Below are 113,443 nucleotides of genomic sequence, written 5' to 3' on the forward strand. Positions count from 1 at the left end.
CGCCAGTTGCTCCAGGGCCAAGGGCTCTTCGAGGTTGGCATCCATCAGGCGCACCACCTCACGTAACGGCGCACTCACGCAGATGTTTTCTGCGGGTTTGATCCGCCGGTAGCGTGACTCCTCAAAGGCCAGGATATCTTCGATACCTTCCACCAGCGCCTTGTCATGCAGGCTCTTGATCCAGTCCAGGGCCATATGGAACGCGCCCGAAGGGCTGGATGCACTGAGGCGGTCACGATCGATCACATACGGCTCGCTGCTGACCTGGGTGGCCTTGGCGATTTCGGTCAGGGCCGGGCGGTGTTCCGGGTGAATGGCACAGCGGTAGCCGTCCAGCAGCCCGGCCTTGCCCAGGAACCACGCACCATTCCATAGGCCGGCGAGGATCACGCCTTGTTGCGCCGCAGCCTTGAGCAGTTCGATAAAGGTTTCGCCGGCCTTGAGCTGGGTGCGGTAGCCGCCGCAAATCACCAACAGGTCGAGGTCGGCCAGTACGCCGTGGTCAAGGCGTGCGTCGGGGCGAATCACCAGGCCCAGGTCGCTGATCACTTCCTGCTCGTGCAGGCCGAAGGTGCGCGAGGTGAACAACCCTGGGCGTAGCAGGTTGGCGGTGATCAGGGTGTCCAGCGCCTGGGTGAAGGCCGGCAGGGAAAAATGCTCCAACAGCACAAAACCGGCACGAACCTGGCGCGGGGCCTGGCCCGGGGTTTCGTTCAGGTAGCGCAGGTTCTTGCCTTTCATCCCGCCGCTGAATTGCCGTCTGTGCATGATTGTTTGACCTGTCTGCGGCGTTGTATAGGGCGCCATCGCCAGCAAGCCGGCTCCTGCAAGGGTTCAGGGCTTGATGTTTTTCAACTGCTTGAGCAGTTCGAGCAACTGCTGCAACTGCTCCTCGCCGAACTGTTCCTGGATTTTCTGGTAGTTGCTTTCCATCCCCGCGCTCATCTCGACGAAGCACTGTTGCCCCTGCTCGGTGAGGTTCACAAACACCCGGCGCTGATCTTCGCTGGACTTGCGCCGGCGCACGATGCCGTCGCGCTCCAGGCGCGCCAGTACCCCGGTCATGCTCGGCTTGAGGATGCAGGCCAGGTGCGCCAGTTGATGGCTTTCCAGCTCGCCCTGCTGGCGCAGGATACGAATCACCCGCCACTGCTGTTCGGTCAATTGATGTTCATTAAGCAACGGCCGGAAAAACGCCATGGCGGCTTCGCGGGCCTGCAACAGGGTCAGCGTCAGGGAAGGTCTGGGAGTGGACATGGTTCACGCGCAAAAGAGATCGAAGCGTCGAAGCTTAGGGTCGGCTCCACGGGCATGCAAGCCGATCACATTACAAATTCGTTAACTTCTACATTAATTTACTCAAACAGGCTAAATTGTCTATTCATAATAAATATAACATGTTAACAATGTGCGTCCCTTCAGCGATCCGAAGGGCGATACCTACAAAAATAACAAAAGGAATCCGTCATGCATGTGCGCCTCCTCCCCCTGGCGGCCAGCGTTGGTCTGTGTGTCACGTTCAGCCCTTTGAGTGCCTACGCCGAGTTTATCCAGGACAGCAAGGCCAGCCTCGAGCTGCGCAACTTCTATATGAACCGCGACTTTCGCCAGACCAACGCACCGCAGAACAAGGCCGATGAATGGGCCCAGGGCTTTGTGCTGCGCCTGGAGTCGGGCTACACAGAAGGCCAGGTGGGCTTTGGCGTGGATGCCCTGGGCGAACTGGGGGTCAAGCTCGACTCCAGCCGTGATCGCCGTGGCACCGGCCTGCTGCCTTATGGCGCCAGCCAGCAGCCCGTCGACAACTACAGTGAGTTGGGCCTGACGGCCAAGATGCGGGTGTCGAAAACCGTGCTCAAGGCCGGTACCCTGCAACCGCAGTTGCCCGTGGCCGCCTACAACGACACCCGGCTCCTGCCCTCGACCTACACCGGTGAACTGGTCACGTCCCAGGACATCGCCGGCCTGACCCTGAACCTGGGCCGCCTGGAAAAACAGAACCTGCGCGACTCTTCCAGCAACGACCAGATGAGCTACGCCGGCGTCGACAGCAGCCACCTGGATCTGGCCGGCGGCACCTATGCAATCACCCCGCAACTGGCGACCACCTACTACTACGCGCAGATGCAGAACATCTACCGCCAGCACTTTATCGGCCTGGTGCATGACCTGCCGTTGGCCAATGGCATGAGCCTGCGCAGCGACCTGCGCTACTTCGATACCCGCGAGCAGGGTAGCCATGAGCTGCGCGGCGCTTCGCGAGTGGACGGCGGGCGTATCGACAACCGGTTCTTCAACGGCATGCTGAGCCTGTCGGCGGGTGCCCATAAGTTTGGCCTGGGTTACCAGAACCTCTCGGGCGACGGCGATTTCGCCTACCCCGGCATGGACCCCTATTCAGTCAACCTGGTGACCATCAACGTCTTCACCAAGGCCCAGACCGATGCCTGGCAGGCGCGCTACGACTATAACTTCGCCGCCCTCGGCCTGCCGGGCCTGACCTTCATGACCCGCTATGTGGATGGCACCCATGTGCAGACCGCCAGCGTGCGCAATGGCCGCGAATGGGAGCGCGATACCGACCTGACCTACATCGTGCAGAACGGGCCACTGAAAAACCTCAGCGTCAGGCTGCGTAACGCAACCTTGCGTTCGAGCAACGGCCTGACCAGCGATATCGACGAAAGCCGCATCATCGTTGGCTACAGCCTCGCGTTGTGGTGATCAGCGCAGGCCCGTTTGGCGCAGGCGGTACTCCCCCGGGGTCATCTGGGCATAACGCTGGAAAAACCGACTGAAGTAGGCCGGGTCCTTGAAGCCCAGTTGATAGCAGATTTCATTGGCGGAACTGCCGGTAAACAGCAGTAGGCGCCTGGCTTCCTGCATCAGCCGTTCAAGCACCAGACGCTTGGACGGCAGGTCGGCGATGCGTCGGCAGACATCGTTGAGCCGTGCCTCGGTGACACCGATTTTTTCGGCGTACGCCGATAACGGCCAATGCAGCAGATAGTGGTCTTCGATCAGCTCATTGAAGCGGTGAAAGATGCGCAGGTCCTCATGGCGCGCCGGACGTGCTTCCAGGGAATTGGCACTGAGCCTGAGCAAGCTGATCATGATCAGCCGCGTCAGGCTTTCCAGGGCCGCTGCGCGACCGGCGCCGGCGCTGTTGATTTCGTGGCACAACTCGTCAAACAGCCACTCCAGCCGCCTGATCTCGGGCTGGAACTGCGGCCCCAGGCGGGCCAGTGCCACGCAGGCCGGCGGTACTTGCGGGCCAGGCGCAAGGCTTGGGTCGGCATCGATCAGCGCCCGCACCCAGTGCTGGCGTACGGTCAAGACATGGCCATCGGCGTCCGCTTCGGTGACAAAGGCATGGGCCACCGTGGGCGGCGTGAGGAAAAACATCGGCCCCGATTCCAGGTACTGCCGATCGTCGAGGTAGACCCGCACGGCGCCGCTCTTGACGTAATGCACCTGGAAAAACCGGTCATGGCGATGCACAGGCATATTGCGCCCGAAAAAACCCGCCAGGTTGCCGAGGCGGTCGTAATGCACGTCGGCATCGCTGTAGCGCTGGTCGTAGACCTGACCGATGTTGATGTTGGGGATCGGTTTCACAGGCTTCTCTTGATTGTTTTTTACACCTGATGATTTTGCCACGCTTGACGGTAGTTAACATATTAATTATAACGTTAACACATTAACGAACTGCCTCCAGAGCAGTCGCCATCGCCAGGAGAAATCCATGAGCCGTACCCTGCATGATGTTGCCAGTGGCACCCTGTTCGGCGTCGCGCTGAACTACCAGGGCCTGCTGAACCAGCGTCTCGCCGAATTCGAGCAGCCGCCGTACCAAAAGCCGCCGGTCAAGCCGGTGCTGTTTATCAAGACCCCCAACACCCGCAACAGTCATGACGCCATCGTGCTCCAGCCCCACGGCGAACGCCTGCAACCGGGCCCGGCCCTGGGCGTGGTGATGGGTAAAAGCGCCAGCCGCGTCAGCGTGGACAATGCCCTGGAATATGTGGCGGGCTACGTCATCGTCAATGAATTCAGCCTGCCGGAAGACAGCTACTACCGCCCCGCCGTCAAGGCCAAGTGCCGTGACGGGTTCTGCGCCCTTGGCCCGCAACTGGTGGCCCGCGAGCAGATCGCCAACCCCCATCAATTGAGCCTCAAGCTGTTCGTCAACGGCGTGCTGCGCCAGCAGAACACCACGGCCAACTTTGTGCGCGGCATTCCCCGGCTGATTGCCGAAATCAGCGAATTCATGACCCTGCATGAAGGCGATGTGCTGATCACCGGCACGCCTGAAGGCCGGGTGGATGTACAGCCCGGCGACACCGTCGAAGTCGAGATCAGCGGCCTGGGCCGCCTGGTCAACCACATCCAGGCTGAGGAGCAAGCATGAAACACGCCCGTATCCGCTATGCAGGCCAGATCCATCAGGTCCACGTCGAAGCCGATAACGCTGTACGCCTGGCCGATGGCCGGCTGCTGGCCGAAGACCAGGTCGAGTGGCTGCCACCGGCCACCGGCAACATGTTCGCCCTGGGCCTGAACTACGCCGACCATGCCGCCGAACTGGCTTTCGCCCCGCCGACCGAGCCGCTGGCCTTTATCAAGTCGCCGGGCACCTATACCGGGCACAACCAGATCACCTGGCGCCCGGACAACATCGCCTATATGCACTACGAGTGCGAGCTGGTGGCGGTGATCGGCAAGCCGGCACGCAACGTCAAGCGCGAGGACGCCCTGGACTACCTGGCCGGCTACACCGTCTGCAACGACTACGCGATCCGCGACTACCTGGAAAACTACTACCGCCCCAACCTGCGGGTAAAAAACCGTGACGCCACCACGCCGGTGGGCCCGTGGATCGTCGACGTGGCCGATGTGCCAGACCCGAGCAACCTGACCCTGCGCACCTGGATCAACGGCCAGTTGCGCCAGGAAGGCAGCACCCGCGACATGATTTTCGATATCCCCTACCTGATCGAATACCTGTCCAGCTTCATGACCCTGCAACCCGGCGACATGATCGCCACCGGCACCCCCGAAGGCCTGGCCGATGTGGTGCCAGGGGATGAAGTGGTGGTGGAAGTGGAAGGTGTCGGCCGCCTGGTCAACCGAATTGTCAGCGAGGCGGACTTTTTCACCGCCCGCAAAGAGGCTTGAGCACCATGATCAAACACTGGATCGACGGCCGTGAGGTCGAAAGCAAAGACACCTTCATCAATTACAACCCCGCCACCGGCGAGGCCATTGGTGAAGTGGCCAGCGGTGGCGCCGAAGAAGTCGCCCAGGCCGTGGCCGCCGCCAAGGAAGCCTTCCCGAAGTGGGCCAACACCCCGGCCAAGGAACGCGCGCGCCTGATGCGCAAGCTCGGTGAACTGATCGAGCAGAACGTGCCGCACCTGGCCGAACTGGAAACCCTGGACACCGGCCTGCCCATCCACCAGACCAAGAACGTGCTGATCCCACGGGCTTCGCACAACTTTGATTTCTTCGCCGAAGTCTGCACACGCATGGACGGCCACAGCTACCCGGTGGACGACCAGATGCTCAACTACACCCTGTACCAACCAGTGGGTGTGTGCGCGCTGGTGTCGCCGTGGAACGTGCCATTCATGACCGCCACCTGGAAGACCGCTCCGTGCCTGGCCCTGGGCAACACGGCGGTCCTGAAGATGTCCGAGCTGTCACCGCTGACCGCCAACGAACTGGGACGCCTGGCCCTGGAAGCTGGGATTCCCAAGGGCGTGCTCAACGTGATCCAGGGCTACGGCGCCACCGCCGGCGATGCCCTGGTGCGCCATCCGGATGTGCGGGCGATTTCCTTTACCGGCGGCACCGCCACCGGCAAGAAGATCATGCAGACCGCCGGCCTGAAAAAGTACTCCATGGAGCTGGGCGGCAAGTCGCCGGTGCTGATTTTTGAGGATGCCGACCTCGAACGGGCCCTGGATGCGGCGCTGTTCACCATCTTCTCGCTGAACGGCGAGCGCTGCACCGCCGGCAGCCGGGTGTTCATCCAGGAGAGCGTGTACCCGCAGTTCGTCGCCGAGTTCGCGGCCCGCGCCAAACGCCTGATTGTCGGTGACCCACAAGACCCCACTACCCAGGTTGGCTCGATGATCACTCAAGCCCACTATGACAAAGTCACCGGCTACATCAAGATTGGCCTCGAAGAAGGTGCAAACCTGGTTGCAGGCGGCCTGGAGCGGCCGGCCAACCTGCCGGCGCACCTGGCACGCGGGCAGTTTGTCCAGCCCACCGTATTCGCCGACGTCAACAACAGCATGCGCATCGCCCAGGAAGAAATCTTTGGTCCGGTGGTGTGCCTGATTCCCTTCAAGGACGAAGCCCAAGCGCTGCAACTGGCTAACGATACCGAGTATGGCCTGGCGTCCTATATCTGGACCCAGGACATCGGCAAGGCCCATCGCCTGGCCCGTGGCATCGAGGCCGGCATGGTGTTTATCAACAGTCAGAACGTGCGCGACCTGCGCCAGCCGTTCGGCGGGGTCAAGGGGTCCGGTACCGGTCGTGAAGGCGGCCAGTACAGCTTCGAAGTTTTCGCAGAGATCAAGAACGTGTGTATCTCCATGGGTAGCCATCACATCCCGCGCTGGGGCGTGTAGCTGCATGAACGCTGTCTGTAGGCGCCGGCAAGCCGGCTCCTACGGTCCAACAAAAATAATGAATTCAGGAGAATGATCATGGGTGAAGTCGTTCTGGCAGCGAAAATCTGCCACGTCCCTTCCATGTACCTGTCGGAACTGCCGGGCAAGCACCACGGGTGCCGCGAAGCGGCGATCGCCGGGCACAAGGAAATCGGGCGCCGCGCCCGTGAACTGGGGGCCGACACCGCCGTCGTCTTCGATGTGCACTGGCTGGTCAACAGCGGTTACCACGTCAACGGTGGCGAACGTTTCCAGGGCACCTACACCAGCAATGAGCTGCCGCACTTCATCAAGAACATGGAGTACGCCTACCCTGGCTGCCCGGAACTGGGCGAACTGATTGCCGCCGAAGCCAACCTGGCCGGGGTGCGCACCATGGCCCACAACATCCCGAGCCTGGAGCTGGAATACGGCACCCTGGTGCCCATGCGCTACATGCACATGGATGTACCCCAGGCGCAGAAATTCAACGTGGTCTCCATCGCTGCCTGGTGCGCCTGGCATCGCCTGGAAGACAGCTTCGCCTTCGGTGCCGCCGTGCGCCGGGCCATTGAGAAAAGTGACCGCAAGGTGCTGGTGCTGGCCTCCGGATCACTGTCGCACCGTTTCTCCGACGACCGCGAAGCCGAAGCCAACATCCACAACTGGACCCGCGAGTTCGACAAGCAAGTGGACATGCACGTGGTGCAGATGTGGCGTGAAGGCCGCTTCAAGGAGTTCTGCGCGATGCTCCCGGACTACGCCGAACATTGCTTTGGCGAAGGCAAGATGCACGACACCGCGATGCTCCTGGGCTTGCTCGGCGGGCCTGAGTACAACCGCCCGGCCGAGATCATCACCGCGCCGTTCGGCAGCTCCGGCACCGGCCAGATCAACGCCATTTTCCCGCTCTGAATACATGTGGGAGCTGTCTCGCCCGGCGAGACAGCTCCCACATTGAATCGCGTACAGAAGGAGGCTTTGCATGCCGCATTTCATCGCCGAATACACCGACAACCTCCACTCCCAGGCCGATCTGCCAGGGCTGTTTGAAAAGGTCCACCAGGTTCTGGGAGACAGTGGCGTATTCCCCCTCGGCGGCATCCGCAGCCGTGCGGTGCGCCTGGACACCTGGCGCATGGCCGATGGCAAGCACGACTACGCCTTCGTCCATATGACCCTCAAGGTCGGCCACGGGCGTGACCTGGCTACCCGCCAGGCCGTGGCCCAGACCCTGTTCGCGGTGATCACGGAACACTTCGCCGCCCTGCAGGCACAGCGGCTGCTGGCCCTGTCCTTCGAGATGATCGAGTTGCACCCGCAGTTGAATTTCAAACAGAACAACGTCCATGCGTTTCTGAATAACCAGGCGGGCTGACTCCCCGCCTCCCCCAACGGCCTCTCAGACAAAAAGTACAACATCATGAGCACAGCCAATACCGCCCACAGCGTCACCCTTGCCGAGCATGACCGCACCCACAGCACCGTCACCTGGCGGCTGATGCCGCTGTTGCTGATCTGCTATCTGTTTGCCCACCTGGACCGGATCAACATCGGGTTCGCCAAGATGCAGATGAGCAGCGACCTGCACTTCAGCGACACGGTGTACGGCTTCGGCGCCGGTCTGTTTTTCATCGCCTACGCGCTGTTCGGCGTGCCCAGCAACATGGCCCTGGACCGTGTCGGCCCACGGCGCTGGATCGCCTGCCTGATGGTGGTGTGGGGCATCCTGTCCACCAGCATGCTGTGGGTCGAAAGCGCCAGCGGCTTCTACATCCTGCGCTTTTTGCTGGGGATGGCCGAGGCGGGCTTTTTCCCGGGGATCCTGGTGTTTCTCAACCGTTGGTACCCGGCCCGTCGCCGGGCGCAGATCACCGCACTGTTCGCCATTGCCGTGCCTATGGCCGGGGTGATTGGCGGGCCATTGTCGGGGGCGATCCTGGAGAGTTTCCACGACTTCGGCGGCATGCGCGGCTGGCAGTGGATGTTCCTCATCGAAGGCGCCCCCGTCGTGCTGCTGGGCCTGGTGGTACTCAAATGCCTGCCGGACAGTTTTGAAACGGTCAAGTGGCTCAACGACACCCAGAAGCAACAGTTGCGCGAGCAGTTGAGCACCGAGGAAAAGCGCAAATCCATCACGTCCTTTGGCGGGATCATCCGCGACCCGCAAGTCTGGCTGCTGGTAGCGATCTATTTTGCAGTGATGCTGGCGGTCAACACCCTGGCGTTCTGGATGCCGACCCTGATCCACGGTGCCGGCATTGGCCGGGACAGCCAGGTCGGCCTGTTGAGCGCGGTGCCGTACCTGGCCGGCTGCTTCTTCATGATCGGCTGTGGACGCTCATCGGACCGTAACCGTGAACGCCGCTGGCACTTGTGCGTACCGCTGCTGATGGCGGCCGTGGGCATCGCGATCACCGGCCTGGCACCGGGCAACCCGCTGTTGGTCATGGGCGGCCTGATCATCGCCGGCATGGGCGCCAGCGCCGCGCTGCCGATGTTCTGGCAACTGCCGCCGGCCTTCCTGTCCAACTGCACCCAGGCCGCCGGCATCGCCATGATCAGTTCGTTTGGCAGCATCGCCTCGTTCCTTGCCCCGTACCTGATCGGCTGGATGCGCGACACCACCCAAAGCGCAAGCCTTGCCCTGTACGTGCTGGCGCTGTTTATCGCCCTTGGCGGCTTGCTGGTGTTGCGCACCAACGCCGCCATCGTCAACCCTCAGTAAGAGACCCTTGTCATGCTCGATCCACAGCTCATCCTGCAAGCCGCTGCCCAACTGGACCATGCCGAACGCAGTCGCGAACAGGTACGCCAGTTCTCCCTCGATCATCCGGCGATCACCCTTGAGGACGCCTACGCTATCCAGCGCGCCTGGGTCGCCCAGAAGATCAAGGGCGGGCGCAAGCTGGTCGGGCACAAGATCGGCCTGACCTCGCGCGCGATGCAGGTGTCGTCGAACATCACCGAACCGGACTACGGTGCGCTGCTCGATGACATGCTGTTTGAGGAAGGCACCGACATTCCATTCGAGCGTTTTATCGTGCCGCGGGTCGAGGTCGAACTGGCCTTCATCCTCGGCAAGCCGCTCAAGGGGCCCAACTGCACGATTTTCGATGTGCTCGACGCCACCGAGTGGGTGATCCCGGCCCTGGAAATCATCGATGCGCGCATCCAGCAGGTCGACCCGCACACCAAGGCCACGCGCAAGGTGTTCGACACCATCTCCGACAACGCCGCCAATGCCGGCGTGGTCATGGGCGGCCGTGCAGTGCGCCCGACCGAGATCGACCTGCGCAAAGTGCCGGCGGTGCTGTACCGCAACGGCGTGATCGAAGAGTCGGGGGTCTCGGCCGCCGTGCTCAACCACCCGGCCAAGGGCGTGGCGTGGCTGGCCAACAAGCTGGCGCCCTACGACGTCACGTTGCTGCCGGGGCAGATCATCCTCGGCGGTTCCTTCACCCGCCCCGTGGCGGCCAGCCCGGGCGATACCTTCCATGTCGACTACGACATGCTCGGCTCGATTTCCTGCCGCTTCGTCTGACCTCTGGAGGACTGATTCATGGAAATGCCTGTCAACCGCTTCAAACAGCGGCTCAACAGCGGTGAAGTGCAGATCGGCCTGTGGCTGGGCCTGGCTGACGCGTACTGCGCGGAACTGGCGGCCAATGCCGGTTTCGATTGGCTGCTGATTGACGGCGAACACGCGCCCAACGACCTGCGCGGCATGCTCGGCCAATTGCAGGCCGTGGCGCCCTATGCCAGCGAGGCAGTGATTCGCCCGGTGATCGGCGATACCGCACTGATCAAACAGGTGCTGGATATCGGCGCGCAAACCCTGTTGGTGCCGATGGTCGAGAGCGCGCAGCAGGCCCGGGAGCTGGTGCGTGCCATGCGCTATCCGCCCCTGGGCATACGCGGTGTGGGCAGTGCCCTGGCGCGGGCTTCGCGCTGGAACAATATCGACGGCTACCTGGACCAGGCCGATGCACACATGTGCCTGTTGGTGCAGATCGAAAGCCTGCAAGGCCTGGCCAACCTCGATGCCATTGCCGCCGTCGAGGGTGTCGACGGTGTCTTTATCGGCCCGGCGGACTTGAGTGCCTCCATGGGGCACCGGGGCAATCCGGGGCACCCAGACGTGCAAGCGGCCATCGAGAAAGCTATTGCGCGGATTCGCCAGGCGGGCAAGGCGGCGGGGATTCTCAGTGCCGATGAGCGACTGGCCCGGCGTTACATCGAACTGGGGGCGGGGTTTGTCGCGGTGGGGGTGGATACCACGGTACTGATGCGCGGGTTGCAGGGGTTGGTGGGGACATTCAAAGACCAGCCGGCACCTGTGAGCACTGGCGGCGTGTACTAATCAACTTCCAACGCCGCAGGACCCAATGTGGGAGCGGGCTTGCTCGCGAAAGCAGTGGCTCAGTCACCGAATATATTGACTGACACACCGCTTTCGCGAGCAAGCCCGCTCCCACCTTTTGGATGTGTGGTGTTTCAGCGCTGGATGTTTTTCAGCTCATCGAGCAACCCCAGCAAGGTCTGCAACTTCTGCACCCCCAACCGCTCCTGCAAGCGCTGGTAGTTGGCCTCCATGCATTGGCTCATAGACGCAAAGCTCGCCCGCCCCTTGTCCGCCAGGGTCACCAGTACCCGCCGCTGATCCTGCTCGGCCTTGCGTCGATGAATCATCCCCGCCGCTTCCATGCGCACCAGCACGCCAGTCATGCTCGGCTTGAGGATGCAGGCCAGTTCCGCCAATTGATAAATCTCCAGTTCGTCGTGTTGATTGAGGATGCGGATTACCCGCCATTGCTGCTCGGTCAGGCCGTGTTCGTTCAGCGAGGGACGGAAAAAACTCATGGCCGCTTCGCGGGCCTGTAACAGGGTGAGGGTCAGGGACTGCCGGGGTTTGAGCATAGTGTCAGGATCACGTTGATTTTTTAGTTAATGTTTTAACGAAACTCTAACATCCCCGCCCCGCGCTCGCGCTATAACTTAAGGGCCGCGCACGTCCATGGCGCGCTGAATCAAAAGCCCCGGCACGCAGGATCAAGACATTGATCCCCCCAGGGGCCCTAATGAAGACATCTGCTTTAGAGCCTTCCTTCACTTTTCAGGCTGCGCCATGATCAACATTGAAACCCCCACGTATTACACCGCTACCAAGAAATACAACCTGAGCTTTCCCACCCTGGAACAGGACATCGAGGCCGATGTCGTGGTGATTGGCGGTGGGTTTTCCGGGATCAATACCGCCCTGGAGCTGGCAGAAAAGGGCATCACCCAGATCGTCGTACTGGAGGCCCGCTACCTGGGCTTTGGCGGCACCGGGCGCAATGGGGGGCAGATCATGGCCGGCATTGGCCACGACCTGGAGAAGATCAAGAAAGACGTCGGCGAGGATGGCCTGCGCCAGGTCTTCGAGATCAGCGACCTGGGCGCCGACATCATCAAAGACCGTATCGCCAAGTACAACATTGACGCCGATTTCTGCCACGGCTACGGCTATATGGGCTTCAACGCCCGCCAGGAAAAGACCCTGCGGGCCTGGGAAAAAGACTTCAAGTCGATCAACAGCAAGCATGAAATCCGCTTCCTCGGCGGCTCCGACGTCCAGCAGATCATCGGCTCCAACGCCTACAGCAGCGCCCTGCTGCACATGGGCGGCGGGCATGTGCATTCATTGAACCTGCTGCTGGGCGAAGCCACCGCCCTGGCCGGCCATGGCGTGCGGATTTTCGAGAACAGCCCGGCGCTGGAAGTCAGTTACGGCGAGCGCATCACCGTGCGCACCGGGCGCGGCTCGGTCAAGGCCAGCAAGCTGCTGTGGGCCTGTGACAGCTTCCTCAACAAGCTGGAGCCGGAACTGCATCGCTCAACCATCAATACCTACGCGTTCCAGATGATGACCGAGCCGTTGAGCGAAGAACTGATCCAGCGGATCAGCCCGATTCGCGGGGCCTACAGCGATATCCGCCCGGTGATCGACTACTACCGGGTGACCCATGAAAACCGCCTGCTGTTCGGCGCCGCCACGCCGCTGGTGGAACACATCCCCGGTGATTTGAAGGCCTGGAACCGCAAGCTGATGCTGAAGATTTTCCCCTACCTCAAGGACGTGAAAATCGACCTGGCCTGGGGCGGCCCGATGGCCTGCAGCCCCAACCTGTTCCCGCAGGTCGGCACCCTGCCCGGGCGCAGCAACGCGTTCTTCGTCCAGGGTTACTCGGGCTTTGGCGTCACCCCCAGCCACATCATCTGCAAGGTCCTGGCCGAAGGCATGAGCGAAGGCTCGGCGCGCTATGACCTGATCAGCTCAGTCCACCGCCCGACGATTATCGGCAAGGACGCCATCCGCCCCTTGCTGCTGACCGTCGGTAAATCCTGGCACCAACTGTCCGGTTACTGGAATGGTCGCCGCTAACCCCATTTTTATCCCTCTGGAGCAACTGCCATGACCCTCGTTACCCTCAAGAAAGATATCCAGCTGTCCGAACTCGATGCCTGGGGCACCGTTGCCGATCTTGGCGCCGAAATCCTCGCCGGCGAACTCAAGGCCTTCGGCAAAATGACCTTCGGCGCGCCGACCGACCTGGTCAGCAGCGCCTACTTCGGCACCACCCAGGGTAAGTTCCGCATGGTCTACCCGTTTAACGAACAGGCCACGGTAGTCACAGGCGAAGTGCGCCTGACCGACGAGGCCAGCGGCCAGACCACGCGCTACAAAACGGGCGACAGCTGGTTCGTGACCAAGGGCACGCCAGTGCTGTGGGAAGTGCTCAGCGAGAGCTTCGTCAAACACTACTTCGCGGTCGTATAACTGCTTTGCTCTAAGTGGGAGCGGGCTTGCTCGCGAATGCGGTGGGTCAGTCAATGCTGTTCTGACTGACCCACCGCATTCGCGAGCAAGCCCGCTCCCACATTCGTTGTGTGGCGGCTGATGAATTGGGTTCAGGCCATCCGGCTGGAACGGAACTCCTTGGGCGAGAGTTCAAACTGCTTTTTGAACGAACGGCTGAAATGCGCCGAATCGGTAAAGCCCCACTTATAGGCAATCGCCGTAATCGACTCGCTGCGCAGGAATGGGTTGGTCAAGTCATCAGCACTGCGCTTGAGCCGGGCACGCTGGATGTAGCGGCAGACGCTGTCGTCCTGCTCCTCGAACAGCCGGTACAAATGACGCACCGAAATGTTCAAGCGACTGGCCAGGCCCATGGGGCTCAGGCCGGGTTGGCTCAGGGACTCGTCGATGACTTTTTGTACGTAGCTGCGCAGGTTGTTACCCTGCAACGCTGCGGTATCGTCGCGCCCATCATCCTCCTGCTCCAGGGCCGAGCCCAGCAGCGACACAAAGGCACACTGCAACGCTTCAACCTCATCCTCGGCGCCTTCGCTGCCCTTGCACAGCTGGTCCATTAACACATGCAGCATGCGCCCACAGGCTTTGCTGGAGGAGATCTTGCCAAAGGTTTTCGATTGGCTGCCCCTTTGCTTGCACACCTGGGCGCGCGGCAACGACAGCGAGATATGTTCGATCAAGCCGAACGGGGTGATTTCGATGGCGCCCACCGAGTCCATCAGCAGCAGTTCGCCAGGGGCCAGTTGCACACGCTGGCCGTTCTGCACAATCTGCGAATAACCGCTGCGCTGGCAGACCAAAAAACAATCCTGGTCATTGTCATGATCGGGGTTGGTGGCCAGGCGCTTGATCAGGCCGGCATTGGTACGCAGGCTGGCCAACGGCAAGCCGCCGTTTGAAAGCATGGAAAACTCGCCGATAAACAGCGAGCGGTTGAAGGCCAGCTCGGTGTCGAAGTGGCCGCACATCGCACGCAAGTCGCGGTTCCAGGTCTCGAGCCCCTGTTGTGCACTCTGTTGGATCCCCATGGGTGTCTCCACAATGGCTTATTGTTTTTGTCGGGCAATAGTTAACATGTTACCTATATGCGCGCAACAAGTACCTGTCCCCCCTTGTGTTTGCACACATGATGCCAATCAGAGCGTGCGCAATATACGTTGCAAACCCACCAGCGCAGCCAGCAGCGCATCCCGCTGGTCACGGCTCAGGGCGATGTAGCGCCGAAAAGCCGGCATGCGGTTGACCACTTCGCTGCCGCCCATGTGCTCCAGGCATACGTGCCATTGATGGTCGAGCAGCTCGATGTGCAGGCGTTTGAAATCCAGGGGCATCAACGCTGCATGCAAAGCCCTGTCCTGTTGCAAGCGCACCTGCAGTTGCCCCAGCAATGCACCCTCGCCTGCGCGTTGCCGGCAATGGATCGCGGTACGTCGCACGGCCCCGCCATGGTGCAATTCAAAGCGCGCCGCGCCCTCTGTCGAGGCGGGCAGGCGCAGGCTGAACTCGGTCATGACCAGGTGCATCAACAACTGCGATTCGGTGCGCTCGCGAATTTCCAGGTGCAGGCTGCCGCCCTCCAGGGCGGCCCGCGCCAAGGTCGGCGAGACCTGCTCGAAACGCGCCAGCCCCAGGTTGCGCCGCAGTTGCCCAAGGGTGCGCCCCGGCTGATAACCCGCCGGCGCCCGTTGTGCGCTGAACAGCTCAGACAGCCTTTGCCACAGCACTGACATAGCCGTTGTGAGGGAGACCCGGTTCATTGGCAAACTCCTTGGCCAGCACGTCTTCCACCGACGCCGGCGTGAATGGATTGACCTTCTGCACCACCAGGGTCCAGAACAGCGCATACACCGCAGTACCGCCCAGCATCACGCCGAACGGGATGTAGATATCCGCCGGGTTCATCCCCGCCGGCGCGATAAACCACATGCCCAGCAGGATACCGGCGCTGGACAGCACCTGCGGCAGCGGGAACCACGGCGAACGGTAGGCCCGTGGCAAATCAGGACGACGAATGCGCAGGATCACCACCGACACCGTGACCAGCAGGTAAGCAAAGCTCCACGCACACACTGCCGCCAACACCAGGTGCATGATGGTGTCGGTGCTACCGCCCAGGTACAGCGCGTGCAGGCAGGGAATCAGCATCGCCACCACGATGCACAGCACCGGGGTCTTGAAGCGTGGGTGCAGGTAAGTGAACACCTTGGGCAACGCGCCATCCACCGCCATGCCATAGAGAATCCGTGGCACACCGGCCATCAAGGTATTGAGGGTGGCAGCACCGGCAAACAGAAAACCGATGCCCAGCCACAGTGGCCCGATCTGCCCCATCACCTGTTCGGCAAAGCGTGGGATCGCCATGGGCGTGTCCAGCAAGTGCACGCCAGCGGCTGCGTCCAGCACCACGTTTTCCACCTGGCGCTTCATGGCCGCGCCGTAGATGAACATGCACGTCGCCACGCCCATCAGGCCGAGTATCATCGCCCGCGGCATGACCTTGGCCGACTGGCGCAAGTCCGGCGCCAGGGGGGTGACAAATTCGCAGCCGACAAACATGAACATCGCCATGCCCACCAACGACAACACCGTCACCAGGTCGCTGCCCACCAGGGACTCGCCAAACCAACCGTCCAGTTGCACAGCCGGCGCGGCGATCAAGCCCAGCACGCCGAACACCATCAAGGTGGTCCACATGCCGAAGGTGAGGATGATCTCGGCGCGGCCAAAGGCGCTGACGCCAAACACATTGAGCACGCCGAACACCAGCACGAAACCGACCCCGAGCAGCCAGGAACCACCGGCGGATTCAGCCAGGGTATTGAGGTGTTCAAAGTTCACCAGGGCCATGACCCCGGCGAGGATGGTCTCGGCGGTGCCGGCAAACACATGCACGATCAGATAGGCCGACAAGGTGCCGGTGATTGCAAAAAACCGGCCCATGCCGCAATTGATGTAGTCGTACACCGAGCCGGTGGTGGGCAATATCGAGGCGGCCTCGGCGAAGGTCGTGGCCTGGGCCAGCATCATGACCACGGCAATCAGCATGGCCAGCGCAAACGCGCTGCCGCCGATGCCAAAACCCATGGTCGCGGTGAGAATCACCGGGCTGGCCATGATCAGGCCAATGGTGCTGGCCAATGCGGTGGGGAAACCCACCGTGCCCCGGTTCAGGTGCGCGGTAAGTCTGTCATTGATCGACATGGTGCAGATCCTCGAAAGGGATTTTTTAGAAGTGTTTGCACTGTGCGCCCCACCCAACCGGATCGTCTTGCCCCTGACTGCCGCCGGTTTTGTTGCTCCCTGCCAGGGCTTGCGGCCTGGCGGCCAGGATCAATTGCCTGGCACGCAGGTGAAAGACTTGCGCCGCCGGCGCTCGCCCTAATGCGCCCTCAACTTAATCCTTGGGGGACTGCAACAATGGAGCACACACTGAAAACCCGTCACCTGCCTCCGGCTGTCGGCCTGGGTCTGGTGCTGTTGATCGGCCAACCTGCGGCCCAGGCGATTGAACTGTATGCCGACGACGACACCACCGTCACCGGCAACTTCCTGGCCGTGTACGGTCTGTTCAACAGTCGCAAGAACTACGAGGGCAGCCCGGGTGGCTCGACCTGGCGGGAAGGCTTTATCAAGTATGGCGTGAGTGTCGACCAGACCCTGGGCGGCCTGGGCAGTGTGTATGGCACCGCGAACCTGGTGAGTTCCGCCACCTGGGGCGATGGCGATGCCTCCCGCGTGACCGACGGCAGCGAACGCACCACCAAGTTCGAGGAAGCCTTTGCCGGTTGGCGTTCGGGGGACCTGTTGCCGGCGCTGGGCAAGGATGGCCTGGACCTGTCGTACGGGCGCCAGATCATCACCGTGGGCGACGGTTTTATCATCAACGACGACGGCCCGAACCTGGGCAATGGCGTAGCCGACGGCGAGTTCGACCGCGGTGGCGCCTATTACATCGCGGCCCGACACGCCTTCGACAAAGCGGCGGTGGTACGCCTGGGGGGCAAGGACGGCCTGCATGGCAGCCTGATGTGGATCGAGTCCGACAACCGCGCCCAGGCCCTGACCGAAATGGCCATCGCCACCCTGGAATACAGCGCAGCGCCAGGCACCCTGGGCTTGACCTACTTGCATGGCATCGATGTCGATGAGCGCTTTGCCAACGACCTGCAACGGCAACGCAAGGGCATGAACCTCTACAGCCTGCGCGGCACGGGGAATGCCGGGATCGACAACGCGCACTTCTCGTTTGAATACGCCTGGCAGGACAAAGACCCCGGCCCGGAAAAAGCCTGGTACGCCGAGGCCGGCTATACCTTCGCCGACCTGCCCTGGTCGCCGGGCCTGACCTACCGTTATGCCCGCTACTCGAAAAACTGGGATGCGTTGTTTGCCGGTTTCAACCGCGGTTATGGCACCTGGGTCCAGGGCGAAGTGGCGGGCAACTACTCCGGGCCCTACAACACCAACACCTCGGTGCAGCATGTGGCGTTCAAGGTCAAGCCCCTGGACAACCTGACCCTGGGCGCGCTGTTCTTTGACTACACGACGCTCAGCAAGCGCGACATGCTCGACCTGGATGGCCGCGAGCTGGACCTGTATGCCGAATGGGTGGTGAACGAACACCTGATCATCACACCGCTGGTTGGCCTGTACCAACCGGACAAGGATCAGGGCACCGGCGGCAACCAGGTCGGCGGCAACGGCACCAATGTCTACAGCCAGTTGGTGGTGGCCGTACCATTCTGAACCATTGGCGCCCGCCTTGCCGGCGATGGCAGTCTGTCTGTGATTGCATCGGTGCCGGATAATCCGCGATCGCCGGCAAGCCGGCTCCTGCAGGGGACGTGGCAGCCACAGGCATACGTCCCGGCAGGCAGAGTCAAGCTGTCGCCTCCCGCGTTGGTTAGCCTCGGGTTTTCCTTTTTGACCAGGAATCCCCCCATGAGCGATATCGCACTGCTGCCCACCGTCGAAGCCTTCTTGCGTCGAGACCACGGCCTGTTTATCGACGGTGGCTACGTCCCCAGCCAGGCCAGTCAGACCCTGGAGGTGATCAACCCCGCCACCGGCCAGGTCATTGCCACGGTCGCCGATGCGCAAGCCGGTGATATCGAGCTGGCCGTGGCCTCGGCCAGGCACGGCTTCAAACAATGGTCCCAGGCCGCTCCGGCGGTCCGTGGCAATGTACTGCTCAAACTCGCCGACCTGCTGGAACGCAACCGCGAGGAACTGGCGCAGATCGAGACCTGCCAGTCGGGCAAGATCATCCAGATCTCCCGCGCCTTTGAAGTGGACCAGGCCGCGCATTTCCTGCGCTATTACGCGGGTTGGGCGACCAAGATCAGCGGCCAGACCCTCACCCCGTCACTGCCCTCGTTTGCCGGCGAGCGCTACAGCGCCTTCACCCTGCGTGAACCGGTGGGCGTGGTGGTGGGCATCGTGCCGTGGAATTTCTCCACCATGATTGCCATCTGGAAACTCGCCTCGGCCCTGGTGACCGGTTGCAGCATCATCATCAAGCCCAGCGAATTCACGCCGCTGACCCTGCTGCGCATTGCCGAACTGGCGGTGCAAGCCGGCCTGCCCGCTGGCGTACTGAACGTGCTGACCGGCGGCGGCCACGTGGGCAAGGGGCTGATCGAACACCCTGGCACTGACAAGGTGTCGTTCACCGGTTCGGTGCCCACCGGCCTTGCCGTCGGCCGCGCGGCCATGGGTGCCGGCCTGACGCGGGCGACCCTGGAACTGGGTGGCAAAAACGCGGCGGCGTTCCTGCGCGATGTAAAGCTGGAAACCGCCGTCAACGGCATTATCGAAGCCGGGTTCCTGCACTCGGGGCAAATCTGCGCGGCAGCCGAGCGCTTCTTCGTGCATCGCTCGCAGATCAACCCGGTCATGGAGGCCCTGGCCCAGCGTTTGAGCCGACTGAATGTGGGTTCGCCGCTGGATGAGCGCACTGAGTTCGGCCCGGTCACCCACCGTCAGCACCAGCTGAAACTGGAAGGTTTTTTTGCCACCGCACGTGCCGAAAACAACACCATCATCCACGGCGGCCAACCGATGGATCGGCCCGGTTGCTACGTCGAACCCACCGTCATCCTCGCCAACAGCATCAACGACACGCTGCTCACCGAAGAAACTTTCGGCCCCATCGCCACCTTCCTGCCCTATGACGACGAGGACGAATTGCTGGCACTGGTGAACCACACCGCCGGCGGCCTCAGCGCCAGCCTGTGGACCAACGACCTGGGCAAGGCCCTGCACATGGTCCCGGCGATCAACGCCGGCACGGTGTGGGTCAATATGCACACTCTGCTCGACCCCGCCGTGCCGTTCGGTGGCAGCAAATCCTCAGGGATTGGCCGGGAGTTTGGCAGCGCGTTTATCGACGACTACACCGAACTCAAGTCGGTGATGATGCGTTATTGATCACCCTGGGATCAGCGCCTCCGCCTCGATCTCGATCAACCACTCGGGCAGTGACAGGCCGCTGACGATAATCCACGACGACGGTGGCGGGTTTTCGGGGAAGCGCTCGCGCAAGGCGGCGGCGATGGGCTCCTGCTGATCGCGGGCGGACTCGGCGATATACAGGCGCAGCATGATCACATGGGACAGATCGCCCTCGGCCGCCGCCAGGACCTTTTCAATATTGTCCAGGGCAGTGGCCGTCTGCTCGGCGATGCCCGGGCCGACGGTGCGTTCATCAGCGTCCACGCCCACCTGGCCGGACAGGAGAATACGCCGGCCATCGCGTACCTCCATGGCCTGGCTGAAACCGTATTGCAGGGAGTTGAAGACTGTTCCAGGGTTGAGGGTTCTTCGTTGCATGACATTTCCTTGTATGCGCAGGGGCCACAAGACTAACGAACGGATGATTTAAGCCAAGTGCTCGCCTGGCTTTTTCAACATCCAGAAATACTTGAGGCTGAACCGGTAAGCTGGCGAAGCCCCCCTGGACCTAGCGGTTGCCCACGTGATGAGAATCGGCTTAGTCTCACGCACTTTTGACCTGCGGCCGCACACTGCGTGCCCTCTACGCGAAGCAATCGCCATGCTCAACGCAATCATTTCCAGCAAGAAGCGCGGGAGTGGCCTGGAAAACCGGAGCCAGGCCTTGGCCGAAGGCTCCGAAGATGTGCTCACCGCCAGCGTGTTCGAGCGCTTGGCGTACCTGCCCGATCCGCTGTTATCCGCCGTCATGACGCAATTGATCGGCCAACCTTTCGGCCCATTGCAGCAAATCGAGTTCTGGCCCTCCTGGCCCCTGGCAAACCGTACGCGGGTCGAGCCGGATGTGCTGCTATGCGATGCCCAATTGCAGATCGTGATAGAAGCCAAGCGCCATGACCATCGGCGCCAGCAGGATCCCGAGCAACTGGCCAATGAACTGCTCGCCGGCTGGCAAGGCGATTTGTTGCAGGATAACTGCATCCTGCTGGCCCTCGGCGGCCTGGATGACGCCAGTGATGATGCGAACCGCCGACTATTGGGCAAAATCCTCGACCACCTGCCAGAACACAGCGAGCCACGCTTCAAGCTGGTCTGCCGGACCTGGCAACAGTTGTATCAAAGCCTGGAACACCATATTCGTCCGGACTCACCGCCAGGCTGCCAACGCTTGCTGGACGACATCGCCAAATGCTATGCCTGGCATGGCTTGCGCACCCACCCAATGCGCTGGCTGAGTGACCTGCCTGCGCTGACCATTGCCACCCCTCCAAATGCTTTCGCCGCCTGGAGTAAGAAATGACAGGAAACATGGAACAGGCACTGCTGGACGTGCGCCGCGCCTATCGCCTTCTGGCTGAGTATCAGCAGCGCATGTTTGAGCTCTTGGGCTATATCCGCGAGCGGCTGGGCGCCACGCCCTATCATCACTCATACGCCAACCCCCTGCCCCAGGGCCTGGCCGGCCTGGAAAAGCGCGAAAACAGTGGGCTGCGCTACCTGCCCTTCTATGACCTCTCAGCCATCTGGCTCAAACACCAGGGCCAGGAGGCCGCCTGGAACAACCACCTGGCAGGCGACTTGATGTTCGGTGCCTGGGTGCGCAGCGATACCGGGTTCGACAAATACTCAGGAACGTTCGATGAACTGTCGGCCGAGCAGACACAGAGTGCCTTGGTCTTATCCGTGGTGATCTGTGACACGCCCGCTACGCCCCCCTGCAACTGGTATTCAAGCATCTGGTGCCAGATGGCCTACCCGGAGCACGGCGAGGTCAATCATGAGGACGTCAAGGGCTATCGCTGCTACTCCCAGGCGATCCCTCTTGAGCAACTGAGCGATAAAAGCGCCGTGGACAATGCCATCGACGCCTGGTGTACCGCCGCCAGCGACAAACTGGACTGGCCCATCGAGCCCCTTCAAAAACAATGACCCCATAGAGTCAGCGCTGCTCCAGTCGATACCTCAAGAAGCGATGGTCCACGCCAAACAGGCGCCTGTAGGTCAGCAATACCGCCCCCACCGTGCCCAAGGCCGACGATGCGGCAATCAGGAACATGATCACGATCTGGTAGCGCACCGCGTCCTGTGGGCTTTCACCCGCCAGGACCTGGCCGGTCATCATGCCCGGCAGGCTGACGATGCCCACCACCGTCATCTGGTTGAGTGTGGGGATCATGCCGGCCCTCACCGCCTGGCGGATCGCGCCCTGGGCGGCTTCCCAGCGCGAACCGCCCAGGGCCAGGACCATCTCGATGGTGTTGCGCCCGGTGGCCAGTTCCTGGGTCATGCGCTCGATGCCCAGGGACACGCCGGTCAGGGTGTTGCCAAGGATCATCCCGAGGATGGGAATGGCGTACTGCGGCTCGTACCAGGGGTGGATGCGAATGATCGCAAACAACCCCAATGCCGTGACCAACCAGGAGCTGCCCCAGACCGACACGATGCTATCGACCCGCTGGCCCTTGTAGGTGCGCTTGCCCCGGCCGGCCGCCGACAGGCCGGCGATCAGGGTCATCAGGCACATCAGCGGCAGCACGACGTACCAGTAGGCGAACGCGAAGACCCAACCCAGCAGGTAACCAATCGCCAACAGTTGCACGACCGTTCGGATAGCGGCCCAGATCAGTTTGCGCCCCAGGCCCAGCCTTAACAGCAGGGACAACGCGCCATTGATCAGGATCAGTGAGGCCGCGATTGCCAGGTCGGTGGCGCTGAGGTTCTGGTAATTCATGCCTGGCCCACCCCGCTCAACACCCCAGCGTCCATGTGTAACCGCCGCGCGCCCATGCGCTGTGCCTGTGCATGGTCGTGGGATACCCAGACATAGGCATGGGCACTTGCGCTGTCAAACCAGCCACGGACCAGTGCTTCGACTTCACCGGACGAGGCGGGATCGAGGGCTGCGGTAGGTTCGTCCAGCAGCAATACATCCGGATCTGATTGCAGCGTGCGAATCAGCGACAGTACCTGTGCTTCGCCCCCCGACAAATCACCGGCATTTTTCGACAGGAAGCCCGGCGCCTTTCCCGCATGGGCCAGCAAGGCGCAGACCCGCTGCCGATCGAACGCCAGGTGGCGCCAGGTGGTGAGCGAGTAGGGAAAACGCAGGTTGTCCTCCACCGTGCCGTCGAGCAGCGCTGGCCGTTGGGAGAGGTAGCAGACACGGCTGCGATAGGTCGCAATCCGTGCATGGGTCAGCGCCTGGTTGTGCCACAGGACTTGCCCCGAGGTGGGCGCATCCAGCAGGGCAAGGGCCCTGAGCAGGACACTTTTGCCCGAACCGGAGGCGCCGGTGATCGCAACGCGGTCGCCAGGGTACAGGTGAAAATCGGTCGACCGCAGCAACACCGCCTGGTGGCGCTCGTCCAGTCGTACCAAGGCCTTGGCCTCGATCAGGGGAAATTGGCAGTCGGCCATGAACTCACTACTCGGTTGAACACCTTGCAATCAAATACCCCACTGCCTATATTCGCGCAAGGCGCCATCTACGCCAGCATCCGCGCAAAGGGCTGCGCCCAGGACATGACTGAACACTCCATCACGACGACTCCCAACCTTAAAGCGGACAAGGTTTGTATAAGGAGATCGTATGTCGCAACGCCCCGCCGCACCGTCCACTGACGGCCGTATCAACCTTGAGCAGCAGCGCAAGCGCGCCAAGGCGCTGTTGCAGCGCATGAAACAAGGCACTGCGCCCACTGAACTGGCGCTGGTTGCCAAGCCGCCACCGACTCTTTCCGATGCTCAATGGCTGATTGCCCGGCAGTTGGGTTTCAGCAGTTGGCCCAGACTCAAGGCCCATGTAGATGCGCTGGATTTCGCCGCCAGCCATCCCGGTTTCGACGCCAGTGATGAAGCGCGCACGACCCATTGGCGTTGCGGCAATGATATTGCCCATAGCCTGGGTATAGCGGGGTTCAAGGGGCGGTTTCGGATGCTCACGGATCCGTTGTGCATGGGCCCGGTCCAGGCCTTGCCAGGCGAGGCCTACCAAGCGACGCGGGCGCGTTTCATCAGCCAGGCATTTGCCCTGGAACCGGCAGAAGCTGCACGTCGGCTGGCCGACGAGTACACCCATCTTGAAGAACTGCGCAGCGCCGATCACAGCGTGTTGTGGTGCGAAGCGGATGCCTATGACCAGTTGTTCCTGATCCGTGCGCTGGCAGGGCTGGAACATACGCCGGCCAGAGTGGAATTGATCGAAGTCGACCGCATCCCCGGCGTGCAGCGTTTCATCGGCATCGGCCAATTGGCGCCACAGGTCTTGGCCTGGCTCTGGCCTCAGCGTCGGCCGGTTGACGAGCCGATGTGTCAATTGGCGCGGCAGGCGTGGGCGGCCTATTGCGACAGCTCGCCCGTGGCCCTGGCGCTGCTGGCCCGCGACACCCATCCAGCCTTGCCATTGCTGGCCCCGGCACTGCGTCGGCAATTGCTGGAGTTGCCCGGCACGCGGGATGGCTTGTCGCTGACCGAGCGCCTGGCCTTGCAGTATCTGGCCGAAGTCGGCCCGACGCCGTTTGCCCGGGTATTCGCCGAGTTGATGGCCAAGCGTGAGCCCCTGCCCTACCTCGGCGACCTGATGTTCCATGCCCTGATGCGACCGCTGATCGACGGGGCCAACCCTTTGCTGACGGAGTCCGACGCCCATCTGCCATGGCCTGGCCGCCCATTGGCGCTGACGCCGCTGGGCGTCAGGGTGTTGAATGGCAGCGCTTACTGGCCAGACCATGCAAGCCACCCACGCTGGGTCGGTGGCGTGCAGATCGTGCCCGGCCAGCCACACTGGACGCTTGATGACGAAGGCGTGCCGGCCTGGCGCTGCTCAAGGTGAAGCCGCGTCGGCTCAGATGGGTACAACGATGGGCGCGCCGTTCGACGTCATCCTCGATGCCAGGATGCATGTGGAAGAAGACGGCAAAGGATGATAACCGCTCACCATTGGGCCGGTTTCTCATTCGGGAAACCATTGCGCAACGAACGGCAAGCTGGCTGCTATGTCCTCAAGACTTTTTTCCGATGGCCCCCTGTGGTTTCACATCCCTTTCACAGTTGGGTACCTATGGTGATTCCAGCTCCTAGTAAAAACCTTTAAGCCCGCACTCCCCCATCGCGGGCTTTTCTTTGTCGGTAATTTGGCTGGCTGCGAACGGCACACGCTTAACACGCCTGACCCGGCATCAAATCGCCGGGCCAGAAAGTGCAGCTACAGCAATACAGTGGCCAGCATCCCCAACGCCCCCAGGCAAAAGCCGATCAATGCACCGCGCCCAGGAGCCTCGTGGAACAGCGCCCAGACCACGACCGGTTCCAGCAGCAGCAGGGACGTGACGGAGACCACAGTGACGATCCAGATATCACCGACCACCACATACCCCAGCCAATAGGCGCCCAGCAGGCAAAGCCCGGCAAAACACATCACCACCACCGGCATGACGAATGCCTGCCACGAACCGTCACCGGCATGGGCCAGCCTGGCCGTGACGACCTCGCTGTAGATTGCACAAAACTCACCGATCACCATCAACCCTAGAGCAAAAACTCCGAGTAGTTCTTTGGACATATCAAAAACTCCTTCGCATTCAGCGCAATGTTTTTCAGCTCCCAGCGCGCGATGCCGCTAACCAGGGAGTTGTTGCAGTGATACGAAGCAGCCTTGAACAGGCCTGAATTACCGAAGTGCTTTTCCATGCTCATGTCCTTCAACGGGGGTGAGTCTGCGAGGCCTGATCATACGTTCCGCCAAGCCCGCTGAACAACCGGCAACAAGACTCGGGCATGCCGGGGCCTGGGTGCCCGTTGTTATTCGTCCTACGGCGTCATTTTGGATGCATCCATGGTGTTGGGCGAGCCTGTTTCGGCTGCCCATTTGCATGGCGACTAAAAACGAAAGGTGCCCCGAAGAGACAGAAACTGACTGTTATCGCCTCCGGCATCCCGCACGGTTTCTGCTACGTCGTAATATTTATAATCCAGGTCGAGCGTCAGGTTGCTTGAGGCGAACCATCTCAGATTGGCTCTGGCGATGGTACCGATCTCGCGCCCCTTACCCTCGGCGGAGGGCAGCGCAGTCACCATGCCGGGGACGTACACGGCGTCCCCATCACTTTGCCTCCAGGCCTTGAACACTCCCGGCTCGATACGCACCGTAGGCCAAGGCGAGAAAGCCAAAACCGGGCCGACGATAATGACGTTGGAGAGGGTGATCAACGCCGCCTCTCCGTACACCCCGTTGCGTGCAAACAGCGGGTCGAATGTCTCAACCTGTTTGTCCCCTGTTTGCCGGTCGCCACTGGCGGCGTCGACCCGCAATCCCAGGCGCGGGCGCCAGGCAGAGGAAAAGTTGTAGCCACTGTCTGTAGAACCCCCCCAGGCGCGTATACGCCCTGCGGCCAGCGTGCCAGATTGCCCTGCCAAGTCCCAGCTCCAGTCCAGCGCACCGCTTTTTCCGAAGACCCTTGTGCCGAATGTGTAGCGCTGCTCTGGGCCCGTCAGCCCGGCCAAGGTTCTGCGCGCGGTTTCCAGCCCGAAAGCGTAGAGATCCATGTTCCATTGCGACGACAAGGGTAACGTGCCGTAGAGGCCGTAGAATTTGACTTGATTGTTCGACCCATCGTCGAAAGCGTCTTTGCCAATCCTGACTGGACGGACGGCAAAAGCATCCAGCCGGGTACGCTCTGTCCATTCAATGCTCAGGCGCAAGCCATCAAAGGCCTGCCGCACATTCGGCGTTTCCCGGTAAGTGACAAATGCCTGGGCGCCGTACGCCATTTCCTGGCGCCCGAGCCGAGCCGTCAATGCGCTACCACCAAGCTCGAAGCGGCCATCCATGAAGGCCTGCTGTATATCGTTGCGGCTTTCATCTGTCGGCGACGGCGAGTCCTTGCCCCAGGCCCGCGTATTTTGCACCTGAGTAAAAATACGCAATCCCCCGTCAAACAGATGCACGTCAGCATGGGCTTGCAGGCGCTGCATCAACACGGAGTCGTCATTGCTGCCGCGCAAGCCAAAAAACGGCTTTTCAACAGAATCGGCCCGATAACGGATTTCGCCACCCGTTTGCAGCCAGGAAGATTCGGACAGGCGATGAAAACGTAACGCATCAAACGGATCAGTCTGCTTACGCTCATCCTCGAGAAAACGATAATCCTCCATCCAGCGCGGCAGCCCCGGGCGCAACGGGCGCTGTTGTTCCAAGGGGTTGCCCAGCGCAATATCGGCCAGGAGCAAAAGTGACGGTGCCAGCCCGATGAGGCTACTGCCCAACACCAGGTTGGAAGAGGGTCTAGACATCACGGTTGCCAACATCTTCAGGTTCTCTTTTTTATTTTTCTTGGATAGCCGTCAGCGCCCGCCAGAACAACCAGGCGGATCTGCGGCCTCTACAAAGAGAAAGACGCGCCGGTCAAAGCGCGCCTGCTTAGACGGGGTTCACTGAATACAGTGTTCGAAAAGGCAGAACATCTGGCCGTACTTGAAGCGTATCGGCGCCGGAACCACTCCACTGTCCCGGGCGTAGCGGTCCCAGTCGACAGAGAGTTCAGCGACCTTCTTCGGGTTGTCCTGCGCGAGGTCGTTGGCCAACGTCAGATCGCGCTGCCGGTCATACAACTCCCAACGGCCACTGCCGTAAGGCGGCGCCTGTAGCTGCACCACCCATTGCCCGTTGTACAACGCCCGTCGACCGTTGAACTCCCAGCCCAGTACCCGTGGCGCCTGCTCGCGGCCCTGAAGCGCTGCCAGCATCGAACGCCCCTGCAAGGGCAACACCACAGCGCCCTGGTAGTGCTTGGGGTAACTCACTTGCGCCAGCTCAAGAACGGTCGGCAAGAAGTCCTTGGCATGCAGGACCTGCCGATTGATCGTGCCTTTTGCGGTGAGCGCCGGATAACGCACGATTGCCGGCACATGGATCCCGCCGTTGGCAGTGAAGCCCTTGAAATAGGGAAATGGCGTCGCGCTGACCTGCGCCCAGCGTGGCCCCAGTGTCACGTAGGAGCCTTTTCGCCCCATGTTTTGCGGGCTGTTATCGAACGTCGTGTCCACCCACTCCCGGATCCCATCACGGTCAGCCGTTGTCCCCAGGGACTCGGGGGTCGCCGACTCTGGGCCGTTATCAGACATGAATAAAATGAAGGTGTTATCCAACTCGCCTTTTGTGCGCAGGTACTCAAGTACACGGCCAATGTTGTGGTCCATGTTGTCGACCATTGCCGCATAAATCTGCATGGCCTTGGTCTGTTCCTGGCGTTGCGCCTCGGTCAGGTCCTCCCAGGCTGGCAGTTTGTCCTTGAACGGATCATTGGCCGTAGTCCCCGCAGGCACCACTCCCATCTCGATCATTCTGGCCAGGCGCTGCTGGCGTAGCACTTCATAACCCTGGGCGTAGTCCCCCTTGTACTTGGCCAGGTAGGCGTCAGGCGCCTGCAGGGGCCAGTGCGGTGCGGTAAAGGCCAGGTAGGCGAAGAACGGCTTGTCTGCCTGGCGGTCGCGCTCAAGATAGCCCAGCAGCTTATCCGTGTAGAAATCGCTGGAGTAGAACGGCTCGGGAATCGTCGCCTCCTTGCCATCCTCCTGGTACCGGGCCTTATAGTTCCCCGGGAACATCTGGCTCTTGTCCATGTGGCTGGCGCCACCGGGCATCAGGGTAAAGGACCGTTCAAACCCACGGGCGGCGGCATTGCTCTGTGCGGTGGCGCCCAGGTGCCACTTGCCACTCATAAAGGTGTTGTAACCGGCGTCTTTGAGTAACTCCGCCACCGTCACCACGCTGCGGTTCAGCACACCTTCGTACCCGGGTTTGCCCTTCTGCTCCGGTTGCAGGTATTCGGCCATCGTGCCAAACCCTGCCTGATGGTTATCGACGCCGGACAACAACATGGCCCGGCTCAACGAGCAGGTCGGCCCCGCATAGAAATCCCCCAGGCGTACCCCCTCCTGCGCCAACTGCTGCAAGCTCGGCGTGGCGATTTCACCCCCAAAGGGTTGGGTGTCGGAAAAGCCCAGGTCGTCAGCAACAATCAGCAAGACGTTGGGCCGTTTCGCCTCTTCTGCCTGGCTGGCCAGCGACACCAGCGAGAGGAACAACAGCAGAAAAAACCGCGGAAGATTACTCATGAGTTCACCTTATTATTGTTGGTTGTATTGCTCGAAACGGGCCCTCTCGCCATTTGGGAGACGCGCTCAGATATCCAGAACCACTCGATCGCCCACCCGGCGCACCGACACAGGTGCCAGTTGTGCCCCTTTGCAGGGCCCATCAATACAGCCGCCATCCTCAAACCGAAACATCGCGCTGTGATGAGCACACATCAGGATTTTTCCTCGATAGGTACAGAACTCTTGCGGGTGATAGTTGAGCGGAACCGAGAAATGCGGGCAGCGATTGATGTATACCCACACGTCCATCCCCTGGCGCACCGCAACCAGCCCCGAGGGGTGCAGATGCTGATGCTCGGGCAAGCCCAGGGCGCCGCCATCGGCAATGTCCTCCAGTCGGCACAACGTGATGGTTGTCATGCCAGGTCCTGTGGTTGTGGGTTGCCCAAGCTCCAACGCCAAGGGCGGATATGCACAGAGGCAAACAACCCGGACCGAACATAAGGGTCGTCCTGGATGAACGCTTTTACGTCGGCCAGGCTGCCCGCCTCGATGATCAATAACGTGCCGTTCATGTTGGCTCCGCCCTCATCAAGGGTCGGGCCGCCAAACCGCACCACCACCCGATGGCCCTGGCTTGCCCGCAAGTGCGCTTGATGACTGGGGCGCAATCGCTGACGCAAGGCCAGGGAGTCGGGGTGGTCAGAGGCGAATATCGCAAAAAACTGCCCCATGGCTTACTCCGCCTCCATGACGAACTCATAACTCGCACGCTTGAACGGCAGCGCGATCCCCAGGCTGGAGGACAGGTCGTCATGGGTCACCCGCTCTTCATAGATCACCTGCAATGACTGTTTGACGCCAAACACCGCGTCAGACTCCAGGTACGGATCATCCCGATTGAACAAGTGGGTAACCAGTGGGCGATAGCCCGGTTTCTCAATCATGAAGTGCAGGTGCGCAGGGCGCCATGGGTGGCGGTTGGTGGCCTTGAGCATGCGGCCGACGGGACCATCGGTGGGAATCGGATAGCACACCGGAACGATGGTACGGATCGCAAAGTAACCGTCGCCATTGCTGCGATAACAACCGCGCAGGTTGCCCACGGGCTGTGCCGGGTCCTGGCCGGAATACATACCGTTTTCAGCCGTCTGCCACACATCGAGCACGGCGTCGGCCAGGGGGTTGCCATGCACGTCCACCACCCGCCCGCGCACCAGCGCCGCTTCGCCTGGGGTGAACGCCATGTTTTCGCCGAAGGCCCGCTCAGGCATGCCCTCGATGTAGAACGGCCCAAAAACCGTGGTTTGCGTGGCATCGGCGCTGTGTCGGTGGTTGATCGCATCGACCAGCATCGACACACCGAGGGTATCGGACAACAGAATGAATTCCTGGCGCACCAGGCCATCGCACTTGTGCCCGGTTTCCGTGAGGAAACGGATACCGTCCAGCCATTCGCGCTCGGTCAGTTCAACGTCGCGGACAAACCCATGCACATGGCGAACAAGGCTGTGCATGATCTGTTTGAGGCGCGCATCGGGTGTCTTGTCGAAACTGCTCAGCACCTGTCGGGAAATCTGCGCCTCAATATGGGTGTTGTGATCGCTCATTGTGCTTACTCCGAAATGCCTGAGAAAACGCCGCCGATGATCAATCGGCGGGCGCCAGCCCGTCCCTGGCACGCACCAGTAGCGCCTCGATGGGCTGGCGCTCGAACGGTCGCGGATTGTAGTACGGGCTGGCACAGGCGATTTGCGCCGCTTGCGCCGGCCCGTGCTCGGGCAGGCCGATCTCGGCCAAGGCCAGGGGGATCCCCAGTTGCTGGTTCAAGGCGTACAGCAGTGGCCCCACCTCTGCGGCCTCACTTCCCCCCAAGGCACGGGCGGCACGCTGTAAAGGCCCGGCCGCCGCCTCGCGGTTGTAATGCGCGGCATGGGGCAGGACGATCGCGTGGGCCTGAGCATGGGGCAGGTTGAATGTCCCACCCAGGGTATGGCAAAGCTTATGGTGCAGGGCCATCCCCACCGAACCCAGGCAAATACCGGCCAACCATGCCCCATACAGCGCCTGGCCGCGGGCGTGTGGGTCAGTAGGATCCTTGACCACGCCCGGCAAGGCCTGCGCCAGGGAACGAATGGACTCCTCGGCCATAAAGCCGATGATCGGGTTAGCGTCCTCGGCATACAGGGCTTCCACCGCATGGGCCATGGCGTTCATCCCGGAGCATGCAGAGATCTGTGCTGGCAGGGTCAGCGTCAGTTGTGGGTCGTAGATGACGGTCTTGGGTAAAACCCTGGGATCGCGCCCGGTCTTCTTCAAGCGGTTTTCGGTCAGCCCATAAATCGGGGTCATTTCCGAACCTGCGTAAGTCGTCGGCACTGCGACAATCGGCAATCCCGACTCCATCGCAATCGCCTTGCCCAAGCCAATGGTCGAACCGCCGCCAATGGCCACGCAGCAATCGGCATCAAGGCGAGCCGCTTCGATACGGGCCGCTTGCGCCACCTCCAGCGGCACATGCATCACCGCTTTGGGATAGACGCCAGCCGCACGTTCACCGAGCAACGCCGCAACCTGCTCACCCAGCCCCTGTTGTTCAGGCGTGGTGAGAATCAGCGCGCGCCTGGCCCCCAGGCGCTCGATTTCTTGCGCCAATGCCGAGAGTTTGCCCCAACCGAACACCACACGGGTCGGCAGGCTTTGGTATACAAAAGGATTCATGGCAGGCCTCAGCGCTTGAAATGCGGGACGATTTTGGCGTCGATGTTGACCCACACCGAACGGGCTTCGGTGTAATCATGGATCGCTTCAAAACCCATTTCTCGGCCGTACCCCGACTGACCGACACCCCCAAAAGGGCTACCGGGGCTGACGCGCTTATAGCAGTTGATCCAGCACATACCGGCGTGGATGGCATTGGCCATTTTATGGGCTCGGGTCAGATTCTGCGTCCACAAGCCGCTTCCCAGGCCGTACTCGGTGCTGTTGGCGATGGCCAGCGCCTCTTCATCGGTGCTGAAACGCACCACCGTGACGAAGGGGCCGAAAACCTCCTCCTGGCACACTCGGTCGTCGGGCGAGGCCTCGATAACGGTCGGCTCCACATAGAAGCCGTTGGCCAAGGCGGGGTTGTCTGGCGCCTTTCCACCCGCGAGGATTTTGCCGCCCTGCTCTATGGCGATATCGACGTAGGCCAACACGCGGTCGCGGTGCAGTGCCGACGTCAGCGGCCCCATTTCAGTCTCGGGGTCCATCGGGTCGCCGAGGCGGATGGATTTGGCCAGCGCGATAAACCGTTCAAGAAACTGATCAGCAATGTCTTTATGCAGAATCAACCGTGAGCCGGCAATGCAGGCCTGGCCCTGGTTGTGAAAGATCGCCCAGGCGGCGCCGTTGACGGCCGCTTCCAGATTGGCATCTTCAAACACGATATTGGCGCCCTTCCCCCCCAGCTCCAGTTGAATACGCTTGAGGTTTCCCTTTGACGCTTCAACGATCCGGCGCCCGGTCACGGTCGACCCCGTAAAGGCAATCTTGCCGACATCGCAATGCTCCGCCAACGCCTGGCCGGCGGTATACCCGTAACCCGGTACGACGTTAACCACGCCCTTTGGGAAGCCCACTTCGGCCATTAGCTCAACGATGCGCAAGGTCGACAGCGGCGTGATTTCAGAAGGCTTGATGACCACCGTGTTCCCGGCAGCCAAGGCCGGGCCCATTTTCCAGCTGGTGAACATCAGCGGAAAGTTCCACGGCACGATCTGCCCGACCACCCCAATCGGCTTGCGCTGCACGTAATTGAGGAACCCGGCATCCACCGGAATCACCGCGCCTTCGATCTTGTCGGCCATCCCCCCGAAATAGCGGAAACAGGCTGCCGTGCGAGGCACGTCGAGGTTGCGCGAATCACGAATGGGGTGCCCGGTGTTCAGGGACTCCAACTGCGCCAGTTCTTCACCGCACTCCTCGATCCTGTCCGCCAGTTTGAGCAACAAGCGCCCGCGCTCGGCAGCCCCCAGCGCCTGCCAGGCAGGAAACGCACGCTTGGCCGCGGCGACCGCAAGCTCGACGTCCGCAGCTTCGGCGCCAGCCACGCGAGTAATCAACGAACCGTCATGGGGCGACACCACGTCAATCGTACCGCCGGCGACCGCATCCACGAATCGGCCATCAATATAGAGCTGATTTTGCATAATACTTTCCTCTCACCGCGCCAATGGCACAGCGTCTAGCAACTTGATTCTGGAGGGCATCGCCCGGCGGACGCCGGGCATGGCGCGCAGTCTTAGAACTCGATCGGGTAAGGCTTGAGCTCGCCGCTTTCGTAGCGTTGCGGCAAGTTCGGTGTCGCGTTTTCCCACACCAGCAACATTGAGCGCTTGGTCGAATAGCCCTGGTGACGAATGTCTGCCGGCATGGCGCAGATGTCGCCGGCACGCATGGTAATGCGCGCGCGTGGATTGCCGTCCGCCTTGTCACCCACGTCCCAGAGAATCTCATCGGATAGCTGCAGGAACCACTCGACGCGATCATTGCCATGGAATATCGGCAGGATGAATTCTTCGGTGGTCGGGCAGAACAGGCTGGCCTTGCACACCGAGGTCACTGACGGATTCCAGGTGACATCGGAACGCGACAGGTACTTGAACAGGCTGAAGGCGTGCAACTCGCCTTCGAAACCCTCAGCAGCATGAACGTGCGGCTCATCCTGAGCCACGTCGATAAACTGGCGATTGATCGGCAAATCGTTACGTAGCGGCGAATCATCCTTCAGCCCGGGCATGCGCTTGGTGGCGATGCGAAAACGATCGATGGCTTCGATGTTGTCGCCGTTCTTGCGACCGAATGCCGTGCCGGTTTCTTCCGGTGCCGCGAACGGATCGAAGGTGGCATTGGTCCAGTCCCGCAGGATGGCCTTGAAGGTCGCCATGATCAGCGGCGTTTCAAAGTTTTCAGTGTAATTGACGCCTGCGGCCTTCAGCGTGCCATTGAACGTGCCAGCGTACAGGTCGACTTTTCCGTAGTAATTGCGGGTGCCGATGACATGGTCGAAATTGACCCAGCCGTAGAAGAAACCCCAGGCCACGTCTCGCATCATGGCGCGCAAAAAGGCATCGATCGGCATCAGATGTGAACGGGTCTGACCTTTGGCAGGCCAGGTGATACGGGCAAAGTACTCATCGCGCGACAGTTCGAAGGCACCGAGCTGGAACGCACAATAACCGGTGACAGGATGGGGAACGCTGACCTGGACTTCGTCGTCGGCAAAGGATGGGGTATCGGCAGCATTTTCAAGCATGGCCATGACGGGACTCCTCTTGTTTTTCTGATGGTTCTTGTCACAAGGCAACAGCGTTGATCACCGCAAGCAGATGTCTGCCCATTTCTCGACCGACAACGGCCCTTTGATGGTCTGCTGCAGAATCACGCCCGGGCGGCTGCTATCGAAGCGATACGCCGTGCCTGCCGGCAACACGCACTGGTGGCCACGACTGAGCTGCACATAGCCCATCGGTTTGCCGGCCGGCAGCTCACCGGCCAACCGCGTGCCCTCGCCTGCTTGCAACGGCACATCGAGCTTGAGGAAATCCACCCGGACTTCGCCGTCCATGACAATGGCGAATTCATCATGGGCTGCCGTGAACCAAGGCGACTGACCTTCGGCACGCAGCGTCTCAATGACGTAATCGAGATTGAGACCGACGACAACTTTTTCATAGGGGAGGGATTTTTCTGCCACCTCGAAAATATTCGAAAAGGCGTAATGACTGGCCTGGCCACTGATAATTTCAACCGACCCTTTGCAGTAATTGTCCAGCGAGCCGAAGACTGTTTCGATTGCAGCGCTACCCATGGTTTTCACCGTCTTGTTGTAGTAACAGTGAGCCAACAATACGTCGCACATCCCTGGGGAACAATGACAGGGTCGACGACAACAGTGTTTGCGAAACGCGAACAATGCCCCGCTTACGCCTCGTTCAACAGACCCAGCCACGTTCCAGCAAAGGCTTGTCCCAGCAGGGTTCGCCACCGAAGCTTTCCACCAGAAAATCGATCAGTGTGCGCACCTTCAAGGCCCGGCGCTGGGTGGCCGGATAGACCGCCGAAAAATTGAAGGATGACAGCGCATACTCAGGCAAGACAGGAATCAACCGGCCACTGAGCAGGTCATCACTTGCCACCAGTGTCGGCAAGCAGACAATGCACACCCCGGTCGCCGCATAGTCGCGCAGTAGATGAACCGAATTCGAACGTACCTGCCCCGGCAGGCTCAGCTCCACTTGCTCGCTATCACCCGTGAAGATCCAGCGGTTGCGTGACGGGTAGCCTTCATACAACGCGATCTTGTGTTGCAACAGCTCTTGCGGGTGCTTGGGCACACCGAACTCGGCGGCATAATCGGGTGACATACAGAACAATCGGCGGACGCTGAACAGCTTGCGCTCGATCAGCGTCTCGGCCATCGGCGGGAACATCTGGAACGCCACATCGAAGCCCTCTTCAATCGGGTCCACTACCCGATCGTTGACGATGACGTCGACCTCAATGTCCGGGTACAACCGCGTGAACTCGGCCAACAGCCTGCCAAAATGACCGATGGCAAAGCCAGGCAACATCTGCACGCGCAATTTCCCGGTGGGCTTGGCGCGCAACTCACGCATGTGTTCGGTCAGCGAGTTGAAACTCGCGACCATGTCCGCACATTCCTTGTAGTACGTCTCGCCCACATCAGAGAGCCGGACATGCCGTGTACTGCGATGGAACAGCGGCGCATTGATGAACTGCTCCAACTGTTGAATGCGATGGGTGATGACCGAGCGGGTCACCCCCAGTTGCTGAGCAGCCTTGGCGAAGTTTCCGGTTTCGGCAACACGCACAAAGGCTTCGACACTGAGTAAACGGTCCATAAGGCAAGTTCTCTGGATGTTTTTGTTCTTATAGGAGCTGCGAGGTTAGCCTTTCGATCCCTCGCACTCCACATCCCTGACAACCTGCTACGGGCGACCCCGGACAGATAAGCGCCGCTGCATCGGGAAAACCTGCCAGCCCAAGCGTTCGCTGATCACCCCCCACACGCCTTGCGGCGCCTTGAGCATCATCACCACTGCAACCAGGCCCAGGATAATCATATAGAGGGCTCCGTATTGCGCCAGGCAGCCACGTAATAGAAAGTAAATCAGCGTACCGATCAAGGGCCCTTCCAGGGTGCCGATGCCGCCAATAATGACGATAAAGATCACCACCGCTGTCCAGTCCTGCAGGCTGAACGCGGCGTCCGGTGAAATGCGCAGTTTCTGCAGAAAGATCAGGGCCCCGATCACGCCCGTGCAACCTGCAGCCAACACATACACCATCAGCTTGACCCGGAAGGTATTGACCCCCAGGCTGCCGGATGCCGGCTCGGAATCACGAATTGAGGCCAAGGCCAGGCCCTGCCGGGAACGCAGCATAAAGAACACCACCGCCACCGCAGCCAGCGCAATGGCCAGCGCGGTGAAGTAGATCAGCATCTCGCGCTCCTCCCTATCGCTGCCGATCTGCCGCACGATGGACGCGGACAGGCTTTGCCCGGAGCCCCCACCGAAAAGGCTTATCTGCGCCAACCCCAAGCGAAAGGCTTCTGCCACCACCCAGGTACCGATCGCGAAATAGGCGCCGCGCAGCCGAAATACGATCAACGCCGTGGGAATTGCCAGCAAGGCGACCAACACCCCCGAGAGCAGAACCGCGAACAGTGGCGGCACACCAGCGTGCATGGACAACATAAACAACATATAGCCGCCGAGACCAACGAACGCCTGCTGCCCGACCGAGACCAGGCCTGCGTAACCGGCCAGCAGATTCCACATTTGCGCCAGCGCCAGGTAATAGGCGAACTCGATGATCAGTCGCAGGCTAGATCGGTCGGCCCAGAACGGCGCACTGATCAACACCACAACAAAGATGCCCAGCAGGGACAGCCCGATGAGGCTGCTGGTGGAGTTTCTTTGCACTCGATAGTCCGGCGCAGAATCATTCAGGGCATTCATCAGTCGACACTCCGGGGGAACAGGCCACGCGGGCGCACGACCAGGATCAGCAGAAACACAAGATGGCCGGCAAGGATTTGCCAACCAGGATCGATTTTGGCGCCCAGAGTCTGAGCCACGCCGAGAATCACCCCGCCGGCCAGGGTGCCCCATAGGCTACCCAACCCGCCGATGATCACCGCTTCAAAACCATACAACAGCCGCGCCGGCCCTACCGTGGGGTCGAAACTGGTGCGAACCGCCAGAAAGACCCCGGCAATCGACACCACTGCCATGGCCAGCGCCATGGCCAGGCCAAAAATATGCGCGTTGTTGACCCCCATCAGACGTGCCGTTTGCTGATCATCAGAGGTGGCACGAAACGCTCGACCGAGTGCAGTCCTGTAGAACAGCAACTGCAAGCCGCCAATGATCAACAAGGCGCTGCAAAACACGATGAGCGGCATCACCCCCAGGCTCAATCCGCCCACACTGACACTGGCGACGTCCAGGTCGCCCTGGGACAGCTTCTGGCTGTCGGCACTGAAAAACTCCAGCAGCATGTTCTGCAAGATAATCGACAAGCCAAAGGTCACCAGCAACGGCGGCAGAATATCTTGGCCGAGCGTCCTGTTAAGCAACAACCGCTGTAGCAGATAGCCGAAACAGAACATCAAGGGCACCACGATCAGCAAGCTCGCCAGGGGGCTGAACCCCAGATGATTGACCACCAGCAGCGCCAGGTACGAGGCCAGTACGATGAAGTCGCCATGGGCGATATTGACCAGGCGCATGATGCCGAACATCAACGACAGCCCAACTGCAAACATCGCATAGAGGCCACCCAGCAACACACCTTGAAGCAGAGCATTGAGCCATTCCATAACTAGATCCCGAAATACGCGGTTTTGATTTGTGCGGTGTCCGCCTCTGCAGGGCGGCCGGTCAGGGATACGCGCCCTTCCTGGAAGCAATAGAAGCGGTCGCAGACACTCAGCGCCTGATTGATGTCCTGCTCCACCAGGATCACCGTGGTGCCGTCAGCCTTGATCGAGGGCAACGCCGCATAGATGTCCTTGATAGTCGTCGGCGCCAGGCCCAGGCTGATCTCGTCGCACAACAGCAGAGAGGGGTTGGCCATCAAGCCCCGGCCAATCGCAACCATTTGCTGCTGGCCGCCGGACAGTGCTGTACCGGGACGCTCGCGCAGCGGCTCCAGCACCGGGAACAATTGATAAATCCGTGCCAGCGTCCAGGGGCCGGGACGCCGGCTGTAGGCACCGATCAACAGGTTTTCCTCGACGCTCAATGACGAGAACAGCTTTCTACCTTCCGGCACCAGGGCAATCCCACGTTCAAGCACCTGATTCGCCGCCAGATCCCCGATGGCCTGATCCTTGAACCTAATGGCGCCGGGGTGATTCTTGATAAGTCCGGCCAGCGACCGCAGGAATGTCGACTTGCCCGCACCGTTCGATCCGATGATCGCCACGGTTTCGCCTTGTTCCAGGGTCATGCTGATCTCGAACAGCGCTTGAAAGTCGCCGTAACCGGCACAGAGTTTTTCGACGCACAGCAAGTTTGAAGAGACCGGCATATTTCAGCTCCCGATGCCCATATAGATGTTCTGGACCAGGGGATCGGCCATCACGCTACGCGGCTCCCCTTCGGCCAGCTTGGCGCCGAAGTTGATCACGACCAGACGGCTGACCACCGCCAGCAACGCATGCACGATATGTTCGATCCAGATGATGGCGATGCCGGCCTTGTGAATGCCCTGAATGGTTTCCACCAACGCCAGGCATTCCGGTTCGGTCAGTCCACCGGCGATTTCATCGAGTAACAGCAACCGCGGCCGAGTCGACAAGGCGCGGGCCATTTCCAGGCGTTTGCGATCGAGCAATGTCAGTGATCCGGCCATCACGTTGGCCTTGTGTATCAGCCCCGTCAGCTCCAGGATCTGCGCACACTCTAGGTTGGCGTCCTTGGACTTCAATCGCCCACCGAAGGTGGCACCGACCAGCAAATTCTCGAACACCGTCATTTTTACGAACGGATGCGGGATCTGGTGGGAGCGGCCAATACCTTGGTGGCACCGTTTGAACACTGGCTCACGGGTAACGTTACGGCCTTCGAAATGGATCGTCCCGCTGTCGGCCGCTACGCCGCCGGCAATCAAGTTGAACAGAGTACTTTTACCTGCACCGTTGGGACCGATGATGCCAAGGGCCTCACCCGGCTGTAGGGTCAGGCTCATCGCGTCCGTCACCTTCACCGCACCGTAGCTTTTGTTCACGTCGTTCATGTGTAGAAGTGGCTGTTGCATGGCGCACCCGCTTTTGTTGGAGCGATTAGTACGTAATGGCCTGCATTTCGCCGCCCAACGGGATGCCCGGTGCGGTGGCATTGCTGGTCACGATCAGGTCGTAGGTGTTGTCCTTGCCCAAGCGCCACTGGCCGCTGACCAACGGAGTCTTGGCGACGTTCTTCACCGGTCCACCCTGCCAATTGATCGGCCCGACCACGGTGTTGAGGTTGGTCTTGACCAGGGCATCACGGACCGCGCGCGGGTTACCGATCTCCTCAGTGCGCTTGAGGATGTCCACTGCCAGCTCGAACAGGGCATGCACGAAACCCAGTGGTTGCGTCCATTGTTTTCCCGTGGCCTGGGTAAAATCCTGAGCCAACTGCCCGGCACTGGCGCCAGTCAACGAAGAGCTGAACGGATGCGTCGGACTCCACCAGATTTCGGTCGACAGATTGTTACCGGCCTTGCCCAGCGCCTCGACCGCCGTGGGAAACAACAGTGCCTTGCCGACCGACAACGCTTTGGGCTTGAAACCTTGCTGACGAGCCTGCGTCCAGAAGGTGCTCAGGTCGGGTGGAATGACCACCCCCGTCACGATTTCAACGTTGGCTTTTTTGAACGCAGCGATCTGCGCCGAAAAATCATCCGTCAGGCTTTGAAAACGCCCTGGATCGATGAGTTGGAAGCCCTTCTGTGCCAACACCGGTGGAAAGCCCAACTTGGCGTCACCCCAGGCATTACCGTCGCCATCGTTGGGGAACAGACCGCCGATGACTTTGTTGGTCTGCATGCCACTCCACATCGAGGTGTAAGTACCGATCACATCTTCCAGCCCCCAGAAAAAGTGATAGGTCCACTCGAACCCTTGATCCAGCTTACCGCCACGGGTAAAGAACCACGGCTGCCACGGGGCGACCGTGGAAATACAGGGGACTTCGTTGATCTCACATTGGTCAGAGACCGGATTGGTGGTTTCCGGCGTTGATGACACCAACATCAGATCCACCTGATCCGACAGAATCAGCTCACTGGCCACCTCTGCCGCACGGTTGGGGTTGGATTGGCTGTCCTTGACGAGAACCTCCAGACGATACGTCTTGCCGGAGACATCGATCGTATTTTTCAACACCTGCTTGAGCGATTCGATGATGTAGTTATCGGCCGCCGCAAAGGGCGCCAATGGGCCGGTTTGTGGGCTGACATAACCAAGTTTGATGACCCGCTCACTGCCCAGGGCGAAGGTGAATGGCATGCTCGCCAACATCGCCCCACCCGCGGCAGCGCCGGTAGTGCGCAGGAAATCACGGCGCGAAAAGTCTCGGCCAAACAGATTTTTATCATTATTGTCTGCCATGTCGTACTCCAAAACGGCTGCGAATCAACAAAGTGCGGGCGCTCAAAAACGCAGCGTGTGGGTCATGCCAACACGCAGGATCAGGTGCCTTGCGAAAGTGAGCGGTTTAGAAAAAAAAGCTGATGTCGAAGGATGCGACCAGTTGCGAGTTCTTTTCCCCGTCAGCGTAGGCATCGCGCCCGGGCCCGGAATGAAGGTCGTAGCGCAGCTCCGGTCTCAAACGTACATTGGGTGTCGGCGTCCAGGCCAAGTTGGTGGTTACACCGTAGAAGCTGCCCCACGTCGGGTCGGGAATCCCGGTCTGCGGGTCAATATTTGCCATCATCACGTGTACAGGCGCGTCGGTGTAAAACCACTCGGCTCGGCTGTTCCACATCAGGTTTTCGCTGAGCGTGTGGTACCAGTTAATGTCGGCCCCATACCAGGTGGCATCTTTCTTGTTGGCGAACCTGGCGAAGGCGCCCTGCTCCTGTTTACCGTAGTTCAACTCAAGTGCCACACGATTGTTCGGATCGAGCACCTGCGAGAGTGTCAAGTAAGAAGCCAGGCGCTTGTAGTTGTCATCTTGGGTACCGGCTGGCAACGGCGAGCCACAACCGCAGTCGGCAAAACTATCACCGGCACCATTGCCGTAGATGTTTTCCCAATCGATCCAAGTACTGAAATCCGCTGAACGCCAGCGCACATTTGCAATGACATCAGGATCACCGTTGGGGTCCTGCAGGTTGTTCCAGCCCTGGACCACCCCCAATTCAAAACCCAACATACTTTCCCCTGGGGCCGATGGCAGCTTGAACGAGTAAAGTGCGCCGGCATGCTTGGCTGGGCCGTGCATAAAGGAATAGGTGTGGGAGTAGAAGTCGCTCGGCGCCGGGGATGGCAATGCAAAGCCGATTTCATTTTCCAGCGGCGTATGGAAAATCCCGATCATCAGGTCGGAACCACCGAGCACCGGGAAGTAAAAATCAAGATAGGCTTGAGCGACGGTAAAGGCTTCATCTTCAGGCTTGTTGCCACGATTGGCATTCAGATCCTCGTCCCAGCCGTAGGTCTTGAAGTAGCGTGCGTCCTTGCCATAAAGCGCCGTGACATTAAAGCCCCAGTCAGCCTCTTGCGGCATGTTCCCCGGAAACGGTCCGACACGACCCAGCACATTACTTTTGGGCTTCTTTTCCACCGCTAAGGCGAACTGGTTGAGGTTGATGCCTTCGTCAGAGGTGAAAAAGCTTTGTTTGCTGACGTCATCCGTGCCGTTGTTGTTGTAGCTCACGCCAATCTGTCCCCAGCCGTAGACCTTAATGCCATGTTCGCGCTCAAGGCTGTCACCGAAGGTTCCACGGACTAACGAGCCCATAGGGTCCTGCGCTGCGAATGCCATTAACGGGAATACCGCATTAACTCCCAGGATGGGGGTGAACAAAGTTGCCGCACATACCCACGCTCGAATACTCATGCTGGCCTTCCTTATTGTTATTAGAAGCCAATTCTGCGAAAAAAAGTAAGGCTCCGGAGCCAGCGTTACTGAACCATCCTCGGGCCTCACCCGACAAATCACAGCGGTTTGGTTGCATGTCAGGCTACAAGCCCCCCATTGCACCAACAATTCTCTTCTCAGCGACTACAGTGTTTGCGAATTCAGAACAATCGAATGCGCTCTTCAGTTCCGCAGCCGGGCCGTGGTGAGACGAGGGGGGAATGAGTGATCCAGGCGGCCTGCCACAATCAGTGACTCAATACGACCCGGTAAAAAACCGGGTCGCTTTATTTAAGGAGGGGAAGACTTGCAGTCACCATCGAAGCGACAGTCTGGAGAAGGGGTGTCAGACAAGCGTCAAGGTCACCTTGATATTGCCTTGTGTCGCATTTGAATAGGGGCACACGATGTGAGCCTTCTCAACCAGGCGCTCGGCAACATTGCGGGGCAAACCGGGTATCGAGATCTTCAGTTCGACCTCAATGCCAAATCCACTGGGAATAGGACCAATGCCCACATAACCATCAATGACCGTTTCGACAGGCAGCTTCACCTTTTCGTTTGCCGCCACAAAACCGAGCGCGCCCAAGAAACAGGCCGAATAGCCCGCAGCAAACAACTGCTCCGGGTTGCTGCCCGCCGCCCCGTCCCCACCCAAGGTTTTGGGCATTGTCAGCTTCACATCCAGAACCCGGTCCGCCGTGAATACTCGCCCTTCTCTGCCGCCACTCGCCTGGGCATGCGCGACATATAACGTTTTTTCAACTGGCATATAAATCTCCACAATCAGATGCAGCGGTTTTAAAAGGCTTGATAGAACGTCACAGACTCTTATTTGGCACGACGCATGGTTTCTTCCAAGCGAGCAATCAACTGGGCTTGGGAAACTTCACCGACGGCAAGCAGCGCCCGCGATCCTTTTCGTTCAACCAGGATGCTGGGAAATGCATTGACGCCCCAACTGCGGCAACTCTTGAACTCCTGCTCCACCCGTCGTTTCATCATGGGCGAGTCGAACAGCAACGCGAATTCGGAAAAGCTCAAACCCAGGTCGCCACAGACACTCTGATAAAACGTCGGTTGCGTAGGGTCTTGGCCTTCAACATAAAACTTATATTGAACTGCCCTGAAGAAATCCAACGCGGTGAACGTTTCAAGTTCCTGCAATTTAATCATCATCGCGGCAGTGACTACCGCGCGGCAGGACGGTTCGGTATCGTAATTAAACGTATCTCTTGCCAATAAGTCCCCGCCAAAAGGCTGGCCGGTCACTTGCTGGATATGCGCCCACTCTTTTCTCAGGAACGCTTTAAAGGGCTCAGTCCATGGGTCGCCACCGCCCGCCCGAAGGCCGCCGACTGTCAAGACAAAATCGATGCCTTGTGCTGAACAATAAGCAGCCAGGCCTGCAATGGCTGGAGAAATCCCCCAGCACCAGGAGCACATCGGATCGCCGACATAGTGCACAACAAACCCGGTTTGCTGTCTGCCTGAAGCCAAGCCAAGGGCGCTCGCCTCGCCATCCACTGAACAGATGCGCGACTCAGTATCACACTTAATCATTTCAAGCCCTCAGCACTTATACATCCACAAACCAGAAACCGGCCAACTTCGATTGCACAAAGTTAATGCACTATCAGGTTTTGAAAAACATATAAAAACTTAAAGGACTAATAAACTTTATTGAAATAAAGAGTACAGTCGCCGACAAGCCGGCGCCAGCCAAAGAGCAGCTCAGTTCCTCGGACTATGCCGATCAATCAGTTCACGCAAGACTTCCTTGAGGGCCTCGATTTTCTTCGCCTCGAAAGGGGCCAGAATCTCACGTTCGTGTTTCTCAGCCAGGGCAACCAGGCCGCCAACCAAACGTCGCCCCGTAGGCGTGACACGCACCAGGGTGTAGCGGCGATCATCCAGGCTGGTGGAACGCTCGACATACCGCTGTGCCTCAAGCCTGGTCAGCAGCCGGGTGACGGTAGGCTGCTTGCTTACCGTGGTCTGGGCAAGCGCGGAAATAGTCATGGCGCCATCACTGGCCAACGTAGACAGCACCCGCCACTCCAGTACCGAGAGCCCATGCTGCTCGACGATTGCATGAAACTGGGTGGAGACCAGATACCAGGCCTGGCCGAGTAATGCGGGCAAATAGTTATCAACAAACGCCTTCGTTCTAGCCATTCCAATCGTCGCCTCGTCCTCTGCCTGAACCGGCGACGATTCTATCTCCTTTGGCTCATGCGGGGGGGAATTACCCCTGCCCCGCGACACGCCTCAATACCTCCCGGACAGCAACGAGCCAAAACCGGGTACGGCCGTTTTCAGCCCCAGGCGCTTGAGCATCTGATAAGTCGTGGCCACCGAGGAGGAAATCACCGGCAATCCTGTTCGATCCTCAATCGGCTGGATCGAGGGCAACGAGGGCATCTGCACACATGCCGAAGCGACAATGGCATCCACGCCGTTGGTATTGAGCTTGCGGGTGATCTCGATAGGGGCACGGGGATCTTGCCGGCCGACCTCCAGGTTGTCAGCAATTTCCAGCGAAATGCTGTCCACGACTTCAATCCCCTCGCTCTCGATGTAATCAATCACCAGTTTGGTCAGAGGCTTCATGTAGGGCGTCAGGATGGCCACCTTCTTCGCACCGATCGCTTGCAACCCAGTCACCAGTGCCCCGGCGCTGGTGACCACCGGCACCGGGCAACCGTTTTCCAGGGTGCGCTGGTAAAGGCGCTGCTCAGAAAGGCGATGATAGCCATGCCCCATGCTCATGATTGCGACCAGACATGCATAGCCGAGTACATCGACGTGGGCATCGGATAGCTCCAGCGCACAACGGTCACTATCGGCATCCATGGCCGCCAGCTCATCCCGGGTCACCTGCTTCATCCGCATCCGACTTGAGTGAAACGTAAAACGTTCAGGCTCCAACAGCTCCCGCGCGCGCAGGATCGCAGGGATCTCGGTTTCCATGGTGGTGTTGGAGCTTGGCACGATTTGGCCGATCCGGTAGTAACGGGAAGTCGTCATGGTTGAAACTCCTGATTGGGCTCGATTGATGGTTCGTCCACGCCGCCGATGTCCTCGAAACGGGCCGACTGTTGCGGACGGCGATTGACACGCAGATCGAAGATGTCAAAGCGGTTGTAATGACCGGCAATGTCGTGCATTTGCCGGGGCTGGATGCAGCGCGACAGATCGATCTCGGCGTAGACAATGCCTTCCTCGTCAATCAGCGGCTGGCCGATCACCCGCCCGTCCGGGCCGAGAATTGCGGAAAAGGCACTGTTGCGACGGGTGAGCAAGGCCCGCGCCTGGGGATAATCGGGTTCGAGCGCCTGGATAATCTCTTCGCTGACCGTCGAGCATGAAACGACCGTGAACAGCTTGCCCTCGAAACAGTGCGCAGCCGCACGTACTTTGATGGCCTCAGCCATGTCGTAGTCGGACGGCGCCACGGGCAAGGAGATGTAGCTGGCGACATGCACCAGCTCCCCATCGGCGATCAAGGCAAACCGTGCCAGGGTGTTGGTGTTCTCGCCACACGCCAAGGCGCCGAGGGGCCCCACCGTGGTGCTGTGGACGCGCAGCGCCGAAGCATCGCCAGGCGCCCAGGTCAGTTTTTCGGCCCAGGTCGGTACGAGCTTACGGTGCCGGCCAAGGATCCGCCCCTCATCGGAAATAGTCACCAGGGTGTTGTAGAGCGTGCCCACACCCTGGCTGTTACGCTCGTTGACGCCTACGACAACATTGATGTGATGGCGCGCCGCAGCCTGGGCAATCTTGGCGATCTCCGGGCCGGGAATCTCGATCGCCGAGCGCATAAGCTTCTCGAACCATGGGCTGCCTTCAATCGGGCTGCCCATCCAGTTCCAATAGGGATAACCCGCCACGAAAACCTCGGGAAACGCCACCAGTTGCGCGCCGTTGTCGGCGGCCTCCTCAATCAGGCGGATCACTTTGTCGACAGTGGCGTCGGTGTCCAGGAAAACAGGGGCTGTCTGTACCGCTGCAGCCTTGAATCGGGGTAGTTCAAGCATGACAGTTCATCCGATTGTGCGCGAAGGAGTCGGGCCAACCGCGCCGGGTTGGCCCGGTGCTTACGGCTGCTTGCCCTGGCGGGGTTCGTCGCCTACGGCGATCACGGGATTGCGTAGCGTGCCGATCTGTTCGACCCACGCCTCCACCACATCGCCCGGCCACAACCATTCTTGCGGCGTACGCCCGGCGCCTACGCCCGCCGGTGTGCCGGTGGCAATAATGTCTCCCGGCTCCAGGGTGATACCGGCACTGATATCCGCAATCAACGTGGGGATGTTGAACAACAGATGGCGGGTATTGGAGCTCTGCTTCTCCACGCCATTGACCTTGAGGCTCAGGTTCAGGTTGTGCGGATCGCTGATCTCATCGGCGGTGACAATGACCGGCCCCAGTGGTGCATAGGTGTCTTGCCCCTTGGAGTAGATCCATTGCCCGGCGCGCCGGTTGTCACGGGCACTGATGTCGTTGAGCACGGTGTAGCCAAACACGTGGCCCAGCGCCTGGGCCTCGCCCACACACTTGGCTCGTCTGCCGATGATCACCGCCAACTCCACCTCCCAGTCCATCTGCCGGGTAATGGCCGCGTTGTGTTCGATGGCATCGCCCGGGCCGATCACCGTGGTCGGCGGTTTGGAAAAAATCACCGGCTGCGTAGGCAACTCCTTGGACGTATCCAGCGTGCGGCTGGACTCCGCCACGTGCTCGACATAGTTCAGGCCGATGCCGAAGATGTTCTTGCGCGGACGCGGGATGGGCGCAAGCAGCTTGACATTGACCAAGGGTAAAGCCACGCCCGACGGCCACTTGCCTGCGCAGCTGTCGAGCAGCGCCGTCGTCGAGGCCACGGCATGGGGGCCCAGGTCGATAAAGTCGAGGATGTTGTCCGGCAGAGCCTGGCCCGAGTGCTGGCCCAGGTGCTGCAGATCAATCACCAGATCGCCCACGATGGCCCCCAGTCGGGCGGCGGCACTCACATGGGCGCGATAGGTTACGAGTCGCATGGTCGAAATTCTCCAGGTTAATACAGCAGGGTAATGTTCCAGGCCCGGGCTAGGCGGGTGGCAGCACCGGTTGGTGGCCGCCGTTGTCGGCCAGCGCCTCCTCGCGGTACAGGTCCAGTTTTTCCATGACCGGAAGGTCGCTGAAACAGAACAGGCAGGCGTCGTCGCTCTGGGAGGCGTTGACATGCTCATGCCAGGCCCAGGACGGCACGCAGAAAATGTCACGCTCCTGCCAGTCAAAACGCTGGCCATTGATGATGGAGTAGCCTCTTCCCTTGGCCACCTGGTAGATGAAACTGCCGGTATGGCGATGGGCCTTGCCCACGAACCCCGGGCGCAGCAGTTGCATGCTCGCGCCGATAGTCGCCAAGACATGGCCGCCATTGACGGGGCTGGTGTAATGCATCAACGCCCCATCGAAAGGGTTGTCGTCACGGGCTGCGGAATAGCGTCGCAGTGCCTCGTAGGTCGGTTCCCACTGGTACTTGAACAAGGGTGAATAGGGTTTGCTCCAACCGATGTTCTCCGGTCGCAGGCCGGGCGCGCTCCACAGGCTCACCAAGTCGTCGACCGGGTAGCCGATCGCCTGCTGCAAGTCCGGGTGTACGGCATAGAACCCGGCCTCCAGGGCATTGACCAGGGGAATGTCCAGGCCGTCCTGCCAGATACACGGCAGACCGTCCTCCTCCACCCCGTGTTCATGCCAGGTCCCGTTGGGCGTCAGGACAAAATCGTTGGCGCCCAGTGTCATCTTATGGCCGTCGACAATGGTGTAGGCCCCACGCCCTTCCATGATGAAACGCAACGCCGAAGACGAATGCGCATGCGCAGAGGCCCGCTCGCCCGGGTGCATCACTTGCAACCCGGAGTACAACCAGCCGACCGCCGCCGACACTTCGGTGCGCCCAGGATTATTCAGGTAGATCACGCGGCGCCCGGCCTTTTCCGGAGTCACCAGCGTGACCGAGCGCAGCACATGCTCACGCAGGTCACGGTAGCGCCAGAGCACCGGCACAGATTCGGACTTGGGCTGCCAGGGCTCGATTTTGTTGGCCACCGTCCACAGCGCGCCGGTCTTCAACTGGTCCAGTTCACGGTAATAGGCCAGCAGTTCCGGTGTGTCTTCCACGTCGGCGCGCCCCACAATGCCTTCGCGGTATTGGTCATACGAGGTTGTCATGGTCTTTCTCCTCTTTCAGGATGCCGTGGGCACTCGGCCCTCAGGACTTGCTTCGGGTGAAGCTACGCTCAAGCGGGTCTTTGCCCCATTGATAGGGCAGTGGCCATTCGACGTCTTGCCAGCCCAGCCTCGCGCTCTCTCTCAGGAGCCAGGCCGAATCCGCCAGATGCGAGCGCGACAAGGCACACAGGTCCGCACGCCCCGAGGCGATGATGCTGTTAATCTGGTCGGCTTCAGTGATCGCCCCCACCGCGATGGTGGGTACATGGGCCTCGTTGCGGATCCGGTCGGCAAACGGAACCTGGAACATACGGCCATAGACCGGCTGCTGGCCCGCGACCACCTCTCCCGACGACGCATCCACCATGTCGGCGCCGCCTTCACACAAACGCCGGGCGATCTCTACGGCGTCATCCACCTGGGTGCCGCCCGGGGCCCAATCCGTAGCCGAGATGCGTACCGAGATCGGCAAATGGTCCGGCCAGGCCTGGCGTATGGCTGCCAGTACCTGGAGCGGGAAACGCAGGCGATTGGCCAATGAGCCGCCGTACTCGTCGCTGCGCTGATTGGTCAACGGGGAGATGAAGCTTGAGAGCAGGAACCCGTGCCCGGCCTGCAGTTCAAGCCAGTCAAAACCGGCCTCCGCGGCGCGGCGTGCGGCATCGGCGAACTGCTTGCAGGTGCGCGCCAGGTCATCGTGGGTCGCTTCGTGCGGCACCTGCGAGATCCCCTCCAGGTACGGCAACGGGCTTGCGCTGATCAACGGCCAGTTGCCATCAGCCTGCGGATAGTCGGCCTTTTCCCAGCCCAACTGTGTAGAGCCGCGGCGTCCGGCGTGATTGAGCTGCACGCCGATTTGCGCCCCACTTTCGGCATGCACAAAGTCGGTGATTTTTTTCCACGCCACGACCTGCTCTGCATTCCACAAGCCGGGATCGCCTGCCGTGATACGGGCCTGCGGGGAAATCGCCGTGGCTTCCGCCAAGACCAACCCGGCGCCACCCAGGGCCTGGCCACCGAGATGGACCAGGTGGAAGTTCCCCGCAAGGCCATCCTGGCTGGAGTACAGCAACGTGGGTGAGACCACCACCCGATTCCTCAACGTTACACCGCGCACCGTGTAGGGCGTCAGAAACGGCGGACGCGGCCTCTCCCCTGGGGCCATCGGCACGCCCGCCCGCTGCGCCAGCCACCGCTCATAGCCTTCCAGCCACTGAGGGTCGCGCAAGCGCAGATTCTCGTGGGAAATACGTTGCGATCGGGTCAACACCGAGTAGGCAAACTGCTCCGGTTCTAAATTGGCATAACGCGCCACGTTCTCGAACCATTCAGTGGAGTTGCGCGCCGCGTTCTGGATCTTCAACACCTCGATGCCACGCACCTTCTCGTAATGCGCCAGGCGTTCACTCAGGTCTCCCCCCGCCTTGAGGGTGTTGCACAACTCGATAGCATCCTCCAGTGCCAGCTTGGTGCCCGAACCGATCGAGAAATGCGCGGTATGGGCCGCATCGCCCATCAGGACTACCGGTACGTCGCCGCCTTGCGGGCCATTGGGCTGGGTCCAATGCACCCATTTGCCACAGATCACCCGTGGGAAGCGGATCCAGATTGCCGCGCCACGCAGGTGAGAGGCATTTGAAAGCAGCGGTTCGCCGTCAAGCCAAGGGGCGAATAGCTTTTCACAATAAGCGATCCCCTCCTCCTGGGACATTTTGTCGATGCCCGCCGCCTGCCAGGTGGCATCGGTCGTTTCGACGATGAACGTAGAAAGGCCCTCCTCGAACTGGTAAGCGTGGGCCTGGAACCAGCCATGCTCGGTCGGCACAAACAGAAAAGTGAAGGCCTCGAAGACCTTGTGCGTCCCCAGCCAAACGAAGCGGCAATGGCGTTGGTCGATGTCTGGCTGGTAGGTCTGCGCATAGCGGGTGCGCACCGGGCTGTTGATACCATCGGAGGCGATCACCAGGTCGGCGTTGTACTGGCGCGCAATCGCCTGATCGTCTGTGACCTGGGTTTCAAAGACCAGTTCGACCCCCACCTCCTCACAGCGCGCCTGCAGGATATTGAGCAGCTTCTTGCGGCCAATGCCGATAAAGCCATGACCGGCGCTGCGTACCAGGCGGTCCTTGAAATGGATGTCGATATCGTCCCAACGGCTGAACGCATCGGCGATGGTCTGCGCGGACACCGGGTCAGCTTCGCGCAGGTTGTCCAAGGTCGCATCGGAGAAGACCACCCCCCAACCGAAGGTGTCGTAAGGTCGATTGCGCTCGACCACGACAATCTCATTGGCCGGGTTGTGCAACTTCATCAGCAAACCGAAGTACAGGCCGGCGGGACCGCCGCCGATGCAGGCAATTTTCACATTGCGCTCCTTTCACTATTGTCTTTATGGGAGGTAGAGGACGCCGTCAGCGCCAGCCGCAACAGGCCCGGCAACTCGATGGCCTGATGACTGTCCAGGGAGGTCGAGACCAGCACCTGCGTGACCTTCATGCGCACCTGCCCCTCAAGGTCGGTACACCCCAGCGCCAGGGTCAGCGACTTGCCGCCAAGCCTGATCACTTCCAGGCTCAGCAAGACGTCGTCGCCCATGCGGCTGATGGCCTGGAAGTCAGCTTCAAGGTGTACGGTCGGCAAGCCGAAACGCAGCTTGCCGATGTAACCGGCGAAGCCCACCTCGGGCAGCAGCTCGTCGATCCAGGACTCCAGCAGGTTGTTGAACATCACGAAATATTGCGGGTAGAACACGATGCCCGCCGGGTCGCACTCGGCGAAGCGGATACGGTGTTCACGGACGAATTTGCTTGGATTCATAAGAAACTATCCTTGGAAAGATAAGGCATGGCGTTGCAAGCATTCGCGCAACTGGTGGCCGTGTTCATCGGCCAATGCTGCGTCGCGCAGCTCACGCAACGTCGTCGGCGCCAGGTAACGGGAGTGCCGGTCCACCACGGCCATCAACGTTTCGTAGTTCTTCAGGCCGCGGGCGTGGGTGTCGCTGTAGCCCTTGACCAGACGCTGGCAGTGCGCAGCTTCCAGGGCCAACGCAGGATCCATCACAGCCAGTGTTCGCAGGCGTTGCAGCCAGGCGTCAATGCGGGCGTTTTCCTGGCTGTAGCGCAGCGTCACACGGCGCCAGCGGCGCCAGCGCGACAGCCCGTAGAGCAGGAGGAAGCCGCTCAGGGAGCTGGTCTTGATCGTGCGCCCCTGCTGGGTGAAACGGGCCACCAGGCGATGGGTCCGATGGGGTTTGGCCAGCCAGCGGCCCAGGCCCGCCGGTAAGGTCTCGCAGATTTCTTCGATACGCGGGTGCATATACTCTTCAATCGCCAGGACCTGGTCGGCTTTGGAGCGCACCTCGGTACGCACCCGCTCGAAGCGGCTGCCACGGGTCTTGAGGTCAGCCACCCGGATGGTGTCCTCGTAGGACATCCACAGCGCCAGGTAGCGGGCCGTTTCCCGCAGCAACGCCACGTCCCCGCCGCCGGGGGCGGCGGCCTGCGTTTCGAGCCGGTCCAGGTACAGGCGGGCGTAGTCCGGGTCCTGGTAATCGATGAGGCGGCGCACACCTTCGACGGCGATCTGCACCACTCCGCTCGGTAGCCCCCATGCCCGGTCGGCCAGCCCGGCAACCACCGGGTGCCGCGGCTGCGATGCCTCAGGGCGCGGCGCTGCAACCTGCGGTTCTTGTGCTTCGTCCTGGGTCATGCGCGCCCGGGTATAACCCGCCTCAAAAGCCTGCAGGCTGGGTTTGACGCCAACCCCCCCGCGCTCAATCGTGGCCTGGAACTGTGCACGGTTGAACGGCAGTACCCCTGTGCCGCTGAGGGCGCCGAACAACACGGCGCTGATGACGCTGCCCGTGCGCTCGGCCATCTGCTCCATATTGAAGCTGACAAAACTTTTGGCGGCGCGGCTCGCCTGCTGCAACAGCGCCTCGCTGTCGACCCGGCCATCGCCCATCGCCGACTTCTCGGCAATCGAATAGACCCGGTGGGTCGAGGTCACCAGGGTGGTCCGGTCACGGGTAACAAAACCGCGTTGCACCGCTCGCCCCGCCTCCATCAGTTCCGAGGCCAGCACGATATCGACATCCCCCGGCAACGGCGCCTGCGCGAGCACCGGCACCCTGGCTTGCGGGGCATCGGCACCGGGGAACAGTTCAACGTAGTAAATCGTCGCGCCGGTACGCTGGGCGACCCCCGGAACAGAGGTGGTCTGCGCGAAATAGCCGTTTGCCTCTCCCAGGTCGACAATCCAGTCGGCGAGTACCCCTCCGCCCTCGCCGCCCATGGCGAGAATGGCAATCTTGATCGGCTCACTGGGCATAAACAGACTCCACAACAGGGTCGACGCACATACCGGCGCCCATGACAGATTGATAATTGCCAGCACTGGACCACAGGCGCACAGGCACGCGCCGTCCCCCAAGGCTGGGCTCACAGAAAAAAATCGAGGATTGATTCATCATGAACACCTCGCCGGGCGTGTGGGCAGCAGGAACACCGCCGCAGCGGCCACCAGGCCTACCAGCGCAAACGCAATGAAGTTCCAGGCCTGGCCAATCCCGCTTCCGGCCACGTAGCCACCCAACAGCGGCCCGCTCATCGCGCCAAATCGCGCAAAACCCAAGCCCCAGCCGGTCGCGGCCGCACGCACCCGCGGCGGGTAGTAGTCGGCCAGGTAGCCCGTCAGAATCAGCGAGGCGCCAATGCTCCCCAGGCCCGCAATGGCAACCAGCGCATAGTTCACACCCAGGGTATTGCGCGCAGCCAGGGCAAAGACGGCCAGCGCCCCCACCAGGTAGAACACCCCGACCACCGCCTGCACACCGAAGTGATCTGCCGCACGCCCCAGAAACAGGCCCCCCAGCGCCGAGGCCAGGCTGAACATGATCAACAGCCCCAGGCTGGAGCCCAGGTCGTAACCACTCTGGCGCATGATCGAAGGCAACCAGGTGTTGAGGCCGTAGATCAGCAACAGGCCGCAGAACAACGCCACCCAGAAGCAGGCCGTTGCCCGCAGGTGTTGGCGCGCAAACACCTCGGCCAGTACCTGTCGCCACCCCGGTTGTTGACTGTCTGGCTGCGGCGCCCGCCCGGGCACCACCATCTGCAAGCGCGTGGCGAGCCTGGCGGCATCCTCTGCACGCCCTTGCCCGACCAGGAACTCAAGCGACTCAGGCAGCATGCGCGCCATCGGCCACAGCAACAGCACCGGCAGCACGCCGACGGCAATCACCCCACGCCACCCCTGGGTAGGCAGCAACCAGATCGCAGCGGCGGCGGCGCACAAAATGCCCAGCGAATAGCCCGAATACATCAGCCCGTAATTGAAGCTGCGGCGCTCGGCTCGCGAATACTCGACGGTCAGGGCCGCGGCAACCGGAATCACACCGCCCAGGCCCAATCCACCGACAAACCGAAAGAAGCCGAACCAGGCCGGCGTGGGCGCCCAGGCAGCGCCCGCCATCATCAGCGAGAACACCAGTACGCACAGCAACAGCATGCGGCGGCGCCCAAGCAGCTCACTGAGCATCCCCACCAGCAGCGCGCCGAAAAACATGCCAATCATCGCGTAGCTGCCGAGCATCCCCAGTTCCCACGGCGTCAGGTTCCAGGCCTTGTCCTGCGCCAGTGCCGGCAGGATCGCGCCCATCACGCCCACGTCGTACCCCTCAAACAAGATGGCCAGCCAGCACACAAGCAGGACTCTGGCCGTGACCCTGGAAGGTGGGCCGGGCTCGGTCACCCGGCTCATAGGGCATACCGGGATCGACGGCGGGCATCGGCGTCCTGCAACCAGCCAATGACGGTGATCCGCACACGCTGGCTGAATCGGTCCCACCACGTCGGGTTACTGACAATCTGCGCCCGATAAAACGATGGGCAGAGCACCGCGGCATGGGCCACCTCGCCACAGTTGCCACACCCCACGCAGCTCTCCATCACCATGGCCACCGGGTCTTGGCGCAACGGGTCCGGGTTATCGCGGATAGACAAGGAAGGGCAGCCGGACAGGCGGATGCAGGAGTGATCGCCAGTGCAGGTATCCGGGTCGATACCGAAGCGCTCGCGCACCACCCGTTGGCCATCGGCCAGGGCCTTGCGCACGACCTTCTTCTCTCGACGCTGCAGATTGAGCATGCATTCGCTCTGCGCGATGAGCACCTTTGGCCCCGCCTCCTGGGTGGTCAAGGCTTCGCGCAGGGTGGATACCATGGCTTTGAGATCATAGGTGCGCTTGATGGTACGCACCCATTCGACCCCCACCCCCTTGACCGCTTTCTCGATTTCATGGCCGGTGCTGCGCGAGGCGTTGAGTGCTCGCGACGACAGCACGTCCTGGCCGCCGGTAGCCGAGGCGTAGTTGTTGTCGATGATGATCGTCAGGTTGTCACTGCGATTGAACACCGCATTGGCGACTCCGCTGGTCAGGCCGTTGTGCCAGAACCCCCCATCCCCCATCAGCGAGATGGCACGCTTGGTCGCAGGTGCAGAGCCGGGGGCCACGCTGAAAGCCGCCGAACTGGCGCCGCCCAGGCCGTACCCCATGGTCGTGCTGCCGAGGTTGAAGGGCGGCAGGATCGAAAACAGATGGCAGCCGATGTCGGCACTGATGTGATGCTTGCCCAGCTCACGCTCGACCAACTTGATGGCCGTGAAAATCGGGCGCTCCGGGCAGCCAGTGCACAGGCCTGGCGGCCGCGCATGAACGATCTGCTCCAGGGATTGCACGCCCGCCCCCTCGGCGGGCGGCGCTTCGACCGGCAACATCACAATCGGGATGCCAAGCGGCGGCTGCGGGACTTGCACGAGACCATAGCGTTCCAGAAAGGCCCGCACGCCCGCGAGCACGGTCGCGGTGTTGTAATCCCCGGCCAGGGGCAGCACATCCTTGCCATGCAAGGCGGTCTGCGACCCCAGCTGGCGCAGGATCGCCGAAACGTTTTGCTCCACAAAATTGGGCTGGCCTTCTTCCAGCAGCAAGATGGCACGCTTGCCCTTGCAGAAGCGTTCAAACTCCTCGTCGACCAGCGGGTAGGCCACATTCATGACGTACAAGGGGATGTGCGAAGCCCCGTAGACATCGGACAGCCCCAGCTTCTGCAACGCACGGATCAGCGTGTTGTAGTTCCCCCCCTGCAAGGCGATGCCGACATCTGCCGCGCCTTCGCTGAAGAACTCGTTGAGCTGGCGTTCCTGGATGAAACGGATCGCGGCCGGCCAGCGCTGCTGGATTTTCTCCCGCTCGTGCAGGAAGCTCGCGGGTGGCAGGACGATACGGTTGATGTCCCGCGCAGGATTTTCCAGGGCATCCTTGACCGTAAACGCCGGCGGGCGGTTATCGGAGGCCACAAACTGACCATGCAGGTGGCAAGAGCGAATGCGCATCTGCAACATCACCGGGGTATTGCTGGCCTCTGACAGATCGAAGCCATCCTTGACCGCCTGCACGATGCTTGGCAGGTTCGGCCGTGGGTCGAGCAACCACATTTGCGACTTCATCGCGAACGCGTGGCTGCGCTCCTGCATGATCGAGGAGCCCTCGCCATAATCCTCACCCACGATGACCAACGCACCGCCCGTGACCCCGCCCGACGCCAGGTTGGCCAGCGCATCGGAGGCTACGTTGGTCCCCACCGTCGCCTTGAAGGTGATCGCGCCGCGCAATGGATAGTTGACTGACGCCGCCAGCATCGCCGCCGCAGTGGCCTCGCTGGCACTGTTTTCAAAGCGGATGCCATATTCCCCCAGAATGTCTTGGGCATCCGAGAGCACGTCCATCAAGTGCGAGATGGGCGACCCCTGGTATCCCCCGACATACGCCACACCCGACTCCAGTAGCGCCTTGGTGACCGCCAGGATGCCTTCGCCGCTGAACATCTCACCCGCGCCGGCACGCAGCTTCTTCACTTCCTGGACAAAGGATCGCTCGGCCATGTTGCTTATCTCTCAGATCAAGTGAACAAAACTGCCTATGGCCTCTACCTTCATCTGAGGCGCAGGTTGCGTCAATACATGAATAATCATGCAAATGATCTTGCTGCAAGATCTGGATAGAGGTGGCAGTACGAGGATAAACACAGGCCAGATCCAAGGCCCCATGCCCGTAAGCAACACTGGGAGCTGACGTGTTTTCGCCTTGAATGACGCTGACGATAGCCTTTGTTTAAAGGGTATATGGGCCATCATGACGAAGCGTTCGTGCTTGCTGAACGCACCGTTTATCAACCATGCCCATGATGCATTGCATTTTCCGGCAGGCCGTGCGATTAATAATTTATCACCGAAAAACAATATGAATAATCATATTAAATATCGGAAAACCGCGTCGCGCATGCGCCTCCGGCAAGCGCAGTCGAGGTTGTTTTTCATAACAATAATCAGGCTGATAGCCGGCCAAGCTCCGAGAGGGGTAGCACCCGTGCAGAACATTCCGACCTCCACCTATTCGCCCGTGCGTGGGCAGGCCGCCATTTTTTCGACTGAACGAGTCCTGAATGAGCCGGAACGCCTGCTTTTTGCGTCCGCCGACCTGGAGCAAGTGCGCTCCATGGTCGGCCAGGTCATCGCCAATCATCACTTGAAGCAGACCCATGGAACCGAGCGCCTGGACGCGCGCATGCATTACCTGCCCCTGGGCGACATCTCGCTGAGCCGCCTGCGCTACGGTGCCCATGTGCAAATCGAGCGTGGTCCCCTGGAGCATTGTTTTCTGGTGCAAATGCCTGTCCAGGGTTGCGCCGTGATTGAAAGCGGTGGCCAGCGTATCGAGTCGTCACTGGAGCTCGCTTCGGTCCTGAGCCCGGGAGACGAAGCGAAAATGCAGTGGAGTGGCGATAGCGACCAGATCATGCTGAGGATCTCGCGCTCATTGGTCGAACGCACATTGGTTGGGTACCTGGGCCATCCATTGGAACACCCCCTGCGTTTCGACCTCGGGTTCCGCTGGCAGGATTCAGGCCCCTGGCGGTGCCTGCTCTCCTACCTGCTCGATTGTGCAACCCAGTATCCAGCCCTTGCCCAACACAAGCTGGTCACGGCACAGATCGAGCAACTGACCGCCTCAATCCTGCTGACGACCCATAAACACAATCACAGTGAAAACGCCCCGGCTCGGCGCAGCACCATACTCCCCCGGCATGTCCGCCGTGCCCAGGACTACCTGCGTGCGCACGCCCATGAGCCGATCAGTGCCGAGCAACTGGCACAGGCTGCCGGGGTCAGCTTGCGCAGCCTATACAGTGGCTTCAGGGATTTTCTGGGCATCAGCCCGATGCAGCATCTGCGCGAACTGCGCATGGAACGTGTCCGTAGCGAGCTGATCGGCGGCGAGGTCACCAACATCGCAGGCGTCGCGTTGCGCTGGGGGTTCACGCACATGGGCCGGTTCAGCAATGACTACAAACTGCGCTACCGCGAAACACCCAGCCAGACCCTACGTCGACATTGAGTCCTCTGGACTTCGATGCCGCTTTCGCCCTTCTCCCACTGGAGGATTCAATGTGATTACTCAAACAGTTACAGCCCCCCATTTCGGGCTCACGGTTCCCGACCTGGAGGCTGCAATCCGCTGGTACGTCAGCACACTGGGCTTTCGCCTGCTCGCCGGCCCCCTGGAGGTCAGTGAGCATGGCAGTGAGCTGGGTAAAGCGGCTCAAGCCATCTACGGCAAGGGATTCGAACAGTTCCGCTTTGCCCACCTGGCGACGCCAGACAACATCGGACTGGAGCTTTTCCAGTTCAAAGCGACACCGTCACAGCCCAACGAGAACAACTTCGAGTTCTGGCTCGGCGGCTACAACCATATGGGCCTGACCGCCGTCAATGTCGCCCAGGCGGTCGCGGGTGTCGTGGCAGCAGGAGGCAAGGATCGCAGCGGTGTCCTGATGATCAACCCGCACAAGGGCCATGAGATTGCCTACTGCCAGGATCCTTGGGGAACGATCATCGAGTTCTGCTCACACCCCTATGTCAGCATGTGGGAGCAAGCTGGCGACCCTGTGCCCTCTTCTCTTTAAGGCATGAGCCTCTACGTCGCGCTCTAGTGGTCTTTGGGCATGTGCATGCGCTCGTTGCTGCGCTGACGATCACTTGGGGTTGCGCCCTGACGGCGGAGCCCCAAGTGCCAACCCAGCCAAACAGCTATCTGACGGGCGCTATCTCATTGGCCACCAGGGTACCCGACCCCGCCCCCAGCCCTGGGCCCGGATGGGTTGAGGCGCCGATATGAAACAGATTCCCCACGTGCGTGCGGTTGCCGCGGGCTTGCCCGGTACTGGCCAATGGTCGCAGCCAGAAGAATTGATCCGGCGAACAAATCCCCGAATAAGGATCCCCTCCCACCAGGTTGCAATTGAGCGCTTCGAGGTCCGCCGGTGAATAGGCCCGCCGGCCCACAATCAACCCGCCCAAGCCCGGCATGATCCGTTCCAGGCGAGCCTGCACCCGGTCAGCGAAGGCTTCACGCACCCCCGCGTTCCATTGGCCATCTGCGGGCACTGCAATCTCACCCGCCGCATCCCCCTTCAGGCGCGAGGGCAGTTCCTGCAACTGCACCCACAAGATCCAGGCGCCTGTCGGAGCGCGCGAAGGATCGACCGCCACCGGCTGGCCGATGGCGAGTGTCGGCCTTGCGGGCAACAAGCCGTTGTTGGCCTCGGTCACCGAGGCACAGACTTGCTCCATGCCCTCGGTCAAGTGCACCAGAGGCACCTTGAGCAATTCCGCTTCTCGCCACGCCGGCGGGGCACTCAGGGCAAAGTGCAGTTGCATACCGCCACGGCCATAGCGATAACCCTGGGCACGCTCGCGCAGCGCCGGCGGGGCATTTACCAGCAATCCACCGTAAAGCTGCTGGGGGGTGACGTTGCACACCACCGCGTCACGGGCCTGAAAATGGCGCCCATCGGACAACCGCACCCCCGTGGCCCGCGCCTTGCGCTTCTGCCCCTCGACGAGCACACGCTCGACATGGGCATTGGCCAGCAATTGCCCGCCATTGACCACAATGACCTGCGCCAGCGCCTCGACCAGGCGGATGCCACCGCCCTTGATCACCGGCATTCCTCCATTGACCACCGAGGCAAAGGTCAGTTTGCCGATCAACGCCGAGCTCGCATCATCCGGCCCCAGGCCCGAATGCAGGGTCCAGGGGGCAATCAAGGCTCGGGTGGTGTCCGAGCGCACTGTGCGCTCAGACCAGCGACGAAAGCTTTCCAGGGCCTCGGCAGTAAATGCCATCAAGCCATCCAGCCCACGTTTTCTCCACTCACTGAACAGCAAGCGGAGCAGGCCAAGCCCGTAAGGGTTTTTACCCAGGAGGCCAAAGGTCAAGGCCGCATCCCGGCCGAACAGATGCCCGGCCATCAGCGCTATGGCCTGGCCATCCCCTGGCTCCAGTGCATCGAGCCGGCGCACCGTATCAGCCAGGTCAGCCTTGAGGGCCAGGCCAGCGCCATCCGGTCGCACCAGGCCGGTGGAGTACTCGCTGGACAGCACTTCCAGCCCAGCCTGTTCCAGCGCAGGCCTGAGCTCGGCGTAGGCCGCACTGCCCACGAACAGCGGGTGCCATGATGACAAGACTTCGTGCTGGTAGCCGGTAAACAGCTGCTCGGTACGGATACAGCCGCCAAACCGATCATTGCGCTCCAACACCAGCACGCGCTTGCCACGCACGGCCAGCAGGGCTGCACCGACCAGGGAGTTAATCCCACTGCCGACAAAAATAACCTGAGGATCCGCTTGTGCCGTCATCCCCTACTCCACCAGTGCCAAGACGCGTAAAGGGCTGCCGGAGCCGCCTTCGATCTTCAGAGGGGCAGAGATAATCAACGCCCCCTGAGGAGGCAACTGATCCAGGTTCTTGAGGCATTGCAAACCATAGCGGTTGGCACCGTGCATCAACGTATGACAAGGGTAAGCCAACGGCCAGGTGTAGGACTGGCCGGCGTCGGTATTGATGGTCTCGACACCGAAACCGTGCACATCGCGCTGCTCAATCAGCCACTCGACGGCCTCGCGGGTCGGGCCTGGGGTATGCGCACCATCCTCACGCATATTGAGAAAAGCCGCCGCATCATGTGCCCGGTGCGACCAGTCGGTGCGCAAAAACACCCAGGCGCCCTTGGGGATTGGGCCGTGACACCGCTCCCACTCCATCAGGAACGGCACGGTCAACAGCCAGTCGTCATTGGCAAGCACCTGGGCACTGGCATTTATCACTACTGCCGGTGCAATAAAGTTCTCCACAGCAATGGTGTCGACGCTGCTATCGGGGCAATCGCGCCCGGAAATCCAGTGCACGGGGGCATCAAAGTGCGTGCCGGTATGCTCACCACAGGTAAAGTTGTTCCAGTACCAGCCAGGCCCGGACTCATCGTAGAGCGAGATGCGCTCGATCTTGAACGACGCGACCTGGCCAAACTGCGCAGGCAATTGCAGGCTCGGAAAGGAAGGCGACAGGGTTTGTGTCAGGTCGATGACACGTATCCCGCCGCACGCAAGCTGTGCTGTCAGTGCAGGCAATAGAGTTGTAGTTGGGGTTGCCATTCAGGGACCTCTGGCCATTGGATTGAAGGTAACGCGATGCCTTGACTATGGGCGTGAAAGCCGGCGAGCGCCTATCCAGACCTCGCTCTGGCTATCCGGTGAATGCTTGTTTTATCGCCCGGCGTTCGTTGCCCTGATTTAGCTGCGTCGTACTTCGCCGTCAATCACGGGCTTGCTGCTCATCAGCACACTGAGCAGCGGATAGAGCAAAAATGACGAGAGCAGCGAGGTCACAAACTCAATCGGCATCCAGGCCTTGACCCCATAGCGCGCCAAGACAAAACCGACGGCCACGGTAATGAGCCCCGGCCAATTGATCTCGACGATGCCAACCTGCATGCGCCGCGGCGCGACCCAGAAATAGTCGGCGATGATGATGCCGGCGAAACAGGTGGTCAGTACGCCGAGCACGGTAATGAAGCCATTGACCCAATCGAGGATCGAACCGACCAGCATCAGACACGCCAAGACATTGGACAGGATGACAAAGGTCAAGCGCCCAGGCCGCCAGCCGATTGTCACGTCAAACAGGTTGGTCAGGGATAACGAGGAACTATAGGTGTTGAGCACCTGGGCTTTTCCCTGGGCCAGAAACAGCAGCACCGCGCCCAGCGACCCGCCAAACACAATAAATGCCGCTGCGACGCTATCGGGGCTTTGCAGTACCGTCTGGACGGCATCGGCATGGGGCACCCCCCGCGAAACGTAGTAGCTGACCAATTGCTCGGTGCCGGCGTACATCAGAATCGCACCGACCAAGAGCATGACGATGTCCATGAACAGGTTGCCAAAAAAAGCAGCAATCAACACATCCCGGGAAGATCGCGCATAACGCCCCAGATCCCCATCAATCAAGGCCAGCGCGCCGGCAGAGCCGATCAGCACATTCACGCAAAAGCCAAACTTGCCCCATGGCGTATCGGCCCCCATCTTGACCAGGACCTCCTCAGGGAACTGCGCCCCGAAACTCACGACATCGCTCCAGTTCTGGCCTGATGAATGGATCACGTCAAACAGCATGTAGCCCAGCAACAGCAGAAACGCGATGAGGGTATAGGACGCCACTTTCGAGACCAGTTCAAACCCGAAGGCCGTCAGCAGGACCCACACCGCCGTCATCACGGTGTAGACAAGCACTTGCAGCCACAGGGTGTCATCAAGGTCCAGCCAAAAAATCAGCCCCTTGTAAAGCAGAGCGTTTTCCAGCGCGATGAACCCTATGATCATGAAACCGAACGTCAAGGCCACGACAGCTGATCCTCGTCGTCCGAAACCATGCTGACGAGCCAACATGGAGCTGGCCAAGCCCGTTTTATAAGCGACGTGGCCCACCCCCCATCCCAGCAGAGCCCCCACGACCGTCACCAGCAGCCCGGCCAGCACCCCCATCCAGATACCCGCCACAAAAGTCACCAGTGCGCCGATGAATATCTGTATCAATGTCGTCACGATACCGGTGGTACTCCAGGACAACTGCAACCAGCCATGCCGGGCATCTTCGGGCACGGGGCTCAGGGAGTGATCGTCAGTCGTGGATTGAGTAGAAGCCATAAAACGTCCTCAAGAAATGTCCAATTTAAAATCAGACTTATTATTCGTAGTAAAACCGTACACCCACATGCAGCACACTTTGTTCTCGGTCGCTGGAAACACCGTAGGCGCCCGAGATATAGGCACTTTGATCATCGCCACCGGTAATTTGATATACCGCAGAAACATAGGCATCCCAGTTCTTGTTGAAGCGATAGTCGTAGGTAACGCCCACTTGATTCGCCATGTTTTTATTGAGCCTGGCATTACCCTTCAGATACATGTAATTGGCATATAACGAAGAGTGAGTAGTCACGGGGACGAGCGCGCCAATCGCGTAAGAATCGATAGCGCCATGGCTATACGTGTTTTCTGTGCGGGTATACAGCGCGTCGCCTATAAACGAAGAAAAATCGTAGGCGGCACCCACACCGTAGTTACGTATACCATCACGCCCACGATTGATGGCTCGATGGCGCGAGTCAGTGTAGGCGGCCATTACGCGAAGCGGTGACTGGATATACTTGACACTGAAACTGCGGGTTTTCCCATAGCGGATATTACTGCCAGGGTCTCCATCCCCATGCATGACGCCGAAGCTGAAACCGTTGAAGTCAGGGCTGAGGTACTTGACGGCCCTGTCCGTGGGAAATCCGGCGGCCACCCGGTTATAGTCAATCGAACCAGTAGGCAGCCCAAGGTTGAAAAAGGGCCCCGCTTGCAACTGCAGCAAAGGCACGTTACGAAGCTTCTCGCCCCATCGATCAACCGCCAGGGTCTCAAACATGAAATCCCATTGCTTCCCCACGGTGACCTGGCCGAAGTCCGAATCCAAACCCGCAAACATCTGCCGGGAGAAAAGCCCATCACCGGTTATTTTCAGATCCTGCAAAGAGTAACCGGACTCGACCTTTAGCACCCCGGCATAACCATTGCCCAATTCCTTTCTGGCCTTGATGCCAATAAAGTTAGGGGCCAGCCGCCCCTCCTGATAATGATACTGTTGTTCACCATTAATATTACTGGTTGAACTCCAGCCGATATCAGTCAATATATAGGGTTTGAAAAAGTCATCTGCAACGCTTTGACCACATACCAAAAATAATAACGATACACACCCGACACCTTTCATGCTTCGCCCCTGCTTTTATTGTTTTTCGAGCATTTTTTATTTTAAGCAGGCGGTACTACCCGACTGCCGGGCAATTAAAGTCGACGGTGCTGCGTCGTCGCTATCCCGGCAATCCAATATTTTTATCCATCCCGTATTCATTAAAGACAACGAAATCCGAAAAAAAGAACGGGTTATCCTAATCGTGCAGTTTTCCAAACCTTGGTTAATTTCCGCTGTTGGCCGGCATGTTAAAAGTCATGTGCTTATACGCGCACGCCAAGGGTCATTTACGATGAGCTCATTAAAGCCACAGACCGGCACACTCAACCACCCGATAACTCACATTGAATTCTGCGATTCGCAGAGGGCCCAGTCGTGGATGACGACCCTGTTCGGGCCCCATAGCCTGAATGTACATTCGCCAGACAGAATCCACTTCAGGCACACGCTCCGCTTATTGCAAGCCGCCACGGTCGGCTATATCGAATATGGCACCGACCTCACTGTCAGCGTCGACGCACAAGACACGTTGCAAAGCTACAGTGTTGAACTTCCCATTCAAGGCCACCAGCGATGGGAGAGTGCACATCAGAGCATTGTGTCCGATCAGCACAACGGGCTGATCCTCTCCTCCAATATCCACCAGGAACTTCATCTATCCGGCGACTGCAAAAAAATCCAAATCGTGATTCCACGGTCGTTAATGCGCGCGAACCTGGAAAGCCTTCTGCATCGGCCGATCCAGGAAGACCTGCAATTTGTGCCGAGCATGAGCAGTACGCTCGGCACATCGGCGGGCTGGTGGAGAATGGCACGACACTTTATCGATGAAGCCTGTCACGCCGACAGTTATCTGGAACACCAGGGGCTGGCCAGTGAAATAGAATCTGTCTTGGTCAAAGGGCTGATACTGGCGCAGCCCAATAATTACTCATGTGCCCTGAACAAGGTCCTTCAGGCCAACCTCCCCGGCTTTCTTCAACGGGCCATCAACTTTATCCACCGCCATGCCAAGGAAGAGATCAAGCTCAATGCCATCGTCGCGAGCAGTGGCGTCTCCCGGCTCACCCTGTTCAAGGGGTTCAAAAAACACATCGGCGTGCCTCCAATGTTCTACATCCGCCGCTACCGCCTCGGGGAGATCAGGAAGACCATCATGCGCGATCGCTCCAACTCACAAATATCAAGGATCGCCATGGACTGGGGTTACACCCACCTGGGGCGCTTTGCTTCAGACTACCGTAAGTTTTTTGGTGAATGCCCAAGCCACACAGCCAAGCATCGCCAGTCAAAAGAACCCGACGCAATCGTCACTCATCGGCAAACTTGAGCATGGATAAACTCACTGCAATGGCGACATTCGCCAAAGTCGTTCAAACCGGCAGTTTCACCCGAGCCGCCGTGGCTCTGGGCCTACCCAACGCTCGGATCTCCCAGCGGATCACTGACCTTGAACGAGTATTGGGCGTACGACTGCTGAACCGGACAACACGGGCGCAAAGCCTCACCGAAGATGGTCACATCTACTTCGAAAAATGTCTGGCTATTCTGGAAGCGGTCGAAGAACTTGAAGGTTCGCTCAGCACAAACCCCACGCATGTTTCAGGAAAAATACGTGTCGACGCTTTGAGGTCCGTTGCCCACTGGATCATCGCTCCGCGCCTGGAAGCGTTTTATAAGCAACACCCGAATATTTCTCTGAGCCTCAGAAGCAGCGATCGTATAAGCAATTTGACCGAAGAAGGCATCGACTGCGCCATACGAGGCGGGCACCTGGACGATTCGGAAATGGTGGCAAAACATGTTTGCGATGTGAATTTAGGCCTGTATGCAGCGCCGCGCTACCTTGATGAACACGGCCCTATAGTGACGCCTGAAGACTTGACCAAGGCCCGCAAAATCAGTTGGCTCAACGCAAAGGGAGCATGGCGATTAATGTCGAAACACGATGCCGTGGACATCAGGGCACAGGAATGCATGCTGTTTGATGATCCGGAAATAGCGATCCAAAGTTGTATTGCCGGGAGTGGTGCCTGCCCCGGAGCGCCTTTTGCGGTTCAAACCCATGTCCAGGAGGGAACGCTGGTGCCCATTCTCCCACAGTGGCATTTCACCCCACGGCCGATTCACATTGTTTATCCAACCAAAAAACATCTCTCCACACGCGTACGCAACTTTGCCGACTGGGCCTTTGAAACAATGAAGTCGGACAAGGGGCTGCACCTGACCCCGCAAGACCTGGCGTGAAGCCTGTGGTCGGGTCATCTGTAAAGGCAGGGATTTTGCCTTCCTGGTTATTAAGCAATATTTAAAATAGCCTTCAGTAAACCGCTGTTTTTCATGCATCAAAAACTCATCACACTCTTCAATGCCACTTGAAAACCATCAAACGGTATTGGAGATCAAAATGACAACCCTGAAAAATATAACCCTTGCCTTATTAACATTCTTATTCGTTGGTTTTTCCTATGCACAACCGCTCCCACAAACCCCACTGCAAGTTGCACAGACCTTTGAAAAAGAGTTCAACGCCAATAACTTGAATGGCTTGATGCGTTTGTATGACTCACGCTCGATATTTGTCCCGTCTCCCGGTGTAAGCCTCAACACTTCAGAACAGATCCGTGGAGCGCTCACCCAATTCATGGCACCGAAGGTTCCGATCAAAATGGTCGTTCGGCAAATTTATCAGAACAAGGAAACCGCCCTTATCATTTCCGACTGGTCGATAAAAGGCACAGACCCGCAAGGCAATCCTGTAGATCTCTCCGGTACTGGCGCTGATGTCGCCGCCAAACGTGCTGACGGGAGCTGGGGCTACGCCATTGATAACCCATTTGGAGTCGCCCCACAGTCACCCTGAGACGCAACACTGCGGAGTTTTTACCAAGACAATAGACACAGGCCTTTTCTGCCCGTGGACGCAGACTAATTTATCTGTGGGCTGACCCTGGGTTGTTAATCCGCAACAAACAGTCCGGCCAGCAAAAACAATAGAGTCATTCGGGCCCGTGACCGGGCCCGTTCACACACTCAGAAGAATCAGCCTGACGCAGGGCTGCGTAGATACAACAGCTATGGATCCTCTTCCAAAAGAAGCAGGCGCGCACAGCGACTGGCGAAGCCTGTGTTTGTCATCCCCATGCGGATACTAGCGAACACGTTCAGAGCCCTAAAACCATAGGGTATCGCCATATCGCTGCTCATCTTCTCAGGACAGTAAGAAGTTGAGCCGGTTACCGAGCAAGAGCTCAACAATATTGATCAGTGGCAAAAAGTGATAATTTTGTTCGCTGGTTTTCACATCGAAAACACCGACCTCAAGTAAACCGTCGGGGATGGCAAGGGCACGGATGCGAAGGAAGTCTTGATCGTCAGCCGGAATATCAAGGAGGACCCAGCCGGCCTGTTTTGACGATGCCAAACATCGTGCAAGGCGGTGCCAAATCCGGCGCGCGCTTACAGGTAGTTTTGCGCGGGTTTTGCGCAGGCACAAAAAAGCCGATCTAGCTGATCGGCTTAAGTGTCTGATTTTACTAAGAAAATATGGTCGGGACGGAGTGATTCGAACACTCGACCCCTAGCACCCCATGCTAGTGCGCTACCGGACTGCGCTACGCCCCGACTAGGCGTGAAACTGGGTTCGCTTCATAATGAAGCGATCAGGAATATACCGCAAGCATTTGAAATGTGGAAGTATTTTAAAGGTTTGTTTCACTTTTTCAAAACCACCAACACATCCTCCAATTCGGAGATCATCTGGCGGATCAGTTGTTTGTATTGGGTGGTGTCGTCTTTGGCTTCATCACCGGACATACGCTGGCGTGCGCCGCTGATGGTGAACCCCTGATCGTACAGCAACGCGCGGATCTGTCGGATCATCAGCACATCCTGGCGCTGATAATACCGACGGTTCCCGGTGCGTTTGACGGGATTGAGTTGAGGAAACTCCTGCTCCCAATAGCGCAGCACGTGCGGTTTTACCGCACAGAGCTCGCTGACTTCACCGATGGTGAAGTAGCGTTTGCCTGGGATGACGGGTAGTTCGTCGTTATGACTTGGTTCCAGCATAAGCCTCAACTCGGGCCTTCAACTTCTGCCCTGGACGAAAGGTGACCACACGGCGAGCCGTGATCGGGATTTCTTCTCCCGTTTTTGGATTGCGGCCAGGCCGCTGGCGTTTGTCCCGCAGGTCAAAATTGCCGAAACCGGACAATTTGACCTGTTCGTTGTCTTCCAGAGCGTGCCTGATTTCTTCAAAAAACAGCTCGACCAATTCCTTGGCCTCGCGCTTGTTCAGACCCAACTCTTCGTACAGACGTTCCGCCATCTCAGCTTTCGTCAAAGCCCCCATACGTCACTTCCTTAACGTGGCGTTCAACCTTTGTTCGAGCGAGGTGAGGATATTTTGCGTCGTGGTATTCACCTCATCGTCATTAAGAGTGCGCGATGGATGCTGCCAGGTCAAGCCAACTGCAAGGCTTTTTCTATGCGGATCAATGCCTTTACCCTGATAGACGTCAAATAGCCTGAGGTCCGTCAGCCATTCGCCTGCATTTTCTCGGATTACTTCCAGCACAGCGCTGGCCGCTACGTCACGATCCGCCACCAGGGCCAGGTCACGGCGCACTTCCGGGAAACGCGACAGTTCACTGAATTTAGGCATCTTGCCCGCAGCAACTTCAGCCAATACCAGTTCGAAGACGAAAACAGGACGGTCAAGACCGAGGGTTTTCGACAGTTCAGGGTGGATAGCACCGACAAAACCGACCAGACGGCCTTCACGCTCGATACGTGCAGTCTGGCCCGGATGCAATGCCGGATGGCTACCAGGGACAAATGCGAAGGCATCCAGCGCGCCAACAAAGCCCAATACAGCTTCGACGTCGGCCTTGACGTCGAAGAAGTCCACCGGATCGCGACCCTGTGCCCAACCTTCCGGCAGGCGACTACCGCAGACCACACCAGCCAGCATCGGCTCTTGCTTCAGGCCGTCCAGTTGACCGACGAAACGCAGGCCACTTTCGAACATGCGCACGCGGTCCTGCTGGCGGTTCAGGTTGTGGGAAAGTGCTTTCACCAGACCTGGCCACAGGGACGAACGCATGGCCGCCATATCGTTGGAGATCGGGTTGGCCAGCAACAGCGGCTCGACACCAGGGTTGAACAGCTCGAATTGCTTGGGATCGATGAAACTGTAGGTCACCGCTTCCTGATAACCGCGGGCGACCAGCAGACGGCGCAGTTCCGGCAGATGTGCACGGGCTTCGGCCTTGGGTTGCGGGGCCAGGCGCGCTTGCGGGTAGCGAACCGGCAGGCGGTTGTAGCCGTACAGGCGGGCCAGCTCTTCGATCAGATCGACTTCAAGGCTGATATCGAAGCGATGGCTTGGCACTTCTACACGCCACTGCCCTGCCCCGTCACCGCTGATGCCCAGGCCAAGCCCGGTCAACAGGCGGACGATTTCCGCCTCTTCGATCACCAGGCCGAGCATTTGCTCGACGCGCTGAGCGCGCAGAGTCACCGGTGCAATCGACGGCAAGTACTGCTCATTGACAGTCTCGATGATCGGGCCCGCTTCACCACCAGTGATTTCCAACAACAGGCCGGTGGCGCGCTCCATGGCTTCACGGGCCAGTTGCCAGTCCACGCCACGCTCGTAGCGGTGCGAGGCATCGGTGTGCAGGCCGTAGGAGCGGGCCTTACCCGCCACAGCTATCTGGTCGAAGAACGCGCTTTCAAGGAATACGTCACGGGTCGTCGCGGATACACCACTGTGTTCACCGCCCATCACGCCGGCAATGGCCAGGGCACGGGAGTGGTCAGCGATCACCAGCGTATCACTACGCAGGGTGACTTCCTGACCATCAAGCAGGACCAGCTTTTCGCCTTCCTCGGCCATACGCACACGGATCCCACCGTTAATCTCGGCAAGGTCGAAGGCGTGCAGCGGTTGACCCAACTCCAGCATCACGTAGTTGGTGATGTCGACAGCTGCATCAATGCTGCGCACGTCGGCACGACGCAGGCGCTCGACCATCCACAGTGGGGTTGGCCGAGACAAATCGACATTGCGGATAACACGGCCCAGGTAGCGCGGGCACGCATTTGGCGCCAACACTTCGATCTGGCGTACTTCATCGTGTACCGCAGGCACCGCAGCAACCACTGGACGAGTGACTGGTGCGTTGTACAGCGCCCCCACTTCACGAGCCAGGCCCGCCAGAGACAGGCAGTCGCCACGGTTCGGGGTCAGATCGACTTCGATGCTGGCGTCTTCCAGGTCCAGGTAAACCCGGATGTCCTGGCCAACTGGTGCATCAGCCGGCAGCTCCATCAAGCCATCATTGCCTTCGCCAACCTGCAGTTCCGCCTGGGAGCACAGCATGCCGTTGGACTCGACGCCACGCAGCTTGGCTTTCTTGATCTTGAAATCGCCGGGCAGCTCGGCACCGATCATCGCAAACGGAATCTTCAGGCCCGGGCGCACGTTTGGCGCTCCGCACACGACCTGGAAGGTTTGCGCACCATTGCTGACCTGGCACACGCGCAGCTTGTCAGCGTCCGGGTGCTGCTCGGTGCTCAGCACCTCGCCCACCACTACACCACTGAAAACACCGGCGGCCGGCGTAACGCTATCGACCTCAAGACCGGCCATCGACAGACGAGCAACCAGCTCATCGCGATTTACCTGCGGGCTGACCCAGCCACGCAGCCATTGTTCACTGAATTTCATCCTGCTCTCCTAAAGGTTCGTTACGACTAGCGAAATTGCGCGAGGAACCGCAAGTCGTTGTCGAAGAACAGGCGCAAGTCGTTCACGCCGTAACGCAGCATGGCCAGACGCTCAACGCCCATGCCGAAGGCAAAGCCCGAGAACTCTTCCGGGTCGATCCCGGACATACGCAGCACGTTGGGGTGAACCATGCCGCAACCCATGACTTCCAGCCAGCCTGTCTGCTTGCAGACACGGCAGCCTTTACCGCTGCACATCACGCATTCCATATCGACTTCTGCGGATGGCTCGGTGAACGGGAAGTACGATGGGCGGAAACGTACTGCCAGCTCTTTTTCGAAGAATACCCGCAGGAACTCTTCGATGGTGCCTTTGAGGTCGGCAAAATTGATGTCGCGATCAACCAGCAGGCCTTCGACCTGATGGAACATCGGCGAGTGAGTGATATCGGAGTCGCTACGGTACACACGGCCTGGGCAGACAATGCGGATCGGCGGCTGCTGCGACTCCATGGTGCGGACCTGTACCGGGGAGGTATGGGTGCGCAACAACATGTTCGCATTGAAATAGAAGGTGTCGTGCATCGACCGGGCCGGGTGATGACCTGGGATGTTGAGCGCCTCGAAGTTGTGATAATCGTCTTCGACCTCAGGGCCTTCGGCGATGCCGTAGCCAATGTGGGTGAAGAACTGCTCGATACGCTCCAGAGTCCGGGTAACCGGATGCAGGCCGCCTGAGGTCTGGCCGCGGCCAGGCAGGGTCACGTCAATGGACTCAGCGGCGAGCTTGGCCGCAAGATCGGCCTCCTCGAACAACGCCTTGCGCGCATTGAGAACCTCTGTGACACGCTCCTTGGCAACGTTGATCAGCGCACCGACTTGCGGACGCTCTTCGGCCGGCAGATTGCCCAGGGTCTTCATCACCTGAGTCAATTCACCTTTCTTGCCAAGGTAGTGAACCCGGATTTGCTCCAGGGCATTGATATCTTCAGCGCTTTGCACAGCCTCAAGAGCTTGAGCGACCAGCGCGTCCAGGTTTTCCATGTACAGACTCCAGATACAAAATAGGGGAAGAGCTTGAAGGCTCTTCCCCTATTTATGACGTTTACCACCTTGGGCTACAGGAGTAATCCAGGGTGACTGTCGGGGGTACTTAAGCCAAGGTGGCTTTAGCTTTCTCGACAATCGCAGCAAACACCGCTTTTTCGTTCACGGCCAGTTCAGCCAGAACCTTACGGTCGATTTCGATGGACGCTTTTTTCAGGCCAGCGATGAAACGGCTGTAGGACAGACCGTTAACACGAGCACCAGCATTGATACGAGCAATCCACAGAGCGCGGAACTGACGTTTTTTCTGACGACGGTCACGGTAGGCGTATTGGCCTGCCTTGATTACCGCTTGCTTGGCAACACGGAATACGCGTGAACGCGCGCCGTAGTAGCCTTTAGCGAGTTTCAGAATTTTTTTGTGACGCTTACGGGCAATGACGCCACGCTTTACACGAGCCATGAGTTACTTCCTCTATTCTTGATCCAAAATTAACGAAGGCGCAGCATGCGCTCGACTTTTGCCACGTCAGACGGATGCAGCAAGCTGCTACCGCGCAGTTGACGCTTACGCTTGGTCGACATTTTGGTCAGGATGTGGCTCTTGAAAGCGTGCTTGTGCTTGATACCGTTAGCAGTTTTCAGAAACCGCTTAGCAGCACCACTTTTAGTCTTCATCTTTGGCATGTTCGGATACTCCGCATTCAGTTGATAAACATAATCAGAAGGCCTGCCGTGCCCTATTGATTACTTCTTCTTTTTCGGGGCGATGACCATGATCAGCTGGCGTCCTTCCATCTTAGGATGCTGTTCGACGGAACCGTACTCCAGCAGGTCAGCTTCAACCCGCTTGAGGAGTTCCATACCCAGCTCCTGGTGGGCCATCTCACGGCCGCGGAATCGCAAGGATACCTTGGCCCTGTCCCCATCACTCAGGAAACGTACCAGGTTGCGCAGTTTTACCTGGTAATCCCCTTCCTCCGTCCCTGGACGAAACTTGATTTCTTTAACCTGGATCTGCTTCTGGTTTTTCTTGGCTGCGGCAATCTGCTTCTTCTTTTCGAAGATCGATTTGCCGTAATCCATCAGCTTGCAGACAGGAGGTACAGCATCGGCGGAAATCTCCACCAAATCGAGCTTGGCTTCTTCAGCCTTAAGAAGCGCGTCTTCAATTGACACAATCCCAAGCTGCTCACCCTCAGCCCCAATTAACCGAACCTCGCGTGCCGAGATATTCTCGTTGATCGGGGCTTTCGGTGCAGCTCGTTTATCTTGTCTCATTTCACGCTTAATAATAATTACTCCGAATCTGGGCGACCACGCCGGGAAACCGCTTGCGCGAGGAACTCAGCGAACTGGGCGACGGGCATTGAGCCCAGGTCAGCACCTTCACGAGTACGCACAGCGACAGTCTGCATCTCGACTTCCCGATCTCCAATAACCAAAAGATAGGGAACCTTGAGCAAAGTATGCTCGCGGATTTTAAAGCCGATCTTTTCATTTCTCAAGTCGGACTTGGCACGAAATCCGCTTTCGTTGAGTGTTTTTTCAACTTCAGCGGCAAAATCGGCCTGTTTATCAGTGATATTCATGATCACTGCCTGAGTCGGAGCCAGCCACGCAGGGAACGCGCCCTCGTAGTGCTCGATCAGGATCCCGACGAACCGTTCGAACGAGCCAAGGATCGCCCGGTGCAGCATAACCGGGTGTTTACGGCTGTTGTCTTCGGAGACGTATTCGGCTCCCAGACGGATCGGCAGGTTAAAATCGAGCTGCAAGGTACCACATTGCCAGACACGGCCAAGGCAATCTTTCAGCGAGAACTCGATTTTCGGACCGTAGAAAGCACCCTCACCAGGCTGCAAGTCGTACGCAAGGCCCGCACTGTCTAGCGCTGCGGCCAATGCAGCTTCGGCGCGATCCCACAGTTCGTCGGAGCCGACGCGTTTTTCCGGACGAGTGGACAGCTTCATTTCCACTTCGGTAAAGCCGAAATCGCGATAAACATCCATGGTCAGCTTGATGAACGCGGCGGATTCGGCCTGCATCTGCTCTTCTGTGCAGAAGATGTGGGCGTCGTCCTGAGTGAAGCCGCGCACGCGCATGATGCCGTGCAGCGCACCCGATGGCTCGTTGCGATGGCAGGCACCGAACTCGGCCAGGCGCATCGGCAGCTCGCGGTAGCTCTTCAGGCCCTGATTGAACACCTGCACGTGGCATGGACAGTTCATCGGCTTGATGGCGTAGTCGCGGTTTTCCGACTGGGTCGTGAACATGTTGTCGGCATAGTTGGCCCAGTGCCCGGATTTCTCCCACAGACTACGATCAACCACCTGAGGAGTCTTGATCTCCAGATAGCCGTTGTCACGCTGAACCTTGCGCATGTACTGCTCAAGCACCTGGTACAGGGTCCAGCCGTTCGGGTGCCAGAACACCATGCCCGGCGCTTCTTCCTGGAGGTGGAACAGGTTCAGGCGCTTGCCGATCTTGCGGTGGTCGCGTTTTTCAGCTTCTTCGATGCGTTGGATATAGGCCGCGAGCTGCTTCTTGTCGGCCCAGGCGGTACCGTAGATCCGTTGCAGTTGTTCGTTCTTGGCGTCGCCGCGCCAGTAGGCACCGGACAGCTTGGTCAGCTTGAACGACTTGAGGAAACGTGTGTTCGGCACGTGCGGGCCACGGCACATGTCGACATATTCTTCGTGGTAGTACAGGCCCATGGCCTGCTCGTCCGGCATGTCTTCCACCAGACGCAGCTTGTAATCTTCGCCACGGGCGGTGAACACATCGATCACTTCGGCGCGCGGCGTGACTTTCTTGATGACGTCGTAATCTTTCTCGATCAGCGCGTGCATGCGCTGCTCGATGGCCGCCAGGTCGTCCGGAGTGAAAGGACGCTCGTAGGCGATGTCGTAATAAAAGCCTTCGTCGATGACCGGGCCGATCACCATCTTCGCGGTTGGGTACAGTTGCTTGACCGCATGGCCAATCAGATGCGCGCAAGAGTGGCGAATGATCTCCAGCCCCTCTTGATCCTTGGGCGTGATGATTTGCAGGCTGGCATCGGCGGTGATCAGGTCGCTGGCGTCAACCAGCTTGCCGTCGACCTTGCCGGCCACGGTGGCCTTGGCCAGGCCAGCACCAATGGATGCGGCGACCTCGGCTACGGAAACCGGATGATCGAATGAACGTTGACTGCCGTCGGGAAGAGTAATAGTTGGCATGGCGCCTCCTCTCCTAGTGGTGACCCCTACCAAAGGTCACGTGGGTTGGGATGAGCCAGTACAAGATCCAACACCAGGCCGCTCATTGCTGAACGCCTGCCTTACAGCGGCAGGAGCCTTTCGGCCAACCGATAATCGAACCAGAGTGACTGGAGTTAAACATAAAGGGACCTGGCGAGAAAAAAGCCAGGTCGTGGATGCTAGCACAGATGAACGGTCAGGGTGTTCCTCTACGGCCTGGTAACGACTAACTCCAGGCTTTTACCGCCAAAAGTGAACTTGAGCTGTACGACAGGCCTCAAACACACTGAAAATCGCCGTCCGTCATATCGACTCAAGGAGCATCTCACCATGCGCAGCACCTCGATCTTCGCCCTTGCCGCTTCCCTGGCTTTGTTCTCCATTGGTGCACAAGCCGCCGCGCCCTCCAACTGGCCTGCAGGTGCTCGCGACAGCTTCGTCAGCGATTGCAGTGCAGCCGCCAGCCAGAATGTAGACGTCAAAACCGCCAAAGCCCATTGCGAATGTGGTGCGGACAAGATCAACGCCGAATTGAGCACTGCCGAAATCAAAGAGCTCATGACCAACCAGAACGCCAGCCCGGAGCTTAAAAACAAAGCAGTCGCGGCTATTTCGTCGTGCAAGGTCGTGAAGAAAAAGTAAGCGCGGCGAGAAATCAGTCCGCAAAAAAGGCCTGAAAACCCTCTGAAAACTGCTATTTCTCACAATTTACATAGCTTTTACGGCTTTTTTTACCAGCTGATATTTCGCAGCAAAGCCCCGTAAACCGGGGCTTACAGCCAGACAAGACACTGAAGAAAACGCGATTGATTAGCAAACAGTGCCTTGGGGGGGCTCCCAAGCCGAACATTTCGACTATGATAGCCCGGTGTGCCCAGTTGGCCTGAGCAGCACAGCACTACTGAAAATATATGTTTCTTGGAGATACACCATGTCTAATCGCCAAACCGGCACCGTTAAATGGTTCAACGATGAAAAAGGCTTCGGCTTCATCACTCCTCAAGGTGGCGGTGACGACCTGTTCGTACACTTCAAAGCTATCGAAAGCGACGGTTTCAAAAGCCTGAAAGAAGGCCAAACCGTTTCCTTCGTGGCTGAGAAAGGCCAAAAGGGTATGCAAGCTGCACAGGTTCGCGCAGAGTAATCTCTACGCCGATCAAAAAAACCCCGTCCATGTGACGGGGTTTTTTATGGGCGATGCAAAACGCGCGTGATCAGCCGCAGTTGACGCGGGTAATCACTAGGTTGTCATCGGTATTGAGGTTCAGGCGATCGGAGCGGTACTCAAGGGTCACCATATCGTTGGGCTTGAGAATACGTGCATTCTGCGCACCAGCGCGGGTACGGGCCTGCTCCAGCAATTGCGGCGAGGCTTTCTGGCCAATGGCAAATTCCGCAGCCTTCGATTCACAACGGGTATGAACAGGCTCGGCTACAGCCGTGTCTTTGGCCGGCTCAGAGGTACCGGAAGTGCTGCAACCCGCCAACACGGCTGCCGCCAATAAGGTACCGAATGACGCGAGCTTCCAAGGCATGAAGCCTCCTTTGATAAAAAAATGGACAGAGATCGTGCGACCGTGATTTAGCCAATTGGTTTCAGAATTGTCACAATTGACCGTAGGCGAGTCTGCCTGACTCGGCGTCAAGGCTTGATGAATCAATCGTCACCAGATATGAATGAGCGTCAGTAGACGTCGATGTAGTCGAACGGCGGATTCGGCCAGTTCTGCTTCAATGCATTGAAAATCTGCATCACCCACACTTCATCGCTGGCCGCCACCCGGCCCACATAGCCAGACCCTGCCGCCCAGGTCTCCAGGCGAAACAGCAGACCGTTGACTTCCATCCCTCCCACCACACAAGAAGAGATATAGGCGATGCCTGCCTTGGTCACCCGCAATTGAGTGTGCTGATCGTCGCTGGCACTGGCAATCATTTGGCGCACAGCTTCCAATGTCAGGCTCTTGGGGTTGGTCAAATCGATGTGCACGTGGCTTGTCCTGGCAATTAAACAGAGTGCCAGTGTCGCATAGCGCTCCCCTCCTGCCTAAGTAGCAGTGCCAAACGCTGCGCAAAATGCTTAACTCTGCTGGCCAGTCCAGCCTTTGCGAGCCGCGAGAACCCGATGACCATCGTTACCATCAATGCCGATATCAAAGCCAAGTGGCCCCAGGGGCAAAGCGCCTACAGCCCAGGCAGCCCGGAAGAATTGGCAATCATTGGCATAGACCTGCTGGTCAAGGAGTTGGGGACCCAGGCCGCGCAGGCCTTTATCGGCCAGGTATTGGAGAAATACCCGGCCGACCATATGGGGATCGAAGACCCTCTACGCGAATAGGCACCGACCGGCAGGCGCCTTACTTCAAGCGCGCCAGGCGCTCTGTGAGCAGGTCGAAAAAGCCCTGGGCATCGCCGTTTTCCACCCAGAACACATTCTTGTCGTGCTTGAGGCCATCGTACCAATCGACGATGGTCTGGCCGAACGTTGGGCCTTCGCGGCTATCGACCACCATATTGGCCTGACGCCCGCTAAACAGCTCGGGCTTGAGGAGGTAGCCGATCACGGTAGCGTCGTGCACCGGACCGCCCGACATACCGTAGTGCTCCATATCGCCCTTGACGTATTCGTTGAGAATATCGCCTACCACCTTGCCGGCATTATTGTTCAGGTCGGCGATCTTCTTCAGCCGCGCTTCGCTGGTGAGTATCTTGTGAGTCACATCCAGCGGCAGGTAGGTCAGCTTGACGCCACTTTTAAGCACTATTTCAGCAGCCACCGGATCGGCAAACAGATTGAACTCAGCCACCGGCGTAATGTTGCCGCCATTGAAGTGCGCGCCCCCCATGACCACCACTTCCTTGATGCCCTGAGTGATTTCCGGCGCCTGGGTCAGCGCCAGTGCCAGGTTGGTCTGAGGGCCGAGCATAGCAATGGTGATGCTATGGGGCTTGGCAGTGCTCAAGGTCTTGATCAGGTAATCGACTGCATTGCCTTCGGCCAAGCCTTTTTTCGGCTCGTTTACGGTGACCCCGGAAATGCCTTCCTTGCCATGGATATTCTCGGCATAGATCGGCGTGCGCAGCAGCGGCTGCGGCGCGCCGGCATACACCGGAATCTCTTCACGCCCTGCCCACTCACGGGCCAATCGCGCATTGCGTGAAGTCTTGTCCAGCCGCACGTTGCCGGCCACCGTGGTCAACGCACGAATGTTCAACTCCTGCGACGACGCCATCGCAAACAGCAGCGCCACCACGTCGTCAGCACCCGGATCGGTATCAATGATCAGGTCGATTTTTTCCGCCGCCTGGGCGCTTGCAGCAGTTAGCACGGACAAAAGCAGCACACTCCGAAACAGATGTCGCAGGGTTGGGGTTCTATGTTGCATGGCGCACTCCTTGTCACTGTGGGAAATGCTAGAAAGTCACGCCAGACACCAGCGCGATATTACAGTAGGGCTGGCACTCGCCAGTACGCACCACCGCGCGCGCTTTGCGGCTGAGCTGTTTGAACGCCTCATGACTGAGCAAGCGGCGCTGGCCCAGGTCGCCCTGGTCCAACGCGTTGAGATCAGCCAGTGCCGGCGGCTGTTTGAGCAGGATTTCCTCTGCCAATACGTGGCTTTCGACCTGCATCTCCGTAAGCACAATGCGCAGGGTACTGATGAAATCCGGAATGCCCTGGGTCAGCGCCAGATCGATCAACTCCACACCCGGCGGCACTGGCAGGCCAGCATCACCGATCACCAGGATGTCGCCATGGCCAAGAGAGGCAATCAGCCGCGACAGAGCAATATTGAGCAATGGAGTCTTTTTCATGGGCGAACAAAGCCTTGAACGTCAAGCAACGTAGGGATAGAGGGTTGCGCCCCGGCACGGGTGACCGACAGGGCCGCCGCAATCTGGCCGAACCGGATGGCCTCGGCCTCGCTCTGGCCGTTGGCCAGCGCCGCGGCAAAGCCACCGACAAAGGTGTCGCCCGCCGCCGTGGTATCCACGGCCCGGACGTTGGGCGCCAGCAAATGCTCGAAACCCTGATCATCGGCGAACAGCGCACCGTGCGCGCCAAGCGTGACAATCACCTTGCTCGCCCCGGCCTTTATCAGGTGCGTCGCTGCGAGCTTGGCTGCATCCGGGGAGTCAACCGCGACACCGCTCAAGGCCGACGCTTCACTTTCGTTGGGGATCAAGTAATCAATCGCGGCATACCAGTCTGCTGGCAGCGGGCCGCTGGCGGGCGCTGGATTGAGGATCACCGTCTTGCCCAATTCACGACCGCGCTTGAGGGCATACCCCACGGTGTCCATCGGCACTTCGAGCTGGCAGACAATCACCTCGGCCGCCTGTAGCACCGCATCGAACGCCAGCAGCGACGCGGGCGTCAGCCGGCCGTTGCTGCCGGCCACAATCACGATTGCATTCTGACTGCTGTCATCGACCACAATCAGCGCGACGCCACTGGAACCCTCCACCTCACTGACCGCCTGGCAGTCGATCCCCTCCACCAACAACGCATCGCGCAGTTGAGCGCCGTAAGCATCGCTGCCCACACAACCGATCATTGCAACGGCAGCCCCCAGACGCGCCGCAGCGACCGCCTGATTGGCGCCCTTGCCGCCCGGCACAGTAATAAACGACTGGCCGACCAGGGTTTCACCGCCGCGAGGCAGCCGGCTGGCGCGGGTCACCAAATCCATGTTCAAGCTGCCTACTACCACTACTTTTGCTGGCATACATCAATACTCATCAATTCGTTCAGCGGTTTGAGGCAAACACGGCAGCCAACGGCGCCGTTGACTCACGCAAGACAATGCTCGGCGTGACAATGCGCTGGTCAGCCGGCAATTGCGGAGTCGCAATCCGTCGCAATAACAGCTCCGCCGCCGTCTCTCCCAATTGCAGGATCGACTGGCCTACGGTGGTCAACGCGGGATAGACATAGCGGCTCATTTGAATGTCATCAAAACCAATCACCGACAGCTCGGCAGGCACTCGCAGGTTGCGCTCGGCGGCCGCGCGCAACACACCGAAACCGATCATGTCGTTGCCAGCGAATATCGCGCTGGGCGGATTGTCTGCAAGCAACTGCACCGCCGCCGCATAACCGCCGGTACTGGTGAAATCGCTTTCCAGCACGCGACTGGCAGGCACAGCGATCCCAGCCTCCAGCAGCGCCCGCTGATAGCCGGCCAGGCGCATCTGCGCGACGCGCGTGTGCGCCGGTCCACCGATGCAGGCAATATCCCGGTGCCCCAGCGCCAGCAAGTGGCGAGTCGCCAGGTACGCGCCCTGCTCGTGATCGATGCGCACCAGGTCCACATCAACCCCCTCCAGGCCCCGGTCGACAATAACCATGGGCGTGCGCACCGCCTTGAGGCCCGTGGCCAGGCCACTGTCATCGCCTCCTACCGAGGTGACGATCAAGCCGTCGACACGTTTCTCCAGCAACACCCGTAAATAGTTGCGCTGCTTCTCGGCGTTATCGTCGGAATTGCACAGGATCACGCAGTAACCATTGCGCTCGCAGTAGTCCTCGATGCCCCTGGCCAGTTCTGCGAAATACGGGTTGAGGCTGTTGGGCACCAACAGGCCGATGGTCGCGGTGGTCTTGGCCTTCAGCGAACGGGCGACCGCGCTGGGTACGTAATCCAGATGCTTGATCGCCGCTTCGACCTTGAGCCGTACGGGCTCACTGACCGGGCGCGTCCTGTTCACCACATGGGACACTGTGGTGTAGGAAATGCCCGCGAGCGCTGCCACGTCCTTGATGGTTGCCATGGATTAACCCCGCCGGCTGGCGCGTTGACTGCGGTAGGTGTCCAGCACCACTGCAATCACGATAACGGCACCGGTAATGATCCGTTTGGTCGGCTCGGTCGCGCCGATCTGCGCCAGGCCGGCCGCCAGTACGGAAATGATCAGCACCCCGAAGAAGGTGCTGATCACCGAGCCACGCCCGCCCATCAAGCTGGTGCCGCCAATCACCACGGCGGCAATCACCTGCAATTCAAGGCCTGAACCTGCATTCGGGTCCGCCGCTTCCAGGCGAGAAATCTGGAACAGGGCCGCCACCCCAGCCAACAGCCCCATCAGGCTGAATACCAGGATTTTGTAGGGTTTTGGATTGATCCCCGCCAGGCGCACCGCCTCCTCATTGGTGCCGATGCCGATCAGGTAGCGACCGAACACGGTCCGCGTCAGGACCGCCTGGGCGGCGATAATCACCAACAGTGCAATGATGAATGACGGCGAAATACCAAAAGCCACTGGGTTGGACAGCCAAGCGAAGGCGTCGCCGATATAGGCGGTGCGCGACCCTGTCATTTGATAGGCCGCACCACGGGCCATTTCCAGCACGCCCAGGGACACAATGAACGACGGAATCCGCCAGGCCACGGTAATCGAGCCGGTAATGGTCCCGGCCAGTGCCGCGCAGCCCATGCCAAGCAACGCCGCCGGGATTACGCTCCAGCCCCAGCCGAGGATCGCCACACTGACCGCAGATGCGGCCAGGGCCAGCACCGAGCCCACCGACAGGTCAATGCCGCCGATGATCAGAATGAACGTCATGCCCACCGCCAGCACCATCAGGTCAGGAATCTGGTTGGCGATGGTGCTGAAGGTGTCATAGGACCAGAAGTGGCTGCTCAGGGCCGAGAACAGCGCAATCATGGCCAGCAAGGCGCCGGCCAGCCCCAGGTAAGTGCCCAGGCCGTAGAAGTTGCCGCCGGCTTTGGCGGTGGGAGTTGCTGTTTTCATGGGGTTGTCCTGGGCGCCGCTTCATTGAGCAACGCATCACGTTTCTGATAGCCGGCAAACGCGGCAGCAAGCAATTCATCCTGGGTCCAGCTGTCACGCTCGAAGGTCTCGATCAACCGCCCGGCAGACAGCACGCCGATGCGGTCGCAGATCAGCATCAGCTCGCGCAGGTCGCTGGACACCACCACCAGTGCCTTGCCCTGGCGGGTCAGGTCGCCAAGCAGCGCATAAATATCGAATTTGGCACCCACGTCGATGCCACGGGTTGGCTCATCAAACAACATCACCGCGCAATCGCGCTCCAACCAACGGCCGATCACCACTTTCTGCTGATTGCCGCCCGAGAGTTCGGACACCAACTGCGCCGGGCTGGAACTGCGGATACGCATGGCATCAATCTGCCGCTTGGCCAGCGCCGCTTCATCACGCCCATTGACCAGGCCAGCGCTGGACACCTTCGCCATATTGCCCAGGGCTGTGTTGGCGCTGATCGATTGGCTGAGCAACAGCCCCTCGCCCTTGCGATCCTCGGTAATCAGCGCAATGCCATGGCCCACCGCGTCCACCGGCGAGCGAATGCTCACCACGCGGGCCGGCGAGCCAAGGGCTACGGTGCCACTGTCGGCCAGGTCGGCACCGAAGATCAGGCGCAGCAATTCGGTACGGCCCGCGCCGATCAATCCCGAGATGCCATAGATTTCACCGGCACGCACTTCAAAGGACACATCACGCACCTTGTCCGAGCGGCTCAGGCCCGTGACCGTCAAGGCGGGTGCGCCGATGGCGCGCTGGCCGAGGTCGATGTGCTCACCCAGTTCTCGCCCCACCATCAACGTGACCAGTTGCTCACTGTTGTAATTGGCCATTGGCTCGACACACACCAATTGGCCATCACGCAGCACCGCAATGCGCTGGGCCACGCGGGCCAGCTCTTCCAGGCGGTGGGAAATGTAGATAATTGCCACGCCCCGCGCCTGCAGGCGGGTGATTTGCTCGAACAGCATCTCGACTTCGCGGGCGGTGAGCATCGCTGTCGGCTCGTCGAGGATCAGCACATGACAGTCGCCGATCAGGTTGCGGGCGATCTCGACCATCTGTTGATGGCCGATGCCCAGGCTGCCGACCAGGGTGTCCGGGTCGATGGCGTCCAGACCCACTTGTGCCATGGCCTCAATCGCGGCCTTGCGCAGTTGCTTGCGGCTGATCCAGCCACCGCGGCTGGGCAAATTGTCGAGGAACAGGTTTTCGGCCACGGTCAGGGTCGGCAGCAGGTTGAGCTCCTGCATCACCATGCGGACCCCTTGCTTTTCCGCCTGGGTCCGACTGGTCGGGGCATAGTCCTGGCCATTGAACTGCATCTGGCCGGTGGTTGGTGTAACCAGGCCGCCGATGATCTTCGACAGGGTGCTTTTGCCTGCGCCGTTCTCACCGGTCAACGCCAACACCTCACCGCGATTGAGCGCCAGGGTGATATCGGACAGGACGGGCTGGGCATAGGTCTTACCGATACCACTGACCGAGAGGACTGTGGCCGGTGCGGAAGATGACATAGGAAAATCTCCAGGCGCCCGCTCAGTGCGAGCGGGCGCAGTGCTGCGCAATCAGGGATTACTGCTTGAGGACCAGCTCTACCGGCGTTTCGATCACACCGTCCACAGCCTCGACTTTTTCGCCCTTGATCAATTTCAGCGCATTCTGGATACCAAACACCGCTTGCTGTGCAGCCGCCTGGTCGGCGGTGGCCAGGATTCGGCCGTCCTGCAGCATCGGCTTGATTGCGGCAATGTTGTCATAGCCCACTATCTGGACCTTGCCGGCCTTACTGGCCGCACGCACGGCGGAAACGGCGCCCAACGCCATGTTATCGTTGCCGGCCAGCAGCGCCTTGAGGTCCGGATATTCGCTCAACATGGCAGCCGCGACCTTGTTGCCCTGGTCGATTTCCCAGTTACCAGACTGGACAGAGACAATCTTCATGCCCGCCGCATCCATCGCATCCTTGAACCCGGCAGTGCGTTGCTGAGCGTTAGTGGTCGTCGGCACACCTTCGATAATCCCGACCTTGTCGCCGCTCGCCAGTTGCTTGGCCAGGTACTCGCCGACCAGGCGCGAGCCCTTGCGGTTATCAGGCCCGACAAAGGGCACCTCAAGGCTTTTGCTTTTCAGCACTCCGGGGTCGAGACGGTTATCAATATTGACCACCTTGATCCCGGCATCGGAGGCTTTCTTCAGCACATTGACCAGTGCCTTGGAATCGGCGGGCGCGATGACAATAGCGTTGACTTTCGCCAGGATCATTTGGTTGACGATATCGATCTGGGCAGAGGTATCGGTTTCGTTCTTGATCCCGTTGGTGATCATGTCGAAATCGGCGGCGTGGGCTTTCTGATAGTCCTTGGCACCGTCTTGCATGGTGACGAAAAACTCATTGGCCAGGGATTTCATCACCAGCCCGACCTTGGGCTTGGCGGCGGTGTCATCAGCGAATGCAGAGGAGAGAGGCAGGGCAGCAGATACAGCAGCCAGCACAGCGACAGCAAGAAGACGTCCAGCGAATGGCAGCTTCATGGGTTCACTCCGATCTTATGATTATTGTGGGCAACGTTCGTACCTTCACGTCACTCATGGAGCGCCCGTGAAACAACTCGCAAACGTTTGCGTTGATCGAACTATGCGAAGGCGACCGGAATTTGTCAACGAAAGAAAAGGGATTTTTCAGCGCCCGCTCTACCATCAGCCCTACAGCTTAAGTTGCCCATGGCTAAACCGGCGGGTGGGTTGCTCGTTCTCTAAAGCGACAGGTCTTCGGGGAGATTTCAGAAGGTTGAGGCGGATTTTTTCACGGCCATTTTCGGACAACCGAACACCGAAGGCTCTTCGCGTTCGGAAATTCGGACGCACGCTGAAAAAAACAACATTCAAAAATTAGAAAAAGTGATCTAAATCAATTAGTTAAATTCAATTCCCAAACAAAATCCCGCTGGTACAAATCCTGCTCTGAATCAGCACCTTGTGGCGCTCAGCGCAGCCCGGGGTGTTCTGGATGAACCTGCACACGCACTCATCAAAACTAGAGAGAAAAATAATGAAATCTGCACTCAAGAACTTTGTTCCGGGCGCTTTAGCCCTGCTGCTGCTCTTTCCTGTTGCCGCCCAGGCCAAGGAAGTTGAATCCAAGACCAAGCTGTCCAACGTGGTTGTCCTGGCCACTGGCGGCACCATCGCCGGCGCTGGCGCCAGTGCCGCCAACAGCGCCACCTACCAGGCGGCCAAGGTCGGTATCGAACAATTGATCGCCGGCATTCCCGAACTCAGCCAGATCGCCAACGTGCGTGGCGAGCAAGTGATGCAGATCGCTTCCGAGAGCATCACCAACGACAACCTGCTGCAACTGGGTCGTCGTGTCGCCGAACTGGCCGACAGCAAGGACGTGGACGGCATCGTGATCACCCACGGCACCGACACCCTCGAAGAAACCGCCTACTTCCTCAACCTGGTAGAGAAAACCGACAAGCCCATCGTAGTCGTGGGTTCCATGCGCCCAGGCACTGCCATGTCGGCCGACGGTATGCTCAACCTGTACAACGCCGTCGCCGTTGCCGGTAGCAAAGACGCACGCGGCAAAGGCGTACTGGTGACCATGAACGACGAGATCCAGTCGGGTCGCGACGTGAGCAAGATGATCAACATCAAGACCGAAGCCTTCAAAAGCCCATGGGGCCCGATGGGCATGGTCGTAGAAGGCAAGTCTTACTGGTTCCGCCTGCCGGCCAAGCGCCATACCATGAACTCTGAATTCGATATCAAGAACATCAAGAGCCTGCCGGACGTTGAAATTGCCTACGGTTATGGCAACGTCAGCGACACCGCCTACAAAGCCCTTGCCCAGGCTGGCGCCAAAGCCATCATCCATGCCGGCACCGGCAATGGCTCGGTTCCGGCCAAGGTAGTTCCAGCCCTGCAGGAACTGCGCAAGGAAGGCGTACAGATCATTCGTTCTTCCCACGTCAATGCCGGCGGCTTCGTTCTGCGCAATGCCGAACAGCCTGACGACAAATACGACTGGGTCGTGGCCCATGACCTGAACCCGCAGAAAGCCCGCATCCTGGCAATGGTCGCCCTGACCAAGACCCAGGACAGCAAGGAACTGCAGCGCATGTTCTGGGAATACTGAGTCACTGATGCAACCGGTTTGCCGGCGATGGAGGTCTCAAGGACGCCATCGCCGGCAAGCCGGCTCCTACAGAATCCTTGCTGTACACCAATCCGCGTAAACCGCTGTCACACGGACTTCTTGAATTTTAAGCAGTTGCGAATTTTCTCACAGTTAAATACTGTATGTTCGTACAGCTAACTAAGGACTCCTCGTGGCCAAGCCCTCCTCTGCAACACCAATACCTCCCGACGCCTACCAACGCCTGGCGATCCGCGTGCAAAAAATCATCAACTCCACCAACGCCCAAAAAAACAAGGCCGCGTTGATTTTTCGCCTGCCCGAGGAACCCGAGGACGAATGGGCACGACTACTGGAGGAAATTGCAGAAAACGACAACGTCACCCTCGCCTATCGCGATGATGGTGGCGTACAGATTTTCTGGGTCGTACCGAAGGAAGATTGAGTCAATGAGTGTCCGTTTTATCGCCTTGCTCTGTGTTTTGTTTGCCAGCGCCGCCCAAGCCCAAGCCCCACGCACCTTCAGTGAAGCCAAGAAAATCGCCTGGAAACTTTACGCCCCGCAATCCACGGAGTTCTATTGCGGCTGCAAATACACGGGTAACCGGGTAGATCTGAAGGCCTGCGGCTACATCCCACGTAAAAACGCCAATCGCGCGGCGCGCATCGAATGGGAGCACATTGTCCCGGCGTGGCAAATCGGTCATCAACGCCAGTGCTGGCAAGACGGCGGGCGCAAAAACTGCACCCGCACCGATAACCTATTCAAGCGTGCCGAAGCTGACCTGCACAACCTGGTACCGAGCATTGGCGAGGTCAATGGCGATCGCAACAATTTCAGCTTTGGTTGGTTGCCGATGCAGAGCGGGCAATATGGTTCATGCCTGACCCAAGTGGACTTCAAGGCCAAGAAGGTCATGCCCCGGCCGTCCATCCGCGGGATGATTGCCCGGACTTACTTTTACATGAGTAAACAATATGGCCTGCGCCTGTCGAAACAGGACCGCCAGCTGTATGAAGCCTGGAACCGGACCTATCCCGTGCAGCCCTGGGAGCAGCAACGCAATCAAACCGTGGCCTGCGTGATGGGACGTGGCAATGACTTCGTCGGCCCGGTGAACCTGAAGGCTTGCGGATAGGCGCAAGCGGGATCCGCGGATCCCGTTAACCCGCCGATTACTGGCGGGTCTTATGCTCGATCACCAGCGACTCGGCGTCGGTTTTCTTCTTTTTCACCAGTCGTTCCTGTAACTGGGTCTGTTTCGCCTCAGCTTCGGCCTTGCTGGCGAACGGCCCCAACAACACCAGGTCCTTGCCGTCTTCCTTGGCCAGATAGAACGTGAAACCGTTTTCCAGCAACCAGGCGGTCAGGTCGGTCAGCGCCTGCAATTTGTTGTCCGGCGAGCGCACCAGGACATCCCACTGCACGGCGGCAACCGCAGGAGCCTGGGCCTTGGCGGCTTCAGCCTTGTCTCGGGGGGTGTCGAGATTAGGCCCGTCACCGCATCCGGCCAATGCCAATACCACAATTGCCATCGCTACTTTACGCACTGCCCTGCCCCTTTAAGGATCAAAGAGGCAACTTTATCATTCACTGTCTATTCTGGCCGTCATAAACGTTGGCTTAAACATTGCGAAGGATGTTTCCCAGACCTGTATGATGGCGTCATGGGAATTAATGCTGCCTCCATGCGTCCTAAAGAGGCAGCCACAGGGAAGCGCTTCACAGTAAGCTACACATAACCGACATCCGCCCTGTTAGAAACATGCGTCCTTCAAAGCAATCAAGGAGAAGTCCATGCTGATACTCACCCGCAAAGTCGGTGAAAGCATAAATATCGGTGATGACATTACGATCACCATTCTGGGCGTTAGCGGCCAGCAAGTAAGAATCGGCATCAATGCTCCCAAGGATGTTGCCGTGCATCGCGAAGAAATTTACCAGCGCATCCAGGCTGGATTGACTGCACCGGACAAACGCGAAACACCTTGAAACCCCTCAGTAGCCAGCCCGCTCGTCCCCTGTAACGGCTGGCGAAAGCCCCTTGGCCTGTCTACGGTATTCCGAGATCAGCGCAACGCTCGCGCCAGGCCCAACCGCCAGTGGTCAGCACACGGGTTCAGCCACGGAACTTGCTGAACGTTTAGTAGACAAATCCCTGCACAACGAAACAGAACCTTACAGTGCCTTCGGAGCGCGTTGATGAGGCGATCCCGCAAAGAACCTTATGCCTTCAAATCCTGGATGATTGCGCTACTGATTGCCTTGGCCTTCGTGGCAATCGGATACGGCCTCAGGTTTTACATGGAAGATAGCGCCACCGCGCAGGATGCCGATTCGTGGCCTGACCTGGCACTGTTTCTGGGTGGTTATCTGTTCTGCTTCTGCCTCAAGCCCCTTCAGGCCGCCATCCAGCGCAAACTCAAGCGCCGAGCGTTTGGGCATACTCGCCAGAAAAGCCCTTCTTGAAGCAGTGATTGGATCCTATATTAAAAATATGAGGAACTATCCGCCTCGGCAGCACCCATACCCTTACATTTCATAAAAAACGTTATCGATATGGACATAGAACATAACGCCAAGACCCTGCAGTCCCTGATCGAGCAACTCTGCGCAGATCACCCAAAATCTTTCACCGAGTTGCAGGGCAGGCCCGATGAAGTCCTCGCTGGCCTGCGCGAGCTTTATCTGCTGAAGCTGATCACGGGCACCTTCACCCACGGCCACGTTATCGACCCATTGGGCTATCAGTGGATTGGCGCCAAGAACATCCTGCTGACCAGGCGTGGCATGGCATTCAAGCCAGTGTAGATGGCAACAAGCGCAGCCAACCGGCAGCATCACACTGGACATGCACCTCGTCATAACTTGCAATCGTCGGATGCGCCGTCAGCATCGGTTCGCCATGCGCCGATGTCACCACCACCACGTCCGCACCTGCCGCCTCGCCTGCGCGGATCCCCACCGGCGCATCCTCGAACACCAGGCACTCGCCCATCGGCACCCCCAAACGCTGCGCGCCCAACAGGTAGCAGGCCGGATCTGGCTTACCGTTGGCCACATCCTCAGCCGTCACCATGACGGTCGGCGGCACCAGGCCTGCAGCCTGCATACGGCGTACAGCGAGGATCCTGGGCGCAGATGTGACCACGGCCCAGCAATGCGCAGGCAAGCCTTGCAGAAAGGCCACGGCACCAGGGATTGCCACCACGCCCTCCACGTCCTCGATCTCCGCCTCGGTAATACCACGCGCCTCAGCCTGCACATCCACCCCTGGCAGGGCCTGGCGATTGATCGTGTCGATGGCCCGCACACCATGAATAGTGCTCAGGAACGCTTCGACGTCCAGGCCATGACGCACAGCCCAAGCGGCCCAGACTCGCTCTGCAGCGGCGATGGAGTTGAGGAGGGTGCCGTCCATATCAAACAGAAATGCACGGTATTGACGATCAAATACGACCGGGTCTTTGGCGGACACTGTTGGGTTTCCTCTTGCGCTCGTCGCCCGTTATCGGGCCCTGATGCAATCTACGGGTCGACCCAGGCCTTGTAAACGCAGGAAGACGCGCCAGGGCATCAGCACACCTGGCCAGCACTCTCTGCGATATCACGCGGCGTATTCCAGGCGGCCAGGAGCGCAACCCTAAGCCCTTCAACCGTTGTCGCCAGCGACATCGAAGGTTGAGGCCCAGCCCCCTGCCCTGGCAGATAAGGAACATGGATAAACCCACTGCGCACACCCGACCCTGCCAGGGCATGCTGCAGGCTGTAGAACACCTGATTGCATACGAAAGTGCCCGCCGTATGCGAGACCGAAGCCGCGATCCCGGCCTCATGGACCGCCTTGATCATGGCCTTGACCGGCAAGGTGCTGAAGTAGGCAGCCGGACCTTCGGGGATCACCGCTGTATCGATGGGTTGCGCACCGAGGTTGTCCGGGATTCGCGCATCGTTGAGGTTGATCGCAACCCGCTCAATGGAAATATCGCTGCGCCCAGGCCCAAGACCAGTAGCAATCACCAGTTGCGGTTGATGTTCGGCCAACAACTGCCTCAAGTAGACACCAGCAGTGGCGAAGGCACAGGGCAATTGGCGGGCGACGATCGTCACGCCTTCTTGCAATTGCACGCCGTCCAGCAGGCGTACCGCCTCCCAGGAAGGGTTGATCAGGTCTTGATCGAACGGCTCGAACCCCGTCAGCAGCACAGTCCCCATCACCACCTCACATCAACACATAAAGAAGAACAATGTTGACCAGCAACATCATCAACGCCGTGGGCATCTGCGCCTTGATCACCGCGTTTTTGTCCGGCAACTCCAGCAGCGCCGCAGGCACAATATTGAAGTTCGCCGCCATCGGCGTCATCAACGTACCGCAGTAGCCGGAAAACATGCCGATGGCCGCCATTACCGCCGGGTTGCCACCATAAATGCCCACCAGCACCGGCACGCCAACACCGCCGGTCATCACCGGAAAGGCAGCAAAACCATTGCCCATGATCACGGTGAACAGCGCCATGCCCAACACATAGACCATCACCGCCACCAGCTTGTAGTCCAGGTTGATATAGGTGGTGGTGACATGCGCCACAGCCGTGCCAACCCCGGCCTCATTAAACAGCAGGCCGAGCATCGCCAGCATCTGCGGCAGCACCATCGCCCAGCCCAATGCCTCGGTCAGGCGTCGCGACTCACGCAAGGCCTGCACCGGTGTATCGCGGGTCAGCCAGCAGGCCAACCCCAGGGCGATCAGGCAGCCGAGGCCAAGAGATACGAACGTGGTGTTTTTCGGGTCCAGCAGCGGCACACCGCCAATCTCGGCGTTCTTGAGCAGCACGGAGCCGATCACGGTAGTCAACGGAATGGCCAGGGCCGGAATAAACAACTTATGGCCCAACCGGCCAGCACTGGCGCGTGAGGCTTTGTCGTGCAATTCGGCATGCGTGCCACGCCCGACCCCGCCGAGCCCGGCGATCAGCGCCATCAGCACCACGCCAACCCCCACGACCACGGACGGCAGATGCTCACCCACCAGGAATGGTATGGCGAACAGCAGCCAGAACAACGCGCTTGACCAGCGCTTGGGGTGGGTTCGGTCAGCCAGGATCATGCCGGCAGTGATCAGCAGCAACACGCCAGCGAGCCAGTACAGGTATTGAATGGAAATGATCATTGCGCGGCCTCCGCCTGAGCGGTGGCTGGCGTAGCGGCCGTCAGCTCGCGCGTCAGCCTTCGGTCGAAGCGGTGCAAACGTATCGCGTGGACAATGAACGCACAAATGGCCGTGGGGATGCCCCACACCGCAATGTGCAGCGGTTCGACATCAATGCCCGAGCCCAAGAGGAAGGTGTGCATCAGTGCAATCGCACCAAAGGCCACGAAGATATCTTCACCAAAAAACAGCCCCACATTGTCAGTAGCGGCACACATTGCCAGGACCTTGTGGCGCACTTTGTCCGGCAGCTTGCCAAAGCGCTTTTCGGCAGCCCCTTCAGCCATGGGGGCCAGCAACGGGCGCACCATCTGCGGATGGCCACCAAGACTGGTCAAACCCATGGCTGCCGTGGATTCGCGAACAAACAGATAGATGATCAACAGACGCCCGACAGTGGCGCGCTCGAAGCGCGCAATCCAGTTCTGCGCATGTAGACGCAGACCATGGCGCTCCAGCAGGCCGATAACGGCCAGGGGCAACAACAGGATCAGTTGCAAGGCGCGGGTCTGCAGGAAGCCATCGCCCATGGTGGCGAGAATTTTTTCCAGGGGAAAGTGGGCGGCAAACCCGGTGGCAATGGCCGCTGCCGTCACCACCAGCAACGGATTGAAGCGCAACACAAAGCCGACCACGATGACGAGCACGCCAATCAGCGGCCAAAGGTTCACAACAGTTTGCATGGCGTTGAGTCCTTGATTGCGTGCTGCGACGCCTGTACCGCTGATAAGCAATAACGGGCAGCCCGACGCGGATTTTTATTATTGACCGGATAGGTCGAGGGTCATTGGCGGGCATCTTTGCTGCTTGGAGCGGAGGGTGTCCAACAAGAAAAATTGTTGCTGCAAATCAATAAAGTTTGTGAGGGGATGGCAGGTAATAAGGGGCATGCCCTCGCGCATAAACCCGCTCGATCAGGGCTGCCAAGCCCTGGAGCCGGCAGCGGCCTTGAATTTTGCGCTGTTTTGCGACGTGGCTGGTGGCTCGGAATCACCAAAAATGGCTTTCAGCCAATGCCCATCGGTAGGCTTCGAATTCAGCTGCCGTCTGCCTCCAGGCGACGGCTGCCGTCAAATCATTGGAAACACCGCCTGTTGCTTGCCCGGACCATGCCGGTACGCACTGAAGCATCAAAAGCGAGAAAATAATGGGAGCGGCCAGGATCTTGTTGTTTTTATCTACATTCATTTTCAAACCCATATTCAAGGTCTAGACAGCCTCAGAAAGCACTGCAAGGGTGTTGTTCTATAACACCCTGCAGGCCGCCTCGATATGGGGGTCGCGATAGTGGATCAATCAGACGCAACTCCCGCAAACACAGCCCGGTTTACCACTGATGTGTGTAACTTGCGGTCAGTACCGTACCCGGCGCAGGCAGGTGGCTGGTGTTGTTGCTACTACGCATCAGTTGGCTGTAGAGCGGGTAGTAACTGCGATTGAACAGGTTCTGGATCCCCAGGCTGACCTGATCATTTTCACTGAGTTGGTATTGGCTGATCATATCGACGGTGGTGTAACTGTCGACCTTGCGCCGTCCAAAACTTGCAACACCGTCCAGGCGATAGTCGGCGCCGTCGAAATAGGTGGCTTGCACACGGTTGCTCCAGTCCTCGGTCGGTTTGAACTCCAGGTAGGCAGTCAGTTTGAGCGGCGGGATGCGGTACCCAGTCATGTCCTGCCAGTCACGGCCTTCGGGCTGCTCCCGGCCCTTGATCCAGGTAAAGGTGCCACCAGCGCCCCAGCGCTCATCGTCGGTCAGCCAGTCGGCACTGCCTTCAACCCCATAAATTCGCTCTTTGGTACGGGTCAGGATCAGGCCATTGTTGAAGCTCTGCACATCCCCAAGCTTGGAGGTGGTGTAGAACACCGCCAGCGAAGCCAATGTCTGTTCACCCAGCGCACCGCGCCATCCCAACTCATAGTTGTTGGTTTTCACCGGTTCCAGGTTGGAAGAACCGATATCGAATCCACGCCGGGCATTACGCATCTGCACACCGATATCGGGCAATTGGAAACCTTGGCTGAACGCCGCGTAGATCTCCTGGCCCGCTACCGGTGAGTAAGTCAGACTGATGTTGGACAGCACCGAATCGTAATGAACCTTGCCCCCGCGGACAGTGGCCGGCGAGGTCGCTGCCGACTCCGAGAGCGGGATAAAGTCATCGTATTGGGCGGTAGCGTATTCATAACGTACACCGCCCTCCACCGACCATTGGTCGTTGAGCTTATGTTGCAACTGTGCAAAGCCGCCGAGACTGCGGGTTGTCAGGTCGGGCATGTAAGTGAGCTTGCCGATCTTGTCAAACACCCTGCCGCCGCTGGCGTCATAGGCCTGTGGGTCGAAGATATCGATAGGCATGTCGCTGCGCTCCTGGTTGAAGTCAGCGCCCCACAACAATTCCGTATTGCCCTGGCTCCCCAGAGGCGTGCGTAGCGTGACGCGGCTACCGAACACTTCACTGTTCTGCATGACCTGGTCGACATTGCGCCCGCGTGTCGCCACTGCGCGGGCATCGAACGGCGTAAACCGAGTGAAGTAGTCGCGGTAGTAGAACTGCGTATTGAGCGTGCCGCCAAATACGTCGGAGTGGGCGTACTCCAGGTTGAGCAAGGTGTTCTTTATCTGGTTCTGCTCGGCCAACGAAAGGCCGGACAACGGGCGTGCGGGCACCGAGCCCGCAGGAAGCCTGGCCACAGACGGGTCGGAGGTATAGTCAGTGTCTTGCTCGGCATTGTAATGGCTGGCAGAAAGCTGGATGCGCTGGACGTCATCAATACGCAAGCCCAGTTTGCCGCCAATATTGTAGGTGTTGGAATCGAACAGATCACCCTGGCTGGGTTCTGGTGCAAGTCGGTGCCCCTTGGCATCGTAGGAGGCGCCAATGCGCCGGGCGCCAAAGTCCAGGGCGTAATCCACCATGCCCTGGGACCCGGTTACGTGATGCTGCAACTGGCCGCCCAGGCCATCACTGCCCAACTTGCTCAGGGGCGAGACAGCGCTCAGGCTGGTGGTAGCACGCGGCTCGCCACCCGCGGGACGGGTGGTGATAGAAATGATGCCACCGGTCGCACCTGCACCGTAGATCGCACTGCTGCCACGGATCACTTCGATACGCTCGATCAGCGCCGGGTCGATGTTCGCCAGGTTGCGCGAGGAATCGCGGTTGGTATTGAGCGGAACACCATCGACCAGGACCAGCATCGTACGCCCGCGCAGAGTCTGCCCGTAGTCGGTAATGGTGCGGCTTGAGTCGGCCATGCCCGGAACACTTTTGGCCAGCAACGTGGCGAGGCTGTCCGAGCCCTGGCGCAGTTGCTCCAGCTGTTTGTGCTCGATGACATTGACCTGGCGAGCCTGGGGCACCACGTCGCTGTCGAGCCGCGATGCGCTGATCGTCAGGCTGGCCAACTCCATTGTGGCCTGCCCGGAATCCTGGGCTTGGGCGGCCTTGGCCGTGTCGCCCTGGACCACAAGGAACGTCTGTTCGTCCCGCGCCTGTACAGTCAGCCCACTTTTACCGAGCAACCGCTCAAGGGCTTCCTGCAACGTGTAGCGACCCCGTAGCGCTGGCGCGGTCTTGCCTGTGGTGATTTCACTGGCGAACAGAATCTGTGCCGAGGATTGCCGGGCCACGGCATTGAGGGACTTCTCCAACGATGCGGCCGGGACATCGAAATCAACCGGCGCAGACTCTGCCAACGACCATTGGCTCAGGAGCAAGCTGCTGGCCAGCAAGGACAGGCGCACCGGCGCACGCAGGAAGGACTGACTCACGTTTTTACTCTCCACGAAGTAGGGTTACAGGGAGATAGCCGCCACCACGGCAGCGCAACCCTACCTCGGTTGAAGATTATTTTTTTTGCCTTGGGAGTCGATCAAAACCGAGCCGTCGGCAGCGGTGGACACGCTCAACGGCAGGATGCCGGGCAACAGTGCCAGCAAACGATCAACGTGACCGCTGTCAAACACACCGGAAACCGGCAGGCGGGCAAGCCTGGCGTCCATGAGCCTTATGGGTTGCCGGTGATAGCGCTGCAGTGTGTCGATGACCTCCTCAAGCGGGGTGCTTTCAAAGACCAGCCGGCTTTGTTGCCAGGCGGTGACATCACCCACATCGACCCGCCTCACCAGAACCTCTTGCCCCTTATGCAAACGTAACTGCTGCCCAGGCTCCAGTGCTGCGACTGAACCTGTGGCGGACGCCCGCACAGCGACCTTGCCCTCAGCCACGGTGACCTGGACATCCTGTTCCTGTCTCCTGACGTTAAAGCGGGTACCCACCACTCGCACCACAGCCAACCCGGCATCCACCAGGAATGGGCGGTACACCATCGGCGCTACCTCAAACAACGCCTGCCCCGTTTTCAGCTCGACCTGGCGACTGCGCAGATGCCATGTGATCGTCATCTGCGTATTACTGTCGAGCAGGACCTGAGTACCATCAGCCAACTGCAACGCCTGGCGCTGCCCGACCTGGCTGGCAAAGTCTTCGCTGCGGTACGCGGGATCAATCCACGCCACACCCGCAACAATTGCCAACAGCAACAACCCAAGCGCTTTTCCTGTCGGGCGTTTGTTTTTAGCGGGAACCGGAGGAGGCAGCGGAAAACGTTGCTTGAGGTCCTCACGAAACCGCGCAATGGCCTCGTCTTCCGGGCTCAAGTCCTTGCTCTTGTAAGGGGCGCGACTCATGGCAAGACCTCTGTCCCCATGTGCACGCGGCAGATCCCCATGCCCTGGCGCAGATGCTTCTCGACGGTTTTCAGGGAAATCCCCAGGCGCGCGGCCACCTCGGCCTGGGGCAGCTCATGCACCTTGTGCATGACAAACACCATTTGGCAGCGCGGCGGCAGACTGGCAATCGCCTCGGTAAGCAGCTCCAGAGCCCGTTCCCCATCAAGATGACGCTCCTGGCTCGGAGCACCGCAAACTACTGGCGGTAACTGTGAAACGCCGACAACCAAGGCCTCGCGGCGGCGTTCGCTACGGTAGCGGCTGATCGCCATGTCACTGGCGATTTTGCGCAACAACGCGATTGGCGTGCGCACACCTGGTTTTTCATCCTGCTCAAGCAACTGCAGGCACAAGTCGTGTATCACTTCACGGGCAAAAATCCGCTCACCAAAACGTCGGCGCACATGATCCACCAGTTCGTCGTAGTGCCGAACCAATGCTGCCAACAGTGTGGGTTTAGAAGGGTCGACCTGCACGATGACCTGCGCGAAGAAAGAAACGGATGCCCTGGAAAACGGTGCAATTGCGCGCAGTATAAATGCGAATACTTTACATTTGAAGCAGGTATATTGGCCGGGTCCTGCCGGCCAACTACAATCCCCTATCCCGACACATGCCCCATCCGGGGTGCGTCGGTGCACTGGCCGACCGCAGTTCTCCCCCTTCCCCACCGTCCATTGAGCAGGTTCAGAACCAGCCTCACTCACATCTTCAACGGAGAATTGACTCTAGTCGTTTATCCATATGCAATGGATTCACCTCAAGAATTTCAGGTTCGACAACATGCTCTATAACAAACGGGTCGCTTGACACTAGCGCCTCTAATTCCGAACGTGAAATACCGTGCGCAATTATCCCCCCGCCCTGAGCTGGCAAAATCGGCCCACCGACAAGAAAAACACCATCATCGAATCCTTTTTTTATGTAGGCCATATGGCCGTCCATAAACTCAGCTGCACGAACTTCGTCCCCAGTGAATCGAAGAATAATAAAAAACATAATTGCCTCCTACAGCGATCAGATCAAGTTTATGAATGCAACATTGCAAACCATATTCCTAGATTAAATTTCACCAGGCCATTCAAGACAGCTCGCCCATATACAGCATGACGTCCGATGCCATCAGCGCGACCCGAATAACACTTCATCTCAAACGCTCAACTAACTCATACCCCCCATGAACTTAAAGCTCGCCAACCTCCTGTAAAATTATTTAATGTCATTACCGTTATCTAAACTTTGGTGAGGCGGGACTTACCTGCAACGCTCGACAAGCTCGCATCGCGTGCCATCAAGAAGCCCCCTCCCCAAAGCCTCCTGCTCCCGGTGCCACAACGTGAGCCTGATGTCTCACTTGACCATCAATTAACCATGAGGTTAAATGAAACCATGAAATCAACCAACGATCAACTCTCAGCCGTGTTTGCCGCATTAGCGGACCCAACCCGCCGCGCCATCCTGGCCCGCTTGTCCGAAGGCGATGCGCCGGTCGGTGAGCTGGCGCGCCCATTCGATATCTCCGCTCCGGCCATTTCCAAACATCTGCGTGTACTGGCCGATGCAGGCTTGATTGGGCGGGAGATCAGTGCCCGATGGCGCATTTGCCACCTGCGGGCCGACGTCCTGCACGAAGCCCACAACTGGCTGGAGATGTATCGCCGCCACTGGGAAAGCAATCTCGATAATCTTGTGGAATTTGTAGAAAACGCCCACACCACAGACGCCACGACTAGCGTCAATACCACCGAAACGTGAAGGAAATCATCATGACTCAAGCTACCTTTCAGCTAGAGATGAACCGCTTCATCCGTGCCCCACGCGAGAAAGTTTTTGATGCATTCACGGACCAGAATGCACTGGCAGTTTGGCATTGCCCACGCGGTATGCATGTACTGGAGGCCAGCGCCGATGCACGTATCGGTGGCCAATATCGTATCGTAGCGGCCAATCGAAACGGGACGACGCACACAATAGGAGGCGAGTACTTCACGCTTGATCGCGCCAACTTTCTGGCCTATAGCTGGCGCCAACAAGGGGACGCATCATCAAATCAGCCCAAAACACTGATTGAAGTCACCCTGACCGAAGAAAAAGGCGGCACCCACCTGCACATGCGCCATAGTGGCTTCCCCGATACTGAGAGCTGCGATTTGCATAAAACTGGCTGGACCTCAGTGCTCAATCACCTCAACGACTTCCTGGATCCCGATGGCCGCGCCAACACTCTCACTCTGATTGGGTTATCGGCCAGCCCCTATGTCCGTACTGTACGCATGGCACTGGAAGAGAAGGGCATTCCCTATACACATCAGTCCGCCCTGCCTCACTCTCCGGAAATTCTTGCGCACAATCCCTTCGGTCGCGTACCTGTACTATGCGATGGCCCTATTTCTTTGTATGAAACGCGAGCGATCCTTTCCTATCTAGAAGATGCGTTCGAGGGTCCCAGCCTATTACCAAAAGGTAACCTGCTACAGCGTGCACGTGGGGAGCAGTGGATCAGCCTGATCAACTGCCATGTATATGATGCGATGATAAGTCGCTATTTGCTCCAATACATCTTCCCCAAGGGCGGAAACGGTCAGCCCGACCGTGCGGTGATTGATGCGGCTGTGCCAGATATCGAAAAGTACTTTGCCTTGTTCGAACAAGTATATGAAAACCGTAATTATCTAGTAGGTAATGAACTGTCCATGGCTGACTTGTTTCTTGCTCCGATGATTAGCAGCGTAGTGATGTTCCCTGAAGGAGCAGAGCTGTTAAAAAAATACCCCAATGTTTCGCGTGCCTTGTCCGCAATGCACGAACGGCAGAGCTTTAAAGTAACGGAGTAAACGCTTAGTTGAGGGCAGCTCACCATTAGAACATCTCTATATAAAAAGGCCTCAAGCACGAGGCCTCTTTCATGACGGCTCAACGATAAACGAATGCTCTACCAGGAAAGGGAACTTCGTAGCTTTTCATTTTTGGGTGACAACAAAAAAGGGCCCACCTTTCGGTGAGCCCTTCTAGACCGCCCAGCAGAGCGGATTTTGTTTGGTAGGCGCGATTGGACTCGAACCAACGACCCCCACCATGTCAAGGTGGTGCTCTAACCAACTGAGCTACGTGCCTGCTGTGAGGCGGCATTCTACGGAATTCCCGAGGGGTGTCAACACCTTTTTTGCAGCTAAGCCTATGAATATGCGAATTTTTTATTTTTTATCAGCAGCGCTGCTTTTTTCGGGTGGCTGGCAGGGCATTTTCAACTGAGGTAGGATCGGCGCACTCGTAAAAAATATAAAACAGAGGTTCCAGTATGGCGAACACCCCCTACCCCCAGTCGTATTACGCCGCGTCCGCCAATGCGGTTCCTCCCCGGCCAGTGCTGCAAGGTGAGGTCGAAACCGATGTGTGTGTGATCGGTGCCGGTTATACCGGGTTGTCGAGCGCGCTGTTCCTGCTGGAGAACGGTTTTCGTGTGACGGTGCTGGAAGCCGCCAAGGTGGGTTTCGGTGCGTCCGGGCGCAATGGTGGCCAGATCGTCAACAGCTACAGCCGTGATATCGATGTGATCGAGCGCAGCGTCGGTCCTCAGCAGGCACAGCTATTGGGACACATGGCATTTGAGGGCGGCAGGATCATTCGTGAGCGGGTAGCTAAGTACCAGATCCAATGCGACTTGAAGGACGGCGGCGTATTCGCTGCACTTAATAGCAAGCACATGGGCCACCTGGAGTCACAGAAGCGTTTGTGGGAACGCTATGGCCATACTCAGTTGGAGTTGCTCGACGAGCACCGCATTCGCGAGGTGGTGGCCTGTGAGAACTACGTGGGCGGCCTGCTGGACATGAGTGGCGGGCACATCCATCCGCTCAACCTGGCATTGGGTGAAGCGGCGGCCGTGGAGTCTCTGGGCGGCAGCATTTACGAACAGTCCGCCGCCGTACGCATCGAGCGTGGCGCCAACCCCGTAGTCCACACCGCCCAAGGCAAGGTGAGGGCTAAATTCATTATCGTCGCTGGCAACGCCTATCTGGGCAACCTGGTGCCTGAGTTGGCTGCCAAGTCGATGCCCTGTGGCACACAGGTCATTACCACGGCGCCGCTGGGCGATGAGCTGGCCAGCACCCTGCTACCCCAGGATTTCTGTGTCGAAGATTGCAACTACCTGCTCGACTACTACCGACTAACCAGCGACAAGCGCCTGATCTTCGGCGGTGGCGTGGTATATGGCGCACGGGACCCGGCAAACATCGAAGCAATCATCCGGCCAAAGATGCTCAAGGCCTTTCCACAGTTGAAAGATGTAAAAATCGACTACGCCTGGACCGGAAATTTCCTGCTGACCCTGTCACGTCTACCCCAGGTCGGTCGCATCGGCGACAACCTCTACTACTCCCAGGGCTGTAGTGGCCATGGCGTGACCTATACGCACCTGGCTGGCAAGGTCCTGGCCGAAGCCCTCAGAGGCCAGGCAGAGCGTTTTGACGCATTTGCCGACCTGCCGCACTACCCATTCCCCGGCGGCCAATTGCTGCGTACACCATTTGCGGCGCTGGGCGCGTGGTACTACGGGCTACGGGACAAGCTGGGCTTCTGACACACTCACTGTAGGAGCCGGCTTGCCGGCGATGGCGATTTTGATGGCGCCATCGCCGGCAAGCCGACTCCTACAAAAACAACAGACACAAAAAACCCCGGCCTTTCGACCAGGGTCTTTGCTATCGATCCAACCGAGCATGACGCTCGCTTGGCGCTCTCAGGGTGTTCAGTGGACCCTGGAACAGATATGGCGCAGCGGACGGGACTCGAACCCGCGACCCCCGGCGTGACAGGCCGGTATTCTAACCGACTGAACTACCGCTGCGTATCGCTCAGACTGCTGAAGTGTCACCTTCAACCGCCTTAAAACATCTGACTGAACAGCCTTGGCCGTTCAATCTCAAACCCGAACATCGGACCTGGAAAATATGGCGCAGCGGACGGGACTCGAACCCGCGACCCCCGGCGTGACAGGCCGGTATTCTAACCGACTGAACTACCGCTGCGCGTCGGTGCAACCTTTAACGTTGCGTCCTGCCCGAAGGCAAAACTCTCAAGAAGTGGTGGGTGATGACGGGATCGAACCGCCGACCCTCTGCTTGTAAGGCAGATGCTCTCCCAGCTGAGCTAATCACCCTTTGCTTCGTTGAGGCCGCGAAATTTACGCAGGTAGCGGACCTAAGTCAATAGCCTGCTTGAAGTTTTTCTGAAAAAGACAAAATCACTGCAAGACAGCTCCCCGCCCTACTCGCTGTAAATCATCTTCTTGCTCATCCCGCCATCCACCACGAACTCCTGCCCCGTCACGAACCCTGCGCTACGCGACAACAACCAGGCCACCATCGCCGCCACATCCTCAACTGTCCCCACTCTGCCCGCCGGATGCTGCGCATGATCAGCGTCAGTCAGCGGCTCGGCACGTCGCGCAGCGGGATCACGGGCGTCGATCCAGCCAGGACTGACGGCATTGACCCGCACCTCCGGCCCCAGGCTGATAGCCAACGCGTGAGTCAGGGCCAACAGGCCGCCCTTGCTCGCAGCATAAGCCTCGGTATCAGGCTCAGACTGCCGGGCCCGGGTCGAGGCCAGGTTAACGATCGAACCGCCATGGGCGCGCAGGTAGGGCGCACAGTGCTTGGCCAGCAGCATCGGCCCACTGAGGTTCACCGCCAGCACCCGATTCCAGTAGGCCAGGTCCAGGCTATCCAACGTGAAATTACGCGGGTCGGCCACCGCGGCATTACATACCAGGGCATCCAGGCGTCCGAACTGGCCAAGCACTTCGGCAACCCCAAGGGCCACCTGCTGCTCATCAGCCACGTCCATGGTGATAAACCAGGCGTTATCACCCAGCACCTTGGACACCTTGGCACCCCGCTCGCGATCCAGATCAGCCAGCACCACTTGCCAGCCTTCACTGACCAACCAGGCAGCGATCCCCAGGCCGATACCCCGTGCAGCACCCGTCACCAACGCGACCCGGCCATTACTGGCACCAGCCGCCTCCAGGGACCACTCGATCACAAGGCAGCCAGCCCGCGAGCCAGGTCGGCCTGCAAGTCAGCCACGTCTTCCAGGCCCACTGCAACGCGGATCAAGCTGTCACGGATACCCGCCGCTTCGCGCTCCTGCGGGGCCAGACGACCATGGGAAGTTGTGCTTGGATGGGTAATGGTGGTTTTGCTATCACCCAGGTTGGCAGTGATGGAAATCAGGCGCGTGGCGTCGATAAAGCGCCATGCCCCCTCTTTGCCGCCCTTGACCTCGAAACTGACCACCGCACCAAACCCACGCTGCTGACGCTGGGCCAACTCGTGTTGTGGGTGGCTCTTCAAGCCGGCGTAATGGACTTTCTCGATGCCGTCCTGCTGCTCCAGCCACTCGGCCAGGGCCTGGGCATTGGCGCAATGGGCTTTCATCCGCAGGCTGAGGGTTTCCAGGCCCTTGAGGAAAATCCAGGCATTGAACGGGCTCAGGGTCGGGCCAGCAGTGCGCAGGAAGCCCACCACTTCCTTCATTTGCTCGCCACGGCCGGCAACCACACCGCCCATGCAACGACCCTGGCCATCGATGAACTTGGTGGCCGAATGCACCACGATATCTGCCCCCAGCTTCAGCGGCTGCTGCAGGGCTGGCGTGCAGAAGCAGTTATCCACCACCAGCTTCGCGCCCTTGGCGTGCGCCACTTCGGCGAGGGCGGCGATGTCCACCAGCTCTGCCAGCGGGTTGGACGGCGACTCGACGAACAGCAGCTTGGTATTGGCCTTGATAGCCGCGTCCCAGCCCGACAGGTCCGCCAAAGGCACGTAGTCCACTTCAATGCCAAAGCGCTTGAAGTACTTCTCGAACAGGCTGATGGTCGAACCAAACACGCTGCGCGATACCAACACGTGATCACCGGCACTGCACAGGCTCATGACCACCGCGAGGATGGCAGCCATCCCCGTCGCCGTGGCGACAGCCTGCTCTGCCCCTTCCAGCGCCGCGATGCGCTCTTCGAAGGCGCGCACCGTCGGGTTGGTGTAGCGGGAGTAGACATTGCCCGGCACCTCGCCAGCAAAGCGGGCCGCCGCGTCCGCCGCAGTGCGGAACACGTAGCTGGAGGTGAAGAACATCGGGTCGCCGTGCTCACCTTCCGGCGTGCGGTGCTGGCCAGCGCGCACAGCCAGGGTATCGAAAGCCACGCCATCGAGGTCGCTGTCCAACCGACCGGCATCCCATTCCTGACTCATGCTGCCACTCCTTCACTCAATTCTTTGTTTAAGATGCAAAACCGGCCCCTCAGGGCCGGTAGTTACTCAGTTGTTGTACAGATCGATGATCGCACTGACCGCCTGGGTCTTGATCTTCGAGGAGTCGTTGCGCGCCTGCTCGATCTTGTTCAGGTAAGCCTCGTCGACGTCACCGGTCACGTACTTGCCATCGAAGACCGCGCAATCGAACTGCTCGATCTTGATCTTGCCGCCGCCAACCGCTTCGATCAAGTCAGGAAGATCCTGATAGATCAACCAGTCTGCGCCGATCAGGTCAGCCACATCCTGGGTCGAGCGATTGTGCGCAATCAGTTCGTGGGCACTCGGCATGTCGATCCCGTAAACGTTGGGGTAGCGCACGGCAGGCGCAGCGGAACAGAAGTACACATTCTTCGCCCCGGCTTCGCGGGCCATCTGGATGATCTGCTTGCACGTGGTGCCACGCACGATGGAGTCATCCACCAGCATCACGTTCTTGCCCCGGAACTCCAGTTCGATGGCGTTGAGCTTCTGGCGTACCGACTTCTTGCGAGCCGCCTGGCCCGGCATGATGAAGGTGCGACCGATGTAGCGGTTCTTGACAAAACCTTCACGGAACTTGACGCCCAGGCGGGTAGCCAGCTCCAGCGCGGCGGTGCGGCTGGTGTCCGGGATAGGGATCACCACGTCGATGTCGTGCTCCGGGCGCTCGCGCAAGATCTTCTCGGCGAGCTTCTCGCCCATGCGCAGGCGCGCCTTGTACACCGAGACACCGTCAATGATCGAATCCGGACGCGCCAGGTAGACGTGCTCGAAGATGCACGGGGTGAGCTTCGGACTGATCGCGCACTGGCGGGTGTGCAGCTTGCCGTCTTCGGTGATGTACACCGCTTCGCCAGGGGCCAGGTCGCGCACCAGGGTAAAACCCAGTACATCCAGGGATACGCTTTCGGAGGCGATCATATACTCGACGCCCTCGTCGGTATGGCGCTGGCCGAACACGATAGGACGGATGCCATGGGGGTCACGGAAACCAACGATACCGTAGCCGGTGATCATTGCCACGACCGCGTAGCCACCCACGCAGCGGTTGTGCACGTCAGTCACTGCCGCGAATACGTCTTCTTCGGTCGGCTGCAACTTGCCGCGCTGGGCCAGTTCGTGGGCGAACACGTTGAGCAGCACTTCCGAATCGGAACTGGTGTTGACGTGGCGCAGGTCAGATTCGTAAATCTCCTTGGCCAGTTGTTCAACATTGGTCAGGTTGCCGTTATGCGCCAAGGTGATGCCGTAGGGCGAGTTGACGTAGAACGGTTGAGCTTCGGCCGAAGTCGAGCTACCGGCAGTCGGATAACGCACATGCCCGATGCCCATGTGCCCGACCAGGCGCTGCATGTGACGCTGATGGAACACGTCACGCACCAGGCCATTGTCCTTGCGCAGGAATAACCGGCCGTCGTGGCTGGTCACAATACCGGCAGCGTCCTGGCCGCGGTGTTGGAGGACGGTTAGCGCGTCATACAGCGCCTGATTGACGTTCGACTTACCGACGATACCGACGATGCCACACATGCGACGCAACCCCTACTTAATGAATCTTGACTGAACACTACTTACTGCGGCGTGTTGCCCGGCAAGAGATGTTCCTTGAACGGAATATCAGCGGGTACGCTGATACCGCTGGCCAGCCACTGACTGCTCCACCCCAATATGAGGTTCTTGGACCAGTCTGCAACCAATAGAAATTTTGGCACGAGGCTCGACTCTTGCCACCATGCATCCTGCTGTACCGGGCCCAGGCTCAGCAGCCCGACCGCAACAACCACCAGCAATGCGCCACGCGCAGCACCGAAGGCCATGCCGAGAAATCGATCGGTCCCGGAGAGGCCGGTGACACGTATCAATTCGCCGATAAGATAATTGACCATTGCCCCCACCAGCAGCGTGGCGATGAACATGATGGCGCAGCCCGCAATGACGCGAGCCGAAGGTGTTTCGATATAGCCGGCCAGGTAAACGGCCAGGGATCCGCCGAACATCCAGGCGACGACTCCTGCAACAATCCAGGTCAGCAGCGATAATGCTTCTTTGACGAAGCCGCGGCTTAGACTGATCAATGCGGAGATGACGATGATGGCTACGATCGCCCAATCAACCCAGGTAAATGGCACAGTGCAGCCTACAGACGGATAAGGCGGCGCATTTTAGCAGAGCGTTGGGCTATCGGTAAGCGGTGTTTGGCGGTCCATTGCAAATCAATGGGTTGTGGCAAGCGGCGGCCATCTCAAGACAGGCAAAAACCAATGCGGGAGCGGGCTTGCCCGCTCCCACACAAGCCTGCACACACATTTGGAGTGTATTGCCAGAATCAGCCGCGTTCTGGCTGGAAGCGCACCACGAAACCCTTGAGGTTTTGCTGGCGCCCCAGCAGGTCCCGCAGGCGGTCAGCCTCGGCACGCTCGATCAGCGGCCCAACAAACACCCGGTTCTTGCCATCGGCAGTACGGATATAAGCGTTATAGCCCTGGCTGCGCAGGGTTTTCTGCAAGGCTTCGGCACTTTCGCGATTGGACAGGCTGGCGAGCTGCACCGACCAACTGATTGGCAGGCCGTTGGGATCGATACGACTTTGACCCACATCTGGTTTTCCCGGTGCAGCAGGCTGCGGCGCCACCGGCTTTGGCGCCGGAGCAGGTGCAGCAGGCTTGGCCGCCACCACGGGTACGGGGGTAGGCTTTACTACAGGGACGCTCGGCGGGATCGGCGCCGAAGGCGCTTGCTGCTCGGCGATGTCCGCATCGCTCGGCACCGGCTCTTCCTCGGGCAACGCCTGCGGCTCGGGCACCACCACCGGCTCGACCTGGACCTGCGGCATCACCGGGGCCTGTGGCGCAGCCGGCGCTTCAACCGTTACCTGGCGCTGCTCGTCCTGGCGGGAAAACAGCATCGGCAGGAAAATCACCGCCAATGCCACCAGCACCAGGGCTCCAACCATTCGCTGCTTGTACGCGCTATCCAGTAATGCCATGTGCAGCTTCCTCCGTGGAGCGCCGGGCCAACCACTCAAGCGCCTCGGCAACACAATAAAATGATCCGAACAACAGAATCTCGTCCTCGGCCGTCGCTACCGTGCATTGAGCCTCCAACGCAGCGGCCACGCTTGCATGGGACGTCACCATCGCGCCAAGGTTCTGCAACACAGCCTGCACATCATCGGCCATGCGGGTACGAGGGGTATCCAGCGGGGCGACAGCCCAAGACTGCACACCGCTCAACAAGGGCGCGACCACACCCTCCAGATCCTTGTCCGACAACAAGCCAAACACCGCCAGGCGTCGACCCGCCGGAGCCTGGTGCGAAAAACGGCGCGCCAGGTACTGCGCAGCATGCGGGTTGTGCCCGACATCCAACAACAGGCTCAAGCGCTTGCCCTGCCACTCGAACGAGCGACGATCCAGGCGCCCGACCACCCGCGTACGCTGCAAGGTATCGGCAATCTGCCCGGCATTCCATGGCAGATCCAGCAGCAGGTAGGCTTGCAGGGCGAGCGCAGCGTTTTCCATGGGCAGGTTCAGCAGCGGCAGGCCGTGCAACTCGACAGCCCGGCCCCGCGCATCGACACCGCGCCATGACCAATGATCGCCGGCCACGTCCAGGGAAAAATCCCGCCCCCGCAGGAAAAACGGGCAACCCAGCTCACGCACCTTGTCCAGCAAGGTGTGCGGCGGATCCAGGTCACCACACAGCGCCGGCTTGCCCTGGCGAAAGATTCCGGCCTTTTCATAAGCCACGGATTCGCGGGTATCGCCCAGGTATTCGGTATGGTCCACGCCTATGCTGGTGACCAGCGCCAGGTCGGCATCCACCACATTGACGGTATCCAGGCGACCACCGAGACCGACTTCCAGCACCACCACATCCAGCAGTTCGCGCTCGAACAGCCAGAACGCAGACAGGGTGCCCATTTCGAAATAGGTCAGGGAGATTTCGCCACGCCCGGCATCCAGCGCCGCAAAGGCTTCACACAATTGCTCATCGGTGGCTTCGACACCGTTGAGTTGCACGCGCTCGTTGTAGCGCAGCAGGTGTGGCGAGCTGTAGACACCAACCTTCAAGCCCTGGGCCTGCAATAACGCAGCGACAAAGGCACAGGTAGAACCCTTGCCGTTGGTGCCCGTGACCGTGATCACTCGCGGTGCAGGCCGGCCCAACCCAAGGCGGGCCGCTACCCGTTGCGAACGCTCCAGGCCCATATCGATGGCTGACGGATGCAACTGCTCAAGGTAGGCAAGCCATTCGCCCAGGGTTCGTTGGGTCATAGGTTTGCAGGCACCGGCGGAACAACGATGGGTTCGACTTTAGGCGCGACGTATACCGGTGTCGGCAAGCCCATCATCTGTGCCAGCAGATTGCCCAGGCGCGGACGCAGCTCGGAACGAGCGATGATCATGTCGATCGCCCCGTGCTCCAGCAAGAACTCGCTGCGCTGGAAGCCTTCTGGCAGCTTTTCACGCACGGTCTGCTCAATCACGCGCGGACCGGCAAAACCGATCAGTGCCTTGGGCTCGCCGACGATCACGTCACCGAGCATTGCCAGGCTGGCGGAAACGCCGCCGTAGACCGGGTCGGTCAGCACGGAGATGAACGGGATTCCTTCTTCACGCAGACGCGCCAGTACCGCAGAGGTCTTGGCCATTTGCATCAGCGAGATCAACGCTTCCTGCATCCGCGCACCACCGGAGGCGGCGAAGCAGATCATGGGGCAGCGGTTTTCCAGGGCGTAGTTGGCGGCACGCACAAAACGCTCACCGACGATGGCACCCATGGAGCCCCCCATGAAGGAGAATTCAAACGCCGACACCACCACCGGCATGCCCAGCAGCTTGCCACTGACGGAGATCAGCGCGTCTTTTTCGCCGGTCTGCTTTTGTGCTGCGGTCAGGCGGTCCTTGTACTTTTTGCCGTCGCGGAACTTGAGGCGGTCCACCGGCTCCAGGTCAGCGCCCAGCTCGGCACGACCATCGGCGTCGAGGAAGATGTCGATACGAGCGCGGGCGCCGATACGCATGTGGTGGTTGCACTTGGGGCAAACGTCCAGGGTCTTTTCCAGTTCCGGGCGGTACAACACCGCGTCGCAGGATGGGCACTTGTGCCACAGACCTTCAGGGACCGAGCTTTTCTTCACCTCGGAACGCATGATCGAGGGGATCAGTTTGTCTACTAACCAGTTGCTCATGCTTTCTTTCTCCAGTACCGGTGGCTTGAACACAGCCCCGCGTATGCCCTTGAGCTAAATTCATTGATGTGGCGATAACAACTGCAGGACGGGGTCAGACGTTCGACCAGCCATTTCCTGCACCTGCCCTCAGCCCTCCAGACAACCCGCCAGTGCGTGATTGCCACTTCATTGGCGCCGCCCGAAGGCAACGCCGGCCTGTTTTACACAGGGGTAGTTACTGACGGCGGCAGACTGCCAGCCGTCACATCGCGCCACTGCTGCTGCGTACCGCCTGCATGAATGCGCGGATCCGGCCATGGTCCTTGACGCCCTTGGCCTGCTCCACCCCGCCACTGACGTCGACGGCATACGGGCGAACCTGGGCAATGGCCTGCGCCACATTGTCGGCGCACAAGCCGCCCGCCAGGATGATCGGTTTGCTCAAGCCCTGGGGAATCAGCGACCAATCAAAGGCTTCACCCGTACCGCCAGGAATGCCCTCGACATAGGCATCGAGCAGAATCCCGCTGGCTCCAGTGTAGGCGGCGCAACTGGCGGCGATATCATCACCGGCCTTGACCCGCAGTGCCTTGATATACGGGCGATGGTAACCGGCGCACTCGTCCGGAGTTTCGTCGCCATGGAACTGCAACAGGTCCAGGGGCACGGCATCCAGGGTTTCATTGAGCTCGCAGGCGCTGGCGTCGACGAACAGCCCTACGGTGGTCACGAACGGCGGCAAGCCGGCAATGATCGCCCGGGCCTGCTGCACCGTCACCGCCCGGGGGCTCTTGGCATAAAACACAAAGCCAATGGCATCAGCCCCCGCCTCGACTGCCGCCAGCGCGTCTTCCATGCGGGTAATCCCGCAAATCTTGCTGCGAACGCCTGACATATCGTCGGAACCTCAAGGGGCTGTCCAGGAAAGTCCCGGATGGTAACAAATGCTTTTCCGGGCGTCAGCCGCCAAGTTCAGTGAAGCCTGTGAGGAAGTGTGGCCCGATGAAACGCTGCGGCAGCTCGAACTCCTCGCGGTACTCCACATCCACCAGATACAGGCCGAACGGATGCGCCGTCACCCCACCGGTACGCCGCACCCGGCTCTCCAGCACTTCCCTGGCCCACTCCACCGGGCGCTCGCCGGTGCCAATGGTCATCAGCACCCCGGCGATATTGCGCACCATATGGTGCAGAAACGCCCCGGCACGGATATCCAGGACAATCATTTTGCCATGGCGTGTCACCCGTAGGTGATGGACCTCCTTGATCGGCGACTTGGCCTGGCACTGGCCGGCGCGGAACGCACTGAAATCGTGGACCCCTACCAGGTGCCGGGCCGCCTCGGCCATGCGCTCGGCGTCCAGCGGACGGTGGTTCCAGGTGATTTCTTCGTTCAAGTGCGCCGGACGGATCTGATCGTTGTAGATCACATAGCGGTAACGCCGGGCAATGGCCTTGAATCGCGCGTGGAAGTGCGCCGGCATGACCTTGGCCCAACTGACGCTGACATCATGGGGCAGATTGATATTGGCCCCCATGACCCAGGCCTTCATCGAACGCTCGGCCTGGGTGTCAAAATGCACCACTTGCCCACAGGCATGTACGCCCGCGTCGGTGCGCCCGGCACACATCAATGACACCGGCGAGTCGGCGACCTTCGACAGGGCCTTCTCCAGGGTTTCCTGCACGGTCAGCACGCCAGAGGCCTGGCGTTGCCAGCCGCGATAGCGCGAACCTTTGTATTCCACGCCCAGGGCGATTCTGAAAAAGCCGGCGGCCGCCATTTCGGCGGCCGCGTTATCTATATTTGCCAAGAGCTGAGAGCCTGATGAGTTGCGCAGAGGTCGCCATTATAAAGCGGCGAAGCAGCAACGCCACGCCTAAAACCGCAGGAGCCGGCTTGCCGGCTCCTACAAAAGCGGTCAGGCCAGGCGGCTGAGCATTTCCTTGGCTTCGCTGCGCTGGCCGTCATCGCCTTCGGTGAGGACTTCGGCCAGGATGTCACGCGCACCGCCTTCATCACCCATGTCGATATAGGCCTGGGCCAGGTCCAGCTTGGTGGCGACTTCGTCGGTACCCGACAAGAAGTCGAACTCCGGCTCGTCGTCACCCTTGGCCGCGTCTTCAGCGGTGAAGCTCGGCTCGATCGACGGGCTTTCCAGGCTCTGCGACAGGCGCTCCAGCTCGGCGTTGACATCGTCAAGCTCCGAAGCGAACGCATCCGGCTTGTCCAATGGCGCGGGTTCGTCGGCCAGGGACAGGTCGAAGTCTTCCGGCAAGTCAAAATCGCCCAGTGCGGCCGGCGCCAGAGTGGGCGGCTCTACCGGTGGCAGATCTTTCATCTGCTCTTCCAGGCCCGAGAGGAAGTCATCGTCGGACTGGGAAACCGGCGCATCCAACTGCAAGTCAAGGTCGAAATCCGATAGATCGTCCTCGCCGGCCTTGGTGTCGGTCTGCTGTTGCAATACCGATTCAAAGCTCAGGTCATCGACCTCGGGCGCAACCACTGCCGGCGATGCGGCCTCCAGGTCATCCAGGCTCAGGTCGAAGTCAGTATCGAAAGCGTCGGTTTCAGCCGTGGCGGTAGGCGCCGGTTCTTCCTGGAGCAGGTCCTTGACGTACTGTGCATCCAGCGCAGCGGCGGCGACTGCCGCACTGACGCCCGCCGCCAGCACGGCCATGGCCGGGTAGCGACTTTTCAACAGTTCGACCTGAGCGTGATTCTCGCCGTTGGCGACCAGTTGGCGCTCCTGGGTCACGAAGCCATCCTTGTCGCCCTGCTGGCCGTAGACTTCCAGGAGTTTGAGGCGCAGGTCACTGCGCTTGGGCTCCAGCTGGATCGCCTCCTCAAGTACGGCTGCTGCCTGGTTCAAGTGCCCACGGTCCAGGTGGGACTGGGCCAGTGCCAGGGCGTCGGAGGAGCCGGGCTCGATGATGGGCTTGCTCGGCGGAGCCATGCTGGTCGCTGGGGCTGGTACAGGCGCCACCGGGACTGGAGCTGGAGCTGGAGCTGGAGCTGGAGCTGGAGCCAGCTTGACGTTTGCCGCCGGGACTTCAAGGCCTTCGAAGCTGTCCGACGACAAGTCCTGTTCAAGCTTCGAGGAAAACTCCGGCTCCTCGGCCAGTGCTCGCGCCATGCGCAGGTGTTTTTCCTCTTCCAGGCGCGCATTGCGATGCCGCGCCCATAGCAGCAGGAGCAACAACACTAACAGGCCAGCAGCACCGCCGATCACTCCAAGAACGATGGGGCTGGTCAGCAGGTCATTGTATTTGCCTTCGGTACTGGCCACGGGCGCAGGCTCAACCGGGCTTTCCACGGGTGCAGCCACAGGCGCTTCGGCGGCCGAAGCCGATGCAGCAGGTGCTGCAGCCAACTCGGCAGGCATCACCGCAGGCTGCGCCGGGACGCCGCCCTCTGCCTGCAACTTGGCCAATTGGTTGTTCTTCAGTTCGATCAACCGTTGCAACTTGTCCAACTGACTCTGCAGGTCAGTCATGCGGCTTTTCAGTTCTTCATTTTCACGGCGGGTCGAATCCAGGCTTTCCTGGGTCACTGCCAACTTGTTGCTCAAGGCCTTGCTATCACCCGCCGCGCCTTTGACACCCGCCTTGGCGGCCTCGGCCGAGACCAGGCTCAGGTTGTCCTTGGCGGCTGTTTGCGACGGCGCAGCACCGGCCTGGGTGCGCTTGGTGGCGTCCAGTTGCTGACGCCCCGCGGCCTGATTGGTGGCGCCGCGACGCCCCTGGCGCCAGGCCGCGTTCTGCGCTGTCACTTCGGCAATCGCCTGGGGTTGCGGCAGGCTGGTGCTTTGTACCGGATCCGGCAGGCGCAATACCTGGCCGGTTTTCATGCGGTTGATATTGCCGTCGACAAATGCATCCGGATTCAGCGCCTGGATCGCCAGCATGGTCTGCTGGATCGAGCCGCCATTGCGATTTTTCGCGGCGATTTCCCAGAGGGTATCCCGGGAAGTCGTGGTGTGCTCGGGCGCCTTGCTTACGCCGCCGGTGGCAGGTGCTGCGAGACGCGGCGCCGGGACGCCGGCCTGCGGGGCCTGTTGCTCGAACTTGGCCGGGTCCAGCAATACGCTGTAGTCACGCATCAGCCGGCCATTGGGCCATTGCACCTGCAACAGGAAGCGCACATAGGAATCGGGTAATGGTTTGCTGGACGTGACGCGAACCACGCTGCGACCGCTGGGGTTGAGCACCGGTGTGAACGTCAGCTCATCGAGGAACGCCCGGCGATCGACACCCGCATCCACAAAGGCCTGGGAAGACGCGAGGCTAGGCACGATATCGGAAGCTGTCAGCCCACCCACGTCGAGCAACTCGATCTCCACCGACAACGGCTGGTTCAACTTCGACTTGAGGGTCATCTCCCCAAGTTGCAGCGCTTGCGCCATACCGGAGGACAGCGCCGAGACGGCCGCTATTGCTAACACCAGTTTGCGAACTTGAACCATAGCCTCATCCTTTGTTTGAACACTCCTCGGCTCGCGAGAAGGTTGGGTACCGCTGCCATTCGGCATGGCGAGCCGATGGGTCACCGACGCGCAACTTTTCCTGCATGGGGCCAAGCATAGCGCTTGGCTAGAATCAATCTACAAATTGCCGCCAAGTATCTTTTACACAAGGCGTTTTATCAACAACTGTGCCAGCTGCACGGCGTTAAGCGCAGCACCTTTGCGTACGTTATCTGACGTCAGCCACACGTTTAGTTCCGCTGGGTCGTCAATACCGGCCCGCACCCGGCCAACGTAGACCACGTCCTGACCGACCGCATCCCCAACCGCTGTAGGGTAATCACCCTCTTCCACCAGCTCGATGCCCGGCGCCGACGCCAACAGGCGATTCACTGCACCAAGGTCCACAGCCGCCGCCAGTTGCAGGGACACGCTCAGGCTATCGCCAAAAAACACCGGAGCTTGAACACAGGTCGCGGAAATCTTCAGCAAAGGTAATTCAAGCAGGCTGCGCAGTTCGTGGACCAGGCGCTTTTCCAGGGGGGTGTGGCCCTGCGCGTCGGGCGTGCCGACCTGGGCCAACAGGTTGAAGGCCATTTGCCTGTCAAAAAACCTGGGCTCCAGGGGCCGCACATTCAGCAGCTCGGCAGTTTGCCGGGCCAATTCGCTGACGGCTTCACGGCCCTGGGCAGACACGGCCAGGTTGGCAGTGACGCTGACACGCTGGATGTCCAACAGGCCGCGCAACGGTGCGAGGAGCACCGCCAGGTAGCTGGCGCACGGGCTTGGACTGCCGACCTGGAAGGGCTTTTTCAAATCGTCCAGCACCTGGGCATTGGCTTCCGGCACAACCTGGGGCGCCTGTTCGGCCGGCAAGGCGCCAGACAGGTCGATCAATGAGCAGCCGGCTGCCGTGGCGCGCGGGGCAAAACTCAGGGTGACCGCAGGGCCTGCCGC

Annotated in this window: 116 protein-coding genes, 5 tRNA genes and 1 pseudogene (2 of these 122 cut by a window edge); 33 read left to right on the forward strand and 89 right to left on the reverse strand. The window is 59.5% G+C overall.

Going from position 1 to position 113,443, the window contains the following annotated elements; all coding sequences use genetic code 11:
* Both HZ99_RS06740 and hpaR (HZ99_RS06745) read right to left on the reverse strand, forming a co-directional pair.
* Window positions 1-768 carry the 5' portion of a GlxA family transcriptional regulator gene (locus HZ99_RS06740; RefSeq protein ID WP_038441956.1) on the reverse strand. Its footprint begins 243 nt before the window's first position, so only the first 768 of its 1,011 coding nucleotides appear in the window; the start codon lies at window positions 766-768; its stop codon lies beyond the left edge, outside the window.
* 66 nt (window positions 769-834) lie between these two features.
* Window positions 835-1,257 (reverse strand): homoprotocatechuate degradation operon regulator HpaR, encoded by a 423-nt coding sequence (hpaR, locus tag HZ99_RS06745; RefSeq protein ID WP_038441957.1) that lies wholly within the window; start codon window positions 1,255-1,257, stop codon window positions 835-837.
* A gap of 210 nt (window positions 1,258-1,467) precedes the next feature.
* Here hpaR (HZ99_RS06745) and HZ99_RS06750 point away from each other — a divergent pair, with 210 nt between their 5' ends.
* Window positions 1,468-2,724, forward strand: a complete 1,257-nt coding sequence (locus HZ99_RS06750) for an OprD family porin (protein WP_038441958.1) — start codon at window positions 1,468-1,470, stop codon at window positions 2,722-2,724.
* Here the strand turns inward: HZ99_RS06750 and hpaA are convergent, their stop codons facing one another.
* Window positions 2,725-3,618 (reverse strand): 4-hydroxyphenylacetate catabolism regulatory protein HpaA, encoded by an 894-nt coding sequence (gene hpaA, locus HZ99_RS06755; protein WP_038441959.1) that lies wholly within the window; start codon window positions 3,616-3,618, stop codon window positions 2,725-2,727. It lies immediately after the preceding gene.
* 127 nt (window positions 3,619-3,745) lie between these two features.
* Between hpaA and HZ99_RS06760 the strand changes: the two genes are divergently transcribed.
* The 8 genes from HZ99_RS06760 to hpaI all read left to right on the forward strand — a co-directional run bounded on the left by HZ99_RS06760 (window position 3,746) and on the right by hpaI (window position 11,028).
* A complete protein-coding gene (locus HZ99_RS06760; RefSeq protein WP_038441960.1) occupies window positions 3,746-4,411 on the forward strand; it encodes a fumarylacetoacetate hydrolase family protein in 666 nt (221 codons plus the stop codon).
* Window positions 4,408-5,178: a fumarylacetoacetate hydrolase family protein gene (locus tag HZ99_RS06765; RefSeq protein ID WP_038441961.1), complete on the forward strand. Its 771-nt coding sequence runs from the start codon at window positions 4,408-4,410 to the stop codon at window positions 5,176-5,178. The genes HZ99_RS06760 and HZ99_RS06765 overlap by 4 nt, the downstream gene beginning before the upstream one ends.
* Before the next feature lie 5 nt (window positions 5,179-5,183).
* Window positions 5,184-6,644 (forward strand): 5-carboxymethyl-2-hydroxymuconate semialdehyde dehydrogenase, encoded by a 1,461-nt coding sequence (gene hpaE / locus HZ99_RS06770; protein ID WP_038441962.1) that lies wholly within the window; start codon window positions 5,184-5,186, stop codon window positions 6,642-6,644.
* Between the two features lie 78 nt (window positions 6,645-6,722).
* The gene (gene hpaD / locus HZ99_RS06775; RefSeq protein WP_038447969.1) at window positions 6,723-7,580 is read left to right on the forward strand and encodes a 3,4-dihydroxyphenylacetate 2,3-dioxygenase; all 858 of its coding nucleotides are present in this window, start codon (window positions 6,723-6,725) and stop codon (window positions 7,578-7,580) included.
* A 70-nt stretch (window positions 7,581-7,650) separates the two neighbouring features.
* Entirely contained in the window at window positions 7,651-8,043 is a 393-nt protein-coding gene (locus HZ99_RS06780; RefSeq protein WP_038441963.1) for a 5-carboxymethyl-2-hydroxymuconate Delta-isomerase, read from the forward strand.
* A 45-nt stretch (window positions 8,044-8,088) separates the two neighbouring features.
* On the forward strand, window positions 8,089-9,393 hold the full coding sequence (locus tag HZ99_RS06785; RefSeq protein ID WP_038441964.1) for an MFS transporter: 1,305 nt from the start codon (window positions 8,089-8,091) through the stop codon (window positions 9,391-9,393).
* 12 nt (window positions 9,394-9,405) lie between these two features.
* Window positions 9,406-10,209 carry a 2-oxo-hept-4-ene-1,7-dioate hydratase gene (gene hpaH, locus HZ99_RS06790; RefSeq protein ID WP_038441965.1) on the forward strand — a complete coding sequence of 268 codons (804 nt, stop codon included), beginning with the start codon at window positions 9,406-9,408 and terminating at the stop codon, window positions 10,207-10,209.
* A gap of 18 nt (window positions 10,210-10,227) precedes the next feature.
* Window positions 10,228-11,028 carry a 4-hydroxy-2-oxoheptanedioate aldolase gene (gene hpaI, locus HZ99_RS06795; protein WP_038441966.1) on the forward strand — a complete coding sequence of 267 codons (801 nt, stop codon included), beginning with the start codon at window positions 10,228-10,230 and terminating at the stop codon, window positions 11,026-11,028.
* Window positions 11,029-11,162: 134 nt separating this feature from the next.
* Here the strand turns inward: hpaI and hpaR (HZ99_RS06800) are convergent, their stop codons facing one another.
* Window positions 11,163-11,585 carry a homoprotocatechuate degradation operon regulator HpaR gene (hpaR, locus tag HZ99_RS06800; protein WP_038441967.1) on the reverse strand — a complete coding sequence of 141 codons (423 nt, stop codon included), beginning with the start codon at window positions 11,583-11,585 and terminating at the stop codon, window positions 11,163-11,165.
* A 208-nt stretch (window positions 11,586-11,793) separates the two neighbouring features.
* Between hpaR (HZ99_RS06800) and HZ99_RS06805 the strand changes: the two genes are divergently transcribed.
* Both HZ99_RS06805 and HZ99_RS06810 read left to right on the forward strand, forming a co-directional pair.
* Complete coding sequence (locus HZ99_RS06805) at window positions 11,794-13,092, forward strand: NAD(P)/FAD-dependent oxidoreductase (RefSeq protein ID WP_038441968.1); 1,299 nt, start codon at window positions 11,794-11,796, stop codon at window positions 13,090-13,092.
* Between the two features lie 30 nt (window positions 13,093-13,122).
* Window positions 13,123-13,488, forward strand: a complete 366-nt coding sequence (locus HZ99_RS06810; RefSeq protein ID WP_038441969.1) for a cupin domain-containing protein — start codon at window positions 13,123-13,125, stop codon at window positions 13,486-13,488.
* Window positions 13,489-13,619: 131 nt separating this feature from the next.
* On the opposite strand, the gene feaR is transcribed toward HZ99_RS06810, so the two are convergent.
* From feaR to HZ99_RS06825, 3 genes are all read right to left on the reverse strand, one after another.
* Complete coding sequence (gene feaR, locus HZ99_RS06815) at window positions 13,620-14,555, reverse strand: transcriptional regulator FeaR (RefSeq protein WP_038441970.1); 936 nt, start codon at window positions 14,553-14,555, stop codon at window positions 13,620-13,622.
* Between the two features lie 108 nt (window positions 14,556-14,663).
* On the reverse strand, window positions 14,664-15,284 hold the full coding sequence (locus HZ99_RS06820) for a DUF3156 family protein (RefSeq protein WP_051903093.1): 621 nt from the start codon (window positions 15,282-15,284) through the stop codon (window positions 14,664-14,666).
* Window positions 15,229-16,728 carry an APC family permease gene (locus tag HZ99_RS06825; protein WP_038441971.1) on the reverse strand — a complete coding sequence of 500 codons (1,500 nt, stop codon included), beginning with the start codon at window positions 16,726-16,728 and terminating at the stop codon, window positions 15,229-15,231. The genes HZ99_RS06820 and HZ99_RS06825 overlap by 56 nt, the downstream gene beginning before the upstream one ends.
* 216 nt (window positions 16,729-16,944) lie before the next feature.
* Between HZ99_RS06825 and HZ99_RS06835 the strand changes: the two genes are divergently transcribed.
* Both HZ99_RS06835 and HZ99_RS06840 read left to right on the forward strand, forming a co-directional pair.
* Window positions 16,945-18,273, forward strand: coding sequence for a hypothetical protein (locus HZ99_RS06835; protein WP_038441973.1), 1,329 nt, complete (start codon window positions 16,945-16,947; stop codon window positions 18,271-18,273).
* 195 nt (window positions 18,274-18,468) lie between these two features.
* On the forward strand, window positions 18,469-19,956 hold the full coding sequence (locus HZ99_RS06840; RefSeq protein ID WP_038441974.1) for an aldehyde dehydrogenase family protein: 1,488 nt from the start codon (window positions 18,469-18,471) through the stop codon (window positions 19,954-19,956).
* Here the strand turns inward: HZ99_RS06840 and HZ99_RS06845 are convergent, their stop codons facing one another.
* Window positions 19,957-20,358, reverse strand: a complete 402-nt coding sequence (locus tag HZ99_RS06845) for a RidA family protein (protein ID WP_038441975.1) — start codon at window positions 20,356-20,358, stop codon at window positions 19,957-19,959. It abuts the gene before it with no gap.
* Window positions 20,359-20,581: 223 nt separating this feature from the next.
* Here HZ99_RS06845 and HZ99_RS06850 point away from each other — a divergent pair, with 223 nt between their 5' ends.
* Together HZ99_RS06850 and HZ99_RS06855 are read left to right on the forward strand one after the other, a co-directional pair.
* A complete protein-coding gene (locus HZ99_RS06850; RefSeq protein WP_038441976.1) occupies window positions 20,582-21,280 on the forward strand; it encodes a hypothetical protein in 699 nt (232 codons plus the stop codon).
* Entirely contained in the window at window positions 21,277-21,909 is a 633-nt protein-coding gene (locus tag HZ99_RS06855) for a hypothetical protein (RefSeq protein ID WP_038441977.1), read from the forward strand. The genes HZ99_RS06850 and HZ99_RS06855 overlap by 4 nt, the downstream gene beginning before the upstream one ends.
* Before the next feature lie 10 nt (window positions 21,910-21,919).
* Here the strand turns inward: HZ99_RS06855 and HZ99_RS06860 are convergent, their stop codons facing one another.
* Window positions 21,920-22,711 (reverse strand): ABC transporter permease, encoded by a 792-nt coding sequence (locus tag HZ99_RS06860; RefSeq protein ID WP_038441978.1) that lies wholly within the window; start codon window positions 22,709-22,711, stop codon window positions 21,920-21,922.
* On the reverse strand, window positions 22,708-23,397 hold the full coding sequence (locus tag HZ99_RS06865) for an ABC transporter ATP-binding protein (protein ID WP_038441979.1): 690 nt from the start codon (window positions 23,395-23,397) through the stop codon (window positions 22,708-22,710). Before HZ99_RS06865 ends, HZ99_RS06860 begins: the two co-directional genes overlap by 4 nt.
* 172 nt (window positions 23,398-23,569) lie before the next feature.
* Between HZ99_RS06865 and HZ99_RS06870 the strand changes: the two genes are divergently transcribed.
* Complete coding sequence (locus HZ99_RS06870; protein ID WP_038441980.1) at window positions 23,570-24,811, forward strand: DUF1835 domain-containing protein; 1,242 nt, start codon at window positions 23,570-23,572, stop codon at window positions 24,809-24,811.
* A 372-nt stretch (window positions 24,812-25,183) separates the two neighbouring features.
* On the opposite strand, the gene HZ99_RS06875 is transcribed toward HZ99_RS06870, so the two are convergent.
* The 30 genes from HZ99_RS06875 to HZ99_RS07015 form a co-directional block, all read right to left on the reverse strand.
* Window positions 25,184-25,501, reverse strand: coding sequence for a hypothetical protein (locus HZ99_RS06875; RefSeq protein WP_038441981.1), 318 nt, complete (start codon window positions 25,499-25,501; stop codon window positions 25,184-25,186).
* Window positions 25,502-25,506: 5 nt separating this feature from the next.
* A complete protein-coding gene (locus tag HZ99_RS28975; protein ID WP_181883222.1) occupies window positions 25,507-25,668 on the reverse strand; it encodes a hypothetical protein in 162 nt (53 codons plus the stop codon).
* 189 nt (window positions 25,669-25,857) lie between these two features.
* Window positions 25,858-27,285 carry an alginate export family protein gene (locus HZ99_RS06880; protein WP_051903097.1) on the reverse strand — a complete coding sequence of 476 codons (1,428 nt, stop codon included), beginning with the start codon at window positions 27,283-27,285 and terminating at the stop codon, window positions 25,858-25,860.
* A 123-nt stretch (window positions 27,286-27,408) separates the two neighbouring features.
* Window positions 27,409-29,094, reverse strand: coding sequence for an arylsulfatase (locus tag HZ99_RS06885; RefSeq protein ID WP_038441982.1), 1,686 nt, complete (start codon window positions 29,092-29,094; stop codon window positions 27,409-27,411).
* Between the two features lie 66 nt (window positions 29,095-29,160).
* Window positions 29,161-29,496, reverse strand: a complete 336-nt coding sequence (locus HZ99_RS06890) for a Rieske (2Fe-2S) protein (protein ID WP_038441983.1) — start codon at window positions 29,494-29,496, stop codon at window positions 29,161-29,163.
* Window positions 29,493-29,810, reverse strand: a complete 318-nt coding sequence (locus tag HZ99_RS06895; RefSeq protein WP_038441984.1) for a YciI family protein — start codon at window positions 29,808-29,810, stop codon at window positions 29,493-29,495. Before HZ99_RS06895 ends, HZ99_RS06890 begins: the two co-directional genes overlap by 4 nt.
* A gap of 3 nt (window positions 29,811-29,813) precedes the next feature.
* Window positions 29,814-30,686, reverse strand: coding sequence for a dioxygenase (locus HZ99_RS06900; protein WP_038441985.1), 873 nt, complete (start codon window positions 30,684-30,686; stop codon window positions 29,814-29,816).
* Between the two features lie 40 nt (window positions 30,687-30,726).
* Window positions 30,727-31,797, reverse strand: a complete 1,071-nt coding sequence (locus tag HZ99_RS06905; protein ID WP_038441986.1) for a maleylacetate reductase — start codon at window positions 31,795-31,797, stop codon at window positions 30,727-30,729.
* Between the two features lie 8 nt (window positions 31,798-31,805).
* On the reverse strand, window positions 31,806-33,269 hold the full coding sequence (locus HZ99_RS06910) for an aldehyde dehydrogenase family protein (RefSeq protein WP_038441987.1): 1,464 nt from the start codon (window positions 33,267-33,269) through the stop codon (window positions 31,806-31,808).
* A gap of 92 nt (window positions 33,270-33,361) precedes the next feature.
* Entirely contained in the window at window positions 33,362-34,381 is a 1,020-nt protein-coding gene (locus HZ99_RS06915) for a hydroxyquinol 1,2-dioxygenase (RefSeq protein WP_038441988.1), read from the reverse strand.
* Between the two features lie 54 nt (window positions 34,382-34,435).
* Window positions 34,436-34,930, reverse strand: a complete 495-nt coding sequence (locus HZ99_RS06920; protein WP_038447973.1) for a hypothetical protein — start codon at window positions 34,928-34,930, stop codon at window positions 34,436-34,438.
* A gap of 124 nt (window positions 34,931-35,054) precedes the next feature.
* Window positions 35,055-35,984 carry a LysR family transcriptional regulator gene (locus HZ99_RS06925; RefSeq protein WP_038441989.1) on the reverse strand — a complete coding sequence of 310 codons (930 nt, stop codon included), beginning with the start codon at window positions 35,982-35,984 and terminating at the stop codon, window positions 35,055-35,057.
* An 87-nt stretch (window positions 35,985-36,071) separates the two neighbouring features.
* Window positions 36,072-37,106, reverse strand: a complete 1,035-nt coding sequence (locus HZ99_RS06930; protein ID WP_038441990.1) for a branched-chain amino acid ABC transporter permease — start codon at window positions 37,104-37,106, stop codon at window positions 36,072-36,074.
* Window positions 37,106-37,969: a branched-chain amino acid ABC transporter permease gene (locus tag HZ99_RS06935; RefSeq protein ID WP_038441991.1), complete on the reverse strand. Its 864-nt coding sequence runs from the start codon at window positions 37,967-37,969 to the stop codon at window positions 37,106-37,108. The genes HZ99_RS06930 and HZ99_RS06935 overlap by 1 nt, the downstream gene beginning before the upstream one ends.
* Window positions 37,970-37,971: 2 nt before the next feature.
* Window positions 37,972-38,664: an ABC transporter ATP-binding protein gene (locus HZ99_RS06940; RefSeq protein WP_080727772.1), complete on the reverse strand. Its 693-nt coding sequence runs from the start codon at window positions 38,662-38,664 to the stop codon at window positions 37,972-37,974.
* A gap of 21 nt (window positions 38,665-38,685) precedes the next feature.
* Entirely contained in the window at window positions 38,686-39,411 is a 726-nt protein-coding gene (locus HZ99_RS06945) for an ABC transporter ATP-binding protein (RefSeq protein ID WP_038441993.1), read from the reverse strand.
* A 25-nt stretch (window positions 39,412-39,436) separates the two neighbouring features.
* Window positions 39,437-40,747: an ABC transporter substrate-binding protein gene (locus HZ99_RS06950; RefSeq protein WP_051903099.1), complete on the reverse strand. Its 1,311-nt coding sequence runs from the start codon at window positions 40,745-40,747 to the stop codon at window positions 39,437-39,439.
* Window positions 40,748-40,853: 106 nt separating this feature from the next.
* Window positions 40,854-42,200, reverse strand: coding sequence for an outer membrane beta-barrel protein (locus HZ99_RS06955; protein ID WP_038441994.1), 1,347 nt, complete (start codon window positions 42,198-42,200; stop codon window positions 40,854-40,856).
* Window positions 42,201-42,567: 367 nt separating this feature from the next.
* Window positions 42,568-42,993 carry an organic hydroperoxide resistance protein gene (locus tag HZ99_RS06960; RefSeq protein ID WP_038441995.1) on the reverse strand — a complete coding sequence of 142 codons (426 nt, stop codon included), beginning with the start codon at window positions 42,991-42,993 and terminating at the stop codon, window positions 42,568-42,570.
* A gap of 59 nt (window positions 42,994-43,052) precedes the next feature.
* Window positions 43,053-43,784: a DsbA family protein gene (locus tag HZ99_RS06965; protein WP_038441996.1), complete on the reverse strand. Its 732-nt coding sequence runs from the start codon at window positions 43,782-43,784 to the stop codon at window positions 43,053-43,055.
* A 171-nt stretch (window positions 43,785-43,955) separates the two neighbouring features.
* On the reverse strand, window positions 43,956-44,399 hold the full coding sequence (locus HZ99_RS06970; RefSeq protein WP_038447976.1) for a MarR family winged helix-turn-helix transcriptional regulator: 444 nt from the start codon (window positions 44,397-44,399) through the stop codon (window positions 43,956-43,958).
* 93 nt (window positions 44,400-44,492) lie between these two features.
* Window positions 44,493-45,251 (reverse strand): aspartate/glutamate racemase family protein, encoded by a 759-nt coding sequence (locus HZ99_RS06975; RefSeq protein ID WP_038441997.1) that lies wholly within the window; start codon window positions 45,249-45,251, stop codon window positions 44,493-44,495.
* Complete coding sequence (locus HZ99_RS06980; RefSeq protein ID WP_038441998.1) at window positions 45,248-46,261, reverse strand: carbon-nitrogen hydrolase family protein; 1,014 nt, start codon at window positions 46,259-46,261, stop codon at window positions 45,248-45,250. Before HZ99_RS06980 ends, HZ99_RS06975 begins: the two co-directional genes overlap by 4 nt.
* Before the next feature lie 60 nt (window positions 46,262-46,321).
* Window positions 46,322-47,263, reverse strand: coding sequence for a fumarylacetoacetate hydrolase family protein (locus HZ99_RS06985; protein ID WP_038441999.1), 942 nt, complete (start codon window positions 47,261-47,263; stop codon window positions 46,322-46,324).
* Window positions 47,264-47,312: 49 nt separating this feature from the next.
* Entirely contained in the window at window positions 47,313-48,443 is a 1,131-nt protein-coding gene (locus HZ99_RS06990; protein WP_038442000.1) for a cupin domain-containing protein, read from the reverse strand.
* Window positions 48,444-48,483: 40 nt separating this feature from the next.
* Complete coding sequence (locus tag HZ99_RS06995) at window positions 48,484-50,808, reverse strand: bifunctional salicylyl-CoA 5-hydroxylase/oxidoreductase (protein WP_038442001.1); 2,325 nt, start codon at window positions 50,806-50,808, stop codon at window positions 48,484-48,486.
* Window positions 50,805-51,260: an acyl-CoA thioesterase gene (locus HZ99_RS07000; protein WP_038442002.1), complete on the reverse strand. Its 456-nt coding sequence runs from the start codon at window positions 51,258-51,260 to the stop codon at window positions 50,805-50,807. The genes HZ99_RS06995 and HZ99_RS07000 overlap by 4 nt, the downstream gene beginning before the upstream one ends.
* A gap of 6 nt (window positions 51,261-51,266) precedes the next feature.
* Window positions 51,267-52,889, reverse strand: coding sequence for an indolepyruvate oxidoreductase subunit beta family protein (locus tag HZ99_RS07005; protein WP_235205572.1), 1,623 nt, complete (start codon window positions 52,887-52,889; stop codon window positions 51,267-51,269).
* A gap of 24 nt (window positions 52,890-52,913) precedes the next feature.
* The gene (locus HZ99_RS07010) at window positions 52,914-54,206 is read right to left on the reverse strand and encodes an MFS transporter (protein ID WP_038442004.1); all 1,293 of its coding nucleotides are present in this window, start codon (window positions 54,204-54,206) and stop codon (window positions 52,914-52,916) included.
* Window positions 54,203-56,389 carry an indolepyruvate ferredoxin oxidoreductase subunit alpha gene (locus tag HZ99_RS07015; protein ID WP_038442005.1) on the reverse strand — a complete coding sequence of 729 codons (2,187 nt, stop codon included), beginning with the start codon at window positions 56,387-56,389 and terminating at the stop codon, window positions 54,203-54,205. The genes HZ99_RS07010 and HZ99_RS07015 overlap by 4 nt, the downstream gene beginning before the upstream one ends.
* Before the next feature lie 484 nt (window positions 56,390-56,873).
* Here HZ99_RS07015 and HZ99_RS07020 point away from each other — a divergent pair, with 484 nt between their 5' ends.
* Both HZ99_RS07020 and HZ99_RS07025 read left to right on the forward strand, forming a co-directional pair.
* A complete protein-coding gene (locus HZ99_RS07020) occupies window positions 56,874-57,902 on the forward strand; it encodes an AraC family transcriptional regulator (RefSeq protein ID WP_200876632.1) in 1,029 nt (342 codons plus the stop codon).
* A gap of 52 nt (window positions 57,903-57,954) precedes the next feature.
* Entirely contained in the window at window positions 57,955-58,470 is a 516-nt protein-coding gene (locus HZ99_RS07025) for a VOC family protein (protein ID WP_051903101.1), read from the forward strand.
* A gap of 124 nt (window positions 58,471-58,594) precedes the next feature.
* On the opposite strand, the gene HZ99_RS07030 is transcribed toward HZ99_RS07025, so the two are convergent.
* The 4 genes from HZ99_RS07030 to HZ99_RS07045 form a co-directional block, all read right to left on the reverse strand.
* Window positions 58,595-60,205: a phytoene desaturase family protein gene (locus tag HZ99_RS07030; protein ID WP_038442006.1), complete on the reverse strand. Its 1,611-nt coding sequence runs from the start codon at window positions 60,203-60,205 to the stop codon at window positions 58,595-58,597.
* A gap of 3 nt (window positions 60,206-60,208) precedes the next feature.
* Entirely contained in the window at window positions 60,209-61,000 is a 792-nt protein-coding gene (locus tag HZ99_RS07035) for a cyclase family protein (RefSeq protein WP_038442007.1), read from the reverse strand.
* Window positions 61,001-61,138: 138 nt separating this feature from the next.
* Window positions 61,139-62,551, reverse strand: a complete 1,413-nt coding sequence (locus HZ99_RS07040; RefSeq protein WP_051903103.1) for a purine-cytosine permease family protein — start codon at window positions 62,549-62,551, stop codon at window positions 61,139-61,141.
* 40 nt (window positions 62,552-62,591) lie between these two features.
* On the reverse strand, window positions 62,592-63,662 hold the full coding sequence (locus HZ99_RS07045) for a porin (RefSeq protein WP_051903104.1): 1,071 nt from the start codon (window positions 63,660-63,662) through the stop codon (window positions 62,592-62,594).
* On the opposite strand from HZ99_RS07045, the gene HZ99_RS07050 reads away from it, so the two are divergent.
* The 3 genes from HZ99_RS07050 to HZ99_RS07060 all read left to right on the forward strand — a co-directional run bounded on the left by HZ99_RS07050 (window position 63,661) and on the right by HZ99_RS07060 (window position 66,507).
* On the forward strand, window positions 63,661-64,974 hold the full coding sequence (locus HZ99_RS07050; RefSeq protein ID WP_080727684.1) for an AraC family transcriptional regulator: 1,314 nt from the start codon (window positions 63,661-63,663) through the stop codon (window positions 64,972-64,974). The two genes, HZ99_RS07045 and HZ99_RS07050, sit on opposite strands and share 2 nt — an antisense overlap.
* A 2-nt stretch (window positions 64,975-64,976) precedes the next feature.
* Window positions 64,977-65,891, forward strand: a complete 915-nt coding sequence (locus tag HZ99_RS07055; RefSeq protein WP_038442008.1) for a LysR family transcriptional regulator — start codon at window positions 64,977-64,979, stop codon at window positions 65,889-65,891.
* Window positions 65,892-66,051: 160 nt separating this feature from the next.
* Window positions 66,052-66,507 (forward strand): YybH family protein, encoded by a 456-nt coding sequence (locus tag HZ99_RS07060; RefSeq protein ID WP_051903109.1) that lies wholly within the window; start codon window positions 66,052-66,054, stop codon window positions 66,505-66,507.
* 348 nt (window positions 66,508-66,855) lie between these two features.
* Here the strand turns inward: HZ99_RS07060 and HZ99_RS07065 are convergent, their stop codons facing one another.
* The 10 genes from HZ99_RS07065 to thrS all read right to left on the reverse strand — a co-directional run bounded on the left by HZ99_RS07065 (window position 66,856) and on the right by thrS (window position 74,647).
* The gene (locus tag HZ99_RS07065; protein WP_144243160.1) at window positions 66,856-67,140 is read right to left on the reverse strand and encodes a hypothetical protein; all 285 of its coding nucleotides are present in this window, start codon (window positions 67,138-67,140) and stop codon (window positions 66,856-66,858) included.
* A gap of 51 nt (window positions 67,141-67,191) precedes the next feature.
* A tRNA-Pro gene (locus HZ99_RS07070) sits at window positions 67,192-67,268 on the reverse strand.
* Between the two features lie 90 nt (window positions 67,269-67,358).
* Window positions 67,359-67,715 (reverse strand): MerR family transcriptional regulator, encoded by a 357-nt coding sequence (locus HZ99_RS07075; RefSeq protein WP_003174972.1) that lies wholly within the window; start codon window positions 67,713-67,715, stop codon window positions 67,359-67,361.
* On the reverse strand, window positions 67,696-67,998 hold the full coding sequence (gene ihfA, locus HZ99_RS07080; protein ID WP_002553164.1) for an integration host factor subunit alpha: 303 nt from the start codon (window positions 67,996-67,998) through the stop codon (window positions 67,696-67,698). The genes HZ99_RS07075 and ihfA overlap by 20 nt, the downstream gene beginning before the upstream one ends.
* Before the next feature lie 3 nt (window positions 67,999-68,001).
* Window positions 68,002-70,380: a phenylalanine--tRNA ligase subunit beta gene (gene pheT / locus HZ99_RS07085; protein ID WP_038442010.1), complete on the reverse strand. Its 2,379-nt coding sequence runs from the start codon at window positions 70,378-70,380 to the stop codon at window positions 68,002-68,004.
* Window positions 70,381-70,406: 26 nt separating this feature from the next.
* Window positions 70,407-71,423, reverse strand: coding sequence for a phenylalanine--tRNA ligase subunit alpha (pheS, locus tag HZ99_RS07090; protein WP_003203624.1), 1,017 nt, complete (start codon window positions 71,421-71,423; stop codon window positions 70,407-70,409).
* Between the two features lie 109 nt (window positions 71,424-71,532).
* Window positions 71,533-71,889: a 50S ribosomal protein L20 gene (gene rplT / locus HZ99_RS07095; RefSeq protein WP_003174975.1), complete on the reverse strand. Its 357-nt coding sequence runs from the start codon at window positions 71,887-71,889 to the stop codon at window positions 71,533-71,535.
* A 29-nt stretch (window positions 71,890-71,918) separates the two neighbouring features.
* Complete coding sequence (rpmI, locus tag HZ99_RS07100) at window positions 71,919-72,113, reverse strand: 50S ribosomal protein L35 (RefSeq protein ID WP_002553160.1); 195 nt, start codon at window positions 72,111-72,113, stop codon at window positions 71,919-71,921.
* A 60-nt stretch (window positions 72,114-72,173) separates the two neighbouring features.
* Window positions 72,174-72,725 carry a translation initiation factor IF-3 gene (gene infC, locus HZ99_RS07105; protein ID WP_169851780.1) on the reverse strand — a complete coding sequence of 184 codons (552 nt, stop codon included), beginning with the start codon at window positions 72,723-72,725 and terminating at the stop codon, window positions 72,174-72,176.
* Entirely contained in the window at window positions 72,725-74,647 is a 1,923-nt protein-coding gene (thrS, locus tag HZ99_RS07110; RefSeq protein WP_038442011.1) for a threonine--tRNA ligase, read from the reverse strand. Before thrS ends, infC begins: the two co-directional genes overlap by 1 nt.
* A 351-nt stretch (window positions 74,648-74,998) precedes the next feature.
* Here thrS and HZ99_RS07115 point away from each other — a divergent pair, with 351 nt between their 5' ends.
* Both HZ99_RS07115 and HZ99_RS07120 read left to right on the forward strand, forming a co-directional pair.
* The gene (locus tag HZ99_RS07115) at window positions 74,999-75,310 is read left to right on the forward strand and encodes a hypothetical protein (RefSeq protein WP_038442012.1); all 312 of its coding nucleotides are present in this window, start codon (window positions 74,999-75,001) and stop codon (window positions 75,308-75,310) included.
* Window positions 75,311-75,599: 289 nt separating this feature from the next.
* Window positions 75,600-75,812, forward strand: a complete 213-nt coding sequence (locus HZ99_RS07120; RefSeq protein WP_007905882.1) for a cold-shock protein — start codon at window positions 75,600-75,602, stop codon at window positions 75,810-75,812.
* Between the two features lie 70 nt (window positions 75,813-75,882).
* On the opposite strand, the gene HZ99_RS07125 is transcribed toward HZ99_RS07120, so the two are convergent.
* A complete protein-coding gene (locus tag HZ99_RS07125) occupies window positions 75,883-76,203 on the reverse strand; it encodes an I78 family peptidase inhibitor (RefSeq protein ID WP_038442013.1) in 321 nt (106 codons plus the stop codon).
* A 149-nt stretch (window positions 76,204-76,352) separates the two neighbouring features.
* A complete protein-coding gene (locus tag HZ99_RS07130; RefSeq protein WP_038442014.1) occupies window positions 76,353-76,658 on the reverse strand; it encodes a hypothetical protein in 306 nt (101 codons plus the stop codon).
* A 135-nt stretch (window positions 76,659-76,793) separates the two neighbouring features.
* Here HZ99_RS07130 and HZ99_RS07135 point away from each other — a divergent pair, with 135 nt between their 5' ends.
* Window positions 76,794-77,006, forward strand: a complete 213-nt coding sequence (locus tag HZ99_RS07135) for a hypothetical protein (protein WP_038442015.1) — start codon at window positions 76,794-76,796, stop codon at window positions 77,004-77,006.
* A gap of 19 nt (window positions 77,007-77,025) precedes the next feature.
* Here HZ99_RS07135 and HZ99_RS07140 read toward each other — a convergent pair whose 3' ends face one another.
* The 7 genes from HZ99_RS07140 to HZ99_RS07170 are packed head-to-tail and all read right to left on the reverse strand — an operon-like array spanning window position 77,026 to window position 83,992.
* Window positions 77,026-78,054 carry a nucleoside hydrolase gene (locus tag HZ99_RS07140; protein ID WP_038442016.1) on the reverse strand — a complete coding sequence of 343 codons (1,029 nt, stop codon included), beginning with the start codon at window positions 78,052-78,054 and terminating at the stop codon, window positions 77,026-77,028.
* Window positions 78,055-78,082: 28 nt separating this feature from the next.
* A complete protein-coding gene (gene rbsD, locus HZ99_RS07145; protein ID WP_038442017.1) occupies window positions 78,083-78,484 on the reverse strand; it encodes a D-ribose pyranase in 402 nt (133 codons plus the stop codon).
* Window positions 78,481-79,398 (reverse strand): ribokinase, encoded by a 918-nt coding sequence (rbsK, locus tag HZ99_RS07150; RefSeq protein ID WP_038442018.1) that lies wholly within the window; start codon window positions 79,396-79,398, stop codon window positions 78,481-78,483. The genes rbsD and rbsK overlap by 4 nt, the downstream gene beginning before the upstream one ends.
* Window positions 79,399-79,420: 22 nt before the next feature.
* Window positions 79,421-80,443 carry a LacI family DNA-binding transcriptional regulator gene (locus HZ99_RS07155; RefSeq protein ID WP_038442019.1) on the reverse strand — a complete coding sequence of 341 codons (1,023 nt, stop codon included), beginning with the start codon at window positions 80,441-80,443 and terminating at the stop codon, window positions 79,421-79,423.
* A 3-nt stretch (window positions 80,444-80,446) separates the two neighbouring features.
* A complete protein-coding gene (locus HZ99_RS07160) occupies window positions 80,447-81,424 on the reverse strand; it encodes an ABC transporter permease (protein ID WP_038442020.1) in 978 nt (325 codons plus the stop codon).
* A complete protein-coding gene (locus HZ99_RS07165; RefSeq protein WP_038442021.1) occupies window positions 81,421-82,974 on the reverse strand; it encodes a sugar ABC transporter ATP-binding protein in 1,554 nt (517 codons plus the stop codon). Before HZ99_RS07165 ends, HZ99_RS07160 begins: the two co-directional genes overlap by 4 nt.
* 58 nt (window positions 82,975-83,032) lie before the next feature.
* Window positions 83,033-83,992, reverse strand: coding sequence for a sugar ABC transporter substrate-binding protein (locus HZ99_RS07170; protein ID WP_038442022.1), 960 nt, complete (start codon window positions 83,990-83,992; stop codon window positions 83,033-83,035).
* Between the two features lie 517 nt (window positions 83,993-84,509).
* Between HZ99_RS07170 and HZ99_RS07175 the strand changes: the two genes are divergently transcribed.
* The 3 genes from HZ99_RS07175 (at window position 84,510) to HZ99_RS07185 (ending at window position 86,737) form a co-directional block, all read left to right on the forward strand.
* A complete protein-coding gene (locus tag HZ99_RS07175) occupies window positions 84,510-85,598 on the forward strand; it encodes an asparaginase (protein WP_038442024.1) in 1,089 nt (362 codons plus the stop codon).
* A gap of 193 nt (window positions 85,599-85,791) precedes the next feature.
* Window positions 85,792-86,043, forward strand: coding sequence for a DUF1654 domain-containing protein (locus HZ99_RS07180; protein ID WP_038442025.1), 252 nt, complete (start codon window positions 85,792-85,794; stop codon window positions 86,041-86,043).
* 4 nt (window positions 86,044-86,047) lie between these two features.
* Window positions 86,048-86,737 carry an endonuclease gene (locus HZ99_RS07185; RefSeq protein WP_038442026.1) on the forward strand — a complete coding sequence of 230 codons (690 nt, stop codon included), beginning with the start codon at window positions 86,048-86,050 and terminating at the stop codon, window positions 86,735-86,737.
* 37 nt (window positions 86,738-86,774) lie between these two features.
* Here the strand turns inward: HZ99_RS07185 and HZ99_RS07190 are convergent, their stop codons facing one another.
* Complete coding sequence (locus HZ99_RS07190; RefSeq protein WP_080727685.1) at window positions 86,775-87,149, reverse strand: SPOR domain-containing protein; 375 nt, start codon at window positions 87,147-87,149, stop codon at window positions 86,775-86,777.
* A 247-nt stretch (window positions 87,150-87,396) separates the two neighbouring features.
* Between HZ99_RS07190 and csrA the strand changes: the two genes are divergently transcribed.
* The 3 genes from csrA (at window position 87,397) to HZ99_RS07205 (ending at window position 88,410) form a co-directional block, all read left to right on the forward strand.
* Window positions 87,397-87,591, forward strand: coding sequence for a carbon storage regulator CsrA (gene csrA / locus HZ99_RS07195; RefSeq protein ID WP_007920550.1), 195 nt, complete (start codon window positions 87,397-87,399; stop codon window positions 87,589-87,591).
* 210 nt (window positions 87,592-87,801) lie between these two features.
* The gene (locus HZ99_RS07200; RefSeq protein WP_038442030.1) at window positions 87,802-88,068 is read left to right on the forward strand and encodes a hypothetical protein; all 267 of its coding nucleotides are present in this window, start codon (window positions 87,802-87,804) and stop codon (window positions 88,066-88,068) included.
* A 90-nt stretch (window positions 88,069-88,158) separates the two neighbouring features.
* Window positions 88,159-88,410, forward strand: coding sequence for a hypothetical protein (locus HZ99_RS07205; RefSeq protein WP_038442031.1), 252 nt, complete (start codon window positions 88,159-88,161; stop codon window positions 88,408-88,410).
* Here HZ99_RS07205 and HZ99_RS07210 read toward each other — a convergent pair.
* From HZ99_RS07210 to HZ99_RS07250, 10 genes and pseudogenes are all read right to left on the reverse strand, one after another.
* On the reverse strand, window positions 88,397-89,077 hold the full coding sequence (locus HZ99_RS07210) for an HAD family hydrolase (RefSeq protein ID WP_038442032.1): 681 nt from the start codon (window positions 89,075-89,077) through the stop codon (window positions 88,397-88,399). The genes HZ99_RS07205 and HZ99_RS07210 overlap by 14 nt on opposite strands.
* A gap of 98 nt (window positions 89,078-89,175) precedes the next feature.
* Entirely contained in the window at window positions 89,176-89,814 is a 639-nt protein-coding gene (pcp, locus tag HZ99_RS07215) for a pyroglutamyl-peptidase I (protein ID WP_038447986.1), read from the reverse strand.
* A gap of 7 nt (window positions 89,815-89,821) precedes the next feature.
* The gene (locus tag HZ99_RS07220) at window positions 89,822-90,772 is read right to left on the reverse strand and encodes a DUF979 domain-containing protein (protein WP_038442033.1); all 951 of its coding nucleotides are present in this window, start codon (window positions 90,770-90,772) and stop codon (window positions 89,822-89,824) included.
* Complete coding sequence (locus tag HZ99_RS07225; RefSeq protein ID WP_038442034.1) at window positions 90,769-91,494, reverse strand: DUF969 domain-containing protein; 726 nt, start codon at window positions 91,492-91,494, stop codon at window positions 90,769-90,771. The genes HZ99_RS07220 and HZ99_RS07225 overlap by 4 nt, the downstream gene beginning before the upstream one ends.
* Window positions 91,495-91,725: 231 nt before the next feature.
* Window positions 91,726-91,839 (reverse strand): annotated as a pseudogene (locus HZ99_RS29175) (acid phosphatase); the annotation flags it as partial.
* Entirely contained in the window at window positions 91,802-92,011 is a 210-nt protein-coding gene (locus HZ99_RS07230) for a hypothetical protein (protein ID WP_038442035.1), read from the reverse strand. The pseudogene HZ99_RS29175 and the gene HZ99_RS07230, both read right to left, overlap by 38 nt.
* Window positions 92,012-92,138: 127 nt before the next feature.
* Window positions 92,139-94,586: a TonB-dependent siderophore receptor gene (locus HZ99_RS07235; protein WP_038442036.1), complete on the reverse strand. Its 2,448-nt coding sequence runs from the start codon at window positions 94,584-94,586 to the stop codon at window positions 92,139-92,141.
* Between the two features lie 60 nt (window positions 94,587-94,646).
* Window positions 94,647-95,504, reverse strand: coding sequence for a FecR family protein (locus HZ99_RS07240; protein ID WP_038442037.1), 858 nt, complete (start codon window positions 95,502-95,504; stop codon window positions 94,647-94,649).
* Window positions 95,501-96,022, reverse strand: a complete 522-nt coding sequence (locus HZ99_RS07245) for a sigma-70 family RNA polymerase sigma factor (protein WP_038442038.1) — start codon at window positions 96,020-96,022, stop codon at window positions 95,501-95,503. Before HZ99_RS07245 ends, HZ99_RS07240 begins: the two co-directional genes overlap by 4 nt.
* Before the next feature lie 235 nt (window positions 96,023-96,257).
* Window positions 96,258-96,545, reverse strand: a complete 288-nt coding sequence (locus HZ99_RS07250; RefSeq protein WP_038442040.1) for a YciI family protein — start codon at window positions 96,543-96,545, stop codon at window positions 96,258-96,260.
* A 390-nt stretch (window positions 96,546-96,935) separates the two neighbouring features.
* Between HZ99_RS07250 and HZ99_RS07255 the strand changes: the two genes are divergently transcribed.
* Window positions 96,936-97,301 carry an ArsR/SmtB family transcription factor gene (locus tag HZ99_RS07255; RefSeq protein WP_038442041.1) on the forward strand — a complete coding sequence of 122 codons (366 nt, stop codon included), beginning with the start codon at window positions 96,936-96,938 and terminating at the stop codon, window positions 97,299-97,301.
* 11 nt (window positions 97,302-97,312) lie between these two features.
* Window positions 97,313-98,380, forward strand: a complete 1,068-nt coding sequence (locus tag HZ99_RS07260) for an SRPBCC domain-containing protein (protein ID WP_038442042.1) — start codon at window positions 97,313-97,315, stop codon at window positions 98,378-98,380.
* A gap of 203 nt (window positions 98,381-98,583) precedes the next feature.
* Here the strand turns inward: HZ99_RS07260 and HZ99_RS07265 are convergent.
* A tRNA-Val gene (locus HZ99_RS07265) sits at window positions 98,584-98,660 on the reverse strand.
* Between the two features lie 184 nt (window positions 98,661-98,844).
* Here HZ99_RS07265 and HZ99_RS07270 point away from each other — a divergent pair.
* A complete protein-coding gene (locus HZ99_RS07270; RefSeq protein WP_038442043.1) occupies window positions 98,845-100,128 on the forward strand; it encodes an NAD(P)/FAD-dependent oxidoreductase in 1,284 nt (427 codons plus the stop codon).
* 190 nt (window positions 100,129-100,318) lie between these two features.
* On the opposite strand, the gene HZ99_RS07275 is transcribed toward HZ99_RS07270, so the two are convergent.
* The 14 genes from HZ99_RS07275 to HZ99_RS07340 form a co-directional block, all read right to left on the reverse strand.
* Window positions 100,319-100,395, reverse strand: a tRNA-Asp gene (locus HZ99_RS07275).
* Window positions 100,396-100,499: 104 nt separating this feature from the next.
* Window positions 100,500-100,576: transfer RNA gene (locus tag HZ99_RS07280), tRNA-Asp, on the reverse strand.
* A 55-nt stretch (window positions 100,577-100,631) separates the two neighbouring features.
* Window positions 100,632-100,707, reverse strand: a tRNA-Val gene (locus HZ99_RS07285).
* Between the two features lie 107 nt (window positions 100,708-100,814).
* Complete coding sequence (locus HZ99_RS07290; RefSeq protein ID WP_115284465.1) at window positions 100,815-101,579, reverse strand: SDR family oxidoreductase; 765 nt, start codon at window positions 101,577-101,579, stop codon at window positions 100,815-100,817.
* Between the two features lie 11 nt (window positions 101,580-101,590).
* Window positions 101,591-102,802, reverse strand: coding sequence for an O-succinylhomoserine sulfhydrylase (locus tag HZ99_RS07295; protein ID WP_038442045.1), 1,212 nt, complete (start codon window positions 102,800-102,802; stop codon window positions 101,591-101,593).
* Window positions 102,803-102,868: 66 nt separating this feature from the next.
* A complete protein-coding gene (gene purF / locus HZ99_RS07300; protein WP_038442046.1) occupies window positions 102,869-104,374 on the reverse strand; it encodes an amidophosphoribosyltransferase in 1,506 nt (501 codons plus the stop codon).
* A gap of 41 nt (window positions 104,375-104,415) precedes the next feature.
* The gene (locus HZ99_RS07305) at window positions 104,416-104,973 is read right to left on the reverse strand and encodes a CvpA family protein (RefSeq protein WP_038442047.1); all 558 of its coding nucleotides are present in this window, start codon (window positions 104,971-104,973) and stop codon (window positions 104,416-104,418) included.
* A gap of 197 nt (window positions 104,974-105,170) precedes the next feature.
* Window positions 105,171-105,830, reverse strand: coding sequence for an SPOR domain-containing protein (locus HZ99_RS07310; RefSeq protein ID WP_038442048.1), 660 nt, complete (start codon window positions 105,828-105,830; stop codon window positions 105,171-105,173).
* A complete protein-coding gene (gene folC / locus HZ99_RS07315) occupies window positions 105,814-107,121 on the reverse strand; it encodes a bifunctional tetrahydrofolate synthase/dihydrofolate synthase (RefSeq protein WP_038442049.1) in 1,308 nt (435 codons plus the stop codon). Before folC ends, HZ99_RS07310 begins: the two co-directional genes overlap by 17 nt.
* Entirely contained in the window at window positions 107,118-108,038 is a 921-nt protein-coding gene (gene accD / locus HZ99_RS07320; RefSeq protein WP_038442050.1) for an acetyl-CoA carboxylase, carboxyltransferase subunit beta, read from the reverse strand. Before accD ends, folC begins: the two co-directional genes overlap by 4 nt.
* A 244-nt stretch (window positions 108,039-108,282) precedes the next feature.
* Window positions 108,283-108,915: a phosphoribosylanthranilate isomerase gene (locus tag HZ99_RS07325; protein ID WP_038442051.1), complete on the reverse strand. Its 633-nt coding sequence runs from the start codon at window positions 108,913-108,915 to the stop codon at window positions 108,283-108,285.
* A gap of 64 nt (window positions 108,916-108,979) precedes the next feature.
* Entirely contained in the window at window positions 108,980-109,804 is an 825-nt protein-coding gene (gene truA, locus HZ99_RS07330) for a tRNA pseudouridine(38-40) synthase TruA (protein ID WP_038442052.1), read from the reverse strand.
* Window positions 109,805-109,942: 138 nt separating this feature from the next.
* On the reverse strand, window positions 109,943-112,486 hold the full coding sequence (locus HZ99_RS07335) for a FimV/HubP family polar landmark protein (RefSeq protein ID WP_038442053.1): 2,544 nt from the start codon (window positions 112,484-112,486) through the stop codon (window positions 109,943-109,945).
* Window positions 112,487-112,648: 162 nt separating this feature from the next.
* A protein-coding gene (locus HZ99_RS07340; RefSeq protein ID WP_038442054.1) for an aspartate-semialdehyde dehydrogenase crosses the window boundary here: on the reverse strand, window positions 112,649-113,443 show its 3' portion. The gene runs 216 nt beyond the window's last position; 795 of the gene's 1,011 nt are visible here — the last part of the coding sequence; the start codon falls outside the window, past its right edge; its stop codon occupies window positions 112,649-112,651.

The organism is Pseudomonas fluorescens, assembly GCF_000730425.1.
In the GTDB taxonomy this organism is placed as follows: Bacteria; Pseudomonadota; Gammaproteobacteria; order Pseudomonadales; family Pseudomonadaceae; genus Aquipseudomonas; species Aquipseudomonas fluorescens_X.

Coding starts and splice junctions, on each gene's coding strand:
- hpaR (WP_038441957.1), bottom strand. CDS start 1,257: ATGTCCACTCCCAGACCTTCCCTGACGCTGACCCTGTTGCAGGCCCGC.
- HZ99_RS06750 (WP_038441958.1), top strand. CDS start 1,468: ATGCATGTGCGCCTCCTCCCCCTGGCGGCCAGCGTTGGTCTGTGTGTC.
- HZ99_RS06760 (WP_038441960.1), top strand. CDS start 3,746: ATGAGCCGTACCCTGCATGATGTTGCCAGTGGCACCCTGTTCGGCGTC.
- HZ99_RS06765 (WP_038441961.1), top strand. CDS start 4,408: ATGAAACACGCCCGTATCCGCTATGCAGGCCAGATCCATCAGGTCCAC.
- hpaE (WP_038441962.1), top strand. CDS start 5,184: ATGATCAAACACTGGATCGACGGCCGTGAGGTCGAAAGCAAAGACACC.
- hpaD (WP_038447969.1), top strand. CDS start 6,723: ATGGGTGAAGTCGTTCTGGCAGCGAAAATCTGCCACGTCCCTTCCATG.
- HZ99_RS06780 (WP_038441963.1), top strand. CDS start 7,651: ATGCCGCATTTCATCGCCGAATACACCGACAACCTCCACTCCCAGGCC.
- HZ99_RS06785 (WP_038441964.1), top strand. CDS start 8,089: ATGAGCACAGCCAATACCGCCCACAGCGTCACCCTTGCCGAGCATGAC.
- hpaH (WP_038441965.1), top strand. CDS start 9,406: ATGCTCGATCCACAGCTCATCCTGCAAGCCGCTGCCCAACTGGACCAT.
- hpaI (WP_038441966.1), top strand. CDS start 10,228: ATGGAAATGCCTGTCAACCGCTTCAAACAGCGGCTCAACAGCGGTGAA.
- hpaR (WP_038441967.1), bottom strand. CDS start 11,585: ATGCTCAAACCCCGGCAGTCCCTGACCCTCACCCTGTTACAGGCCCGC.
- HZ99_RS06805 (WP_038441968.1), top strand. CDS start 11,794: ATGATCAACATTGAAACCCCCACGTATTACACCGCTACCAAGAAATAC.
- HZ99_RS06810 (WP_038441969.1), top strand. CDS start 13,123: ATGACCCTCGTTACCCTCAAGAAAGATATCCAGCTGTCCGAACTCGAT.
- feaR (WP_038441970.1), bottom strand. CDS start 14,555: ATGGGGATCCAACAGAGTGCACAACAGGGGCTCGAGACCTGGAACCGC.
- HZ99_RS06820 (WP_051903093.1), bottom strand. CDS start 15,284: ATGAACCGGGTCTCCCTCACAACGGCTATGTCAGTGCTGTGGCAAAGG.
- HZ99_RS06825 (WP_038441971.1), bottom strand. CDS start 16,728: ATGTCGATCAATGACAGACTTACCGCGCACCTGAACCGGGGCACGGTG.
- HZ99_RS06835 (WP_038441973.1), top strand. CDS start 16,945: ATGGAGCACACACTGAAAACCCGTCACCTGCCTCCGGCTGTCGGCCTG.
- HZ99_RS06840 (WP_038441974.1), top strand. CDS start 18,469: ATGAGCGATATCGCACTGCTGCCCACCGTCGAAGCCTTCTTGCGTCGA.
- HZ99_RS06845 (WP_038441975.1), bottom strand. CDS start 20,358: ATGCAACGAAGAACCCTCAACCCTGGAACAGTCTTCAACTCCCTGCAA.
- HZ99_RS06850 (WP_038441976.1), top strand. CDS start 20,582: ATGCTCAACGCAATCATTTCCAGCAAGAAGCGCGGGAGTGGCCTGGAA.
- HZ99_RS06855 (WP_038441977.1), top strand. CDS start 21,277: ATGACAGGAAACATGGAACAGGCACTGCTGGACGTGCGCCGCGCCTAT.
- HZ99_RS06860 (WP_038441978.1), bottom strand. CDS start 22,711: ATGAATTACCAGAACCTCAGCGCCACCGACCTGGCAATCGCGGCCTCA.
- HZ99_RS06865 (WP_038441979.1), bottom strand. CDS start 23,397: ATGGCCGACTGCCAATTTCCCCTGATCGAGGCCAAGGCCTTGGTACGA.
- HZ99_RS06870 (WP_038441980.1), top strand. CDS start 23,570: ATGTCGCAACGCCCCGCCGCACCGTCCACTGACGGCCGTATCAACCTT.
- HZ99_RS06875 (WP_038441981.1), bottom strand. CDS start 25,501: ATGGTGATCGGTGAGTTTTGTGCAATCTACAGCGAGGTCGTCACGGCC.
- HZ99_RS28975 (WP_181883222.1), bottom strand. CDS start 25,668: ATGGAAAAGCACTTCGGTAATTCAGGCCTGTTCAAGGCTGCTTCGTAT.
- HZ99_RS06880 (WP_051903097.1), bottom strand. CDS start 27,285: ATGTTGGCAACCGTGATGTCTAGACCCTCTTCCAACCTGGTGTTGGGC.
- HZ99_RS06885 (WP_038441982.1), bottom strand. CDS start 29,094: ATGAGTAATCTTCCGCGGTTTTTTCTGCTGTTGTTCCTCTCGCTGGTG.
- HZ99_RS06890 (WP_038441983.1), bottom strand. CDS start 29,496: ATGACAACCATCACGTTGTGCCGACTGGAGGACATTGCCGATGGCGGC.
- HZ99_RS06895 (WP_038441984.1), bottom strand. CDS start 29,810: ATGGGGCAGTTTTTTGCGATATTCGCCTCTGACCACCCCGACTCCCTG.
- HZ99_RS06900 (WP_038441985.1), bottom strand. CDS start 30,686: ATGAGCGATCACAACACCCATATTGAGGCGCAGATTTCCCGACAGGTG.
- HZ99_RS06905 (WP_038441986.1), bottom strand. CDS start 31,797: ATGAATCCTTTTGTATACCAAAGCCTGCCGACCCGTGTGGTGTTCGGT.
- HZ99_RS06910 (WP_038441987.1), bottom strand. CDS start 33,269: ATGCAAAATCAGCTCTATATTGATGGCCGATTCGTGGATGCGGTCGCC.
- HZ99_RS06915 (WP_038441988.1), bottom strand. CDS start 34,381: ATGGCCATGCTTGAAAATGCTGCCGATACCCCATCCTTTGCCGACGAC.
- HZ99_RS06920 (WP_038447973.1), bottom strand. CDS start 34,930: ATGGGTAGCGCTGCAATCGAAACAGTCTTCGGCTCGCTGGACAATTAC.
- HZ99_RS06925 (WP_038441989.1), bottom strand. CDS start 35,984: ATGGACCGTTTACTCAGTGTCGAAGCCTTTGTGCGTGTTGCCGAAACC.
- HZ99_RS06930 (WP_038441990.1), bottom strand. CDS start 37,106: ATGAATGCCCTGAATGATTCTGCGCCGGACTATCGAGTGCAAAGAAAC.
- HZ99_RS06935 (WP_038441991.1), bottom strand. CDS start 37,969: ATGGAATGGCTCAATGCTCTGCTTCAAGGTGTGTTGCTGGGTGGCCTC.
- HZ99_RS06945 (WP_038441993.1), bottom strand. CDS start 39,411: ATGCAACAGCCACTTCTACACATGAACGACGTGAACAAAAGCTACGGT.
- HZ99_RS06950 (WP_051903099.1), bottom strand. CDS start 40,747: ATGGCAGACAATAATGATAAAAATCTGTTTGGCCGAGACTTTTCGCGC.
- HZ99_RS06955 (WP_038441994.1), bottom strand. CDS start 42,200: ATGAGTATTCGAGCGTGGGTATGTGCGGCAACTTTGTTCACCCCCATC.
- HZ99_RS06960 (WP_038441995.1), bottom strand. CDS start 42,993: ATGCCAGTTGAAAAAACGTTATATGTCGCGCATGCCCAGGCGAGTGGC.
- HZ99_RS06965 (WP_038441996.1), bottom strand. CDS start 43,784: ATGATTAAGTGTGATACTGAGTCGCGCATCTGTTCAGTGGATGGCGAG.
- HZ99_RS06970 (WP_038447976.1), bottom strand. CDS start 44,399: ATGGCTAGAACGAAGGCGTTTGTTGATAACTATTTGCCCGCATTACTC.
- HZ99_RS06975 (WP_038441997.1), bottom strand. CDS start 45,251: ATGACGACTTCCCGTTACTACCGGATCGGCCAAATCGTGCCAAGCTCC.
- HZ99_RS06980 (WP_038441998.1), bottom strand. CDS start 46,261: ATGCTTGAACTACCCCGATTCAAGGCTGCAGCGGTACAGACAGCCCCT.
- HZ99_RS06985 (WP_038441999.1), bottom strand. CDS start 47,263: ATGCGACTCGTAACCTATCGCGCCCATGTGAGTGCCGCCGCCCGACTG.
- HZ99_RS06990 (WP_038442000.1), bottom strand. CDS start 48,443: ATGACAACCTCGTATGACCAATACCGCGAAGGCATTGTGGGGCGCGCC.
- HZ99_RS07000 (WP_038442002.1), bottom strand. CDS start 51,260: ATGAATCCAAGCAAATTCGTCCGTGAACACCGTATCCGCTTCGCCGAG.
- HZ99_RS07010 (WP_038442004.1), bottom strand. CDS start 54,206: ATGAGCCGGGTGACCGAGCCCGGCCCACCTTCCAGGGTCACGGCCAGA.
- HZ99_RS07015 (WP_038442005.1), bottom strand. CDS start 56,389: ATGGCCGAGCGATCCTTTGTCCAGGAAGTGAAGAAGCTGCGTGCCGGC.
- HZ99_RS07030 (WP_038442006.1), bottom strand. CDS start 60,205: ATGACGGCACAAGCGGATCCTCAGGTTATTTTTGTCGGCAGTGGGATT.
- HZ99_RS07035 (WP_038442007.1), bottom strand. CDS start 61,000: ATGGCAACCCCAACTACAACTCTATTGCCTGCACTGACAGCACAGCTT.
- HZ99_RS07040 (WP_051903103.1), bottom strand. CDS start 62,551: ATGGCTTCTACTCAATCCACGACTGACGATCACTCCCTGAGCCCCGTG.
- HZ99_RS07050 (WP_080727684.1), top strand. CDS start 63,661: ATGCTTCGCCCCTGCTTTTATTGTTTTTCGAGCATTTTTTATTTTAAG.
- HZ99_RS07045 (WP_051903104.1), bottom strand. CDS start 63,662: ATGAAAGGTGTCGGGTGTGTATCGTTATTATTTTTGGTATGTGGTCAA.
- HZ99_RS07055 (WP_038442008.1), top strand. CDS start 64,977: ATGGATAAACTCACTGCAATGGCGACATTCGCCAAAGTCGTTCAAACC.
- HZ99_RS07060 (WP_051903109.1), top strand. CDS start 66,052: ATGACAACCCTGAAAAATATAACCCTTGCCTTATTAACATTCTTATTC.
- HZ99_RS07075 (WP_003174972.1), bottom strand. CDS start 67,715: ATGCTGGAACCAAGTCATAACGACGAACTACCCGTCATCCCAGGCAAA.
- ihfA (WP_002553164.1), bottom strand. CDS start 67,998: ATGGGGGCTTTGACGAAAGCTGAGATGGCGGAACGTCTGTACGAAGAG.
- pheT (WP_038442010.1), bottom strand. CDS start 70,380: ATGAAATTCAGTGAACAATGGCTGCGTGGCTGGGTCAGCCCGCAGGTA.
- pheS (WP_003203624.1), bottom strand. CDS start 71,423: ATGGAAAACCTGGACGCGCTGGTCGCTCAAGCTCTTGAGGCTGTGCAA.
- rplT (WP_003174975.1), bottom strand. CDS start 71,889: ATGGCTCGTGTAAAGCGTGGCGTCATTGCCCGTAAGCGTCACAAAAAA.
- rpmI (WP_002553160.1), bottom strand. CDS start 72,113: ATGCCAAAGATGAAGACTAAAAGTGGTGCTGCTAAGCGGTTTCTGAAA.
- thrS (WP_038442011.1), bottom strand. CDS start 74,647: ATGCCAACTATTACTCTTCCCGACGGCAGTCAACGTTCATTCGATCAT.
- HZ99_RS07115 (WP_038442012.1), top strand. CDS start 74,999: ATGCGCAGCACCTCGATCTTCGCCCTTGCCGCTTCCCTGGCTTTGTTC.
- HZ99_RS07120 (WP_007905882.1), top strand. CDS start 75,600: ATGTCTAATCGCCAAACCGGCACCGTTAAATGGTTCAACGATGAAAAA.
- HZ99_RS07125 (WP_038442013.1), bottom strand. CDS start 76,203: ATGCCTTGGAAGCTCGCGTCATTCGGTACCTTATTGGCGGCAGCCGTG.
- HZ99_RS07135 (WP_038442015.1), top strand. CDS start 76,794: ATGACCATCGTTACCATCAATGCCGATATCAAAGCCAAGTGGCCCCAG.
- HZ99_RS07140 (WP_038442016.1), bottom strand. CDS start 78,054: ATGCAACATAGAACCCCAACCCTGCGACATCTGTTTCGGAGTGTGCTG.
- rbsD (WP_038442017.1), bottom strand. CDS start 78,484: ATGAAAAAGACTCCATTGCTCAATATTGCTCTGTCGCGGCTGATTGCC.
- rbsK (WP_038442018.1), bottom strand. CDS start 79,398: ATGCCAGCAAAAGTAGTGGTAGTAGGCAGCTTGAACATGGATTTGGTG.
- HZ99_RS07155 (WP_038442019.1), bottom strand. CDS start 80,443: ATGGCAACCATCAAGGACGTGGCAGCGCTCGCGGGCATTTCCTACACC.
- HZ99_RS07160 (WP_038442020.1), bottom strand. CDS start 81,424: ATGAAAACAGCAACTCCCACCGCCAAAGCCGGCGGCAACTTCTACGGC.
- HZ99_RS07165 (WP_038442021.1), bottom strand. CDS start 82,974: ATGTCATCTTCCGCACCGGCCACAGTCCTCTCGGTCAGTGGTATCGGT.
- HZ99_RS07170 (WP_038442022.1), bottom strand. CDS start 83,992: ATGAAGCTGCCATTCGCTGGACGTCTTCTTGCTGTCGCTGTGCTGGCT.
- HZ99_RS07175 (WP_038442024.1), top strand. CDS start 84,510: ATGAAATCTGCACTCAAGAACTTTGTTCCGGGCGCTTTAGCCCTGCTG.
- HZ99_RS07185 (WP_038442026.1), top strand. CDS start 86,048: ATGAGTGTCCGTTTTATCGCCTTGCTCTGTGTTTTGTTTGCCAGCGCC.
- csrA (WP_007920550.1), top strand. CDS start 87,397: ATGCTGATACTCACCCGCAAAGTCGGTGAAAGCATAAATATCGGTGAT.
- HZ99_RS07200 (WP_038442030.1), top strand. CDS start 87,802: ATGAGGCGATCCCGCAAAGAACCTTATGCCTTCAAATCCTGGATGATT.
- HZ99_RS07205 (WP_038442031.1), top strand. CDS start 88,159: ATGGACATAGAACATAACGCCAAGACCCTGCAGTCCCTGATCGAGCAA.
- pcp (WP_038447986.1), bottom strand. CDS start 89,814: ATGGGGACTGTGCTGCTGACGGGGTTCGAGCCGTTCGATCAAGACCTG.
- HZ99_RS07220 (WP_038442033.1), bottom strand. CDS start 90,772: ATGATCATTTCCATTCAATACCTGTACTGGCTCGCTGGCGTGTTGCTG.
- HZ99_RS07225 (WP_038442034.1), bottom strand. CDS start 91,494: ATGCAAACTGTTGTGAACCTTTGGCCGCTGATTGGCGTGCTCGTCATC.
- HZ99_RS07230 (WP_038442035.1), bottom strand. CDS start 92,011: ATGGGTTTGAAAATGAATGTAGATAAAAACAACAAGATCCTGGCCGCT.
- HZ99_RS07240 (WP_038442037.1), bottom strand. CDS start 95,504: ATGAGTCGCGCCCCTTACAAGAGCAAGGACTTGAGCCCGGAAGACGAG.
- HZ99_RS07250 (WP_038442040.1), bottom strand. CDS start 96,545: ATGTTTTTTATTATTCTTCGATTCACTGGGGACGAAGTTCGTGCAGCT.
- HZ99_RS07255 (WP_038442041.1), top strand. CDS start 96,936: ATGAAATCAACCAACGATCAACTCTCAGCCGTGTTTGCCGCATTAGCG.
- HZ99_RS07260 (WP_038442042.1), top strand. CDS start 97,313: ATGACTCAAGCTACCTTTCAGCTAGAGATGAACCGCTTCATCCGTGCC.
- HZ99_RS07270 (WP_038442043.1), top strand. CDS start 98,845: ATGGCGAACACCCCCTACCCCCAGTCGTATTACGCCGCGTCCGCCAAT.
- HZ99_RS07295 (WP_038442045.1), bottom strand. CDS start 102,802: ATGAGTCAGGAATGGGATGCCGGTCGGTTGGACAGCGACCTCGATGGC.
- purF (WP_038442046.1), bottom strand. CDS start 104,374: ATGTGTGGCATCGTCGGTATCGTCGGTAAGTCGAACGTCAATCAGGCG.
- HZ99_RS07310 (WP_038442048.1), bottom strand. CDS start 105,830: ATGGCATTACTGGATAGCGCGTACAAGCAGCGAATGGTTGGAGCCCTG.
- folC (WP_038442049.1), bottom strand. CDS start 107,121: ATGACCCAACGAACCCTGGGCGAATGGCTTGCCTACCTTGAGCAGTTG.
- accD (WP_038442050.1), bottom strand. CDS start 108,038: ATGAGCAACTGGTTAGTAGACAAACTGATCCCCTCGATCATGCGTTCC.
- HZ99_RS07325 (WP_038442051.1), bottom strand. CDS start 108,915: ATGTCAGGCGTTCGCAGCAAGATTTGCGGGATTACCCGCATGGAAGAC.
- truA (WP_038442052.1), bottom strand. CDS start 109,804: ATGGCGGCCGCCGGCTTTTTCAGAATCGCCCTGGGCGTGGAATACAAA.
- HZ99_RS07335 (WP_038442053.1), bottom strand. CDS start 112,486: ATGGTTCAAGTTCGCAAACTGGTGTTAGCAATAGCGGCCGTCTCGGCG.